The sequence below is a fragment of the Flavobacterium sp. MEB061 genome (assembly GCF_000834715.1).
GTDB classification, from domain to species: Bacteria; Bacteroidota; Bacteroidia; order Flavobacteriales; family Flavobacteriaceae; genus Flavobacterium; species Flavobacterium pectinovorum.
In genome coordinates, this window is sequence record NZ_JXQR01000059.1 from 57,672 (window position 1) to 173,014 (window position 115,343).

At 34.6% G+C, this 115,343-nt stretch carries 70 protein-coding genes and 1 tRNA gene (2 of these 71 cut by a window edge); 30 read left to right on the top strand and 41 right to left on the bottom strand.

The features are described from left to right. From RT99_RS20365 to RT99_RS20405, 7 genes are all read right to left on the bottom strand, one after another. Positions 1-1,002, bottom strand: partial view of an amino acid permease gene (locus RT99_RS20365; RefSeq protein WP_042566589.1) — the 5' portion only. The gene continues 933 nt to the left of window position 1, outside the view; only the first 1,002 of its 1,935 coding nucleotides appear in the window; its start codon is at positions 1,000-1,002; the stop codon falls past the left edge of the window. Positions 1,003-1,369: 367 nt separating this feature from the next. After that, entirely contained in the window at positions 1,370-4,276 is a 2,907-nt protein-coding gene (locus tag RT99_RS20370; protein WP_042566590.1) for an FAD-binding and (Fe-S)-binding domain-containing protein, read from the bottom strand. A gap of 300 nt (positions 4,277-4,576) precedes the next feature. Then, positions 4,577-5,098 carry a hypothetical protein gene (locus RT99_RS20375; RefSeq protein WP_042566591.1) on the bottom strand — a complete coding sequence of 174 codons (522 nt, stop codon included), beginning with the start codon at positions 5,096-5,098 and terminating at the stop codon, positions 4,577-4,579. Continuing rightward, complete coding sequence (locus tag RT99_RS20380; RefSeq protein WP_042566592.1) at positions 5,079-5,543, bottom strand: hypothetical protein; 465 nt, start codon at positions 5,541-5,543, stop codon at positions 5,079-5,081. The genes RT99_RS20375 and RT99_RS20380 overlap by 20 nt, the downstream gene beginning before the upstream one ends. A 511-nt stretch (positions 5,544-6,054) precedes the next feature. Further along, entirely contained in the window at positions 6,055-9,843 is a 3,789-nt protein-coding gene (locus RT99_RS20395; RefSeq protein WP_042566595.1) for a fibronectin type III domain-containing protein, read from the bottom strand. Between the two features lie 254 nt (positions 9,844-10,097). Further along, complete coding sequence (locus tag RT99_RS20400; RefSeq protein ID WP_042566596.1) at positions 10,098-10,616, bottom strand: hypothetical protein; 519 nt, start codon at positions 10,614-10,616, stop codon at positions 10,098-10,100. Between the two features lie 36 nt (positions 10,617-10,652). Then, entirely contained in the window at positions 10,653-11,084 is a 432-nt protein-coding gene (locus tag RT99_RS20405; RefSeq protein ID WP_042566597.1) for a hypothetical protein, read from the bottom strand. A gap of 247 nt (positions 11,085-11,331) precedes the next feature. Here RT99_RS20405 and RT99_RS20410 point away from each other — a divergent pair, with 247 nt between their 5' ends. Beyond that, positions 11,332-11,565, top strand: coding sequence for a hypothetical protein (locus tag RT99_RS20410; RefSeq protein ID WP_042566598.1), 234 nt, complete (start codon positions 11,332-11,334; stop codon positions 11,563-11,565). Between the two features lie 303 nt (positions 11,566-11,868). Here RT99_RS20410 and RT99_RS20415 read toward each other — a convergent pair whose 3' ends face one another. Both RT99_RS20415 and RT99_RS20420 read right to left on the bottom strand, forming a co-directional pair. Beyond that, on the bottom strand, positions 11,869-14,151 hold the full coding sequence (locus RT99_RS20415; protein ID WP_042566599.1) for a restriction endonuclease: 2,283 nt from the start codon (positions 14,149-14,151) through the stop codon (positions 11,869-11,871). Positions 14,152-14,470: 319 nt separating this feature from the next. Next, a complete protein-coding gene (locus tag RT99_RS20420) occupies positions 14,471-15,682 on the bottom strand; it encodes an alpha/beta hydrolase-fold protein (protein WP_052483740.1) in 1,212 nt (403 codons plus the stop codon). Positions 15,683-15,930: 248 nt separating this feature from the next. Between RT99_RS20420 and RT99_RS20425 the strand changes: the two genes are divergently transcribed. From RT99_RS20425 to RT99_RS20505, 17 genes are all read left to right on the top strand, one after another. Next, complete coding sequence (locus RT99_RS20425; RefSeq protein WP_042566600.1) at positions 15,931-17,139, top strand: anhydro-N-acetylmuramic acid kinase; 1,209 nt, start codon at positions 15,931-15,933, stop codon at positions 17,137-17,139. Positions 17,140-17,588: 449 nt separating this feature from the next. Continuing rightward, entirely contained in the window at positions 17,589-19,160 is a 1,572-nt protein-coding gene (locus tag RT99_RS20430; RefSeq protein ID WP_042566601.1) for a glycoside hydrolase family 10 protein, read from the top strand. Beyond that, positions 19,147-20,415, top strand: coding sequence for an MFS transporter (locus RT99_RS20435; protein ID WP_042566602.1), 1,269 nt, complete (start codon positions 19,147-19,149; stop codon positions 20,413-20,415). The genes RT99_RS20430 and RT99_RS20435 overlap by 14 nt, the downstream gene beginning before the upstream one ends. 21 nt (positions 20,416-20,436) lie before the next feature. Then, positions 20,437-20,778 carry a tetratricopeptide repeat protein gene (locus RT99_RS20440; RefSeq protein WP_042566603.1) on the top strand — a complete coding sequence of 114 codons (342 nt, stop codon included), beginning with the start codon at positions 20,437-20,439 and terminating at the stop codon, positions 20,776-20,778. Between the two features lie 176 nt (positions 20,779-20,954). Next, positions 20,955-21,404 (top strand): GNAT family N-acetyltransferase, encoded by a 450-nt coding sequence (locus RT99_RS20445; protein WP_042566729.1) that lies wholly within the window; start codon positions 20,955-20,957, stop codon positions 21,402-21,404. A gap of 2 nt (positions 21,405-21,406) precedes the next feature. Then, positions 21,407-23,020 carry a glycoside hydrolase family 3 protein gene (locus RT99_RS20450; protein WP_042566604.1) on the top strand — a complete coding sequence of 538 codons (1,614 nt, stop codon included), beginning with the start codon at positions 21,407-21,409 and terminating at the stop codon, positions 23,018-23,020. A gap of 134 nt (positions 23,021-23,154) precedes the next feature. After that, complete coding sequence (locus tag RT99_RS20455; protein ID WP_007805603.1) at positions 23,155-23,793, top strand: peroxiredoxin; 639 nt, start codon at positions 23,155-23,157, stop codon at positions 23,791-23,793. A 212-nt stretch (positions 23,794-24,005) separates the two neighbouring features. Continuing rightward, the gene (locus tag RT99_RS20460; protein WP_007805605.1) at positions 24,006-24,314 is read left to right on the top strand and encodes a co-chaperone YbbN; all 309 of its coding nucleotides are present in this window, start codon (positions 24,006-24,008) and stop codon (positions 24,312-24,314) included. Positions 24,315-24,418: 104 nt separating this feature from the next. Further along, positions 24,419-24,676 carry a hypothetical protein gene (locus RT99_RS20465; RefSeq protein WP_042566605.1) on the top strand — a complete coding sequence of 86 codons (258 nt, stop codon included), beginning with the start codon at positions 24,419-24,421 and terminating at the stop codon, positions 24,674-24,676. A 556-nt stretch (positions 24,677-25,232) separates the two neighbouring features. After that, positions 25,233-25,730 carry a thiol peroxidase gene (gene tpx, locus RT99_RS20470; RefSeq protein WP_042566606.1) on the top strand — a complete coding sequence of 166 codons (498 nt, stop codon included), beginning with the start codon at positions 25,233-25,235 and terminating at the stop codon, positions 25,728-25,730. Positions 25,731-25,740: 10 nt separating this feature from the next. Next, complete coding sequence (locus tag RT99_RS20475) at positions 25,741-26,115, top strand: diacylglycerol kinase family protein (RefSeq protein ID WP_042566607.1); 375 nt, start codon at positions 25,741-25,743, stop codon at positions 26,113-26,115. A gap of 18 nt (positions 26,116-26,133) precedes the next feature. Further along, entirely contained in the window at positions 26,134-28,584 is a 2,451-nt protein-coding gene (locus RT99_RS20480; protein WP_042566608.1) for a DNA translocase FtsK, read from the top strand. A gap of 7 nt (positions 28,585-28,591) precedes the next feature. Continuing rightward, a complete protein-coding gene (locus tag RT99_RS20485) occupies positions 28,592-29,284 on the top strand; it encodes an outer membrane lipoprotein carrier protein LolA (RefSeq protein ID WP_042566730.1) in 693 nt (230 codons plus the stop codon). Positions 29,285-29,291: 7 nt separating this feature from the next. Beyond that, entirely contained in the window at positions 29,292-30,746 is a 1,455-nt protein-coding gene (locus tag RT99_RS20490; protein WP_042566609.1) for an LptF/LptG family permease, read from the top strand. Positions 30,747-30,748: 2 nt separating this feature from the next. Next, positions 30,749-31,879, top strand: a complete 1,131-nt coding sequence (ribB, locus tag RT99_RS20495; RefSeq protein ID WP_042566610.1) for a 3,4-dihydroxy-2-butanone-4-phosphate synthase — start codon at positions 30,749-30,751, stop codon at positions 31,877-31,879. Between the two features lie 4 nt (positions 31,880-31,883). Beyond that, the gene (locus RT99_RS20500) at positions 31,884-32,273 is read left to right on the top strand and encodes an acyl-CoA thioesterase (protein ID WP_042566611.1); all 390 of its coding nucleotides are present in this window, start codon (positions 31,884-31,886) and stop codon (positions 32,271-32,273) included. A 160-nt stretch (positions 32,274-32,433) separates the two neighbouring features. Next, a tRNA-Ser gene (locus RT99_RS20505) sits at positions 32,434-32,518 on the top strand. Positions 32,519-33,379: 861 nt separating this feature from the next. Here the strand turns inward: RT99_RS20505 and RT99_RS20510 are convergent. From RT99_RS20510 to RT99_RS20520, 3 genes are all read right to left on the bottom strand, one after another. Further along, positions 33,380-33,748: a helix-turn-helix transcriptional regulator gene (locus RT99_RS20510; RefSeq protein WP_042566612.1), complete on the bottom strand. Its 369-nt coding sequence runs from the start codon at positions 33,746-33,748 to the stop codon at positions 33,380-33,382. A 54-nt stretch (positions 33,749-33,802) separates the two neighbouring features. Then, positions 33,803-36,241 (bottom strand): TIM-barrel domain-containing protein, encoded by a 2,439-nt coding sequence (locus tag RT99_RS20515; RefSeq protein WP_042566613.1) that lies wholly within the window; start codon positions 36,239-36,241, stop codon positions 33,803-33,805. Between the two features lie 168 nt (positions 36,242-36,409). Continuing rightward, positions 36,410-40,369: an ATP-binding protein gene (locus tag RT99_RS20520; protein WP_165587218.1), complete on the bottom strand. Its 3,960-nt coding sequence runs from the start codon at positions 40,367-40,369 to the stop codon at positions 36,410-36,412. Positions 40,370-40,597: 228 nt separating this feature from the next. On the opposite strand from RT99_RS20520, the gene RT99_RS20525 reads away from it, so the two are divergent. Next, entirely contained in the window at positions 40,598-41,449 is an 852-nt protein-coding gene (locus tag RT99_RS20525) for an AraC family transcriptional regulator (RefSeq protein ID WP_052483741.1), read from the top strand. 84 nt (positions 41,450-41,533) lie between these two features. Continuing rightward, positions 41,534-42,100 carry a DUF417 family protein gene (locus tag RT99_RS20530; RefSeq protein WP_207384904.1) on the top strand — a complete coding sequence of 189 codons (567 nt, stop codon included), beginning with the start codon at positions 41,534-41,536 and terminating at the stop codon, positions 42,098-42,100. A 125-nt stretch (positions 42,101-42,225) separates the two neighbouring features. Here the strand turns inward: RT99_RS20530 and RT99_RS20535 are convergent, their stop codons facing one another. Continuing rightward, positions 42,226-42,603: a nuclear transport factor 2 family protein gene (locus RT99_RS20535; protein WP_042566732.1), complete on the bottom strand. Its 378-nt coding sequence runs from the start codon at positions 42,601-42,603 to the stop codon at positions 42,226-42,228. Between the two features lie 276 nt (positions 42,604-42,879). Between RT99_RS20535 and RT99_RS20540 the strand changes: the two genes are divergently transcribed. Continuing rightward, positions 42,880-43,473: a hypothetical protein gene (locus tag RT99_RS20540; RefSeq protein WP_042566616.1), complete on the top strand. Its 594-nt coding sequence runs from the start codon at positions 42,880-42,882 to the stop codon at positions 43,471-43,473. Between the two features lie 81 nt (positions 43,474-43,554). Here RT99_RS20540 and RT99_RS20545 read toward each other — a convergent pair whose 3' ends face one another. The 9 genes from RT99_RS20545 to RT99_RS20585 all read right to left on the bottom strand — a co-directional run bounded on the left by RT99_RS20545 (position 43,555) and on the right by RT99_RS20585 (position 63,609). Further along, complete coding sequence (locus RT99_RS20545) at positions 43,555-45,492, bottom strand: family 43 glycosylhydrolase (RefSeq protein ID WP_042566617.1); 1,938 nt, start codon at positions 45,490-45,492, stop codon at positions 43,555-43,557. After that, the gene (locus RT99_RS20550) at positions 45,492-46,862 is read right to left on the bottom strand and encodes a glycoside hydrolase family 27 protein (RefSeq protein WP_082036994.1); all 1,371 of its coding nucleotides are present in this window, start codon (positions 46,860-46,862) and stop codon (positions 45,492-45,494) included. Before RT99_RS20550 ends, RT99_RS20545 begins: the two co-directional genes overlap by 1 nt. A gap of 128 nt (positions 46,863-46,990) precedes the next feature. Then, positions 46,991-49,414, bottom strand: coding sequence for a sugar-binding domain-containing protein (locus RT99_RS20555; protein WP_042566618.1), 2,424 nt, complete (start codon positions 49,412-49,414; stop codon positions 46,991-46,993). 98 nt (positions 49,415-49,512) lie between these two features. Further along, positions 49,513-51,096: a glycoside hydrolase gene (locus tag RT99_RS20560; protein WP_042566619.1), complete on the bottom strand. Its 1,584-nt coding sequence runs from the start codon at positions 51,094-51,096 to the stop codon at positions 49,513-49,515. A 285-nt stretch (positions 51,097-51,381) separates the two neighbouring features. Then, a complete protein-coding gene (locus RT99_RS20565; protein ID WP_042566620.1) occupies positions 51,382-53,019 on the bottom strand; it encodes a glycoside hydrolase in 1,638 nt (545 codons plus the stop codon). Beyond that, on the bottom strand, positions 53,019-54,620 hold the full coding sequence (locus RT99_RS20570) for a RagB/SusD family nutrient uptake outer membrane protein (RefSeq protein WP_042566621.1): 1,602 nt from the start codon (positions 54,618-54,620) through the stop codon (positions 53,019-53,021). The genes RT99_RS20565 and RT99_RS20570 overlap by 1 nt, the downstream gene beginning before the upstream one ends. 11 nt (positions 54,621-54,631) lie before the next feature. Beyond that, complete coding sequence (locus RT99_RS20575; RefSeq protein ID WP_042566622.1) at positions 54,632-57,664, bottom strand: TonB-dependent receptor; 3,033 nt, start codon at positions 57,662-57,664, stop codon at positions 54,632-54,634. Positions 57,665-57,709: 45 nt separating this feature from the next. After that, positions 57,710-59,107: a hypothetical protein gene (locus tag RT99_RS20580; protein WP_042566623.1), complete on the bottom strand. Its 1,398-nt coding sequence runs from the start codon at positions 59,105-59,107 to the stop codon at positions 57,710-57,712. Positions 59,108-59,559: 452 nt separating this feature from the next. Next, complete coding sequence (locus RT99_RS20585) at positions 59,560-63,609, bottom strand: two-component regulator propeller domain-containing protein (protein ID WP_042566624.1); 4,050 nt, start codon at positions 63,607-63,609, stop codon at positions 59,560-59,562. A 450-nt stretch (positions 63,610-64,059) separates the two neighbouring features. On the opposite strand from RT99_RS20585, the gene RT99_RS20590 reads away from it, so the two are divergent. After that, on the top strand, positions 64,060-65,472 hold the full coding sequence (locus RT99_RS20590) for an arylsulfatase (RefSeq protein ID WP_052483742.1): 1,413 nt from the start codon (positions 64,060-64,062) through the stop codon (positions 65,470-65,472). Between the two features lie 170 nt (positions 65,473-65,642). Here the strand turns inward: RT99_RS20590 and RT99_RS20595 are convergent, their stop codons facing one another. From RT99_RS20595 to RT99_RS20640, 10 genes are all read right to left on the bottom strand, one after another. Beyond that, entirely contained in the window at positions 65,643-67,871 is a 2,229-nt protein-coding gene (locus RT99_RS20595; protein WP_042566625.1) for a DUF6055 domain-containing protein, read from the bottom strand. A 192-nt stretch (positions 67,872-68,063) separates the two neighbouring features. Then, entirely contained in the window at positions 68,064-70,268 is a 2,205-nt protein-coding gene (locus RT99_RS20600; protein ID WP_042566626.1) for an alpha-galactosidase, read from the bottom strand. A gap of 340 nt (positions 70,269-70,608) precedes the next feature. Further along, the gene (locus tag RT99_RS20605; RefSeq protein WP_042566627.1) at positions 70,609-71,820 is read right to left on the bottom strand and encodes a Xaa-Pro peptidase family protein; all 1,212 of its coding nucleotides are present in this window, start codon (positions 71,818-71,820) and stop codon (positions 70,609-70,611) included. Positions 71,821-71,865: 45 nt separating this feature from the next. Next, the gene (locus RT99_RS20610) at positions 71,866-74,001 is read right to left on the bottom strand and encodes a family 43 glycosylhydrolase (protein WP_042566628.1); all 2,136 of its coding nucleotides are present in this window, start codon (positions 73,999-74,001) and stop codon (positions 71,866-71,868) included. A 321-nt stretch (positions 74,002-74,322) separates the two neighbouring features. Then, a complete protein-coding gene (locus RT99_RS20615; RefSeq protein WP_052483743.1) occupies positions 74,323-76,422 on the bottom strand; it encodes a beta-galactosidase in 2,100 nt (699 codons plus the stop codon). A 10-nt stretch (positions 76,423-76,432) separates the two neighbouring features. Further along, positions 76,433-79,123, bottom strand: a complete 2,691-nt coding sequence (locus RT99_RS20620; protein ID WP_042566629.1) for a DUF5695 domain-containing protein — start codon at positions 79,121-79,123, stop codon at positions 76,433-76,435. Between the two features lie 85 nt (positions 79,124-79,208). Further along, positions 79,209-80,900, bottom strand: a complete 1,692-nt coding sequence (locus RT99_RS20625) for a DUF885 family protein (RefSeq protein WP_042566630.1) — start codon at positions 80,898-80,900, stop codon at positions 79,209-79,211. 29 nt (positions 80,901-80,929) lie between these two features. Continuing rightward, complete coding sequence (locus tag RT99_RS20630; protein WP_042566631.1) at positions 80,930-83,986, bottom strand: beta-L-arabinofuranosidase domain-containing protein; 3,057 nt, start codon at positions 83,984-83,986, stop codon at positions 80,930-80,932. Positions 83,987-84,038: 52 nt separating this feature from the next. After that, positions 84,039-86,291: a S9 family peptidase gene (locus tag RT99_RS20635; RefSeq protein ID WP_042566632.1), complete on the bottom strand. Its 2,253-nt coding sequence runs from the start codon at positions 86,289-86,291 to the stop codon at positions 84,039-84,041. Positions 86,292-86,537: 246 nt separating this feature from the next. Then, positions 86,538-87,953 (bottom strand): APC family permease, encoded by a 1,416-nt coding sequence (locus tag RT99_RS20640; protein ID WP_042566633.1) that lies wholly within the window; start codon positions 87,951-87,953, stop codon positions 86,538-86,540. A 175-nt stretch (positions 87,954-88,128) separates the two neighbouring features. On the opposite strand from RT99_RS20640, the gene RT99_RS20645 reads away from it, so the two are divergent. Next, entirely contained in the window at positions 88,129-88,446 is a 318-nt protein-coding gene (locus RT99_RS20645; protein WP_042566634.1) for a hypothetical protein, read from the top strand. A 195-nt stretch (positions 88,447-88,641) separates the two neighbouring features. On the opposite strand, the gene RT99_RS20650 is transcribed toward RT99_RS20645, so the two are convergent. The 4 genes from RT99_RS20650 to RT99_RS20665 form a co-directional block, all read right to left on the bottom strand. Continuing rightward, on the bottom strand, positions 88,642-89,877 hold the full coding sequence (locus RT99_RS20650; protein WP_042566635.1) for an FAD-binding oxidoreductase: 1,236 nt from the start codon (positions 89,875-89,877) through the stop codon (positions 88,642-88,644). A gap of 78 nt (positions 89,878-89,955) precedes the next feature. Next, on the bottom strand, positions 89,956-90,966 hold the full coding sequence (locus RT99_RS20655; protein WP_042566636.1) for a 4-hydroxyproline epimerase: 1,011 nt from the start codon (positions 90,964-90,966) through the stop codon (positions 89,956-89,958). 3 nt (positions 90,967-90,969) lie between these two features. Continuing rightward, a complete protein-coding gene (locus RT99_RS20660; protein WP_042566637.1) occupies positions 90,970-92,538 on the bottom strand; it encodes an aldehyde dehydrogenase (NADP(+)) in 1,569 nt (522 codons plus the stop codon). A 20-nt stretch (positions 92,539-92,558) separates the two neighbouring features. Continuing rightward, the gene (locus tag RT99_RS20665; protein WP_042566638.1) at positions 92,559-93,473 is read right to left on the bottom strand and encodes a dihydrodipicolinate synthase family protein; all 915 of its coding nucleotides are present in this window, start codon (positions 93,471-93,473) and stop codon (positions 92,559-92,561) included. Between the two features lie 137 nt (positions 93,474-93,610). On the opposite strand from RT99_RS20665, the gene RT99_RS20670 reads away from it, so the two are divergent. Then, positions 93,611-94,453, top strand: coding sequence for an AraC family transcriptional regulator (locus RT99_RS20670; RefSeq protein WP_042566639.1), 843 nt, complete (start codon positions 93,611-93,613; stop codon positions 94,451-94,453). Positions 94,454-94,713: 260 nt separating this feature from the next. Here the strand turns inward: RT99_RS20670 and RT99_RS20675 are convergent, their stop codons facing one another. Then, positions 94,714-96,315 (bottom strand): RagB/SusD family nutrient uptake outer membrane protein, encoded by a 1,602-nt coding sequence (locus RT99_RS20675; protein ID WP_052483744.1) that lies wholly within the window; start codon positions 96,313-96,315, stop codon positions 94,714-94,716. 11 nt (positions 96,316-96,326) lie between these two features. Continuing rightward, a complete protein-coding gene (locus RT99_RS20680) occupies positions 96,327-99,314 on the bottom strand; it encodes a SusC/RagA family TonB-linked outer membrane protein (protein ID WP_042566641.1) in 2,988 nt (995 codons plus the stop codon). 365 nt (positions 99,315-99,679) lie between these two features. On the opposite strand from RT99_RS20680, the gene RT99_RS20685 reads away from it, so the two are divergent. Both RT99_RS20685 and RT99_RS20690 read left to right on the top strand, forming a co-directional pair. Beyond that, positions 99,680-102,124: a TonB-dependent receptor gene (locus tag RT99_RS20685; protein WP_042566642.1), complete on the top strand. Its 2,445-nt coding sequence runs from the start codon at positions 99,680-99,682 to the stop codon at positions 102,122-102,124. A gap of 41 nt (positions 102,125-102,165) precedes the next feature. After that, a complete protein-coding gene (locus RT99_RS20690; RefSeq protein ID WP_042566643.1) occupies positions 102,166-103,275 on the top strand; it encodes a PepSY domain-containing protein in 1,110 nt (369 codons plus the stop codon). Between the two features lie 90 nt (positions 103,276-103,365). On the opposite strand, the gene RT99_RS20695 is transcribed toward RT99_RS20690, so the two are convergent. The 3 genes from RT99_RS20695 to RT99_RS20705 all read right to left on the bottom strand — a co-directional run bounded on the left by RT99_RS20695 (position 103,366) and on the right by RT99_RS20705 (position 105,833). Beyond that, positions 103,366-103,965, bottom strand: a complete 600-nt coding sequence (locus RT99_RS20695; RefSeq protein WP_042566736.1) for a DUF6624 domain-containing protein — start codon at positions 103,963-103,965, stop codon at positions 103,366-103,368. Between the two features lie 96 nt (positions 103,966-104,061). Then, positions 104,062-104,556 carry a hypothetical protein gene (locus tag RT99_RS24830; RefSeq protein WP_052483745.1) on the bottom strand — a complete coding sequence of 165 codons (495 nt, stop codon included), beginning with the start codon at positions 104,554-104,556 and terminating at the stop codon, positions 104,062-104,064. Positions 104,557-104,804: 248 nt separating this feature from the next. Continuing rightward, positions 104,805-105,833, bottom strand: coding sequence for a rod shape-determining protein (locus RT99_RS20705; protein WP_042566644.1), 1,029 nt, complete (start codon positions 105,831-105,833; stop codon positions 104,805-104,807). Positions 105,834-106,056: 223 nt separating this feature from the next. Here RT99_RS20705 and RT99_RS20710 point away from each other — a divergent pair, with 223 nt between their 5' ends. The 4 genes from RT99_RS20710 to RT99_RS20725 all read left to right on the top strand — a co-directional run. Next, positions 106,057-106,326, top strand: a complete 270-nt coding sequence (locus RT99_RS20710; RefSeq protein ID WP_042566645.1) for a hypothetical protein — start codon at positions 106,057-106,059, stop codon at positions 106,324-106,326. A 364-nt stretch (positions 106,327-106,690) separates the two neighbouring features. Continuing rightward, complete coding sequence (bglX, locus tag RT99_RS20715) at positions 106,691-108,991, top strand: beta-glucosidase BglX (protein WP_042566646.1); 2,301 nt, start codon at positions 106,691-106,693, stop codon at positions 108,989-108,991. Positions 108,992-109,236: 245 nt separating this feature from the next. Then, on the top strand, positions 109,237-113,397 hold the full coding sequence (locus RT99_RS20720; protein ID WP_042566647.1) for a two-component regulator propeller domain-containing protein: 4,161 nt from the start codon (positions 109,237-109,239) through the stop codon (positions 113,395-113,397). Between the two features lie 560 nt (positions 113,398-113,957). Beyond that, positions 113,958-115,343: the 5' portion of a TonB-dependent receptor gene (locus tag RT99_RS20725; RefSeq protein ID WP_242607232.1), read on the top strand. The gene runs 1,668 nt beyond the window's last position; only the first 1,386 of its 3,054 coding nucleotides appear in the window; it begins with the start codon at positions 113,958-113,960; the stop codon falls past the right edge of the window.

Genomic DNA, 115,343 nt, shown 5'->3' on the forward strand with positions numbered 1-115,343 from the left:
AGGATCTCCAACATTTAATTCATTATAACGCACCATTCCGGTTAAAACCAAGGCAATGGCTATATATAATATTGTACAAATGATAATTGCCCACATCATTCCGCGTGGTAAATCACGTTGTGGATTTTTACATTCTTCTGCAGTTGTCGAAATCGCATCAAAACCAATATAAGCAAAGAAAACTGCTGACACTCCTTTTAAAACTCCGCTCACTCCATTTGGTGCAAATGGATCCCAATTGGCTGTATCTACATAAAATACCCCAACTGCAATCACTAAAAGAACAATGCAAAGTTTTACCACTACCATGACATTACTCGCATTACGAGATTCTTTCATTCCACGGTAAACCAAGGCTGTAATTAAAATAATGATAAACAAAGCCGGTAAATCAGCCACAAAATGAAAAGAACCAATTGTTGGCGCCGTTGTCCAGGCTGTATGTGCGGCTTGCAAAGAAGCACTTAAATTTTCGAAAGATTTTCCGCCCTGCATTAAAGCTGTGGCATCTTTAAATCCGTTTGAAGCGGTTAGATAATCCATTTGGATCCATTGCGGGAGATGAATTCCGCCACTCTGGAGCAGTCCCGTAAAATAATCACTCCACGATATGGCTACCGTTATGTTTCCTACGGCATATTCCATGATTAACGCCCAACCAATAATCCAGGCGATAATTTCTCCAAAAGCAACATATGAATAGGTATAAGCACTACCGGAAACGGGAACCATCGAGGCAAATTCGGCGTAAGCAAAAGCGGCAAAACTACATGCAAGAGCTGTAAATAAAAACAAGAAAATTACGGCTGGTCCACCATCTGCACTGGCTTTTCCGATCGTACTAAAAATTCCTGCACCAACGATTGCTGCAATTCCAAATGCAGTTAAATCTCTGGTCGTCAAATGCTTTCCAAGCGCATTATGACCGTCTGCTTCGTTTTTTGCAACTTGTTTCAGAATATCTTGTACCGTCTTTTTTCGGAATAAACCTGATAATGCCATATTGTATTTTCTAGTTTAAAATTAATTTCTTTCGGACTTTATGCTTTTATTTTGCAAATAATGCAAAAATTATCCTGATTTCAAATATATAAAACGATTTTGTTTTGTATGTGTTTTTTGTGGTGAATTATTTTGACCGCGGATAACACGGATTAAACAGATTTACGCAGGTTTATTTTTTTTCGCCACGAATTGCACAAATTTCCCGAATTATTTTTTTCACGCAGATTTAAAATGATTTTAGCAGATGCGCGCAGATTAATTTATTTTTAATCTGCTTAAATCTGCCAAATCTGCGTGAAACAAAAAAAATTCGCATTTATCCACGTTTTCACGAAGTGAATCCGTGTCATCCGCGTGCCATCTCTCAACGCAAACAATTCCTCAAAATACTAACAGGATGCTGTGCTTCACGTTTCGTTCCGTCATAAATTTGATGGCGACAGCTGGTTCCTGCGGCAGCGATTTTTACGTTTTCGGCGGTGGCACGCACTTTTGGGAATAGCGTATCTTCTCCCATTTGCATACTAACCTGATAATGTTCTTTTTCGTAACCAAAAGATCCTGCCATTCCGCAACAGCCTGAATTGTAAATCGTAACTGTATTATTTTTCGGCAAATTCAGCATCGCGAAAGTTGCTTCAACCGAACTCAAGGATTTTTGATGACAATGTCCGTGAATCTTGATTTCTTTCTTTTCTTCCGAAAATGAATCCTGTGTAATTTTACCGTCGATAATTTCTTTTTTAAAGAATTCTTCGATCGTAAAAGCATTTCGGGATAACTTCTCTGCTTCTTCTTTATCATCTGCCAAGCGAAGATATTCATCGCGGAAAGTTAAAATGGCCGAAGGTTCAAGACCAACCAAAGGTGCATTGCCTAAAACCAAATCCTTAAAAATGTTGACATTGTGATTTGCTATTTTTTTTGCTTGCTCTAAAAAACCTTTAGATAAATACGCCCTTCCGCTTTCTTCATGGTCGATAACCAAAACCTGATAACCTAATTTGGTTAATAATTCGAAAGCATCGATTCCTATATTTACATCATAATAATTGGTAAATTCATCTACAAATAAATACAATCTTCCGTTTGGAAAATCCGTAACTGTAGGTTTATGATTTTCATGCCATTTTCTGAACGTTCTTTTTGCCAAAAGCGGAACTTGTCTTTCCGGCGCAATTCCCATACTTTTTTTTACAAAAGATTGATTCGAAATAAAATTGGTGATTGACGGAAACAAACTTCCCATTTTATTCAGTTTTGCGTTGTGTGCAAAAATCTTATTTCGGGTGGAGAAACCGTTTGCTTTTTGGTATTGATATAAAAACTCTGCTTTTAAGGTTGCAACGTCTACATTACTTGGACATTCGCTGGCGCAGGCTTTACAGCTCACGCACAACTCAAAAACTTCGTATAATTCTTTCTGGTCAAATTTATTTTCTTTCTCAGAATACGTCAAATATTCACGCAACGCATTCGCTCTCGCACGCGTGGTTTCTTTTTCATTTTTGGTCGCACGATAACTCGGACACATCGCTCCTCCTGCCGATGGTAATTTTCGACAATCACCAGATCCGTTGCATTTTTCAGCGGCGCGCAAAATCCCTAAACTGTCTGAGAAATCCTGAAACGTTTTAATATCCGGTTCTACCCTGCCCGAAACCACACGATGGTTTTCGTCCATTTTTAAAGCGTTCACAATCTTCCCAATATTTAAAACCGAATTAGGGTCAAATGCCAATTTGATTCTTTTCAGCAGTTCATAATTCGTTTCGCCAATCATAAACGGAATAAACTCTCCGCGCACAATTCCGTCGCCGTGTTCCCCGCTTAGCGAACCTCTGTATTTCTTTACCAAAATCGCCACATCGGTCGCGATGGTTCTAAACAATTTCAAGTCAGATGTTTTCTTCAAATTTAAAACCGGACGTAAATGCAGTTCTCCCGCACCGGCATGTGCATAATAAATCGCACCTTGTCCGTGACGTAACATCATGGCTGAAAACTCGGCAATATAAGCTGGCAAATCGTTTAACTCTACCGCAGTATCTTCAATAGAATCGGCTGCTTTGTCGTCTCCAACAATACTTCCTAAAAGTCCGAGTCCGGCTTTTCTAAGTTCGTTTACTTTTTCAATATCGGCACCGTAAATTTTTACGAGCGCGTAACCAAAATTATTTTTCTCTAAATCGGCAACTAAAGCATTCGCCTGATTTTCGGCATCTTCCGCATCGTGCGAAGCCACTTCAAACATCATAATCGCTTTGGGTTCGCCTTGCAAAAAGAAACGATTTTTAATGTGTTCGCGATTCGTTTTGGTACAATCCAAAATCGTGTCGTCGATCATTTCACAAGTGTACAAATGATGTTTCATTGCCACCACAACAGATTCCAACGATTCCTGAATGCTGTGATAATGCGCAACCACCATAATATTATTCGCCGGCGGTAAATCGTCAACTTTTAGTGTAATTTCAGTCGTAAAAGCCAGCGTTCCTTCGCTTCCGCAAAGTAATTTCCCGACGTTAATTGTGGGTTCAGTTCCGCCAAACAAATCCGATTTCAGTAAAATATCAACGGCATAACCAGTATTCCTTCTGTGAATTTCGGGTTTTGGAAACTCTTTTATAATTTCCTCCTGCGTTGCTTTTACAGAAAGTTCGTCGTAAAGGCTTTTGTATATTTTATTTTCTAAAGTATCTCCTTTGGTTTTTTCGATAAATTCCGCCGAAGTCAGTTCGTTAAAAACTACTTCAGAGCCATCGCTCAAAATTCCTTTGATTTCAACAATTTTATCGCGCGTCACACCATAGCGAATCGATGTAGTTCCTGAAGAATTATTTCCCACCATTCCGCCTATCATACAACGATTTGAAGTTGAAGTATTCGGGCCGAAAAATACACCGTGCGGTTTCAGAAACAAATTCAGTTCGTCGCGAATTACGCCGGGCTGAACCGTAACCGTTTTTTTAATCGGGTCAAAATTCAGGATTTTGGTAAAATTCTTAGAAACATCGACCACAATTCCATCGCCAACCGTTTGTCCGGCAAGCGAAGTCCCGGCGGTTCTTGGCGTAATCGAAATATTGTGCTGCGCAGCAAACCGGATCAGTTTACTAATATCTGCTATCGTTTTAGGCACGGCAACCGCTTTTGGTTTAATCCTGTACACCGAAGCATCGGTCGAATAAAGCGTTTTATGAAGATCATCGTATAAAAGTGTTCCTTCCAACGACGCTGATAATTGTTCTAAATCCTTAAGTATTGACATTTATTTATTACCTGAAAATGAATTACAAAAATAGTTTTTTTTTAGGTTCTAAGGGGCTAAGTTGCTAAGGTTCTAAGTTTTTTTCCACGATTGTCATCCTGAGCGAAATCGAAGGCTTTTGAAACCTAAACTCAAACATTAACGAAAAAGTTGAAATTTAGAGTTCATTTAGTAGAATTTCATTTTTAATTAGGAGCTATTTCCTGCTGTCCTTCCAAATCTTTTGTAGTGAACCCCACTACAAAAGGATTTTCCCTCCCATCAGGGCTAGGGCAGTTGGTTTCTTAAGAAGATTTAAAGTCAATCTTTCACTTCAATCCTTTTAAACTTTTTAGATAAAGGATCTATAATATTATCCTCGAAAAGCTTTATTTTTGTTGCTTTATCTTTTGAAAACCATCCAAAATCATCTTCGCTTTTGCCATTTATTAAATACAAACTTAGCTTAACGGGAACATGTTTATCATATTCTCTCTCATCTAATTCTAAGTAATAGGTTAATTTTTCTCCATCTTTAAATATTCTTACTGTATTTATTTTTGATCTACCATGAACCGAGTCCTGGTGAGAGATATAGATTGATTTATCTGAAATTGTTTGTAATTCGTTTTTTAAGTTTTCAACTGTTGTATTAAACTCATATTCTTTCATTTCATCAGGACCGCTTGGACCTGGACGATGAAAGTAAATATAAATTAATCCATAGAATAATAGTTTATTAAATATGTACCCTACAATAAAAATTATCATTAAGTACTTTAATATTTTTCTTATTACGGATTCATCTATATTTTTTTCATTGCTATTCTTCAACTCTTTCAAATTTTTTAGATAATGGATCTATTATCTCACTTTCAAATAGATTAATACCTCTATATTTTTCAATAGAAAACCAACCAAAATCATCATTGGTTTTGCCATTTATATAAATAAGATAAAAGTAAAAACTTCCCTCACTTGGCGGTAATTTAATAATATACTGCATATTACTTTTGTCTGAATTTATTATCAAAAGTTTTGTGTCAAACGTTCCTCTATAATCGCCATCCACTATTGAATCTCGAATATGAATTGTTCTTTTATCAAATGTTTTATTGAATACTGCTTTAATATCATTCACTTCCCCTTTAAATTCATAAGACGTAATCCTTCCCGTTTCACCAGCTCCTGCACCGTAAGAAAAAAGCAGTGCAAAACCAACCCAGTATAATACAACAATACTAATCGCCGTAAAACTCAAAATAGCCAACCATTTTATAATTTTCATTCTAATATTTTTTGATTTTAACGAGTTAATCGTCAAATAAATTTCCACCGTAATTCTTAAAATAAATCTATATTAAACTGATTAACTTTCTTAACGATTACTCGCCAAAAAACAAACTGTAAAAACAAAAATATTCCTAAACAAATTAATTCAAAATGAACAGATCCTTTATTAATTTCATAAAAATAATATGTCTTCGTGTATTCAACTAAAACTCCATTTATATTTTGCCAACTGGTTACTGTTTTTTTTGTAAAAATTTCTTTTAAGTAAAAAATCAAATGTAGAAGATTCAAGCTGCTAAACACAAAGTACGAAATGAGTTTATTGTGTCTAATTTCATATATATTGAACAAAAAGACCGGTAAACTAAGAAGAAGATATATCCCGCAATTTATCAATACAAATGCAGAAGAATATATTACGGAAATAATAATTACCGAAAACACGTATAACAAAGCAAGGTTTTTAACTAAAAACAAATTAAATTTAAGTCGATTAGTATCCATAATTATTTTTTTAGATTGATTTCAAACGCAGCCGTTCTAAAAAATCCGGTTTTAAAATTAAATTTTACGTTCATATCTTTTATTGGATTAACTTCAATATTTTTATAAACTCCATCTTTTAAAATATATAATTTTGTTTCATCAATAACCTCAAGCGCGGTTTTATAATAATCTGTATTTATTACTGCATCATATGATGCAGCTATACGATTAGGATTGGAGTATAAAACAGGTACATAGAACTTAACCTTTTTCATTTTTTTTGCAATTTCATAATCAATAATTCCTTTTAATGAGCATTTATTAGAAACTGCAAAAGTTGTCATTCTCTCAAATATTTTAATATCAAAATTAGAAGTACTTAAACTATATTTCGCTGACAATAACCAAGCTAAATTTTTCACATAATCTAAATACCAATCTGGTCTTAAGTATATTTTATCTGGAAAAGAACCATCTGAAAATGCATGGTCATCAGTTATACCAAACATATTTTCTTTTTGACCATACATTATGTATTTATCAGTATCAGAAACTAAATAAATATCATTTAAAGCTTCTTTTAGAGTTTTACCTTTAAACATTTCTCGCTGTTTTGAATAACTTGTAAAGAAACCCATTCCGTATTTTTTTAAATAATAATTAAAGAACAAAATCCAAGGTTCTACTTTATCTTTTAATCTTATACTTCCTTTACCTTTCCATGATTTAATTGCTAATTTTTCATTTTCAGGATTTTCAAATAAATTATATTCGTTTAGATTTTTAGGCAATATGTTATCTAGCTTCGTATGTGCATAAGTGTCTCCAAAACGATGTAGAAGTTCACCTAATTTTGAAATATTTTCCTTTGGTGTATAAATAAATTGTATTGCAGTTAAAAACTCCTCAGTACCATGAAAGCCACCTGTCAAGCTATGAATAGTTTCTTGGTATTCTCCATCAATCCAAGTATCATCTAATTCAAAATTTGTTTCACTATGAATATCTGTGTCTGGAGCTTCAGTAGCCTCAGCTAATTGCTTAGCTTTGGCAGGATCCATACCTAACATAAGAGAAACCAAATAAACGGTAGAATAATGTCCATCAGTTTCATACTCCCCCTCAGCATCCCCCTGAAACAAATACAATCTAAATTTAGGATCATTAATTTGTTTCCAGTCATTATGCCAAAGATTTAGACCATTTCCATAATCCATTAAAAAGTCTGTTTTGCCTTCTTCTGTTTTATTTTTAAAGGGATGCTCCAAGCCAAAAATACCATGTCCTAATTCATGGCTTGCAATTCTATTGTCACCACTTACAAAAACATATCCAAACTGTCCTTTTAATGCCATAAATCCTTTAATAGCCGGATTATTGGCAGGCAAATCAGAATAAATTAAATAATAAGAATCTGATTTATAGTTACCAGATTTTTTAATTAAATTATTGATCGTTTGTTCTTCATTTGTGTAAGTTTCAAAAAAATCACTGTCTCCTACTTCTATTTTTCCATCAGCATCTGTAAAATTAATTTTTTCAGATCTTGTAATATTCATTTTAATACCTGCTTTTTTATAAATAGCACTGATCTCGTTTTCTGCATTTGGCGGAATCTGAGTTTCTTTATTTAACGGCACTAAAACCAAATTTACTTCCTTCGCCGAAATATGAACCAGCATAAAAGCACCAATCACTTTCCATCTTTCACCTTGCTGAATCACTGCTAATATTTGCTCTTCTGCATAAGTTTGGTTTCCTTTTACAGTAAGTATAAATGTTTTTTCATTTCTGGTAAAGGACACATTCGCTCCGTTTTGGGTTTTAAAAACAATTTTGTCCGGTTTTACAATCGTATCGGTAATGGTTACCGTGGCTACAACTGTATCAGTATCTCCATTTAAAACTGCTTTATAAGGCAATGCAGTATCATCTACTTTTTTATATAACTTTTGTATTGTGGCTGCTGCGTTATTTGGCATCACATCAAAGGCATATTTACTTCCATTTCCTGAAAAAGCAATTGTAACTCCTTGTGCCGTAAAAGCTGTTGCCTGACCACTTTTATCAACGCCATCAGTATTCTCGGGAGTCGGTTTTCCTCCGGGCGCAGGTTCTGTACCTTGACTGCTTCCGTTTCCTTTGCTGTCTACCCCGTATACTTTTCCTGTGCTATCAGTGATTACAGTATCTTTTCCTCCCGGAATTGTTACCTGTTCTCCATTTTTACCATTAACTACAATATCGCCATTGGCGTTGATCACGATGTTTTTTATTTCAAACTTGACCGTTTCTTCAATTTGCCCTCCTTGGCCTTCACCTGTAAAGTCTTCAATATCGGTAACATTTTTCCAATCCGGATTATAACTGGTTTCAACCACACCGCTAATCAATTGATAATCTGTATTGATAAGAATATTATTGAATTCGACGGCAATTTTAGTATCCGCCAAATATGGTACTATTATATAACCTTTTCCCGAATAAGGACTATGCTGTTCCTGCAGCTCTAAAACAGTTACCGGAAAATCTCCTGCAGTAAATGTTTCGCTCTGAATTAAATTCGTAAGCGGTTTTTGATTCTGAATATTAATTTTCGGAACAATACCACAGTTATAACTGGCGATTCCGTTTTCTTTTTTCGAAATTTTAAAAGTGTTCGTATTAGAGTAATTAAAACTCTGCACACCATCGCCTTCCAAAGTACAAGTTGAACCTACTTTAAATTCATAGGTTGTTTCAGGTTCTAAATTGCTCAGCAAAGCCTGATTGTTTTGGCTATACGTAGAGAACCACTCAAAGACTTTCTCTTTTTCCTTGCCTTTTTTATTGGTTTCTACGATTGCTTTTTTCCGATATTGAACCTGATATTTGGTATGATCAGGTAATCCCTGCCAATTTATTTTTACACTCGATGGAGAAACAATTTCTGAGAGGGCAAATGTTGGCGGATCACACTTTTGAGTATATTTAAAAGAATAAATCTCACTATATCCGTCATTTTTAAAAACTGCATTTTCTGAAAGTCCCGTTGTGGATATTGCCCTTACACGCCATGCATAACGCATTCCCGGAATAAGAATTGGCATATTTAAATTGTATAATAAAGCTGTTCCAAAAAGTGTTTCTTCATATAAAATGGGAGACATTTGAAATGCAAATTGTGGGTCTAATGTTGGATCTGCTAATTGTTTTAATTCGAACTTATACGAAATATTGGTTGCGTTCTTCTGGCGCGGTGTCCAGGTAAACATGATATTAGGAAAGTCGCTCGAGGCGATTTGCTCGTTTTTCTGTGGCGTATTTAAAAGCGGAGGATCATTTAAAATCAGATATAAGCTCGCACAGCTTTTTTGCGATATTTTTTGATTGGTGATAAAATCATACATTTCAAAACAAAAACTGTACATGCCTTCGGGTAATCCATTGGCGTATTGGAGGGCGGTAATTCCCTGCAGGTTTTCGAGTCTGAATAAAGTAAAAATATCCGTATTGGTTAAAGTCTGCAATTCTCCTCCATTAATAAATATTGGACGTTGTCCCTGCATATAATCACTACTTTGAATATTAATCCCGTTTCCCTGAATGTAAAGTTTCAATCGTACCTGTCGCTGTGATATCGAAATATCTGTTGGATTGATCATTAACCGCAATTTGATGTCTGTACTTGTGGCGTAATCAGATAGTTTGATGCTATACGGACTATTAAAAACAGGTGTTAACTGAACTGGAAATAATTGAGCTGTACTATCTAAACTCCAGAAAAATAAGACTATAAAAAAGAATAATGGTGTAAACAGTTTTTTCATTAAAACGAGGCGATTATGAAGCCTCGAATTTAAAACTGTGAAAAAACAAAAGAATTAACCAAAAGACACAAGTGTATCAGAATGCGACTTATTTTATTTGGAGTTCTTAATTAAAAATTGTCTACGTGAAATCTTTATTTTTAATTAGAAGCTATTTCCTGCTGTCCTTCCAAATCTTTTGTGGTGAACCCCACCACAAAAGGATTTTCCCTCCCATCAGGGCTAGGGCTTTAGGTTTCATAAGAAGATTTTTTTTATTTAAGATACCATGATTTATCATATAAATCATTTAACTCTTTTGCCGGAATTCCATTTAGTTCAATTGTTTTATTACAAATTTGATCAAAATCCGCATTCTCACAAGCCATATTAATTATATGATCAGTTTCGCCCATTCCTTCTGCTCCAATTAAAAGTTTGCCCGAATCACAGAATTCTTTAGCTATTTCGGTTATAATTTTGAATAATTGTTCTGACATATTTCTTTCCTGAAAATATAAACTTGAAAATCTTTCTATGCAACCAATTAAAACAACCTTTTTATAAATATTAATGCTAAAACTATCGCTCTCACCTGTAGCATATTCGAATCCATCTATTTGATTGGGAGTTATAAACCAGTTTCCTCGTTCATTTTTAGTAAAATGTCCGAATTCTTTCAAATGCAAAAACTCCGCTTTTAATCTTTTAAAAACATCGTTTAGCCTTTGCTCGGTTTCTTCTAAAGAATATTCTTTTTCTTTTGGAATTATGCAGTGAATACTTGTTCCCATAATTTATTATTACATTTTATTAAATAGAAATTAACTTCAGGGAAAAATTGGCTCCAGAAGAACTCTATATTCCTTAAAAACACAGCCGAAAGAAGTTCCGTCGATTCCCTCAATTATATTCCAACCCAATATTCTTTTATTGATAAGCTGATACAATTCATATTCAACAAACTCATCACTATAATTTAATTTTTGATATTCAGGATGCGTTCTAATAAACTCTGAAAATTTCCATTGCGAAAACTCAATTTCATTTACAGCAATATCATAAGCATAAATAACTCCATCTTTTTGAGCCGTACAACCGCTTCCGTGAAACCAATATTCAATTCCATCAATAATTCCTTTTGTTTCAAAAAACGTATGAGAAAATGAACATGGATTTATATCCTGTTTGTATTCATTTTTTAATAAGATTTCAAAATGTCTTATAAAATTGATGTAATCTTTTAAAATTTTTTCGATCATAATTATTGCAAAGTCCTAATTGGAATCGAATATAAGTTATTTTCAAGAATGCGAGGAATTAATTTAAAAACTTCTTTTTACACATAAGGGTTTTACTATATTTGCCTTTCCTAATTTACAGAATCATGACTTCGAAAAAACTTTTGCCCATGTGGTATGGTGGCGGTATTGGAAACAACCGTAACACTTCTGTAAGTGTAGGACACCTTAGCCTCATGGGTTTTATATTTCCTAAAATTACAGAGTTATGAGTACCAACACCCTTTCAAAAGAAGCCGAAAAAAGGCTAATCAATTTTTTTAACGACACCATAGATCCCGAAGAAATGTCCAGAACAATACGGAAACTAAATTATATCATTGCCTTAGGAATTCTGCGCCAAGACCCAACTCTTCAAAACGAACTTATCAACTTAGAAGATAGCTTTTTTTGGCTGAATGAATTAGCCGAAGTTTTAAATCCTTATTTGAATTTGGAATAATTTTTTAGAATTAATAATAAATGGAAAAACCTCGATTTTTTAAAAGTCGAGATTTTTTCTTTTAATTTCTTTGTTGATTATTGGAACGGGTACGAAGTCGGGAGACTTCGCGCAGCGTAAAACCTTTAATAATATTTTGATTTTTAGAAGACTTCGAAGAGCAGGGACTTCACACAGCGTAAAACTTTCACTAATATTTTTGGCATCTAGAAGAATTCGCACAGCATAACTTCTAATGTTATTTTTGGTTTTTAGAAAACTTGTAAATCATAGTTTGTGCTTATTCCAACATATAACATTTTATTAGCGCTCAAATATTGCATCTACATCATCATCCTGAGACGAAGAACTGCTATTATAATTAATTGGTTCTGGTTCATAATCTTGGCTATTAAAATAATCCATTGCCATGCTGTCAATATCTAAATTTGAAACAATATCGGAAGTATTATATTCAACTCTTTCTAAAACTGACTGATTAAACCCTTCTAAATAAACTGTTAATATATCATTTACTTCGGATTCAATCCCTTCTTTGTTAATTGTGTAATCAGCATACCCGTCTTCATAATAAATATGACTTAAATGATCATTATAATTAATGTCTAAATAGCTATTATTGACTATGTCTTGTAAATAATTTTCAATTCTTTCCCCTGCTAGAAATAAAATTTGCTCATCAATGATATTAAATTTATCTATAAAATTTAAAAGATCTTTTAATGTATCTTCATCTAACGAATCTTTTAAAAAACCTTGTAAAAATGTATAATCAGTAATCTTTATTTCAAATTCAAAATCTGTCAATATCATTAAAAGTTCGGATAATTTGCTTCCCGAAGGATAAGTAGCATTTACTAAGGCTTTAATAAAATTTTCTATTCTACTTTTCAAACGGTCATTGAAAAAATCTACATAAGTAAGTAATATCAAAAAATCCCATTCTTCATTTTTTATTTTTTTTTCAAAAAAATAATCAAATAAATCTTCTTGAATTTTTTGTGAAGATTGTTTGTTAATTTTTTTATATATTATAAGAGTATTTAAGAAAATTATAGAAGTTTCTGTTTCTAAGGATTTTAAAATGTTAGTAATTAATTCAGTTTCTTTGTGATAGGAGCTAAGGACAAAATCTGCGATTGATGGATTAAAAAGAATATATTCATAATTACTTGCACTTATTTGATTCCTATTTAGTAATGATTTTATAGCCACTTTTCTAATTCCTTCAAAACTTTTATCTGAATGGTCACCCAAATTTACAGGATGAATTTTAAGAAATTTATTATACGATTTTCTTAGTATATCTTCAGATATTTTTCCATTATTGTATACAGTCAAAAATGTCAAAGCTCTTACACAATCATCTGTCTGATTTTGAAAATAATCTGCCCATATATCTTGTGGCTCATCTAAATTTTTTTTAATGTATTTCCAATAATCATCTGGGAGAGTATTAGCAATTCTTACTTTATCAGTAACAAACTCGATTATACGAGGATTAAAATTTCTATGCTCAATTATATCTTTATAACGTTTATCCTCATATATACTATCAATATAAATTTTGTCTAAATTTGAATGATAAACGTGATTGTATAAAATACGTGCCTTATCTATTTTTGTTAAATTTTCAACTCTTAATAAAAATTCATTATCTCGAATTTTTCCATTTTGAAAATTATGGCTTAGACTATAAGCTTTATTTAAAATATTTGTTCTAGATGTGAGAATAAATTTTTTAGAATTATCCTTACATATTCTATTTATAAATTTAACAATATGTGAATCTCTTTTGTTATTAATAGCATCATATAAATTACTACCTAAGAAATCATCACAATAAAATATTATTTTCTTTTTTTCTTTTTCTCTAAACAAGTTTTCTGCTTCTGTTAAATTTTCTTCAATATCACAAAATTCATATCCTTTAGCAGTATATAAAAGGGCTAAATTATCTGCCAGTGTAGTTTTGCCAATTCCAGGTTCACCAGTCATTATTATAACATTCTTCTCTTCTAAAATTTTTAATCCTTTTATATGATTTTCTGTTATTGCATACTTATAAGTATTTTCTTTTATCTCGCGAATAGTACTTTCACTTCTACCTTTAATAGCGTTATTATAAACTAAATCTAATACAGAAGCACTAGTAATCCATAATTTAAAGTTTTGTTCAACCACAGCTTGATTTTCTTTTTTTAGAAGAAAGGCTATTAAATCTTCTCTACCAAAAATATCATCCTCTCTTTTTATAAATGGATGAAATAGTGTTTTTATATTTTCTTTATTGAGCCTCGATAATTTTTGAGAAGTGATAAAAATATATTTTTTGGGGTTAAGATTCTTAACTTTTGCTACTTCCTCAGATCTTAGTTTTGAAATAAATGTTTTGTAAGGTGTATCAACATAATGTTTACATTGAATAATTCCCTCTTTATTATTGCCAATCCAGAATCGACCATCAACACCTCCATCTTTACCTGCCTTGAAAGTTTCAACTCGTATGTTCAAAATTTTCTCAATGATTGATGCCCCTAAAGCTTCAAATTCGCGGTCATTAAGTTTTGATAGATCAAATTCCATATTTATTTATATTATTATCTGGTTTAAACTATTAATTTATTATTATTTGTAGAATAAAAAAATAGACTTTAAATTGTTTAAGTGTAATAGCTTATAACTTTCTGTTCAGCTAATTTAATGTTTTTTACTTTTTGCAATGAATTGACCTATCCTTTTTAAACCATAATACATTTTTAATTCAAATCCTACTCTAAAACAAAACATGAATTTCCCAAAAATATCAATTAACAATTCCAAACAACCAAGTACAAATACCTGTTTTTCATAAGCAAAAAAAGCCCAACCAAAGTTGAGCTTTCCTATATATAATTAAATAATCTTACTTCTTCTCCTTCAACAACTTCTCCAATTTTTCTTTTGTTTCCGGAATTGCTTGTAGCGTTAAAGCCTTTTTAAAAGTTTCAATTGCTTTTGTTTTATCGCCTTTTTCCAAATATAAATCGCCGAGAGAATCATAACAATTGGCACTTTCAGGATAGTTGGTGGTGTTGAGCTTAAATAAGGTTTCGGCTTTCGCTAATTGTTTGGCGCCCATCATTTGGTAACCTAAATTGTTAATCTGGCTTTCTCCGGGTTTTACGATATAACCCATGTTTTCAGAAACATTTTTGTAATGTGCAACCAATAAAGAATCTAATTTAAAATCAGGATTTTTTAATTCGCTGTCGTAAATTTTAAGTTTGTAGAATTCAAAAATAAAACGAAGCGCATCATATTCTCCAATCAAACGAACCGAAGGATGATTGTCATCTTCATAAAATTTGTATTTAAAACGCAATTGGTTCTTTTTGTTTTTAGACTGCTCTTTAATAAATGCTAAATTACTGCGAATAAGTCCCGTAGTTCCGCTCGTATCTTTTTGAACACTTACCGTATCAACGCCTCTTTCTAAACGGTTTGCCATTGCCATATACAATGTTTTTCCTTTATAATTTTGAGTCGGCAAAGTCGTTTTGCCCTCTTTCACCGCTTTTTGATTGTCCCACCACAACGAAGCATCAAGAGAAACATACGAATTAAATAAAGTCGGATTATGCAAAAAAGTATTCATAACCGTCAAACCTCCAAGCGAATGACCAATAAAAGTTTTATACGATGTTGTTGGATAATTGGCATCGATATACGGAATCAATTCTTTCTCGACATACGCCATAAATTTCTCGCCGCCGCCCACAACATCTGGCAATTCTTTATCTGTACCGGTTGTTAAATCTACCAATCTATTTTGATGCAGGATTCCAACCACAATCATGGGCGGGCAAAGATTCGATTCTGCCATGTGTTCTGTAATACTCACAACGGTGTTAAAATTTTCGCTTCCGTCTAACAAATAAATGACAGGATAATTACCCCTGTCTTTAATTTTATTTCCTCCGTTACTATTCGGAATATGGATCCAGACTTTGCGTTGCTGTCCTAATATTTTTGAAGAAATGGTTTCTTCAAATCCTGTTGTAAACGGACTGTTTTCCTGTGCCTGCATGCAAAAAGACAGCATGAATAAGGCAACAGAATAAAAAAATGTTTTCATAATTTTTTAAGATTAAATGTTTGATTGATGATTCAAATTCAACAAAACAATTCTGATGAATTTCCGGGCAAACTTAACCAATTAATCATCAAACTTTTTCTGCATTTTTTAACCTTTATAGAATTGAGTTGCTTTTTCCGAATTAGTGAATTTTAGAAATAAAAAATTCCTTTTTCACTATATTTATATGCAAATAAATCTGATTTTAGCGTTATCAAATAAAACTGCTTTTCTAAAACTTCATTTTAATGAATAAAAATATAAGATCTCTTTACGAAATCGCTCAAAAAGAGACCCGAAAAATAATAGGTTTAATGTCCGGAACTTCGCTCGACGGACTTGATATTGCGCTTTGTGCTGTTTCTGGTGCGGGCGAAAATACGGTGGTGAAAATTCTTGAATTCGAAACCATCGATTATTCCGAAGAGATTAAAACCGAAATCCGTAAAGTGTTTGCACAAAAAACTATCGATTTTCAGCATTTGGCTTTATTAAACGAATGGATCGGGATTTTGCACGCCGATCTGGTCAACAATTGTCTAGAGAAATGGAATATTCCCGTGCACGAAGTCGACTTAATTGCCTCGCACGGACAAACGGTTTTGCACGCGCCGAAGTTTTTGCATCAGCAGGAAAAATTCCCCAATGCAACTTTACAAATTGGCGACGGCGATCATATTGCCGTAAAAACAGGAATTATTACTTTATCTGATTTCAGGCAAAAACACGTTGCTGCAGGTGGCGAAGGCGCGCCTTTGGCCGTTTATGGCGATTATTTATTGTTTAGCAAAAAAGGCGAAAACCGTATTATGCTTAACATGGGCGGGATTGCGAATTTTACTTATTTGCCCGCTTCACAAAATGCCGAGGAAGTTTTTGTAACCGATACCGGAACCGCAAATACGTTAATCGATATTTTTACGAAAAATTATTTCCCTGAAAAAAGTTACGACAAAGATGCCGAAATCGCTCAAACCGGAACGGTAAATCAAACGCTTTTAACGGAATTAAAAAGCAATGCTTTCTTCACGAAAAGTTTCCCAAAAACAATTGGTCAGGAATTATTCAATAAAGGTTTTGTCGAAAATGCATTGGCAAAAACAAACCTTCAAAATATTTCGGCACCAGATTTGCTTGCCACTTTAACGAGGCTCAGCGCAGAAACAATTTCCGAAGCGATTCAGTTTGCAGCAAAAAATACTTCGTATGAACTTGAAAATTTCAAGGTTTATATGTCGGGAGGCGGTGCAAACAATCCGTTATTGGTAAAATGGCTGAAGGAATTATTGCCTTGCGAATTTTACAAAAGCGACGATTTAGGCATTTTAAGCGATGTGAAAGAAGCGGTTTTATTTGCGCTTTTAGCCAATGAAACAGTTGCCGGCGGTGATTTTAATTTCGGAACAAAAAAAGGAATTCCTTCCGTTACGATGGGCAAAATTTCGTTTCCTGATTAAATGAGTCTGCCACGAAGACGCTAAGACACAAAGTTTTTTTTGCCACAGATTATGAGATTAAAATGATTTTGTTTCACGCAGATTTAAAAAGATTTAAGCAGATGCGCGCAGATTAATTTATAAAAATCTAAAATTAGATCTGCTTAAATCTGCAAAATCTGCGTGAAATTCAAATTAAAATAATCTGTGCGAAATATTATAATCTGTGGCTTAAAATTTTCTCACGCAGACTGGGCAGATTTAGCAGATTTTTTTTATAAAAAGCTTTGTGCCTTTGTGCCTTCGTGGCAAAAAAAACAACACGCAATACATTATTAATATTTATCGTAAATTTATTCAAAAACAAATACATGAAAATCAAATAATTAGCATACAAATTATAATTTCTTAATTATTTATTATAGTCCGCTAAAAAAACTATTTTTGATTTCTGTTTAAAAAAGATTGAAATGCATAAAAATCAGCACCTAATATACTCTCTCCTATTTTTATTAACCCTTGGATGGAATGCCTTTTCGCAGGAAAAAGTGACGCATCCTAAAAATGAATTTAGAGGTGTCTGGATTGCAACGGTTGTCAACATCGACTGGCCAAAAACCGCCGTTGACAACGTAGAAAAGGAAAAAGCAGATTTTATCGAGATTTTAGATGCTTACAAAAAATTAAATTACAACGCCGTAATTGTTCAGATTCGTAGTGTTGGAGACGCTTTTTACCCTTCGGAACTGGCACCCTGGTCACGTTTTTTGACGGGGAAAGAAGGTCAGGCTCCGGCTCCGTATTACGATGCTTTGGCTTGGATGATTGAGCAGGCGCATTCGAGAGGTTTTGAATTTCATGCCTGGATGAATCCGTATCGTGCGACTTTCGATTTAAACAAAGGTCTTTTGAGTCCAACGCACGACATTTTCAAACATCCGGAATGGATGATCGAATATGGCGGAAAATTATATTACGATCCGGCATTGCCTGAAGTTCAGACGCATTTAACCAAAGTGGTTAAAGAAGTTGTCGATAAATACGATATCGATGCGATTCATTTTGATGATTATTTTTACCCATACGCCGTTCCCGGAAAAGTTTTTAACGATACGTCTTCTTTCAAAAAATACGGTTCTGGTTTAAACCTTGCCGATTGGCGTCGTGCGAATGTGAGCAATTTTGTGCACACGATTTCTACGACTATAAAAGCCAGCAAACCGTGGGTTCAATTCGGAATTAGTCCGTTTGGGGTTTGGCGAAACAAATCGATGGATCCAAAAGGTTCTGAGACGCAATCGACTTCCAATTACGATGATTTATACGCTGATCCAATTTTATGGATGGACCAAAAATGGATCGATTATATTATGCCGCAATTGTATTGGAGCATGAATAATCCGCGCGCTTCTTACTCAAAACTCGTAAAATGGTGGTCTGAAAATTCGAATAATACGGCTCTTTATATTGGTCACGCTTCATACAAAATTAGAGGCGATGGCGACAAAAGCTGGAATTATGTAAGCGAAATTCCAACGCAGATCGATTACGCCAGAAGTTTCAAAAAAGTGGGCGGAAGCGCTTATTTCAGTTCAAAATGGTTCATGACCAAAAACTTCGATATCGTTCGTCTTTTAGAAGAAAATCAATATAAATATCCTGCGCTTCCGCCGGCAGTTCCTAATTTAAAGCGAATTGTAATTGATATTCCAACGGTAAATGAATTTTCAAAAGACAGTCTTAAATATTATTTCAACATCAAATCGCCGTTAAATACCAAAGTTCGTTATATGGTGGTTTACGGTGCAGATCATATTTCGCGAATCAATACCAACGATGCAACACAAATAATTGACAAGATTATGGTGCATGAAATCGACGGTACGATCTCATTTTCTATCCCTGCAGAAAAAATGAATCAGTATAAAGCTTGCGCTGTAACTTTTATTGATTATTTTGCGAACGAAAGTACCCCAACTACTATCGACACAAAAAAGACATTTAAAATCTATACACCTGCACAACCGAATGAAAACAGATAAATCTCCATGGTTTTGGATTCCGCTTTTAAATTTTGCGTCTGGATTGCCTTACGCCGTTATCATTTCCGTTTCGGTTATCATGTACAAAAATCTCGGAATCTCTAACGAAGACATTGGGGTTTATACCAGTTTATTATATCTTCCGTGGGTTATAAAACCACTTTGGAGCCCATTTATTGAATTGAACGGCACCAAAAGAAAATGGTTTTTATCGATGCAATTGCTTATTTCGATTGCGTTTTTACTGGTCGGTTTTACGGTACCATCCAATGGATTTTTCATCATGACATTGGCGATATTTTGGGTCGCCGCTTTTGCATCAGCCTCTAATGATATTGCCAGCGACGGCTTCTATTTATTGGTTTTACCCAAAGAACAGCAATCTTTTTTCCTCGGAATCAGAAGTACTTTTTACCGACTTTCACTTTTAGCCGGAAACGGATTAATCGTTTTGTTTGCCGGATATTTAGAACATAAATACGGAGATAATACAAAAGCATGGTCGTATACGATGATTGCCGTTGGTTTATTAATGACGGTAATTACCGTTTATAATTTTGTTTTTACACCAAGAAATGAAATTAATTCGGTTGAAAACAATAAAGATCACCACCAAAACTTTGCCACGATCTTTGTTACTTTTTTTAAGAAAAAACAAATCGGATTGGTATTGGCGTTTATTTTATTGTTTCGTTTAGGAGAATCGCAATTGCTTAAAATGCTAAGTCCATTTTTATTAGATGCAAAAAATCTTGGCGGAATGGCTTTAGACACTGAAGCTGTTGGAATAATTTACGGAACTTTTGGTGTTGGCGCTTTAACCCTGGGCGGAATTTTGGGCGGAATTGCTATTTCGAAACAAGGACTTACTAAATGGATGTTTCCGATGTTTTTAGCAATGCATCTTCCAATTATCGGATTTATTTTGCTGGCATTTTTTCACCCTTCTTCTATTTATTATATTTACGCCGTTGTTATTTTAGAACAATTTGGTTACGGATTTGGTTTTACAGGTTTTATGATGTTTTTAATACATGTTGCCGAAGGAGAATCAAAAACAGCACATTATGCTCTTGCAACCGGATTTATGGCTTTAGGAATGATGATACCGGGAATGTTAAGCGGTTATATACAACAATATTTAGGCTATCAGCACTTTTTTATCTGGGTTCTGCTGGCGACAATTCCGGGATTGATTTTGTCCCGTTTTTTAATTTTCCCAAAAGATTTTGGGAAAAAATCAGAAGAAGTTTAACCCCAAATCAAACTCTTACTTATGGAAATCAATGAAAATTTGCAAAACGAACGCAACCTAAAAGGCGCTGAGTTCGAGAAGGAAGGAAATTTTGAAAAAGCAATTGAAGTATATGAAGAAAATGTCGCGGAAAGCTTTAAAGGAAATCATCCTTACGATAGATTGGCTACGATCTACAAAAACCAAAACGATATCGACAACGAAATTCGGGTTTTAGAAAAAGCAATTGTTGTTTTTGAAGAAATCACACTTGAAGATCGTTTGGAAGGTTTACCAAAACTTTTCCGTTTTAAAAACCGATTGGAGAAAGCAATTGAAACAAAGAAACAATTAGCCAAACAAAAGAAAGCAAAACTGAAGTAATATATCGAATAGTATCCTTGATTATTTAGTAAGAACGTAACGGATTTTTAAAAAAAATTAAGCTTAATTTTCTTTTTACCATTAAGATATTAAGTTCATAAAGCTTGACTTAAATATCATAATACTAAAATGATTGAACTTGTTTTGACATAATTACTAACTTTTTTTATTTGATGATGATTACCTTGAAAAGAACGAATTCTGATGATGTTGATTTTGTAAATCTTGTTGCTTTATTAGACAAAGATTTAGCGATCAGAGACGGAGAAGATCACAGTTTTTATAATCAGTTTAATAAAATTGACAAAATAAAACATGCAGTTGTTTTTTATGAAAATGATATTGCTGTGGGCTGTGGCGCTTTTAGAGAAAAAGAAACTGATTCGGTGGAAATAAAACGCATGTACGTGCATCCGGATCATCGAAAAAAAGGAATTGCCTCTCAGGTTTTAGCAGAACTAGAACGCTGGGCTGCAGAAATCAACTATCCGTACACGGTTTTAGAAACCGGAAAAAAACAACCCGAAGCCATTGCTTTGTACCAAAAATCAGGTTACAGCATAATTCCGAATTATCCTCCTTACGAAAACGTGGAGAATAGTGTTTGCATGAAAAAGACTTTATAATAATGAAAATGACAGCCGAAGCATTAAAACAAAAAGTGGGACAATTCTTTTTTCCTGCTGTTTTTATAAACGATACCGAAGAAAATATTCAGGAAACCGAACGTTTGATCAAAGAACACAACATTGGCGGATTGACTTTTTTTCATAGTCGGGCGAGCGCTGCAACGAATTATGAAAGCAAGAAAAAAGTTGTTTTTAATGACGATAGTTATCAAAAAATAAAAGACTTAATTATTCGCTACCAAAAAGCGGCTTCTACTCCCCTTTTAATTAGTATTGATGCCGAATGGGGCTTGGCGATGCGTATCGAAAAAACTCCGCAATATCCGTACGCGATTACGCTTGGCGCTTTGCCTTCAACTAAAGCTAATTTGGTATACGAAGTTGGAAAACAAATTGGTTTAGATCTCAAATCCGCCGGAATTCATTATAATTTATCGCCATTGGCAGACATCAACAATAACCCCAATAATCCGGTTATTGGGTACCGTTCTTTTGGCGAAAACAAAAAGAAAGTCGCTGATTTTGCTGTCGAATATTTAAAAGGAATGTCTGAAGTTGGCATTTTAGGCTGTTTGAAACACTTTCCCGGACACGGAAATACCAATGTCGATTCGCATTTGGGATTGCCGGTTTTAAATGAAACTTTGGAAGAATTATTAGAAAACGAATTATATCCTTTCATTAAAGGAATTGAAAATAATGTCGACTCCATAATGATTGGACATTTGGCCGTTCCAAGCTTAAATGACGGAAAAAATACATCGGCTACTTTATCAAAACCTATTATCGAAACACTTTTGCGCGAGAAATTGGGTTATGATGGTTTGGTAATTTCTGATGCGTTAAACATGCACAGCGTTTCTAAATTGTATGAAACAAAAGGCGAATTGGAATGGGAAGCTTTCAACGCCGGAAATGATATTTTATGCTTCGCCGAAAATGTTCCTGAAGGAATTGAAGCGATTCTTAAAAATGCTTCGCCGGATAGAATTGAAGAAAGTTTCAATAGAATCCTGAAAGCGAAAGAAAAAGTAGGTCTTATAAATGATTCTTTTGCTGCAACCGGCGAGTTAAATTTCGAAAAAGCTTCTCAATTAAATCTTGAAATTGCAGAAAACTGTATTACAAAAGTTATCGGTAATTCCGTTTCTGACTTGGTTTTCGAATCTCAAAAAAACAATCAATTAGCCAAATTGAGTTTATATAAAAATGTTGAGAATACTTTTTTCAAAACCTTAAATTCAAAATTACCTTCACCGGAATTTGCTTTTGAAAATCTGGAAATTTCAGATATTTCATCCATCAAAAAAGAACTGGAAAATTTCGAAACGATTCTTATTTCGTTATTTGTTCCGAAGGCAAAACCTTTGAATAATTTTGAAGTGAATGATGAAGTCTTCGTTTTACTTTCAGAATTGCTTCAAACTAAAAAATGTGTTGTTTACGTTTTCGGAAATCCGTATGTTTTGCCTTTAATTCCTAATCTTTCCAAGGCTTCAGGACTAATTGAGGTCTATCAGGATTTTGAAGAATTTCAAAAAGTTGCAGGAATTTATCTTCTTGAAAATAAAAATCATTCAGGAAGCTTACCCGTAAATACTGACATTCAATAACTTACAAATTACTCAATCATCATCATAATTAAAAATTATTACTTAATAAATATTAATAATTACATCTTATTGTAATTACCTTTACTTATACCCTACTTTTGCACCAAATAAATATTTAACTTAAAACGAAAAATATGTCTTTAGTAGGAAAAAAATTCCCAAGTATTGCAGTAGATGCTATCTCAGAAATGGGTGATAACTTAAAAATCAACATTTTTGAAGAAGCAGTAAACAACAACAAAAAAGTATTATTGTTTTGGTACCCAAAAGATTTCACTTTTGTATGTCCAACTGAATTACACGCCTTTCAAGCTGCATTACCAGAATTTGAAAAAAGAAATACTATCGTAATCGGAGCTTCTTGCGACACAAACGAAGTACACTTTGCGTGGTTAAACACTCCAAAAAACAATGGTGGAATCGAAGGTGTTACTTACCCAATCCTTGCTGACACAAACCGTAACTTATCTAACATTTTAGGAATTTTAGATATTGAAACTACAGAATACAGCGAAGAAACTGATTCAGTTATCATCGAAGGTTCAAACGTAACTTACAGAGCTACTTACCTTATTGACGAAACTGGAAAAATCTTCCACGAAAGTGTTAACGATATGCCATTAGGACGTAACGTAAACGAATACTTAAGAATGGTTGATGCTTACACTCACATCCAGGAAAAAGGAGAAGTTTGTCCTGCAAACTGGGAAGCTGGTAAAGAAGCTATGTCTGCTGACAGAATCAGTACTGCTGAATACTTAAGCGCAAACTAATTTTTTATAAAGGTACAAAGGTTCAGAGGTACAGAGTGGCAAAGGTTTTTTGCTGCTACGATTTACAAAGTTTCTAAACTTTGTTCTTTGAACCTTTGCTACTTTAAAATTATCAAAAACATACAAAGCTACAGAGCGACAAAGAAAAATGAAGTTTCAAAAACTTTGTTCCTTTGAACCTTTGCCGCTTTGAACCTTAAAAAAATAAAAAAATGTTAATCGACTTAAACGAAGATACGTTAGCAGATTTAGTTGCTAAAAACGAAAAAGTAGTAGTACAATATTCAGCTTCATGGTGTGGAAATTGCCGTATTATGAAACCAAAATTCAAAAAATTAGCGACAGAAAATGAAGCTATCACTTTTGTTTTGGTTGATGCAGAAAATTCTCCGGAATCAAGAAAATTAGCCAATGTAAGCAACTTGCCAACATTCGCAACTTTCGTAAACGGACAATTAGTTGGAGAAACTCAAACCAACAAACAAGAAGTTTTAATCGACTTGGTAAACGCAATTGCATAATGAGATTAGTTAGACTAACTTAGATTTTAGACTTCTTAGATGTTGTCCTAAATTAAAGAAAGTCTAAGAAGTCTAATGTCTAAAAATCTAAGAAATCCAGAAATATGAAATTACCTGTAATAAAGCAATTAACGCAATTTATCGAAGAAAACGATCAGGATTATATCATCGAAACTATTGAAGTTTTAGAAGCTATGACTGAGATTCCATCTTTAAAAGATGAAGAATTGGATGTAATTGGCGAATTGATTTCAAATATGTATGGCGCACTTGAAGTACACAAAATGGTATCTCAGGGCACTGACAAAAAAGAAGCTTTAAATGCGTTCATGAAACGTGTTTTAGGTTCGATCGATAAATAAACTGGCCTCTTTCCTGAAAAATAAAAAAACATGACTAAAGAAGCGTTTTCTAAACAAGAGAGCGCTTTTTTTTATGCCTAATTATTTGGGCGAGACAACATTAGAAAAAGGGGCTAATCTAGCATAGCATTATTCGCCCCTTTCCCTAATGCTGTCGGGCTATCCGCTCCGCCGCGGCGGATTGCTCCTATCCCTCTCGCGGAGCAGCCGTTTTCAGTTTAAAAATAAACAAAAGTCTACGCCAGCAAAGTCATTGCGATGAACGAAGCAACCGCACTAACAAAAGCAAACTTTGAGGATTTACTAAGTGAGATTGCTTCGTTCCTCGCAAAGACAAAAAAAATCTGCGTTAATCTGTGTTTTCGCAAAGCGAATCAGCGTCATCCGCGTTCCATATCGACACAAAACCACAAAGACAAAATCAGAACATTCACAACATAAATTCACAAATTATTCGTTATCTTATAACTAGCTTAATTGTGATGACAACGCCTAACAAATACTTTTAGATTCAAATATTAATCCTTACTTTTGAACCTCATTAAAAAAAATCACCATGGCTTCAATAACATTAGGAGGAAATCCAGTTCATACATCAGGAGAATTACCAAAAGTAGGTTCACAACTTGCTGATTTCAAATTAGTACAAAATGATTTATCAGTAGCTTCATTAAGCAATTTTGCTGGTAAAAAATTAGTTTTAAATATTTTTCCAAGTATCGATACGGGAACTTGTGCGACTTCTGTTAGAAAATTCAACGAAAGTGCAAGCAATTTAGAAAACACTACTGTTTTGTGTATTTCGAGAGATTTACCATTTGCTCAAAAACGTTTTTGTGGTGCTGAAGGATTAGAGAATGTTGTAAACTTATCTGATTTTAAAGAAGGTTCTTTTGGTAAAACAAATGGTTTAGAAATCCTTGACGGACCTTTAGCCGGTTTACACTCAAGAGCAATCATTGTGGTTGATGCTGACGGAAAAGTTCTTCATACAGAACAAGTTGCTGAAATTGCAAACGAACCAAATTACGAAGCAGCTTTAGCAGCACTATAATATCCAGATAATGGCATTTGAAAAAGATAATACCTTTGTAACAGGTCGATTAAAAAGCATGACTTATGCTTTTAACGGAGCTGTTAAACTTATAAAAACAGAGCATAGCATCATGGTTCAATTCTCTTTGGGAATTATTATGACCATTGCGGGGTTCTATTTTAATATTTCACAAACTGAATGGCTTTTCCAGGTATTAGCTATCGGTTTAGTAATGAGCATTGAAGGATTGAATACGGCTGTAGAAAAAATTGCCGACTTTATTCATCCTGATTATAGCAAACGAATCGGATTTATTAAAGATATTGCTGCAGGAGCGGTATTTTTTGCCGCAATGACAGCAATAGCAATAGGCTTGATTATTTATATACCCAAATTTATATAGGCAATACTAAACGCAAGAATGGCAAAAACAACCAAAAAAGATACTGTAAATAAAAAAACCGAACCAAAAGCTGAGAGTTTAAAATCTTGGAGACCTAACAAACAACAACGTTTTGTTATGGGCTGTCTTTTGATATTATTTTCTATTGCATTATTAGTTGCATTTATTTCTTTTTATGTCAACGGACAATGGCAATTAGATCAAAGCGCTGTTAGCCAGCTTGATGATCGATCTGAAGTAGTACAAAACTGGCTAGGAAAATTTGGCGCTTATCTTGCCGATTTAATTGTATACAGAGGTTTTGGAATCGCATCTTTTATACTTGTGCGATTGTTTTTCCTTACCGGAATGTTTCTGGCTTTGGAATTATCGCTTAGAAAGCTAAAAAATATCTGGTTTTGGGATTTATTTGCTATTATTATTGTATCCATATTATTTGGATTCTTTGCTACTTCTGCACCAGAATTGGGCGGAACAATTGGTTATGAATTAAACTTATTTTCACAGGATTACATCGGAAAAACAGGAACTTTATTGGCCTTGCTTTTCGGATTAATCGTGTATCTGATTTTCAAAATAAAATTATCTCCAGAGAAAATTCAATCGTATTTTGATTCAACTAAAAAAGAATTAAAAACAGAATTAAGCTCTTTGAATACTCCGCCACAAGCGGAAAGCGCCTATAATTTAGAAGAATTCGCTATTGAGGAAGAAGATCCTGAATTAGATAATATTCATTTAAAAACGGAAGATACTCAATTCGAAATCAACAAAGAAGCTTTAAAACCAACTATTACAAATTCATCAGAAATTGATTTAAATCCGGTTTTAAAACCAGTTCAGATGAATATAAATCCGGTAACGGAAACTCCTGTTCACAACGACGAATTGGTTATCGAAAAACCGGAAGAAGAAGATATTATCGAAGAAAATCTGGCTTCTCGTCTGGTTGCTGATTTTGGTTTATTTGATCCAACTTTGGATTTATCAAATTATAAATTCCCAACCATCGATTTATTAAAAGAATATTCGACGGGCGGAATCACGATTAATCAGGAAGAATTAGAAGAAAACAAAAACAAAATTGTAGATACACTTCGTAACTACAAAATTGAAATTGCACAGATTAAAGCTACCGTAGGCCCATCGGTAACTTTATATGAAATTGTACCAGAAGCAGGAATCAGAATCTCTAAAATTAAGAGTTTAGAAGATGATATTGCTTTGTCACTTTCGGCATTAGGAATTCGTATTATTGCGCCGATTCCAGGAAAAGGAACAATTGGTATTGAGGTTCCGAACAAGAATCCTACTATGGTTTCTATGAAAAGCGTTATTGGATCTGCAAAGTTTCAGGAAGCTGAAATGGAGCTGCCAATTGCTTTGGGAAAAACTATTTCAAACGAAACTTTTGTTGTCGATTTAGCCAAAATGCCCCACCTATTGATGGCAGGAGCTACCGGACAAGGAAAATCGGTTGGATTAAATGCAGTCTTAACTTCGCTTTTATATAAAAAACATCCGGCAGAAGTAAAATTCGTTTTGGTAGATCCGAAAAAAGTAGAGCTTACGCTTTTTAATAAAATAGAAAGACATTATTTAGCCAAACTTCCTGATGCAGGAGATGCTATTATTACAGACAATGCAAAAGTAGTGAACACGTTAAATTCACTTTGCGTTGAAATGGACAATCGTTATTCATTATTGAAAGATGCAATGGTGCGTAATATTAAAGAATACAACGAAAAATTCAAATCAAGAAAATTAAATCCCGAAGCAGGACATAGATTTTTGCCTTACATTGTTTTGGTTGTCGATGAGTTTGCCGATTTGATTATGACCGCAGGAAAAGAAGTCGAAATTCCGATTGCGCGTTTGGCTCAATTAGCCCGTGCTATTGGTATTCACTTAATTATCGCAACACAAAGACCTTCGGTAAACGTAATTACAGGTTTGATTAAAGCGAATTTCCCCGCGAGAATTGCTTTTAGAGTAACTTCAAAAATTGATTCAAGAACTATTTTGGATACTCAGGGAGCCGATCAGTTAATTGGTCGCGGAGATTTATTATATACAAATGGAAATGATGTAACCCGTGTTCAGTGTGCTTTCATTGACACACCTGAGGTTGAAAAAATTACAGATTTTATTGGTTCTCAAAAAGCATATGCCACAGCATATTTGCTTCCGGAGTTTGTTGGAGAAGAAAATGGCATTAATCTTGATATAGATATTTCCGAAAGAGATACTTTATTTAGAGAAGCCGCTGAAATTATTGTCAATGCGCAACAAGGTTCAGCATCTTTATTGCAAAGAAAATTAAAATTAGGATACAACAGAGCAGGTCGTTTGATCGATCAACTGGAGGCAGCCGGTATTGTTGGTCCGTTTGAAGGCAGTAAAGCACGTAGTGTGAACATCTTAGATTTAAGTGCTCTTGATCAATTTTTTAACAATGAACAAAATTAATTCTATCATGAAAGCAAAAATTCAAGAAATCAACAACAATTCTATCAAAAACAGGACTAAAAAATGCTTACAAATAGCACTTTTATTTCTTTTGAGCTTTACCTCTATTCAGGCTCAGGATAAAAAAGCAAAGGATTTATTGAACCAGGTAACAGCCAAAATAAAAAGTTACGACAATATTGCTATTGACTTTAAATATTCTTTGAACAATGCTAAAGAAAATATCAATCAGGACAGCAAAGGAAATGTTGTAATGAAAGGCAATCAATATGTATTGAATTTCATGGGCGTTACTAAAATATTTGACGGGCAAAAAACGTATACTATTGTTCCTGAAGATGAAGAAGTTACTATTTCAAAAGTAAACGAAAAAGACGATAATGCTATTACGCCTTCAAAAATGCTTACTTTCTTTAATTCCGGATACAAATACAATATGGATATTGTTCAAAATGTAAAAGGAAGAAAAATTCAATATATTAAATTAGCACCTACAAACACCAAAGATCAAAGAAAAGAGATTCTTTTAGGTATTGATGTACAAACAAAACACATCTACAATTTGATTGAAACAGGAAAAAATGGAACAAAAACCACTTTAACCGTTAATTCTTTTAAAACCAATCAGCCTTTATCAAAAAATCAATTTACCTTTGTAGCGAGCAAATATCCAAAATACTACATCAACAAATTAGATTAAACCAAGGTTGAAAATTTTAGACAAATACTTACTAAAAACATTTCTGATTACATTTACTACGGTATTTGTAATCCTTTTTTTTATATTCATTCTTCAAACTGTATGGCTCTTTATCTCTGAATTGGCAGGTAAAGACCTTGATTTGATATTGGTTATAAAATTCCTTCTTTTCTCAATGCCCCGAATTATTCCGTTGGTTTTACCTTTATCGGTTTTACTGTCGTCAATTATGACTTTCGGAAATTTAGCCGAAAATTATGAGTTTGCAGCCATGAAATCTTCGGGAATATCATTGCAAAGAGCAATGCGGGTTTTAATCATTTTTATCTTCGTATTAAGTATTGTTGCGTTTTGGTTTGCCAATAATGTGATTCCGTATGCTGAATATAAATTTGTCAATTTCAGAAAAAACATTGCTCAGGCCAAGCCCGCTATGGCTATCGCTGAAGGTCAGTTTAACGACGTTGGAACATATAATATTAAGGTAAACAAAAAATCAGGCGAAAACGGAAACATTTTAACTGGGGTTACAATACATGAAAAAGCAAATAGTTTTGGCGAAAACAAAACTGTTATAAAAGCTAAAGATGGCGAACTAATTAGTAATGAAAAATCGAGTATTTTAAAACTTGTTTTAAATGACGGTTATTATTATCAGGATGTAACTCCAAAAAAATACGAAGATCGTTCTAAACTCCCTTTTATAAAAAGTGACTTTAAAAAACAAATTATCAACATTGATTTATCTGAACTAAACAAGGTTGATGAGAATCAGGCAAGCGTAAACAGTACAAACGGAATGCTGAATGTAAATGAATTACGCTATACTTTAGACTCCTTAAATAAAAACCTGAATAACGAAATAGTTTCATTTTCAGAAAATATAAATCAGCGTGTTGGAATCAAAGCTTCTCCGAAAGTTTTAAAAACAGACAAAAAGAAAAAAGCATTACCAAATGATCTTTTATCTCTGTACACCAACAAACAAAAGTCTGATATTTTAAAAATGGCGAGCAGTACTGTTACAAGTAACATCTACTCTATCGAGTCGACTCAAAAAGATTTAAAAGACAAACAAAGAGATATTAATAAACATTTAAGCGCATTATACGAGAAATTTGTAATTGCTTTTGCCTGTTTTTTAATGTTTTTTATCGGCGCTCCATTAGGCGCTATCATCCGTAAAGGCGGACTTGGTTTGCCAATTGTATTTGCGGTTTTGATTTTTATTACATTCCACTTTATTAATACTTTTGGAAAAAGACTTTCGCAGGAAGGCGGTATGACTCCTTTTATGGGCTCATGGATGTCTTCTTTTATACTACTGCCATTGGCGGTTTTATTAACATATCGTGCCACAAACGACAATGGATTAATTAATTTTGATGCCATTACAACTCCAATATCACAACTGTTTCAAAAAATTTCCGAGCGATTTTCTCCCGCTCAAAACAAACAATAATTATGTCAACAAAAATACAACTTAATACCATTGAAGAAGCTATAGAAGATATTCGTCAAGGTAAAGTAATCATTGTAGTCGATGATGAAGATCGTGAAAATGAAGGTGATTTTTTGGCTGCAGCCGAAAAAGTAACTCCGGAAATGATCAATTTCATGGCTACACACGGACGTGGATTAATTTGCGCTCCATTAACAGAAAGCCGTTGTAAAGAATTGGATTTAAGACCAATGGTCACTAATAATACAGATCATATGGAAACTGCTTTTACAGTTTCTGTAGATTTAAAAGGACATGGAGTAACGACAGGAATTTCAGCAGCAGACAGGGCAAAAACAGTATTGGCTCTAACGGATGCAAATGTAAAACCACATGAATTGGCACGACCTGGGCATATTTTTCCTTTGGTAGCCAAACAAGGTGGTGTTTTAAGAAGAACCGGACATACGGAAGCGGCGATTGATTTTGCAAGATTGGCAGGATTTAAATCAGCTGGTGTAATCTGTGAAATTTTAAATGAAGACGGAACTATGTCTCGTTTGCCGGAACTTGTGAAAGTGGCTAAAAAATTCAATTTAAAATTAGTTTCGATTGAAGATCTTGTAGCTTACAGAATGCAGCACGATAGTTTAATTGTTAAGAAAGAAGATTTTGATATTGAAACCCGTTTTGGAACTTTTAGATTAAGAGCTTACGAACAAACGACAAATAAACAAATTCATATTGCTTTAACGAAAGGAACATGGAATCTTGGAGAACCTATCTTAACAAGAATTCACTCTTCGCAGGTAAATAATGATTTATTAGGCACTTTGACAAATAATGCAGAACAGCAATTAGACGATATGTTTAAAGTGATTAATGAAAATGGCAAAGGTGCCATTATTTTTATTAATCAGGATATGTCTGCTGTAAACTTACTAAACAGAATTTCCGAACTGAAAGCTTTACAGTCTAATGGCACATTGAAAGCACCAAAAATTGTAATTGACAGTAAAGATTACGGAATTGGAGCTCAAATTCTGCATGATATTGATATTTCAAAAATTAGATTGGTATCAAATACGGAACAAACTAAGCGTGTTGGAATGATTGGATATGGTCTTGAAATCACTGAATACGTAAGCTACTAATAATATGGGGACTTTAGAAGAACGAATTTCAAAAGCAGAGACTCATATATTTAAAGCAGTTTTTCCGAGTACTACAAATCATTATGATACATTATTTGGGGGAACTGCGCTTCATCTTATGGATGAAGTGGCTTTTATTTGTGCGACAAGATTTAGCCGAAAGAAAGTTGTGACGATTTCAACTGGTCAAATTGATTTTAAAAAAGCAATTCCGGCCGGAACTTTAATCGAATTAGTTGCAAAAGTTGATAGCGTAGGAAGAACCAGCTGTAAAATTCACGTTGATATTTTCATGGAACAGATGTATTCGGAGCTTCGTGAAACGGTAGTTTCAGGAACTTTTTCGTTTGTTGCAGTTGATGAAAACAAAAAACCAACACCAATTTTGGATTAATTACGTAATTTAACGTAAAAATGTTTTTAAAATAAATACTGATTATGAAGCACTTGAAAATTAATTTAAAATAATCAGTAAAAAAGCTTAAAAAAAGTTTTGAGAACCGAAAAAGGGTCTTATATTTGCACTCGCAATCAGCAAATGATCGCAACATATTGGAGAAATGGCAGAGCGGTCGAATGCGGCAGTCTTGAAAACTGTTGACTGTAACAGGTCCGGGGGTTCGAATCCCTCTTTCTCCGCGAAGGCGTGAAAACAAGGGAAAAATAAGATTTTCAAAGTTTTTAAAAAAGCCTAAAAAAGCGGTAAACCCTGCAAATCAAACGATTTGCAGGGTTTTTTCTTTTATACCGCTTTTCAATATTTATAAAATCGCGCAAAATCTTTGTGGCACATTCGTGGTACATGGGGTTTTTGAAAACTAGAAACTCAGCAAAATTCAGGCTTATGGAATTAGTTCGAAACTTTATATACTTCACCAAAAAAATAAAAAAGTAATTTTTTTAATCTTTATAAAAGTACAACCAAGTACTGGAAGAAATTTCGAAAGCATAATGATGAAATAGCAGCAAATGATAACGGACTTGAGAGCTAAACTGTGGAGTGAGCAATTTCTTAGTATCGAGAGCCTTTTTCTTTATGCCTATGCAAAAGTTAAATCTGATGTAAAGAAAAATGCATATCACAAAAAAAACCGCCTTGCATGAAATACAAGACGGCTGTCCATAAAAACATAATCTTCCATTTATGCTTCTATCTGTTTTATAAAGTTGTAAGTACTTTAAAGAGCTTACTTTTTGTTCTTTTTTACCATGGTGATATAGTATCCGTAGACAATAGCAATAACTATTAGAACCAAATCCGAATTAGCGTTAATGATAGAATTAATCATATTATTAACTTCTGTTATCAAATTAAACAGGCAAATCGCCAAAACCTTTTCAGCAATACAGAAAAGTGTTACCTAACTTTGTAAAAATACGGTAGTTTGGCATTATATAACTGTTGCTCTAGATATAAAATATAACTTATAGTAATAATTAACGATAATTTTTTCAAATCATGAAACATTGCATTACTAAAAAACTGTCAAAAGCCAATATTTAAATACATTTATATTTATCCTTATATTTTATAAGCTCCCTATCCGTTATAGCAAGCAGTTTCTCCAGAAGTGCAATTTTATCCCTGTAGAGTGTCTCTATTTTAGAAAGATCGCACTGCTCCAGAGACACCTTAGGCTTTATAAAATCGCTCTTATACAGACTGCTTTCAAACTTTATAATGCTAATAAGATCCATTTCAAAAATAGAGACGATCTCTTCTAATTTGTCACAAGTGAGAGGACTCTTGCCTTTTTCAATTCTATTGTAGCTCGTCTGGGTAATGTTAAGCATTAAGGCCATATACTCCTGAGTGTACTCTTTAAGTTCCCTGATTCTTTTTATATTTTCGTTTATATTTCCCGGCATTTGAATTTGGATTTATAAGTAGAAGTATTAGAAAATAACCGTAATCAATTATCGCTAAAATCTCTCTTCCACTTTTTTACCATTGTAATTAATAATCTTTGTCATTCCACTTGGCATTACAATAGTAAATTTTCTGCTGGTTAGCATTCCGGTATATTGTCCTTTTCTATTTGAAATCGTTAATGTTTTTGATGTCTCATGCCATAAAAATTCAATTTCAGAATAAAATCCTTTTTCATAATTGTAATTATCAAACTCATCCTCATAAAGCACAAAAGAACAATCCTTGCCCGGATATACTTTTATCTCCAAGTTATCCCACTTTTTCTGGGTTGCAAATTGGACTTTGGGACCAAAGGGAATAATTGCTCCTTCCCTTACATACAGGGGCAGCATATCGATGGCTGTTTTTCTTACAATTTCCTGACCTCCCTTAATTTTCTCATTTGTCCAGAAGTCATACCAATGTGTGCCAGCTGGCAGATACACTTTACTTGACTTTTCTTCTGTAAAGTCTATAGTTGTTTTTTCTGTGTGTTTTTTATCTCCTTGCTGATTCCATCCCGTTGATTCGTTTACTTTTACTATTTTCTCTGGAGTGTATTGTGCCTGGACAACGGGAGCTACTAAGATTGATCTGCCAAACATAAACTCATCTTTAATATCCCATCCTTTTTTATCAGTTGGAAAATCCATAAATAATGCCCGCATAAAACTGGATTTCTTGCTTGTAACTTCCCATGATGTGGAATAAATATAAGGAAGAAGCGCATAACGAAGATTAATAAATTTCTCTATTGCATCATAAATTGGTTCACCTTTTACACCAAAATTATAAATCTCTCTTGGAACATCGGTGCCATGAGAACGCATCATTGAATTAAAAGTGCCAAATTGAATCCAACGCACGTACAATTCCTGATAAAGCGGATTTTTGGCTCCTGATCTTTCATTCCATGCTTGTTTATAAGCTCCTGCAAAAAAACCTCCTATATCTGAATTCCAATGTGGTATACCTGTAAGGGTGAAATTTAATCCGGCCGGAATCTGATTACGAAGTGTTTCCCAACTCGAACCTGTATCTCCAGACCATGTATTGGCGCCGTAGCGCTGTTGGCCTGCAAAAGCAGATCGGGTTAAAATAAATACACGCTTGTCTGATGTAGTTTTACGCTGATGGTCGTAAACTCCGCCCACTGTCATTAAAGGATATGCATTTCGCACTTTTCTAAAAGATCCCAGATATGTTTTTGTATCATAATCTGCGGGTTTTGGCTCAAAGTGATCCGGCTCTGTAGAATCCATCCACCAGCCGTCAATACCATGAGAAAATAATCCTTTATTGGCATATTTCCAATAAATGTCTCTCGCCTGAGGATTGTATGGGTCATATACTCTAACTCCTGAAGGATAATCTGCATTTGGAGGCCATATTTCTGAACCGGATTCCGGCCAGGTTTTAATATTAAATAACATGCCCTTTTGATCCATTTCTTTATAAGGTTTTGTCTGCGGACCAAAGGAAGACCAAATCGAAATAATCATATGAGCATTAAGATTATGAACCTCATCAACCATTTTTTTTGGATCTGAAAATTCAGGATTCAAAAACTCCATTGCATTCCATAAATAATTGTTGCCCCAATATTGCCAATCCTGTATTATTCCGTCAAGGGGTACTGATAGTTCACGATACTTTTTAACGACATCTACCAATTCATTCTGACTTTTATATCGCTCTTTACTTTGCCAGAAGCCATAGGTCCACAAAGGAAACATTGGTACTTTTCCGGTCAATTCCCGCATTTCCCCAATTACCCCATCTGCATTACCTCCATACATAAAATAATAATCAACAGCATCTCCCACAATCGATTTAAAAGAAGTTTCGGTGGCATCATCTTTAAATTCTGTTGGAGAATAGTTATCCCAATAAAGCCCATAGCCTTTTATTGATTGAAAAAAAGTCACGGCATCATCCACATTGCCCTGCTCAAGATGATATTTTTGATTTCTTTGGTTTAATTCTCCGTTTTGATGTTGTCCCAAACCATAAATCGGTTCCTCTTTATCTAAGATAAAAGACTGTGTGACTGTAAAGGTATTTACTCCTGCATCATCAAAAGTTTCAAATTTCGTTCCCTGAGGTTTTTCTTTTAATAATTCATTTTCAGAGGATGCAAATGCTACATTTCCTGAATCAGTATCTATACTAACAGTTAATTGATCTGATTTTAAAAAGATAATGTTACCAAGAGTTTTGACACTAAAAGCAGTTTTAGCAGGCTTTAAAACTACCGAGAGACTTTCTTTTGAAAAATTCTTCATCTCCGGAAATTTAATAACCCTGACAATAGCAGGACTGTAAAACTGTATTTCTATGTTATTGCCATTGGCAATAGTCTTGATTCCTTGAATGGTTTTCTGGAATTTCTGCCCATTACTATGAAAGCAAAAAAGCAGCACAGTACATAAAGAGTAAATAATTTTCATTTCAATTGGGTTAAATAGTTTAGTGCAATAAAAATAACTTTTGTCATTTTTAAAGTCTTTAAACTATGTTGAAATAATTATAACTAATGTTGAAATCAGATAATACTTATCACAAAACACAAAAAATCAGCGTATTAAAAATAATTCATTTACTGTTTTGAAACATTTTTACCCTCTGCTCTGGCTGGGTGTTTTACCAAAAGCTTCATGAAAGCATTTAGTAAAATAAGAAATACTATTAAAACCTACCTGATCAGATACATCTGCAATCGTCAGTTTTTTATCCAATAGCAATTCGGCTGCTTTTTTTAATCGAATAGTACGAATAAAATTTGTGGGAGAATGATCTGTAAGTGCCATAAGTTTTCGATATAAACCAGTACGATCCATATTCATATCCTCACTGAACTTTTCTACTGTATAATCAGAATTCGACAAATTATCTAAGACACACTGAAAAGTACGTTTTAAAAACTCCTGATCAATTGGATTATCTGTTAATGTATCAATTTGCACTTCCTTTTTATTAGTGAAAGTTTTTCGTCTCGTCTCATTTATCTCCAATAGTTTATCAATTCGAAGCACTAGCAAATTAATATCAAAGGGCTTTACCATATAAGCATCGACTCCTGCCTTATAACCTTCAAATCGGGCTTCATCTGAGGTTCTTCCGGTAAGCATGATAATGGGAATGTGGCTTACGGCAATCGTATTCCGAATCGCCTGGCTTAATTCCGGGCCATCCATTTGTGGCATCATCATATCTGTTACGATAAGATCCGGGACATGCATTATTGCTTTCTTTAAACCTTCTTCCCCGTTATGGGCTGTGATCACATTATAATAATTTTTCAATTCATCCAGCAAATAGCCTCTAAAAATAATGTGATCCTCAACAATAAGTATATTTTTTCTTGTTACTACTTCTCCTTCAAAAGACTTCAATTCCGTTTTTTTAAGCACTGATAATAGTACCTTAAAACAAGTTCCCTGCTCTGTATTACTTGTTACGCTAACCCACCCGCCATGCATTGCTGCATAATATTTCACCATGTACAAGCCTATACCACTGCCTGTTGCTATCTCATTTTGATTGTCTGCCTGATAAAAACGATTAAAAATATTATCTATTTCTATCTTAGGAATTCCAATCCCTGAATCTTCAACCAAAATTATCAGAACTTTATCTAAATTGTCAATTATAGCTGAGAATTTAACTGTACCTCCTGAACCTGTAAATTTAAAAGCATTAGAAAGCAGGTTAATTATTATTCTGGTAATTTTTTGCCTGTCCAGATACAAATCATCGTTTTGCGGGTCTATATCCCAGGTAAAGTCAATTTCTTTTTCCTTTGCTATCGCTACATAGGCTTTACACAATTCAGTTATGAATGAAAGATTATCATAAAAATTGCAATGTAATATTTCTTCTCCCGTATCGATCTTTTTAAAATCAAGCAACTGATTCACAGTGTCCAATAAAAGATCGCTATTGGAGCTAATTTGCTGCAGTTCTCTTTTTATTTTCTCATCTGCCACTTTTGCAAGCAGTGATTTTAAAGGTGTTATTATAAGTGTGAGCGGCGTACGCAATTCATGACTCATATTGGTTATAAAATCTGACTTTGCTCTTTCTATAGCATAATCTTGTTGCCTTTTGCGGATTAAAGTATTATGCTTTATAAGAACCTTTGAAATTAAAGCAATCCCCATACATAATATAACCAAATAAAGCACTTTGGCAAGAGTAGTATTCCATATAGGAGGCTCGATGATAATTAAAAGATTTTTCACTCTGCCAGGCCAGTGTAAACCGTCAGAACTGGCTTGCACCTTAAAAGCATAGTGGCCGGGGGATATATTAGTATAGCTAGCTTCACCTATTCCGGATATAGAATTCTCACTGCGCCAATTCTTATCAACATGCTCCAATTTATATCTGAAATAGGTGTGTGATTGATTGACATAATTAAGTCCGGAAAACCCAATGCTAAAAAAGTTTTGATCATGTTTTAGCTTTAAGGTATCTGTTGATGTTATCGAATTTTTTAAAATAATATCTTTGTTTATTTTCTGACCACTCGTCACATTCTTGCCAAACAATTTGAAATTAATGAATATTGGATTAAGAATAAATTGATTATCTCTCGCATCATTTCTTTTTAGATTGTTCATACCGTCTATTCCTCCAATAAATAATCCACTCTTTGAGGAAATAAGCGCAGCACGATCCACAAATGGATATTCCAGGACTCCGGTAAATTTATCATAATTTACAATTCTAAAAGTAAGTCCGCTTGCTGCTCTTTTTTTAATAATATGGCTTACGCCACGTGAGGTGGTGACCCATAAGGAACGATCGACATCTTCTACTATCGCCTTAATGCTATTGTTTACTAAACCTTTATCCGTATTTAATTCATATAGTTTTTGATTTTTATGATCCCAAATTGTCAGTCCATTATAAGTGCCCAGCCATAAATCCTGATCAGAGTCAGATAAAAGACAACTGTATTTATGGCTTTTTTGACTGAACATTGGTATTCTTTTATGCCCTTTTGCTAAAGGTCTTATAATTTTATCACCTGAAATATTCATTATAAAAGGGCCATCAAAAGAAATACCTATTAATTGATGATTCCACTGAGTGATTTGAAATACATCAGCAGGAGAATCCTTCAAAAAGGAGAGACCAAAAGACTGAAAAGAATTATTCCACTTGAAAACTCCATCTTCAGTGCAGACAAATATTTCGTTTTTAGTGGTTTGGTAAACACTAATGGTAAGCTGTTTTGTATATTGTTTTATAAAACCATTTGTGCCAAATACATAAAGTCCTTTATTGGTCGAAATCCATACTTGACCTGTAGAATCTTTGAGCAGAGAATAGCAATGCAATTCAGAAAGCAAAACTTTGAATAATTTACTATGATTGAGAGGAAGTTCGGCTATATAGAGTCCTTTATTTGTACCAATAAGCAATTTACCATCAACAGTTTCTTCAAAACAATTTACCTGAAATTCATCATTATCTTTTAAGTTGAAATTACTTTTCTGATAATATTTAAAACGGGAACGATCCGGATGATGATAATAAATTCCTTTATTTAATGTCCCTATCCAGAGTCCTCCCTGATAATCAAATAAAACAGTACTCACTTCGGTTTTTATTTTGTCTTTTTCTGTTAAATTTAACTCAGGATAAAAACTGCCCAAAGTACTTCCCGCTCTAAAATACCAAAGTCCTTTACTGCAGCTAATGAAAAAGTCTCCATTTTTATTTGCTGCAAAGGTATTCAGCCAATATGTATCGGTTTGTAATAACACTTTTGACTTCCTGGTCTGAGTATCATATCGAATCAATTGTCCTTTTGCGATTCCAGACCTTACAAGATATAGATATTTACCAACCGCTGTGGTGTGATTCCAATCATTAAAATCATCCAAGGTACCTTTGACAACAGATAGTTTATAAATTTCTTTTGATGAGGAGCGATCAAAACAACGGATTAATCCCGATTTATAAATTAAATATACCTTTTGCTGATGAACAACAAGATCATAAAGTTGTTCATCAGGGCTTCCCTTTATAAAAATTTTGTTTAAAAAGCAGACTACCTTTTTTGAATCCTGCTCGTAACAAAGCAGTGCACCCAAATCATCTACTACCCATATATCTTTTTTTTCATCAACAAATAAATCGTGCGGGGTGCCTTTAAATCCTAAAAAATGCAGCGTTTTAATTGGATCGGATTCACTCTTTTCTTTAGAGACATTAATCAGGCTTATCTTCCCTTTATGCTTAAACCAAATGCGATTGTTCTCGAAATAACTGTGATGGAATCCCCTATATGATATAAGAGCAGCAGAATTATCATCGTTAATTTCTATTGTCTTAAAATCTGCTCCATCGTATAAGTTGAACATTCCCTCAGTAAAAACACCTATTCTGCCATCCTGCAGTTCAATAAAATGCCTAATTTTCTCTTCATTGAGCTGGTGTCTGTTTTCAATTGGAGAGAATAAGAAGTCCTGTGCAAAAACTTTGCTGCTAAAAGAAAAAAAGATGGCGAAGAAAAAAAAACAGGTATGAACGGAGAGTCGGAAAACGGCGTTTTCTTTTTTCAAACTCTGCCACAAAAATTTAAATAATAATTTTATCATTTATTTGAAGTTCGTATCTATTAAAAAATAGTAATATGGGGTTGTAAATATACTCTCTAATCTTAATAATGATATTATAGATCAGATGAACATCAATCTTTTATACTTGAATAATTATACTCTAAATAATATTGAATAACAAGAATTCATTCTCTAAATTTACAATCATATATAATCCAACTCTCCTACAAGATGAACAAAGTATTTTCAGAAAATAAAACCTTACTTTTAGGCATAGAAAAATCTGAAAATAATTCATTTTTAGATATGCCTGTACAATTTAGCGAATATACGGTTTTGCTAATCAACAAAGGAGAAGGAATCTATCATGCTGATTTTGCCTCTTTTGCATTTAAGGCTCCTGCGGTACTGTTTTCAACACCTCAACAATCCATATCCATTAAGGAAATTACACCATTAACCTACACCGCATTACAATTTCACGGTGACTTTTATTGTATTGAGTATCATAGAAAAGAGGTTGCGTGCAATGGTTTATTATTTAACAATATTTATGTTGAGCCTTCTATAAAATTAACTAATGAACAGCATCAATTATATTGTCAGTTAGTCGATCAGATTATTGATGAGATTAAACAGCAGACTCCTTCAGAAATTGTCTTACGAGCTTATCTTCAGCTTATACTTGCTAAATCCAGCAGTTTGAAAATAACCGGTGAAAAACAAAATTTTCAAAAAGATGAAAAAATGGACCAGTTTAAAATACTGCTCGAAGAAAATTTCTTAACGCTGCATAAAGCAAGTGATTATGCCTCCTTACTTTCTATGACAGCAAATAATTTTACGAAACAATGCAGCAAGCGTTTCAATAAAACGCCCACGCAAATGATTCAGGAAAGATTAATTTTGGAAGCAAAAAAACAACTTCATCTCACCCGATTAAGTATCAAGGAAATTGCTTATGCCTTAAAATTTCAGGATGAATATTATTTTAGTCGCGTATTTAAAAAAATGACCAAAGTTTCTCCTCAAACCTTCAGGAAAACAACTGGTATCTCTATTGTGGCAGATTTGTCTAAGTAATAGCATTTTTTATCCATTTCTTACTTCTTATCCAGAAGATAACTTTGCATTGTTAATGATAACAAAAACTTAAAAATCAAAACAATGAAAAATTCTCTTTTAAGCATAATAGCAAATCTTGATACGCTTGGAAAAAATGCAGTACGTGCTGGTATCGTAATCGTTTTTTTATGGATCGGCGGACTTAAATTTTTTACTTATGAAGCTGACGGCATAGTGCCTTTTGTAGCAAACAGTCCTTTTATGTCTTTTTTTTATGATAATCCATCTGAGTATAAAAAATACAGCAATAAGGAAGGTGAATTAATTGCTGAAAATCACCAATGGAATATTCAAAACAATACTTATGGTTTTGCAAATGGTTTAGGAATTTTACTAATTGGTATTGCTTTTTTGGTAGCTATTCATAACTGGGTTCCTTTGGCAAGTATGATAGGAAGCATACTAGTATTTATCCTCACCATCGGTACACTTTCATTTTTAGTTACAACACCAGAAAGTTGGGTGCCACATTTGACAGATCATCAATATGGATTCCCTTATTTATCCGGACGTGGACGATTAGTTATTAAGGATGTTGTTATTCTTGGAGCGTCCCTGATTACAATGAGTCAGTCAGCAACACTTTATCTCCAAAGAAAAAATAATTAATATTAACACCCTAAAGAAAGCCCCTGAGATTACAAATAATTTCAGGGTTTCAAAGGGTCGTATTATCCCATGCAGAACACTTAACAGCACTGGCTTGGGTTCTATTAATAATTTAAAATTACAATCTACTGCTGAGATAATTCAGCTTCAGTATGCAATAGACAAGTCCAATTGTTATTTTCTTTTATCCAGGTAGAAGTGCAGGCACATTTCACAGGTGCTTTTTGTTCATCACCCGTTATTCCCAATTCTATCAAATATGCTATTACAGCGGTATTTTCAGCAACTAATTGTGTTTTGACATCAGAAAAATTCAATACTTTTATTTTATCACCATCCCCTGAATCAAACATCTTTTTAAAATTGGCCTCATCTACACTATACACTCCATTTTTGCCAGCGATTATACAAGGAAAACGAGTAAGTTTTTTTACCGTTTCATAGTCGTGATTTTCCATTCCCTGCCAATATTTTTTTTCCAGTTCAATAATTTGCGTTTCCATAATCATCTTTTTATTAATTAAACAGTTATACAAAGTTCAAATTAATATTAAAAGGCAGGAACATTTTTAACATACATTTAATCAAGAATAAACAAACTAAACGGTTTCTTCTTAGTGGGTTTTGCCTTGCTTTTCATAAGGAACAATACGAGGAGCAGAACGATATGATTTCTTTCAAATTTCTACAACAGCACCAAAAATCTGAATAATAAATTTTATCTTTCCTACATTTGCTCCAGTAACTGTAATGCCTTAATTTCTAACTTCTGACAAAAAATGGATTTTCAGAATAGTGAATTTTCAAAAATAGAATCATTAAAATCAAAAAAAAAAACTTTTATAGCAAAGGCTATAGGAGTATTTCTTTTTGTGAGTACAATTTTAGGAATAATTAATTTAGAGATTATTATTATTGAATCTGGAAAATTATCTGCTGAATTTAAAATTTCTTCTGTAATAATATCCGTAATTCTTTCTTCTTTTTTGATATATTTCGTATTAAAGGATGTAATTATTACCCGAAAAAACAAAATTACCAAAGTAATAGTGGATCAAAATGGTTTGCATCATTATAAAAATGAAACAATCATTGAATCCCTAACTTTTGAGTCTTTATACCCAAATCCCGATCTAAAAAATTATGATGTAGTTTTATCAGAGGGTGAAGATGTAGCTTATGATATTTGTGTATATTATTTAGATAGCTCTACGAATACAATAATTTATAAAGCCATTATATTTAAAACTCCATTTTCGATACGCAATGGAAATGAATTAAAAAGACATTTCATAAAAGGTGTTTTAAAGTTCCGATCTGATTTGAAAGTTTCACCAAAAGTTTTAGATTTATTACATTTAAAGAACTCATAAAATTGCGTTTACAAGCATTTCTATAATTAATAAAGCCGTTTCTGTATAAGAAACGGCTTTTTAAAAACTAAAATTCTAAAATTATTTTATTGCATCAATCCCACTGTGTGTTGGAGTTACCTGTTTGATACTTCCGTCAGTATTAAACTCTAGTTTATCCATACAAACTTCACGATGGAAACCGCCGGCATCACCCATTTTTATTCCGGTTGGATAAGAAAAACGATGATAGGTTATGTACCATTCGTCTTTGTTTGGAATTTGTAATACAGAATTATGACCTGTAGCATAAATTCCCTGATCTGGAATTCCCTGGATTACAATATTATTTGCCGGAATTTCAATTGGCCCTAAAGGCGATTTTGACGTTCCATATCTTACTTTATAATTTGGACTTCTGGTATCATCTTCACTCCATAAAAAATAGTAAGTCCCTTTTCTGTAAATAACATAAGTTCCTTCTCTAAAAGTATCATCAACCTTGATTATTTTGATGCTTCCTTCTTTTATCGAAATCATATTTGTATTTAATTCGGCTACAGCCATATAACCATTACCCCAATACAAATAGCTTTTTCCTGTTTTAGGATCTGTAAATACATCCGGATCAATTTCCTGACCTCCCTTTACTCCTTCTGGTCTTGTACTTACAAGTGCTTTTCCACTATCGGTAAAAGGTCCGTTTGGATTATCTGATGATGCTACACCAATTTTTTGAGCAGCCGTGAAATAATAAAAATATTTGTATTTTCCTTTTATCTTTTTCTCCACAATACAAGGCGCCCAAGCATTTCTATTGGCCCAAGTCACATCTTTTCTTAGATCTACAATGATTCCTTCGTCTTTCCAATCTGTCAAATTATCTGAAGAGAAAGTCTTGAAATAATTTCCTGACCATCCATCAAAACCATCGCTTGTTGGATAGATATAGTATTTTTTTGTTTTGTTCGAATATAAGATTTCCGGATCAGCATAATAACCTTCTAAAACCGGGTTATTATTTATTTTTGGGAATTTATCCGGCATTCCCCATTTTGTAATCAGTTTCTTCAATTCAGAACGTGTGATAGGCAAAATAGTTCCGTGACGCGGATTAAAATCCATTGAAATATCATTATCAATAATAGTGAAATTCTCTAAATCTTTACTTTTTGTAAACTGATATCTTCCTTTTGTGTAAACATCATACATTAAGATATAATCATCCGAATTATTTAGTTTGAAAACGCTGGAACCTTCAACACCATCCTTTGTTTGTTGCAGATAATTGTCATTTTCTGTCCATTTTCCAGAAGTCAAATCAGTTGTTGTGGCTACTTTAATTCCTGGGTTTTCGGTTTCTGTTTTATAAAAAAGATGATAAATTCCGTCTTTTTCAATAATATCACCATCTATACAAGCTCTCTCCGATTTTGGAACAAATAATAATTTTGGAGCACTTTCTAAACCCGTAAAATCTTTATTAGCATAAGCGTAATAAATTTTATCCGGACCTCCTGCATATTGCAAACTAAAGTAAATTAAATACTTTCCTGCTTTTGCATCGTAAATTGTCTGCGGTGCCCAAACTCTTTTTAAATTTTCATTTCCCGGAAAAGTAGTTTGAATATTTACAATACTGCTTTTCCAATTTACTAAATCGGTGCTTTTTAACAAGACCATTGCACGATTGCTGTCCCAGCCTTTTGAAGACGTCATATCTGTCAAAACCATATAAAAAGTTTTACTATCGTCTCCGCGCAAAATATGCGGATCCCGAACGCCACCAGTTGAACTGATTACTTTGCTGTCTATGACTGGTTTGTTATTATTTAAATGATAATAATGATATCCGTCAGCACTAATAGCATATCTAACAGCCTCGTCTTCAACCGAATTTCCGGTGAAGTAAACAAACAAATAAGCTGTTAAATCCTTCTCTGCAATTGCGGGTGGAATCCCTTTTGTATTGTTGTTTTGTGCTTGTGAAAAATTAAAGAGCAATAAAAATAATACAATACTAAAATGTGTTTCCCTCATTATTTTTTTTCTTTTAATTGATACAAAACTGAACTGTGAGGTTTTAATTCTGCTGAAATTGCCGTATCAGCAACTTTTGATTTCTCACCAGTCCACATATTCAAAGCTTCTATATTTCCTGAAATTCCTAAATCAGAAAAATTTACCGAAATAATTTCTGAAGTTTTATCTGAGATATTAAACAAAGCCAGATAAATACTTCCGTCTTTAGGATTTTTTGAAGTCACCGCAATTTTTCCGTCTTTTTGGAAAAGTTGCTTTACATCAGTGCTTTCATTATGCATTTTCACAACTTCTTTATTCGTTAATAAGGATAATGTAAACGCATCATTACTTGGTAAATCTCCACCAAAAAATAACGGCGATTTAAAAATATTGAAAAAGGTAATTAAAGTGTATTGTTCGTCTTTTGTTAAGCGTGTCATTCTGTCTTCGCCACGTTCTCCCCTAACAGAAATACGTCCTAACGGAATCATATCGCAGTCTGGCCATGTTCCTGGTGCAATATGTGGATACCATTGTTCACTTACCTTCATTAAATGTGTAATATGAGGCCAGGTATCCCAAACATCATCAACCATACGCCACATATTGGCATGCTCTTTTACGTGAGGGGCTGCTGTTATAGGTGTTTCACCGGGCGAAGTACTCAATACAATTTTACGTCCGCATTTGTCGATCGCATTTCTAATCAGGTTAATTTCGCCTTCGTGATACGGTCTGGATAAATCATCAATTTTGATAAAATCAACTCCCCAACTTGCATACAGTTCAAATATAGAATCATAATATTCCTGTGCTCCCGGCTTGTCTGCAACAATTGTATAATTGTCTTTTAGCCATTCGCATTGCAACGCCGTAGTATAAATTTGATCTGCCGTGATTCCGTTTGCACCTTTAATTGGCATTTTGTCTTCAACCGCTTTTTTCGGGATTCCGCGCATAATATGGATCCCAAATTTTAATCCTTTCTTATGAATATAATCTGCTAAAGGTTTGAATCCTTGTCCGTCTTTTGCTGAAGGAAAACGATTTACCGCTGGCAAATATCTGCCGTATTGATCGATTACATATCGTGGATCTGTTTGGTTGTATCCTCCTGCTTTATCATTTTCTACAAACCATCTGATATCAACGACAATATATTCCCAACCGAATTTCTTCAGTTTTTTTGCCATATAATCGGCATTGGCTTTTACTTCATGTTCTTCTACAGTCGGACCATAACAATCCCAACTATTCCAACCCATCGGCGGCGTTTGTGCCCATTGTTTGAATTCATCCTTTTTAAAAACTTTTGTCTGGGCATTAGAAGAAACCGATACGAAAACCAACCCCAAAATCAACGGAACTATATTTTTTATTTTCATTATGATTTTTAATAAGTGTTAATAATACACTCGAATATAATAAACTTTTCGTCATTAAATACAATTAACCTGTCTGCTAACCAAAACGCTGACAGGTTAATTGACAATTTAAAAAACAAACTACTAATTTACTTCACATTCACAGTAACGTCAACCGGTTTTAACCATTGACTTGTAAACGTAACTTTTATTGGCTGAGATGATTCTCCCGTTGCCTGAACATACGCCGCAATATGGCCGTGGAATACACGCTGAACATTATCTGTATAATCTGTCATGTCGCTGTTGTTTCCAGCCTCAAGGCCTAATAAAGTTCCAGGACCACTGATTGTGCAGGTAACTTCATTATCTGAAAGCATTACCGGAAGACCATTTTGATCTTTAAGTTGCACCATAATTTTAGCTACACCTTTGTCCTTTGCAATTGTGATATTAGTATCAGCAATGGTTAATTCAACAGGTTGTTGTGTCGAATTAATCGCGTATCTGCTTACTTCCTTGTCGTCTTTGTTTAAACCAACAGCTTCTAATTTTCCAGCAGCAAACGGAATATCCCAATAAATAATTCCTGTTTTTTCATCATAAGCTTTTGTTTCACCAACTACTTTTCCGTTTAACTCTAAACGAGCTTTTGCAGCATTTGTATAGCACACAACGCGAATTTTTTCACCTTGAGTATAATTCCAGATTGCCCATGCATCTTTAGAAATATCTTTATCATTTTTTAAAGGATAAGTTCCGATGTAAGCCATTGGTTTATCAGACCATAAAGATTGACGGAAATACCCTCTCGGTTTGATAATCCCCGCAAAATCAACTAAACCAGAATAAAATCCTCTTGAAGGCCATCTTCCTGATTCTCCTAAATAATCAATACCTGTCCAAAGGAATTGTCCAAAAATATGTTTGTTGTTTTTTACGGCAAGCCAAGGCTCCATATCGTGAACATTCTCACTTCCGAAAATAACTCTGTTTGGATATTTTTCGTGATCCGATTTATATTTACTTTCTGTATAATTATATCCTGTAATATCCAAAGCTCCCGGATATTCTGTTTCGTTAGACATCGCAACACCGGCCAAACCAGCAGTTGTCGGACGAGATTTGTCGTATTTTTTTACAGCTGCAACCAGGCGTTTTGCAATTACTCCAAGACGCATGGCGTCTGGTGCATCTTTTTTATAGCCTCCGTAAGCAGCTTGTCCAAAACCGTCTTTTCCTTTATCTAAAACTGGGTGCGAATAAGGATCGTTTGGATAATCTACTTCGTTACCAATACTCCACGCAAAAACCGAAAGATGGTTTCTGTCACGACGTACAAAATCTTCCAGATCTTTTTCTCCATACTCAGCAAAAATATCAAACGAACCCTCGAATCCCGGTGTTCCGTAATTCCATCCTTCTAACCATTTGCGTTTTGGGAATTCCCATTCGTCATAAGCTTCGTTCAATACTAATAATCCTAATTCATCACACAATTCGTAAAAAACCGGAGCTTGTGGATTATGACTTGTACGGATTGCATTTACGCCAATTTCTTTTAATGTTTTCAATCTGGTTTCCCAAACTTCACGAGGTACTGCAGAACCTAAAACTCCTGCATCGTGATGCAAACAAACGCCTTTCATTTTCATCCATGTCCCATTTAAGGCAAAACCATTATTTGGATCGAAAGTGAACGTTCTAAAACCAGTTTTTGTAACTGTTTGATCTATTTGTTTTCCATCTTTTAGGACGGTTGTTTTAAGCTGATATAAATTTGGATTATTGATGTCCCATAATTGTGGATTTGTGACATTTAATTTTGCCGCAATTTTACCGCTTTGATTGGCCGCAACCTCAACTTTATTAGAAGCTTTTGCAACAGATTTTCCATCTTTTGAAATCAATTCGTTAACTACCGTTAAAGTTGATTTTGCAGAAGAACCATTCTCTACATCAACCTCAACATTTAGGATTCCCACTCCCTTTTTTACTTCCGGATACGCGTAAACGCCCCATTGTGCAATATGAACCGGATTTGCATATACTACCCAGACATTTCTGTAAATTCCAGAACCTGTATACCATCTGGAATCGGCACTTTGACTGTGATCTACACGAACTGAAATCGTGTTTTCTCCGCCATATTTTACGAACTGGGTTGCATCATAAGCAAAAGAAATATATCCATTTGGGCGTTTTCCTAAAGAATGTCCGTTGATAAAAACTTCACTTCTGTTGTAAACTCCTTCAAAATACAAATACACTTTTTCTCCGGCTTTGCTCTGCGGAATATTAATTGATTTTCTGTACCAGGCAATACCACCCGGCAAATAACCTGTACAGCTTGCCAGCGTTGGACTTAGCTGTCCTTTTACGCTCCAGTCGTGAGGTACATTTACCGACTGCCATTTGCTGTCGTCAAAAGTGGTGTTTTTTGCATCTGAAATATCCTGAAGATTAAATTTCCAGTTGTCATTGATTTTTTTCGAATCTCCAAACGAAATCTGGCTGAATGCCGAGACGCACGAAAAGAGTAAAACAGGTAATAAGCTCTTTTTTGTAAACACTTTTCTTAATTTTTAGTTGTTGTTTTTAGTTTTCTTTGTTTCAGGTTTCAGGTTTCAAGTTTCAGGTCTCACACAGAACTTGAAACCTAAAACTTTTTTTAATATTCTAATTCTCCCACAAACGTTACAATAGATTTTGCAGGGATTTCCAGATTATCAATTTTCTGAATATTGGCTCTTTTTAGGTTTGAATTTTCAGAAGTTATATACGGAGTAAACTCGTTGTTTTTAAGCACTCCTTTTGATAAATTGAATTTGTATTTCTGATCTGATTTTCCGCAGTTTACAGCAACAACAATCATTTTTTTGTTTGTCTTGTCTTTATAAGCGGTCAACATAACATCATTTGCTGCATCGAGTTCATTTTGATTAGGAACGTCAATTCTCAACATTCCCGGACGCACAAACAAAGAGTAATTTCCTAAAGCCCAAAGCAGTTTTGAATCGTGAAATTCACCATCGTTTCTCACATAATCCGGTGCGGTTCCGCCGTTGCTTTTTCCATCATCCAGATAAATCAATCCGTCTTTGTAATCAACTCTTGTTATAGAAGTCCACCATTGCCATGAAGCGGCATTGGCTACAGCAATATCATTATGAATCAAACGTGCTACGAATAAAGCGGTCTGCATTCCTAAATCTCTTCCTCCTCCTGAACCACCCGGAATTTCAGCTTCTCCCGGATTTTCTAAAATACAATATTCAGATTGCCAATATTTTAATCCCGGGTTTTGTTTCACATTCGCAGCGATCAATTTACGGCTTAAAACTTGTTTTTCTATTGGCCAGGTTGTAAAATAACTGTGACCTAAAATTACATTTTTAACATTTGGAAATTTCGAAATATTTGTTTTTGTTTTTCCGAAGAAATAGTCAATCTGATTGTCACGGTTTTCGCCATTTACATTTTCATATAAATAATTAATTTGTGCGGCTTCGGCAATTACAATTTCGGTGCTCATTTTTTGAGCTTTTAATTTTTCCGAAAGTGATTTGGTTAAATCATAAATTTCCTGATTGGTTGCCGGTGTTCCTTCCTGACTGTTTGTATCACCGTGTTTTGGCATCCACTCCCACTGCGGTTCGTTTATCGGACTTATATAATCGAATTTTATTCCTTCTTTTTTCTCTAACCCTTGAATACTTTGAACTAAGAAATCGGCAAATTTTGGAATTGCACCATCTTTTAGATTCAGTTTATTCTTTTGAGAGGCAAAAGATAATCCGTTGTTTGTCATATAAACTGGCGGACTATTGGTAAAAATCAGGAATTTTTCAACACCTCGTTTTTTAGCTGCCTGCAAAAACCATCTTTGTCCTTCCTGTTTCGAGAAATCATAAGTTCCGTCAGCTTGCAGAAAAGATTCGCTTCTTCTCCATTCGTCCGAAACTTTGCTGTTTTCACCTTGCTCTGTACTTCCTGCACCTAAATTAAATCTCCAGATCGAAAGTCCAATTCCTTTTGGATTTCCCTGTGCGTCGATTTCTTTGCTAAAAAGTAAATCGGCAATGGCATTTTTTTTCTGTTCCGGCCATTTACCCACAAACTGGCATCTCCAGGCATCAGAACCTCCAAAACCATCCATGGTTTGTACAACATTATCTGTGCTAATGGTTATGGTTCGCTGTCCGTAAGACAGCGAACTCATTACCAATAAAAGCGAGATATAGGTTTTTCTCATTTTCTTTTTATTCTTTAAGTCTTTATATAAACCCGACAGGTTTTAAAAACCTTTCGGGTTTGCTAATCTTTGTAGAGCTTCTCGCGGAGATCCCTCGTTCCTCGGGATGACATACTTTACGATTAATTACTTTACTTCAAAGTTTTATGCAATCTATTCGTCATCTAAATCCAATAACAAACATTGTGGTTATTTATCTTTGTCAAAGTTTTAAACTTTGACAAAGATTTGCGCATCGATTCTAAAACCTTTGAACCTTTGCCTCTTTGAACCTCTGAACCTTAATTATTTATACGTTCCAACATAAGTCACAACTGACTTCGCCGGAATTGTAAAATTAGAAACATCTACAGCTGCACCTTTTTTCAAACTTAAAGTTTCAGAAGTTGTGTACGGCGTAAATTTATTATCTGCTAAACTTCCTCCCGTAAGATTTAATTGGTAGGCTTTCGCCGATTTGCTAATGTTAACTGCAACAACGACCAATTTCTTTGTGGCCACATCTTTATATGCCGTCACCATTACATCATTCACGGAAGTGGCATTATCTACACTCGGTATCTGAACTCTAACCATTCCCGGTTTTACGAAGAAAGAGAAGTTTCCTAAAGCCCAAAGCGTTTTAGAATCTCTAATGTATCCGTCGTTTTTGCAGTAATTTGAATCTCCTGCGCCGTTGCTTGCATTGTCATCCACGTGAATCAATCCGTCTTTGTAATCACCACGACTAATCGCTGTCCACCATTGCCATGACGTAACGCCACCAACAGCAATATCTGTACTGATAATACGGGCTGTCCAAAGTGCCAGCTGAATTCCTAAATCTCTTCCCGGACCTCCGCCTCCTGACAATTCTGATGTTCCGGGACTTTCTAAAACACAATATTCTGAAGACCATAAACTAACCGCACCAACTGACTGAATTCTTGAAGCCGCTTGTTGTCTTGAAGAAACCAGTTCGTTCAAAGGCCAGGCCTGCCAGTAACTATGCCCGGAAATGGTTTTCTTTACGTTTGATAATCCTGTTATTTTTTTAGCAGAATTTGCAGCAAAGAAATAGTCAATCTGGTTGGATCTGCTTTCTTTGCCTGAAACGGTTTTATATAAAGATTCGTAAGCTCCGGCTTCCCCAACAACAATTTGAGCCGTAAGCCCTTTTGACTGCAATTTAGGAGATAATACATTTACAAAACTGTAAATGTTAGCATTGGTAGCAGGAGATCCTTCTTGTGCCGTTCCGTCCCACTCGTATTGCGGCTCATTAAACGGACTCACATAATCGATTGTTAAACCTTGTTCTGTTTTTAATTTATCTAATGCAGTAACCCAGAAATCAGCCAATTCCGGCATTTTTCCATCTTGCAAATTATAAAATTCTTTTATGCTGGCGTGTGCTTTTCCGTTTTGAGTTAAATAAACCGGTGCACTGTTGGTAAAAGCTAATAATTTCTCAACACCACGTTCTTTCGCCGCTTTCATAAACCAAACCTGTCCGGCTTGTTTGCTCATGTCATACGAAACTCCATCTGTTGTAAAACATTCTGTACGTCTCCATTCATCTGAAATATCGCTGGCATCGCCTTGTTCTGTACTTCCCGCTCCAAGGTTAAAACGCCATAATGATAGTCCGATTCCTTTTGGGTTTCCGTCAGCATCCAATTCTCTGCTGAAAAGCAAATCCGCCATTTTATTTCTTTTATCAGAAGGCCAGTTTTTTCCAATGAAATTACATTGCCACGCATCAGAAGCACCAAAACTTTCCATGGTTTGGAGATTCATATCGAGATTTACACTTAATTCTGCAATGGTGTTTTCAGCACCTGAATCATCTGATTTTTCAGAGTCGCAGCTAACTAACAAAACGTTAGCGAAAAGCAAGCCTGCACATAGCAGACTTACTTTTTTGTTATTTATAAATTTCATTAATATCCAGGGTTTTGTTTGATTACTCCTCCACTTAAGTCAATTTCCATTTGAGGTATTGGCCACAATAAGTTTTTGGCAGGGTTAAAATTGATTCCTTTATCCTGAGGTTCTCTCAAATTGGTTGTTTCATAAGGGTCTGCAGAGTTCAGGTTGTATTGAACAAAAGTTCCGTTTGGTCCCATCAAAGATTCAATAACTGGTTTTCCAGTAGTTGGGTCTTTTTCACGACGGATATCGTACAAACGCAATCCTTCAAAAGCCAATTCTAAACGACGCTCTTTATAAATTTGGTTCAGTAGTGTCGGACCAGATAAACCTGTTTTTGGATCTAATTTTACACGTGCTCTGATGATGTTAATGTCCCCTAAAGCATCTCCTCCTGTATGATAATTTGCCTCAGCCCTTGTCAGATACATTTCAGCCAAACGAATCAATGGAATGTTCAAAGGCAAATGCCCGTCTTTATTATCTAAAGCACGACGTGTTGCTATCGGAATATAATATTTACGGCAAATACGTCCTGATTTATTATCATTTAAACTGAATTTATGTGTTGGATTCAGAACCTCATCTCCATAAGCAGCCTCTCCCCATTTTGTAATGGTACTTCTGCGACGGATAACATCATTTTCAGAAAGATAAGCATTTTCTAAATCACTGGTTGGCATACACCATCCCCAGCCGTCCAAAACATCGGCAGCATCATTGCTTGGAAAATTTTTCTTGTCTTCTCCTCTTGCCCCTGCCAATGTTGGCAATGCAGAACCTAAACTTTTATTTTGTACATCTGAAGATTGTGCCTCTAAAATAGATTCTACACCATTGTGATTGTTTACATTCCAAATGTTCAGGAAATCAGCTTCTAATGCAAAAGGTCCTTCCGTGATTACTTTGTTTGAATATTGTTTGGCCTCTGCCCATTTTTCCTGAAATAAAGAAACACGCGCCAATAAAGCATAAGCTGCCCATTTGTTTATTCTTCCGTTTCTGTTTACCGGAATAGTTTCCAGTTTTGCAGCAGACTCTTTAAGATCAGCTTCAATCTGAGCATACACTTCTGCAGCAGAACTGCGTTCTAACTTTAAATCACCGGTTCCTAATGATGTTGTATAGACTGGAACCCCTCCGAAAAGGTTTACCAGTTCATAATAACAATAGGCACGAACAAATAGAGATTCTCCCATATATTGATTCTTCTGTGACTCAGAAATTGGTGCCTCAGCCATTCTCTCCAAACCAATATTTGCCGATTGAATGGTATAGAAATGTGCTGTATAACTGCTGTTCATATCTCCCATATTATCCGGCGAAATAATGTATTGAGAACTTGGTCTGTGCGCACTGTTGTCCTGACCTGTATTTCCCATCCAGGCATCATCTGTTGCCATTTCGTTGGTAACTCTCGGTGCAACCAATACCCACCAATCATTGGTAACTAACAATCTGCGTGTTAATTCGTTGGTATAATTTTCGCATTCCTGTGCCGTCTGAAAGTAGTTTTCTAAGGTTTGCTTTCCTCTTTCGTCTTTTTCAATAAAATCAGAGCAGGAAACTGCAGTTGCAGCAATTGCTATTATTGATAAAATTATTTTTTTCATGTTCGTTTTTATTAAAATGCTACATTAAGACCCATCAAAATTGTTGGCTGTACCGGATAGTTCCATTCTCCAAAACCTGCTCCTTTTACTCTGTCGCCCTTATCCGGATCTCCTCCCGCTACTTCAGGATCTACTCCCGTGTATTTTGTCCAAGTCCATAAATTCTGACCCGATAAAGAAATTCTAAGTTTGTCTAATCCGAATTTATTATAGAATGAAAATCCTAACTGTAAGTTTTTCATACGGACATAAGACCCATCTTCTACGTATAAAGAAGAAAATTTAGTGTAGTTCTCATTATTATCATCTTTAGACAAACGAGGAATAGAATTAGAAGTTCCTTCTCCATGCCATGCTTTTTGGTCTAATCCGCTTACTTTGTTGGTTAAACTTGCACCGTTGTATAAATCTGAAATGGTTGTATTGACAATATCATTTCCGATACTGGAATAGAAATTAGCAACCAAATCAAATTGTTTGTAGGCAAAATTTAAATTCAGTCCAATGTTGTAATCCGCCCATGGAGAACCAATTTTGGTACGGTCTTTATCGTCTAATTTTCCGTCTCCGTTAACATCTTTAAAACGAATGTCTCCTTCTTTTGCATAAGGTTGTAATTTAGTTCCGTGCTCATCTGTATGAGAATTTAATTCCGTTTGATTTTGAAATAAACCATCAGCAACGTATCCGTAGAAATAACCTGGTTCATCTCCTTTTACAGTCACACTTCTGTTATTAGCTCCGTACAGTTTTTCTCCATCAGAAGATAAAGACAACATCTCAACATCAACCGTTGTAAAAGTTACATCGGCACCATAAGAGAAGTCCCCTTTTTTATCTTTATAAGAAATTAGCAAATCGATACCGCTGGATTGCATAGAACCAACGTTTGTCCAGATTGTGGCATTTTCAGGAAATCCGCTATAAGCTGGAAATTGCTTTAAGAATAACATATCATTTGTTTTTTTCTGATAATATTCTAATGATCCTGAAAGCTTGTTTTTCCATAATCCGAAATCGATTCCAAAACTCATATCTTCAACAGTTTCCCATTTAATGTCTTTATTGGCCATAGAAGAAGGAAATGAAGTATCCCCCACAACATCTCCGATAGGATAAAATCCTTGCCCAATGTTGGACTGATACACTTGCGTTGGTAATCCCTGATTCCCTACTTTACCCCAACCTGCTCTAAATCTAAGATCACTCAAAACATCTTTGGTAGATTCCATAAATCCTTCGTTCAAAATTCTCCATGAAACAGATGCAGATGGGAAATTTGCCCATTTGTTGTTCGTCATAAATTTAGAAGAACCGTCACGTCTGAAAGTTCCGGTAAAGTAATACTTATTGTCGTAGTTATAAGAAAAACGAGAAATATAAGACATCAATGAACTTGACCAAGTGTTACCTTTACTATCGCGGTTTTTAGTTGCTGCATTTACCTCTCTCATTAAATCTGAGTTATTAGGCACACCTTCTCCGTAACCCCAAACATCATTGCCATTGTACTCTTCCATTGTATTACCAATCATTAGGGAAACATTGTGTTTTTCTGCAAATGTTTTAGAATAGGTGATTGTATTTTGCCATGTCCAGTCTACATTATTAGTAGCCCATCTTTCAACCTTATTAATCTCCTCTTTTTCATGTGCAGCATCAATTATAAAATCGGGTCTGAACCTGCTTCTTATTTTATCACCAACTTCAACAGAAGCCTGTGTACGAAATACTAAGCCTTTGATTGGAGTATATTGTAAATACCCATTTGTATTTAAGTTATATTGATCTGTAAAATCATCATATCTCTTTACAGCTGCAACCGGATTCCATACATACGAAGGCGAACGCGCATAAATGCTGTATTCGTTTTCACTTCCTGTTAACTGGTCTGCCGGTTTGTAAATTGGCGTAATCGGATCAATTTTATCAAAATCTGCCCAGTTTCCAGGCTGACCATAGGTTTCATAACGTGGATTTAAAGTGATTCCGGCAGAGAATTTATCTGAGAATTTAAAATCATTGGCAATTCTTAACGTTATTCTTTCCCAACCTCCTACTTCATAAATAGATTCTGCATCATAATAATTCATACTGATTGCATAAGTATGTTTTTCAGAACCACCACTAACACTTAAAGAAGCATTTGTAACGGGAGATCCACTTTTAATTCCGGCTTTCCACCAATCTGTCGTTTTACCTTTGTATTGAGAAGGGTTTGGCAAATAATCTGCATAACCTGAATTGTTGTATGCTTTGTTCATGATTGTTGCATATCCTTCGGCATCAGCCATATGATAGGGATTGTTCATAAGCTGCATCCCTGAACTTATATCAAAGTTGAATCTTGTCTGACCCACTTTCCCTTTTTTGGTAGTGATCAGAATAACTCCGTTAGAAGCACGTGAACCGTAGATAGCACTTGCAGAAGCATCTTTCAAAACCTCCATCGATTCAATTTCATTCGGGCTCAAAAAGTTAATACTTGTTCCCATCGGAATACCATCCACTACATAAAGAGGAGAAGTATCCAGATTTAACGTAGAAATACCACGTATCAAAACTCTTGGCTGTGCTCCGGGACCTCCTTGTCCAGTTACCTGAACCCCGGAAACCTTCCCTTGTAATGATTCGGTCACATTACCCACTGTCATGGTTTGGAGTTCTTTTCCTTTAATAGAAGAAATAGAACTCGTTACATCGCTCTTTTTTACCGCGGCGTAACCTACAACGACAATCTCATCTAGTGTCTGGCTTGATTCCTCAAGCACAACATCAAAAGTTGTTTTATCGCCAACCTGAATTGTTTTGTTAGAAAAACCAACAAACGAGAATTCAATTTGAGCATTTTTATTGGGTACACTGATAGAAAAGTTCCCATCAAAATCTGTTGATGTTGTTGTTGAAGTTCCTTTTACTGCCAGATTAACTCCGGGAATTGGCACATTGCCTTTATCCTTAACAGTTCCTTTTACCGTTATTTGCCCGAATGTTGCGGCGGTGCACAACATGGTGATAAATAACCATATAAATTTATATTTCATATTAATCTATTTTTTTATTAATGCTAAAACTTAAGTTCTAACAAACTATTTTTTTGTGATAAAGACTCTTTCCAATTCTGTATCTAGTACAACTTTGTATACTCCCGGAGCAGCCGGATATTTTGCATTTCCATTTTCACCTGGTGACATTGTAGCAATACCATTTTTGATTAATCTCCATGACGGACTCCACCATTGACCTGTAAAAGTGGCTTCCAATTGTCCTGTCAAAGTGTATTCTCCAACTAATTGATATGCATTATTTGGGTTATTTGCCAAATGCAATCCGGTTTGTGTCCAGGCTGTCCATGTATCCCAGTCTGCACCCTGAATACCACCGCCACATACGCTCACAAAAGGTCTTCTTAAAGCTTCGTCATCACTCCATAATCCATTGGCAACATCAGCCCAAACTTTGCTTGAAGGCGTATATTTAGTAACTGTATAAGCTAGTGTATTTGGGTTTACCTTTATATTGTAATAGCCTTTTGTTGGTAAAATAATTGGTGTTGCAGTTAAATCGTCTACTAAACCTCCAGCTGCATTTAATCCGAAACAATGTGGGGCAAAGTCGGCTTCCTGACCTAAGAAATAAACTTCTTTATTGTCTTTGTCAGCATAATATTTGAATTCAAAATCCTGTCCGTTTTTCTCGTGGAAATACATCGGTACACCCACAGCGTCAGTAGTCAGGTTGGTGCCTTTTGGCTGATCACATAAATAGAGCGCTGGGTATTCGTTTGTTGCCACAATATTGATATTTAAAGATCCTGTATTGGGAATCGTAAATTTATCTTTGGCTGTAATTGTCAATACATAATTTGCTGCAGTTACAGGCAAAGTATACGTTTTATTGAAAGTATAAGATTGAGGCGAGCCCGTTAACTGAATCGTTTCATCAATTCCTAAAGCCTCGCATTTTACCTGAACATAATCTATTCCTGAATCATCGTTTACCACAAAATTTACGGGCATTTCATTGCTTGTTGACAATAAAATAACAGCTCCTTCTTTTGGCGTAACCATGGTTATTGCCGGTGCTGCAAATTCTCCATCCAGACGTAAATTGATATCTTCGTCAATGGCATTTCCTGAAACATCTGTTATTGTCAATTTAATTTTGAAAGATTCTGAGGTTCCCCTGTCCGAAGGCACTTCAAAAAAATAGCTTAAATCATATGTTTCAAGTAATGGGTCACTTGCAAACGTGATCATTTTATCTAAGGATAATTCAGGAATTTGAATTCTCACACTTTTCAGTCCTAAATCGTCATTAAGCACAGCTTTAATTTCGAATTTTCTGTTTGGTGCTCCGTAAATCTCCTTTGTTGTCACTACAGCTGTAGGATCATCAGAAGAAGGATAACCAGTTTCGTTATTTTGACATCCGGTAACAAGGACGGCAAAAAGGGCAAGAAAAAATAAAAATACATTTTTTTTCATTTCTTTAATTTTAAGGTTAGGTTAGTTAGTTTTTATGCTAAAAAATTGTTTGTTGAAGATGAGATAAACTCATTTTTGAAGAGCATCTAAATTGTCTTTCTAATAATAAAGAAATAGAACAATAAAAGATAATGGTGTGGTTTTTTGTCATTCTAGTAAAGTTTGGTTTATATTCTTTTTTTCTTCTTAAACGTATAAGTGCAAAGAAATATGTAATACAGACTTCTAAGGAGGGGTAAAATGGAAAAAAAAGGAGGTCAAAATGGAAATTAACTATTATTTTGGATTTAAAATTAACAAGTACAAAAAAATAATAGGGTATTTTTCAGGAATTCGTAATTATTAAATAATCCTCAAACTACAACTACAACGTTTGATTTTTTTTTAAAATTTTATACTCTTCTGCACAAAAAGCAAAAGAGTATTCAAAGAATAAAAACATAAAAGAATTGTTATTTGATGATATTCAGGTCAGAATTAAACGAATTTTTATACTTTTTAATATATTCTGAAGGTGTCATTCCGAAGAGTTTCACAAACTGCTGTCTGAAATATTTTGGATCTTCAAAACCAACTTCTGCACTTGCCTGCGCAATATTCATATCTTCTGTCAACATTAACATCGCCGCTCTTCGAATTCTTAGCGAACGAATAAAAGCATTTAAAGTTTGTCCTGAGATGATCTTGATTTTGGTATAAAGCGTTCTATGGCTCATTCCCATTTCGAGTGCAAAATTCTTAATCGTAAAATCTTTTTTATGAATATTGGTTTCGACAATATCAATACACTTTTTCAGGATCTCCTGATATTCAACCGGAACTTTTTGTGAGTTTTCCCTAAGTGTTATACTGTCTAAGAAATAAGTTCGCAGATTACTTCTGTTTCGCAATAATGACTCCACACGTGCTACGAGTATATCATCATCAAACGGTTTTGTAATATAATCATCTGCACCATCTGTGATTCCCTGTAAATGCGTTTCGGTATTTTTGGACGCCGTCAATAAAATAACAGGAATATGAGATAAACTGTCACTTTCTTTTATTTTTCGGCATAATTCGAGACCGTCCATATGTTCCATCGTAATATCGCTGATAACCAGATCAGGCATATGTTTTTTGGTCATTTTCAATCCCTCTTCTCCATTTTCAGCACTATAAACGATATAGTTTTTCGAAAATAATTTGATCAGATAGGCCCTGATTTCTGCATTATCATCTATTATTAAAACGGTACGTTTATCAGTAAGCATAATTTTCTGAAAATCACTTTCTGAAACTGTATTATTTAAAGACTGATTGTTTTCTTCAGAATCATCAATGATCAATTCATCAAACAACTGGCTTCTTGTTGCCACAACATCAGTAATTTCAATATCTTCAAAGTGACTGTTTCCTTTAAGGAACGTCAAAGTAAAAGTGCTTCCTTTTCCTGGTTCACTGCTACAGTTTACTGTTCCCTTGTGTTTGTTTACAAAATATTTCACAATATAAAGTCCAATTCCAAAACCTGTTCCAACAGACACTTTTGAGTTGATCTGTTTGAATTTTTCAAAAATAACGTCGATATCTTTCTTTTCAATTCCATCGCCACTATCTGAAATTTCCAGGATAACTTCATTTTTATTTTCAGAAAGTTTCAGATTAATTTCCCCTCCAATTGGTGTGTATTTAAAGGCATTTGACATTAAATTAAATAAGGAAATTTCTATTTTTTCATAATCTCCAATAATTTCAATATCATGTTCCGGAATATAAAATTTATAAGTAATGTTTTTCTCTTTTGCCTGATTTACGAAACATTGATACACTTCATTGCAAAGATTATTTACATTTATATTTGATAATCTGAGCGAATCAGCGTCATTTTCGGCTTTTCGAAAAAGAAGCAGCTGATCTACCAAACTCAAAAGCCTGCGGGCATTTCGATGTGCAATTGCCAAATCGCTTCCGGAAGAACCATTTTGAACACTTTCTTTCTGAACTGCTTTTTTGAGCGGATTTATAATTAGCGAAAGCGGCGTTCTAAACTCGTGTGAGATATACGTAAACATCGACGATTGTTTTTCGGCAACTTCCTTTTCTTTCTTACTTTCCAGCTCGGCTATTTTTACTTTATATTTTAGTTTTTCCTTATTTTTATGATATTCCAAATAGGCAAAAAGAATCCCTGCCATAGCCAATAAATACAACGTATATGCCCACCATGTTCTGTACCATGGCGGTAAAATTTCGATTGTTACAAGGCTTATTTCTTTGTTCCATCCTCCTTTAAAGTTGGTAGTTTTTACTTTAAAAGTATATTTCCCTTCGGTTAATCTGGCGTAATTTGCTTTTCGGGCCTGACCCACATAATTCCATTGCGCATCCCAGCCTTCTAAATAATACGCATAATTTATTTTGTCGGCATTATTGTAATCTAAAGCAACAAACTCCAGCGATAAAGTGGTTTGATCGTAAGGAAGATTTACTTCTTTTATTTTACCCGATTCCCATTTAGATACCAAATCATTTTTGCTTTCTTCAATAGGCTGATTGTTTACGTAAAAATCGGTCAGCAATAAATTATTCTGCTGATTAAATCCTTTGATTGCTTCCGGAAAAAAGATATTGAAACCGTTAATTCCACCAAACAGAAACTCGCCCGTAGATAATTTAAGTCCTGCGTTAAAACTGAATTGATTGCTTTGTAAACCATCGTTTACAGAGAAATTACGGAAAGTTTTTCTTTTTTTATCGAATCGACAAACGCCATTATACGTACTCATCCAAAGATTACCTTCATTATCTTCGAGCATTCTTAAAATTGTATTCGAAGGCAAACCATCATCTGTAGTTAGTCTTTTAAAAGTATTAGTTTTTCGGTCGAACAATAATAATCCGCCTTCCTGGGTTCCCAGCCATAGATTTTTGTCCTTGTCTTCATGAATACATCGAACTGGATTTCCAATAGCAACTCTCGCAATTTTTTTGGTGTTTTTTTCCAAAGAAAAGAGACTAGTATAATTACCACCCCAAAGTTTCCCGTCGCTTGTTTCGGTCAAACATTGCAAATTTGTAATTGATTTATCGAAAAGAACAAAAGTGTTTTTTGGTCTGTCAAAAAGATATAATGAACCTTCGTTTGTAGCGCTGGCCCAAATATTTGCTTTTGAATCCTTGTAAACGAGCCAAATTTTCTTCTCGATTTGTTTGGTGAAAGGATTAAAACAAGAATATTGCGTAACTGAATTATTTCTGGGATTGATTTTGTTTACTCCCCCATTCCATGTCGATAGCCAAATTTCATTATTAGTATCACGTACAATTCCTGTAATAAAAGAACTCGAAAGCTTGTTGCTGTAATTAGTGTACGTATTGTTTTTTCGGTTCCAATATTTCAATCCTGCACCATCTGTTCCAACCCATAAATTTTTCTTTTCGTCTTCACAAAAAGATAAAATAAAATTCTCTGCCGGATTTGTGGCGTTATAACGAATGCTTTTAAAATATTTAGGTGTGCTGCTGAGCATACTTATTCCGCCGCGCAAAGAACCAAACCATTTATTGCCTGCTTTGTCTTCGTATAAACTCCAGACTGAGTTGCTTTTGGCCAGCTGTACGCCATTTATAACATTATATGGAATTGCTTTTTTATTTGTTCCGATGATTTTGTAGATGCCGCAACCGTCTGTGGTAATCAAGATTTCCTTTTTCTTTCCCAATAGAATGTCGGTAACGCTGCATTTATTCGAAAAATAATTATCTGAAAGAACTCCTGATTTGGTATTAAAGAGAAAAATGCCTTCATCAGTTCCCAGCCAAAGATTTCCGTCAGAAGCCAATTTCATTGATTTTACTTCTTTAGAAAACGGAAAAACTACCTTTAAGGTTTTTGATTTGTAATTGTAACTACAGATTCCAATATTTCGCACATGAACCCAACAATGTTCCTTCTTTTTATCATCCTGAAGGGCAATTGCATCGTAATTATCAATACTAATGTTATTGCCCAAAACTTTAAGGGGAATTTGTTTTCCGACGAAAGAACCGTTCTCAAAAGTAATTAAGCCCAAATTCTGAGAAGCTACTAAAACTAAATTCTCAGACACTGATCGCATCTGGTGAATAATATCTTTTAGAACTTTATTTTTTTTGTTTAAAGAGGTATATTCGACAGGATGAAATGTCGCTGTCGTTTTACTGTAAATGCAAATCCCGTTGGAACCTCCAACCCAAATGTTTTTTCGGGAATCGCCTTCGATATTATAAATCGTATTAAAGAGTAATGATTTTTTATCGTTGATTCTGTTTCGGAAAACTTTGAAATTATAGCCATCATAGCGGTTCAATCCGTCATAAGTTCCAAACCAAAGATAACCGTCACTATCCTGAAAAATGGTGGTTACCGAATTATTAGACAGACCATCAGAAATATCAAGAAATTTTATAGGATTATCTTGTGTAAAACCTACAGAAGAAAAACCTATTAAAAAAAGAAGATGTAAAACAAAATATTTCAAAATAAATGTTTTTTACCAGGTGTAATAAGTACAATTATAAGTTAATTTTATAGATATTTTACATTAAATTACTCTTAAATTTTATATTTAGCAATTTATTTAATTCTTAACAAGACTCTTCTTGTAATTAAAATTTTTAACAGTAAAAAAAACATAATTAAATTGTACTTGTTCAAACATTTTACTAGCAAACAGTAAATCAGTAAAATTTATTTAATTTATACCGAATGATCTTGTTGTCTAAATATTTTTAATGCATTAAGGATATGCAAAAAAATTCTTAGATTAGTCTTTATAATCAGTTGTTTGAATTTACAACTATATTAATCATTGAACAAAGACTATAACTAATACAATAACATATAAATTAGAAAAAAGAATTCAGGTTTCCCATTATTTTTTTAATGATATTAATAATCACAGAATTCAATATTAATCAAATACTATTAGATGAAAAAAAAATTATTAATAATCCTATTTCTTCTGCCATGCTGTATTGTTACTGTTTTATCGCAGAATAAAAAACCAAACATTGTACTGATACTGGCTGATGATCTGGGCTACGGAGATGTGGGCTTTAATGGGCAGAAACTGATTAAAACCCCAAATCTGGACCGATTGGCAAATGACGGAATCACACTAAAACAATTTTATGCCGGCACTGCCGTATGTGCTCCATCAAGGTCCTCCTTAATGACCGGTAAACATACCGGGCATACTTTTATTCGTGGTAATTTGGGTGTTGAACCTGAAGGACAGTATCCAATACCCGATACAATTGTAACGCTGGCTGAAGTATTAAAGAAAAGCGGGTATAAAACAGGTGCCTATGGCAAATGGGGACTTGGACCTGTTGGATCACAGGGAGATCCAAACCGACAAGGATTTGATCATTTCTTTGGCTATAACTGCCAGTCCCTGGCACATCGATACTACCCTGAGCATTTATGGGATGATCAGGAGAAAGTAATATTGAAAGAAAATGGTAAATTAGAATCCATTAAACAATACGCGCCTGACTTAATTCACGAGCAGGCATTAGCGTTTATTGATAAAAATAAGGAGGAACCCTTTTTTCTTTTTTTACCTTACATATTACCTCACGCTGAACTTATTGTACCCAACGATAGTATTTTTCGTTATTATAAAGGAAAGTTTGATGAAAAACCTTTTAAAGGTTTTGACTACGGAACAAACGCAAAACCTACAGGATATGTTTCTCAACAATACCCGCACGCCACATTTGCAGCAATGGTAACTCGTTTGGATCTCTATGTTGGACAGGTTATTGCTAAATTAAAGGAATTAGGATTAGAAGAAAATACACTAATTATATTTACCAGTGATAATGGCCCTCACAAAGAAGGTGGAGCGGATCCTGACTTTTTCAACAGCGCTGCAGGTTTTCGGGGCATTAAACGTGATTTGTATGAAGGGGGCATCAGGGTTCCTTTTGTTGCCAAATGGCCGAAAGTTATTAAGGCTGGTCAAAGCAGTGATTTCGTAGGCGCCTTTTGGGATATCATGCCTACTCTATCAGAAATCACGGGCAGTACAATTCCTCAAAATATTGACGGAATTTCTTTTACCAATGCACTTATGGGCAATAAAAACCAAAACACTCATGAATATCTTTACTGGGAGTTTCATGAAGGAGGTGGCAAACAAGCGGTTCGTTATGGAAATTGGAAAGGAATCCGACTGAACGTTATAAAAGATAAAAACGCAGTAATTGCATTGTACGATATTAGTTCCGATCCTCAGGAAAAACATGATATTGCACTAAAACATCCTGATATAGTTAAAAAAATTGTCCTCTTTATGAATGAAGCTCACACAGAAAGTCAAGTATTCCCGTGGTAGGGGTTTATATTTATAGTTCTACAACAAAAGATGATTTGCAAGTCTTTGACGAATAAAATAATTCGAATGTATGACTTGAAAGCAACTTATAAATTACATTTATTTAAACTAAAAAAAGAGCGTGCAAAATAATATTCTACACGCTCTTTTATTTTAAGAAGTTTAGTCTCTTATTGTTTAATAAATGATTTATTTACAATAGTATCTCCTGTTTGAATTTTTAAAAGATAAACACCTTTAATCAAATGACTGCAATTGAACGGAATTTCAATTCTGCCAACATCATATGTCTGATCGGTAATGACATTTAACTTATGCCCACTAATGTTAAATAATGAAATCGTTACTTTTTGCTGTTCAGTCTGCATAAAGGTTATATTTATACTTCCTGATGTTGGATTTGGGTAAACACTCAAATCTTCTTCTGAATCGATTGCCTTACTGGCAGCAAGCGTGCTTACTGTACAGTTTGGTGTTGTACTAAAAGCCATTTGTGCGGCTGTAAAATTGGTAAAAGTCGGATTTATATCAATGTTGGAAGCATCGCTGGCTCCTTTGCCATCACAATCTGTTCTGCCATTTCTCCAGTAAGGAAATTGCAAATAAACACCCGGAGTTGAGCAACTACCTATTTCTGCATCTCCACCCACTACAACTGAACTTCCAAAATTACCGGCAAACAGCATCGCATTTCCTTTAATATTAGCTGTATTGGCTACAGAACCGCCTTCCATCCAGGCATTTCCTTCAACAATGGCGCTATTGGATAACGTTGCATTGTAAACACATGCATTTCCTCTTACAATTACATTACCATTTATAGTTCCTCCATCGACCATTGCATAATCTTCTATACGGGCATTTCCCGAAATACTACCGGCTCTGACAACTGCATAAGGACCAACATAAACGGTTGATGCAACAGTCGCATTATTAGATACCCATCCTCCTCCATTAGTATGTAAGTGCCCATTTGTTTTAAGAAAACTTCTAAAATTGGCGGCAGGCTGAAATCCTTCAGGAGTTGCATTTGCAATTTTTAGTTCATAAGGATATCTTCTCTGCTTAGGGTAACCCTCATCCATATTGTAATTGACATGAACTTTTGGTGCTGAGAACACTACCAGAAAAATACCCGTTTCAGTAGAAGTATTTAAGGTAAAAGAAGCTTCTCCATCCGTTTTATACATCGGGCTGTAACGAGATACTGTACCGTCTGCTTTTGTCGTTACAAAACCATATCTCCAGCCGGCCTGAGTTGGATTAACCTCTGTATGTCCTTTAAATTTAATCGTAACTTTCTTTTGAGTTCCTGTACATGTTGGGTATAATGGAATTACATTCATTCCGTAATCCTGTGGAGCCCAGTCGTTATTGGTATAATATTGATCTGTAGTACCTGCTACTTTTGTTAACAGTGTGTATTGTCTGCTGGTATAACGCGGCATATTTGTTTTTATACTATTGTAAACGTTTCTGATTGTTTTACCAAAATTGCTGGTCGTATTTATTTGGGAATTCCACTGAATAGGATAATCAAATGCCGGTTGTCGTTGAGCATATCCCCAAAGATAATCGTCTAGTTGGTCTTGTGTAAAACCTTTTAGTCTCTTAATTGTTTGAAGCGGATGTTCTTCATTGATAGATTCTGCCCACATTCTTCGGGTAAAATCAAAACCTTCTTTTTCCTGCACATAATACATTAAATGAAAATTGGTGTAATGATGCCTGGTAGAAGACCACATAAAATGTTTGGTCTGTATCCAGCGGGTTAAAGTTCCATCGATCTCCGCCCACTGTGAATAGGCCTGAGCTCTCATGAAATTAGCATGTCCTTCAAAGAAAGGGCCAGCCCAATCATATCCTGAAAATGCGGTTCCGTTACCCGGATTTTCCTGAATACGCATCATCATTTGCAGTGTATGGGCAAACTCATGGGATAATGCACCTCCATCTCTCGTGGCTTCGGGATGAACAAACATGGCTCCAATCGTATTGCTAAACGAACTTGCCTGCGCAAACGCTTCTAAACGAGGGTCTGTAGAATTCCAGGTGTTCATCATCATAATAATGATCTTGTACTTTCCGAAATTTGTTGTTGAAGCATTATTAATAAAGTGCAAATCGGTTATATAGCGCTTAAAACTTGTTTCAAGCGTATCTGCCACCGATTTTGGTGTAAACCTCAACGCAGGATCTGAATAAGTTGACGGATTTGTACCAACTTTATCTCCCCAATAAACCACAAAATTTGTAGATTCATATTTTCTGCTACTGGATACTTTATTATAAAACTCGTTATTGGGATCACTCCATTCTGTGGGCGTAAACAGCGTTTTTTGGCCAATTGCAACATAACTGCAAAGAAAAAGTAGAACTTGTAAGAAAAGTTTTTTCATAATTACATCTTTTAATAGGTTAAGAATATTTTCTTGTAAATGTAAATATGAAAATGTAGCGCTTGTAATACAATATTACCTTATATTAATACTATTTTACCTATTATAAAACTCTTATCTATTTGCTAAACAATTGTTTACCCAAATTATCTAGATTTTTTAATTTAAAAAGAATAGTATAAAAAATGAATTCTACGATTCTACAGCAATAAGTTCTAATACAATACTACTTTCCCGACTGGAAGAAGAAACTTTTAGCCCAATTTTCATTAAAAAATCGCCAGAAAATACATTGCCTGATTCTTCAAAAGTATTTTTACTTTCAGGCATTATATTGATTTCCTTTACTTTATATTTTCTTGAAGGGTCAAGTCCTTCTAATTTCACCATACTGTAATTAGGATCTGTGAGCGGATGCAAGGTGTATGAAAAAACTACCGATTGGGTTTTATCTTTATTAACATACATTAAAACTGCTCTGCTATCTTCATAAGGCGAAATCAATCGGTACAACTCTCCTTGCCAAATTACCGGACTTAATCTTTTATAATTCGAAACAGCTTCCTGACAAAATTTTAATTCGTTTGGTTTTAATCCTCCAACATGAATATCAAAACCTAGTTTTCCCATCATAGCGACATCGGTTTTAAACTTAATGGACTGATTCCCCATGGAAGTTACGTGATTACAGGTTGCCAATGCAGGATAAAAATTAGAATAACCCCATTGAATAAATACACGATCAAAAGGGTCAGTATTGTCGCTCGCCCAAAACTCCGTAAAATAGTTCAACATTCCGTAATCTGCCCTGCCGCCACCTCCGGCACAAAGCATCATGGGAAGATTTGGATATTTGGCTTTTATTCGGTCCAAAACTTTATAAAGTCCTTTTGTATATTCAATAAACAAATGTGATTGCTGATTTTTTAAATAGGTGGAATAAGCACTCGTCATCATTCGATTACAATCCCATTTAAAAAAGGCCACACCCGATTGTGTCTGCATAATATCATCTACAACCTTAAATACAAAATCCTGTACTTTCGGGTTGCATAAATCCAAAACCAATTGTGTGCGGTAAATACTTTTTTCCCTATTTGGAAGGCTTAAAACCCAATCCGGATGTTTTTCGAATAATTCACTTTTTTCATTGATCATTTCAGGTTCAATCCAAATACCAAATTTTACATCTGTTTTTTGAGCTTGTTCCATCAAAAAACCAATACCATTCGGGAGTTTCGACTTTGTAGCTTCCCAATCGCCTAAACCTGATGTAGAACCGCTTCTTGGGTATTTATTGCCAAACCAGCCGTCATCCAACAAAAACATATCAACACCCAATGTTTTGGCATCTGTAAACATATTGGCCAGTTTCTTTTCATCAAAATCAAAAAAAGTAGTTTCCCAATTATTCAATAAAGTAAGACGGGGTTTTTCTCCATCTTTAAGCCCGTATTTTCTTGCCCAATTGTGTAAATTTCTACTCGCTTGGCCTTTTCCTTGATTCGAAAATGTATAGATAAAAGCTGGTGTTTTGAACACTTTTCCGGGTTCTAAATTGTATTCTGATGCAAATTCATTAATTCCCGAAATAATCCTCAGTTCATTATTGTTATCAATATCAAAAGTGTACTTAAAGTTACCCGACCAGGCTATTGAACCCGCAATAACTTCACCATTATTTTCTCCTGCTTTTTCATTTAATGAAAGAAAAAAACTGGGTGATGCAAACATATTGGTTCGAACTCCTAATTTTGAATCGATCACTTTGCTTCCTCTTGTCAGCTGATTTTCTTCCATTCGCATTTCTTCCACAACATCGCTGTAAAATTGTGTCAGCCAATATTTATCAGCATCTAAATGCAAAGCCGATGAAGCATAATTATAAAGTGTAACCGCTTTTTTTTCCTGATGCTGAATTTCTGTCCACGCTTCGATTACATCTTCTTTATAAAATATTTTGTAATGAAGATTAACAAAAACTGGATATTGAGGATCTTTTAATTGTATATTAATTTCTGTAGTATTGGAATCTATTTTTTGAGTGGTATACTTTTGATATTCTAATTCTAATGAAGGATTTCCATCGTTATGCGTCATACGAATAGCGGGCTCAAATAAATTATCTGTCCCAAAAGTCGGGTATGCCGAATGACGCAAATCAATTAAAGGATTGCCATCATTTACAACAAACTTTTTTGTGTTTTCTTTCGAAATCAATTCATATTCTAAACTGTTATTCAACTTTGTACCAAAATAGGTTTGATACAGTTTTTTGTTTTTACCTACTTTTAAAACCAAAGCTGAACTTTCAGTTTCAATACAAATCAATGCACTTTCCTGTGCCTGAATAGCAGTATAAACAATCGTTAGAAATAACAGTAAAAATCGCTTCATCTTTTATTTTTTTTAATTAATCTTTCCGGATGTAATTACAATATTTTATATAATAGATAGTACAATATGCTTCTTTGTATAAATTTTTCACGCAGATTTTGCAGATTTTAGCAGATTCTTTTTTAAACTTTTAAGATTTAATCCGCTGCATATATTTACTGCGATGTTTGAAAAAAATATGCTTCTTTTTGCATCCTATTTAATACATATAAAAAATCTATATTCAATCTGTTTAAAAAAAAATAAGAGCTTATAAATAAATCTGCTAAAATCTGCTAAATCTGCGTGAAAATAAACACCGGATTAGCTAATCAACACAGAGAATCTATTTGCCTAACAATTAATAACCAAAAGGATTGTCAACGCTATGCATTGGCTCAGTAAACCACTTTGCCCCATTTTCAGTCATGTAAAAATGATCTTCATGCCTGATTCCAAATTTTCCGGGAATACAAATCATAGGCTCATTACTGACAACCATTCCTTCCAATAATTTTATTTCGCTTCCACGAACTAAATACGGGTATTCATGAATGTCAAGTCCGGTTCCGTGTCCAACTCTGTGCGGTAATCCGGGTAAATCATAATTAGGACTTAATCCGGCTTCAGCCAATGTTTTTCGGGCAGCGTCATCTACAGATCCGCATGAAGAACCAATTTTAGCAGCTTCAAAAGCAGCGAGTTGTACCTTTTTTTCTAAATTCCAAATCGTTTCGTATTCTTCAGAAGCTGTTCCGTACACATACGATCTTGTAATATCAGAAAGATATCCTTCTAATCTACAGCCGGTATCAATAATCACTGCCTGATTTTCTTTTAAATCCTGAGGAACAGAAACGCCGTGAGGATATTGTGTATCATCTGCAAACAAAACAATACAGAAATAAGAACCAGAAGATATTCCGGCCTTTATATGCGCTTTATTTATAAAATCTGTTACTTCGCTTACTGAAATTCCCGGTCTTAATATCTTAGCCGCAGCGCGCTGTACTTCCATCGTTATGTCTTTTGCTTTTTGAATGATCGCAATTTCATTTTTAGATTTCTGCATTCGGCAAGCCGACGTAATGTTCTGAGCAGTTGTAAAATCATAAGCCGTATTTGCTTTAGAAATTCCATCAACTAAAAAATAAGAAGAAGACTCATCAATGGCAATTGTACTGCCGCCAAGATTTTTATCTGCTAATAATTTTCCAAACAAAACATAAGGAGATTCGTGTTCTTCCCAACAATTAATGCGTGACTCAACCTGCATGTATTTTTTAAAAGTACCTTCTTCAAATTTTGGAACAATATATTCTAAAGTTCCATCATCAAATAATAACGCTCCCACCATTCTTTCTGAAGCATTCCAACGAGTTCCCGTAAAATAATACAGATTGGTTCCTGCATTTAGATACAATGCTTTTACAGAAAGCTCTTTCATCAACAAAACTGATTTTTTGATACGCTCCAGATATTCCTCTAAAAGAATGGGTTGTACATCCTGAGTTCTGTTTGCTATTTTTCCTAATTCTGTGGCTGCGTCAGAACCACCTATACCTATTGTCATTTTTTTATTTTTTTAATTTAAACGGCTAAATTAATAAGTTTTTAATTATTCCTTTTTAGGTTTTGTCTGATTCATTTGCTGAAGTAAATCTTCCTGACTTAGCGCATAATCGTACATGCGCAGTGAAGCAATAAATCCGGAGAAATTTTCACCAATATCCGAAGCTCCTATTATAATTTTAGCTTTATCAACTGCCGATGATAACAGCATATTTTGAGAATTATCTAAAATACCGTCTACATAAATTTTCTCTACAACACCATCAAAAGTTAAAACGATATAATGCCATTTATCTGCTTCGGGAATCTTATTGAATTTCATATCAAAATGACCGTCTAAATGTACTCCTACACCATAACTCCCGCTGTTATAAGCCAGCGCATTGTATGAATTTGCTAAACCAAACTCTTGTCTGTCACACCAGGAAGCTATAATCTCTCCTTCTTTTGAGATTTCAGGATTTTTAACCCAGGCTGCAACTGTGTAAGAACCGTTCCATGCGAGGCTTTTTGGTACTGATTTATCTAAAGTAAAAGCTCCGTTTTTAAAATGAAAAGCCTTAATTCCTTCTGATTTTTCTAAAGATATGTCTCCGCTTTTGGTGAAAATTCCGCCAATAGAACCTTTATTAGAAATAGCATTCAGATCAGATATTTTTCCTGCATCAAGATCAACCAATAATTTTTTAGTGCTTTTAACGGCAGGAACTATTTTTGATGCTGCATTTTTTAATTTTAAAGGAAGATCAAATAATGAACTGTATATTTTGATGTTCCAGACTGCAGCATAAAGTCCGGTTTTTTCTGTTGCTAAAACCGTTAACTTTATATAACGCGCCGTTACGTCGTTGTCATCAATCATTGGGCTTCCGGCTGTTCGATTCTTGGATTTATCGGAATATAGATTCCAATTTTTTCCATTTAAAGAATACTCCAATTTGTATTGATAGTAATAACTGGCAAATTCAAATTGGGTCATTACTCTTTTTATCTTCTTTTCTGAACCCAAATCAACTATCAAATGTTGTGGCGTTGTATTATCGGCCGCTTTCCACATTGTGGCATTATTATCATCAGTTGCATACGAAGGTTGGTATTCATAATCGTACTGAGTTGATTTTAAATGATAAAAAGAAGAAGCTGTTGTTTTTGCCTTAAAAGCAATGTTTTCAGGAACCTCAGACTTTACCAAATCTTCAATCCCTTTATTTGAAGGCACAACCGTTTTGATTGTCGAATCGTTTTCAAAAATCATTTTATCAATGCAAACTTGTCTGGCTAGTCCGCCTCTGGTCATTGGATAATCGTGTTTGTGATATACAATGTAATAATCATCTTTCTCTTGTAATACAGAATGATGCCCGGGTCCATGAACGGTCTGATTTTCATTGGTACTCAAAATGGGATTATTTTTTCCGGGAGTAAAAGGTCCGTATGGCGAATTAGAATAAGAATAACGAACATTATAAGTTTCGTCATGACAAGACGCTCCGGAATACATCAGAATGTACTTAGAACCTTTTTTCATCATATAAGCGGCCTCAAATGGAGCCGGTGTTTGGGCTAAAGGTATATTGGCAGAATTCATCATTCCGCTCATATTTTTTTTGTTCAACTCTCCTACAGCATATCCGCCATTATAATGAACCCAGGTTCCCCAATATCCATAAATTTTTCCATCGGTATCTTTAAAAAACTGTGCATCTAGCGAAGGGAAATTTTCTCTGGGATAACCATTTGAAATTACCGGAACATCCTGATCACTTAATTTTTTCCAAGGTCCAACAGGCGTATCTGAAACATAGCCGTAAATATTACAGCCTATTTCGCAGTTTCCAAAATACAAATAATATTTACCATCGTCGCCTTCAATAATATCGGGAGCCCAAAAATTAGTAATCGATTTTGCTGAAAAAGAAGGGATTTCCATGATATAGTTGTACCAGTTTTTAAAGTCTTTACTATACCAGACCGTTGGTGCACCAGAGGCCAGCATTTCATTATCTGTAGTGGCATAGATATAATAAATATCTCCAAATTTTTTAATCGTAGGATCAGCAAACCAGCCAGGTAAAATAGGATTTCCGGCGCCTGGAGTATTTACATCAACGTCTTTTTGGGCAAAAATAGTTCCCGCAAAAAAAAGTAAAATGAGACTGTATAATAGGTTCTTTTTCAGCATTGCAATTATTAACTTTTGTTGATTTTAAAACGTTGGGTATGATTATTTTGATCCATTTATTCTGTATTGATTTGCAAATCCTTTATCTATTTTTCACGCAGATTTGGCAGATTTAGCAGATTTATTTTATAAACTCTTGTTTTAGATTTATTAAAAAAATATGTTTTTTTACCACTGCAGTAAATCTATGTTCCCCTGATTAAATTATTAAAATTAAAAAAAAAGAATCTGCACAATCTGCCAAATCTGCGTGAAAAAAATTAAACAAATAGAAACATCAGCCTGAAACCTAATCATTTAATTTACATTCAATGAATTCAATTAATATTTCCAAACCAGTACATCAGCAGTTTTTATTGCTGAAGTTCCAATAATAATTTTGGCGCTTTTCGGTAAATTGATATTGTAGATTTTATCCGAATAATTGACTGCGATACCAAATCCGTCACGATACTCCACCATAATACCCTCGGGATAATTTTCTATAGGAGCATTTTGCTTTTGGTATAATTTTCTTAATACTTGTTTTTCAAGTTCGCCATTTTTAGAATCTACACCAATGTAAGTAACTGTTCCTTTTCCTAAATTACGTGAAATAATAGCGGGAGTTCCAGCATAAAAATCGCCGTCGTAGGTTGCCCAAATTTCTGTTTCATTATTTGGTTTTAGTAAATCTCCCCAACTCGTCCAGCCAAATTCCTGATTATTAAACTTAATTATACCGGGAGATTGTGGCATTAAGAGATCATAGGATTCTATTTGTGAACCTATTAAATTCCACATGGGTTCATAGAATTTAGCTTCCCAAAGATGGCCTTCACGATTTTGAATTCCGGATCGACAACTCAGTATTAAATTCCCTCCATTTTTGGCATACAAAGTCAATTTATCAATCATTTTTTGGTCAATCATCTGATAAGCTGGCACTATTAAAAAAGGATAGTTTGAGAAATTAGTAGTATCCCGAACAAAATCAACTGGCGCACCCATCGATTTTGTTGCTTTATAATATTTTAAGAAATGCCCAATGGTATTCCACTCTTTTGTTTGCTTGTTTAATTCAATGCCCATCACATTATCGGCGTTAAATAGAATTCCGGTTTTACGTTTTAAGTAGTAATCCGGCAATACTGCTTTGGTATCATATTTTTTTCGTAACGTATCAATTTCTTTTATAAACTGGGAGAACTCTGTACCGCCAACGGTTGGTGTTACACCGTCTGTGCCTACAATACCATAATGAAATTGCTCATACCCATACAAAGGCGCACGAAAACGATACGTACACGCAAATTTACTTCCTCCGGCAAAAACATGCCATAACCACATACGAACACTTCCGGGCAATGGCTGCGGATTAATACTTCCCCAGTTCACTTGTCCTGGCTGTAGTTCCATACAGCCATACATACCTTTTAAAGGACGAAAAAAATCATTGGACATACCAATACTGGTATAATCTCCTAAACGATAGCCTTTTGAGCCAATTCCTAAACTTCCACCATAAACTAAGTAACGGGTGTAACAATCAAAATCCAGTTCCTTACTCATACCAACGAAACTTTCATCATAGTTGGATCTGTAATTAGACGTAATCCATTGGTCTTTGTTTATGTATTTTCGTATGGTAAGCGCTTGGCTATCCAAAAAAGTTGCCGTTTCCTGATCTGCAAATCGATAGTGATCTAATTGGGAATGTAAGTTCATCCCCCATTCCTTGTGTAACGGAATATTAATCTGATCAAAACTACTATAAGTTCCACTCCAAAAATTGTTTCCCCAAGCCTGATTTAAAGCGTCAATAGTTACATATTTTTCTTTTAGCCAATTGCGATAACGTTGCTGCGCATCTGGTCCATAATCCAGAAAACGTGATGGTTCATTGTCTACTTGCCAACCAATAATATTTTTATTATTACCATATCTTTTTGCCAATTGTTCAATCATTTTTAGCGAATAGCTTCGATAATAATTACTTGAAAATGATGCATGTTGTCTCGAACCGTGATCTGTTTTGGTTCCATCTTCATAAGTTGCAAGGATATCAGGATGCTGGCGAACCAACCATACAGGAGGTGTCGCTGTTGAAGTACACATGATAATTTTTAAATTATACTTTGCAGCAATTTCAACAGCTTTATCCAACCATTTAAAATCATAAACACCTTCTTTCGGTTCTAATTGCGCCCAGGCAAATTCACCAAAATGAGTAAACTCAAACCCCATTTCGGCAATTTTTTTCAAATCACGATCCCATTGACTCTCATCCCAATGTTCAGGATAATAGTAAACCCCTACTGTTGTCAGGTCTTTTTTTGGAAAAAATTTATCGAAATTTTGAGCACCAGAATGTAAACTGGTAAGTACTCCAAATACAGTAAATATTATTTTTTTGAAAAGGTGTTTTTTTGATTTCTGCATTATTTCATCCTTATAAATTAATTTGAATCTCTTTATTTTTCAAAGCAATTTTATAAGCGCCTCTCACTTTTTCATAAGATAATTTCACATCCTGATCTACTCTTAAATAAGCATTTGGTGTATAGGCTGTTTTAGGATCTAAAGTAAGGGTCACTTTTCCTGTTTTAGTATTATAACTTACCTTTTTAAAAGTTCCTGCATCCAATGTCAGCCACATTTTTTTCGGTGCAATGAAGATTTTAGATTTTGCTGCTGTTGTAATTTCTACCTCAACCTCATCTCCTTTTTCTGTTACATTTCCTCCAAAAGCCAGCCAACCGAATTCTTTTTCATTGGTAATAAAAGTAGCTGTATTAACCGCATACCCAAAGAAACCAGAACCATAATCTCCTGATAAATAATCGATTCTTAAGGTTTCAGGATAAGAGTGAAAAGCAGCTGATCCAAAACCATCTTCGGTAATATTTGAAATTCCGCCTAATAATCCGCCGTAACCTACTTTCAATAAATGAAAATCATCAGGTGTTTTTCTAAATTGCTCCAAAACTGGAATCGCATTTAAAGCCGAACCATAATGATGAATTTGACGCTCTACTCTGGATAATTTTCCTCCGTATAAAAAATCCCAATACCTGCGCGCATTTCCGTTATACGCCCAGTGCGGCATTGTAGGCATATAGGCTAAAATAGCATCAAGGGTTATTTTTGCTTTATCATTGTATCCAAAATAATCTGACCACATATACACTTCTTCCTGACCTGTAGAATCCCAGGGCATTTCACTTCCAAAAGGGTAATTTAGTGTTCTCCAATGATCTGCTCTCACTTTCATTTTAGCCTCCAGATTATTGGCCATTTCTGTATATCCTTCGGTTTTTAAATCTTTCAAAATCAATAAAAAAACCGTTCCTTCCATTTGTCCAAACTGCGCATAATAGGGCGCTAAAGTTGTCATGGCAATACTGGTTTCGTAAGCGCTTTTTAAATACCAGTCCCAGTCGTGATTGGTAACCAAACCGTCATGGTATCTTGCCAAACGGTACATTGTCCAATAAGCGGCTGCAACGTGCGGATAATTATAAGATCTTCCCGGATCATCAGATCCTTTTTTGTCCCATGCAGCCCAGGTTTTGTAATTAACATCTTTGCTGTAAGTTCCCTCTGGCATTAATTTGGGTTCATAATAAAAAACACTTTTTTTAACGCCAAATTTCAATGTATCAGCGGTATTGTACTGAATTCCGCCCCATAACGTTTTATCAACAAACTGCTGTAATTTTTCTATTTCTTGTTTATTTGGTTCTACCAATTGTTTCATGACAGCGCCAAGCCAGCCTCCTGCTCCGCCTTCGTCGCTTAAACCCGAAATCCAGACACGACTGTCCTGAACAACTTGTTTTTTGGTTTCATAATCATACGAGATTACCGAAGGATTTCTGTGAAAAGGATCATTTTTTTCATCAAACCATTGGGCTGTAGTCAAAAAATGTCCAAAATCAGCAACTACATTGGTTTCTGATTTGATTACTTTATAATTGATGGTTTGCTCTAAACCGTCTTCGTATATAACTGTTAATCTGGCTCTTCCCCATTTTTTCCCGTGTACAGCATATTGAAAATAGCCGTTTTTATTTTTTGATTTTTCCTCGATTGTCAAAGATCCTTCCGGCTCAATTTTAAAAGATTTTACTGCTTTTTTATATTTCAAAAAAAGCTGACCGTCAACATCCTGAGGCAATACATAACCCGGAACACCAACTGCTACCGGACGTTCGTTTTGAATTAAACCAGCCTGAATGTTTTCAATTTGGTCAACCAAAACAAACTTCAATGAAAAACTTTTCGTTTCTCCCGGCTGAAGCGCTAATGAAGTTGGCGTATTCCATTGTTCAGCCGTTTTCCATTCGTTATCGGCATAGGCTTTACTGATTGGCATCCACTCATGAAAACCTTCAAAGACAATACTTCTTGGTGTATCATCATCCAATAAAGGACGATACGCTTCAAAAGGCATATTCGTTTCCGGAAGTACTAACAATGCGGGGCCGTGACCACTTAATCTTTTTACTTCAAGATAACCGGCATCTTTACCAATATAAGGATCAAAAAAGACGTTGTGAAGATGGGTTTCATCTAATGTTTTTCCTTCCAGAATATTATTAAAAACCATAGGAACCCCTAATGCACCTATTTCCTGAACCGTAGCCGATTTATTTGCAATTTCAAAACGCAAGATTAAATTGCCGTCTTTTTGTTCGTAAAAACGCTTTATGGTTAAAGGAATATCGGCTGGCAATGTATTCGAAAGATCGGCTGCTGCCAAAACATTTCCCGAAACATTTAAAGGCGTAACTGAAGCTCTTTTTGCTGCTGTTGAATAACTTTTCCAGCTTCCATCTACTGCTTTAATTCTCAGATTAATATCTCCTAATTGATAAAGTCCGTCTTTATCACGAATCGAGAGTCGTTCTCCGGGTGTAAAATCGAAAGTTTTATCTGTAACCGGAGACAAAGTGGCAACTGTTTGAGATGCTTTTACTAATTTAAGTTCAAAAGATTTTGTGCTCAAATTAAGAAATCCTTTGTCTATTTCAAGAGTTGATTTTTTGGTTTTGATTTTATCCCAATATTCTTGTGCCTGCAAGTTATTTACAACAAAGGTGCAGCCAATAATTAAAGCAAATAATTTTATTTTCTTCATAATTCCTATTATTTTTAAAGAGCTGAACAGACTTAATTCAGCTTCTTTGTTATACTTTTTACAGATAAATTTCAGCGTATTCTAATTATTTAAAATCAGTCGAAAACTTCCAATTGGTTTTATAATCTTCAGAGACAGGCAGCTCTTCGAGTAAAATTCGCAGCATTTCTACAGGCATAATATTTTCTTTTAAAACACGGTCATGAAATTGCTTTTCTGTCCATCCTTTGGCTAACAATTCATTTCTTAAAGCATAAAACTGTAAACCTCCTGTCATGTACGCCACCTGATACAACGGTGCGTCTCCACTGGCAAACGAACGTCTGACTTCGGCTTCTGCATTTGCTTTTTCGTGTCCAACTTCATTCACTAATAAATCGATACATTGCTGCGGTGTCATTTCGCCCAAATGATATTTTAATGAAAATATGATGCGTGCACAACGATGAATTCTCCAAAATAACATGCCTAATTTTTGTTCGGGTGTCTGCGGAAATTGCTTGTTCCAAAGATTAATTTCCCAATACAAAGCCCAGCCTTCCATCCAGAACGGCGTATCAAAAGGCTGACGATATGATTTGTAACGGCTGTTCATAAAAAACTGTAAGTTATGTCCCGGAAGTAGTTCATGCTGTACGGTTGCAAAAGAAAAATTCGGATTATTACCGCGCATGCTCATCAATTTGTCTTTCTGATCCATGCCTTCGGTTGGATAGGATATGCTGATTTCCCAGCCACCTGTAAAAAACGGATTTATTTTTTGACGTTCCGGCGTCATCATAATCATCTGCCAGGTTTCTTTTGTCAAATCCGGCAACGTTATTAAATCTCTGTCTTCTATAAATTTTACTGATTGATTGTATAAATTAGTAATCGCTTGTGGCTGTTCACCTGCCGGAACATAAGTATCTTTAACATGTTCGAGTGCTTTTTTCCAATCGTTTCCATAACCCAATTCTGTTGATGCTTTGATCATTTCTTTTTTGCACCATTCAAACTGACTTTGTGCCGTCGATATTAATTCTTCCGGAGAATATGGAATGTATTCAAATGCAAGGCTTTTGATGATGGCATCTCTTCCAATTGGTTTTCCAATAATTCCGCTTCCATCATCTTTTACACTTGTTTTTGGATAATTGGTTTTTAGAAATTCCTCATAAACTTTAAGTTTCTCAGACAGGTTTTTATACGGTTTTTCCATCCACCATGTAAAATCCGGATCGTAACTATAGTAAAACTCATAGGCTTCTTTTAAGGATCGTTGAAAAGCAGCTACTGATTTTGCAGCTTTATCGGCTGCGAACCAATCTTTAAATGGTTTTGTTTTTAATACTTCTGTTTTTTTATCGATGCTGTTTCCGGCACTATCAAATGCTTTTGCCAATTGACTGGAAGCCGGTTTTTTACCTCTTCTTCTTTCCTGAATAAACAGCGAAATATCGGTTGAAAAATCCAAGACTGAAGCCACTTCTTTATAGGCTTTATATTCTATCTGCAGAAAATAATCTTCTTTGCTGATCAGGTTTTTCAATAATAAATAATCGACTTTTCCGTCTTTAGATAAATTTTTGAAATCAATATTTTTTACTGTTTTGGACCAATCGGCATAAAATTTAGAAAAACGCACATAATATTCTTCCGATTCATTGTTCGAATAAAAATTTTGCAGCGCAGTTTTATCTGCCTGAAAGGTATTTACAACATCTATTAGTTCGCTGGAAAAAGAGGGCGTTACCATAAATAAAAATAAAATAAGGCTCAGAATTAATTTTTTCATGGTTTTGATTTTTAATATTTTATGGTTACTTATTTCAATATTACATCAAGGTAAACCGAATGACGTCCGTACGTTTCATAAAAAGGTTTGTAAAGGATTCCGTCTATAGTAAACTCTAATTTTTTAGCATCTCCGGTTATTGATTTGCCAATATCTTTTGCATCAAAAGTTACTTTACGCCAGTCTTTTCTTGGTTCTGTTTCCTGTGCTGCCAATAAAATTGGTCCGTAAAATAAACTGGCTATATTTTGCTGATCCATAACAGGTTCTAAGTGAAACTGAAAAGGCATACGCAACTCAATTACATCTCCATCTTTCCATTTTTTATTCAGCGTAAGATAACTTCCCGGCTGTGCTTTTACTTTTTCCTCTTTTTCATTTATCTTCACAAAAAATCCTTTGGTCGCCCAATGTGGTACACGAACCTTAAGATCGAATTTCCCGTTTCCGTTGATCTTTAATTTGGTAAAATCTTCATTCGGAAAATCTGTTGTTTGCTCGATTGTTATGTTTTTTTCTGCCCATTTTAATGTCGAAGGCACATACAGATTTACATAAAGTGCATTGTTATCGGCACTTTTAAAATAAATTGAATTCTGGAATTTGGTATTACTTTCAATCGCTGTTCCATTACAGCAGGTAAATCCTGTCATGTGTGTATTTCCAAATTGTTTTACCGAACCCGGTCTCAACGGCACATGGTATGTATTTGCAGGACTGTTTTCTGCTACCGAAGAAAGAATGTGATTGTAAAGACCACGCTCGTAATAATCCATTAACTCTGCACGCTGATCGTATAGAAATAAATCTCCGGTTAATTTTAGCATGTTGTAAGTCGCACAGGTTTCATTTTGACCTCCCGATGAAAAACCGTTTTCATAAATCGTAGCGGGCTGACTAATAAAACATTCGGCATTTGCTGGATTTCTTGCTCCGGCAACTCCTCCAATACTGTACATATAATCGTTTACGGTTTTGTACCAAAAATTATCAGCAACACGGTAATAATCAGGTGTGTTTGAATCGCGATACATTTCCAGCGCTCCCATAATTTGCGGAATATGCTGATTAGCATGTAATCCTCTAAAAGTATCTACATTTTTAGCCAGTCCGTGTGTATGGTTAGCATCGCCGTAAAAGACTTTGATGTTGTCGAATAATTGTGCTACTTCCAGATAATGAGGATCTTTTGTAATTCTGTATAACCTTGCCATTGCTTCGTTCATTCCACCAAATTCTCCTGCGATGTAGCGATTCCACATACTGATTAGCGTTTCGGTTGGCAATTTTTTCATACGGGCGTATACCCAATTGCCCATCCCTTTTGCGGTTTCAAGCGCTTTTTCGTTACCGCTCACTTCGTAAACATCCATTAATCCGGCCATAATTTTATGTAAGGTATAATAAGGAGCCCAAATTTGAGTTTTTTGTCCGCCGTAAGTTGCTCCATTTTCGAGCATAATAAATTGATCCGGAGGATAAGCACTAATAAAACCTTCTCCCCAATTCCAGTAATCGGTGCGAATGCCTTCCGGACTCAAATCTGAATCATAGTTTGTTTTTCCAGGACCAAAAGGAACTGCCGTCGGATCTGACACAAATTTACCTCCGGCTTCCTTTGGTTTTCCTGAAAGCTTTTCTAAGTCGTACAATGTATTAACCATGTACTCCATTTTATCTTTAAAATTAGCCTGAAGCGTTTTATCATAACCTGTACTTGCATACGCCTGAGCAATCGCAGTTAAGTAATGCCCTGTAGCATGACCGCGTAATTTGGTTTCCTGAGTGTCCCAAACGCCAAGCGGTTCTGCTTCTTTGGGCTGTGGCTGCCCAAAAGCGTTGCGAAACATATACAGGAAAGAATCCGGATCTGTCGTTGCGAGGGTTGTCAGGAACTTGTCACGATTTTCTATAAATTTGGTTTGATGTCCGTCAAGATCAACGTTTAAGACAATCTGATCTAATTTGAAAACTTCGAGTTTGCGTTCTGGTGTTGCAGTTTCTTTGGCTTCTTTGACAATTACTGTTGCTTTAGGCTTTAAATCTGTTCCAGAAATGCTTCCGGTTACGGTATATTGTCCACTTTTAAGTACGTCGCTATTATCCTTCGGCGAAGGCCAAATTACTCTTACCTCCGGCCCTTCAATTCCATTGGTATAAACGCCTTTTATATAACTCGGTAATCTTGGGAGTGTACCCACAACTGTTTCCACTTTTACATCAGAAACGCTTGTTAGAAATTGATTATAAAGCTGTGATGTTGTTGCTGCAAACTTTGGCAAATCTGCGGTTTGTTCTTCTCCAGATTCTTCTTCCTGATTTTCTTTGAGGGCATTATTATAAATTCTGGTAATTTGTTTGTCTGTTAATGGAACTCTGTAAATTCTGAAATCATGCAATTTTGCATTGAGATAAATATTGCTGTCTGCGAGCGATTTTCCGATGTACAGTTTATTTTTTTCTGCTGAATTATAATCGAATAATTTTGCTAAGTCCAATTCTACATTCTTGGTTTCATTTACCAATAATCTATTCACGTAAGTGCTAATCGATTTGGATGGAATATTAATCACAACTGCAACATAACTCCATTTTCCTGTTTCTAAAGCTGCTGATTTTGTTGTGTATTTTGTTCCCGTTTCAGTAATAACCTGCGTTTGAGTTCCGGCTTCATTTTCTGTTCCGGCTGGTGCAAAAAACAAATGTGAATTGGTGTTTTTTCCAAAATCAAAAAATCGCTGGTCTTTTTGTGGAGATCTTAAGAAAATCCATCCTGAAATACTCAATGATTCTTCTCCCAACAATCCGTCGGCAGGAATAGAAACAAAAGCTTTACTGTCTGCGGGTAAAGAAAGTACGGTTCCAAATTGTTCGTCATTTACAAATTTGGCTTTTGTATCCTGAATTTTACCGTGCAAATTATTTCGTGACCAGTCTTTTGCATCGCCATCAAAAACATAGCGGGCAATTAATCCGGTTTCTCCAATTCCGTCCAAAATCTGATCGCCGTTTTGCGCGTTCAGTGTTGTTGTACTTAGTGCACAAAAACTTAAAATCGCACTAATAAATAACTGATATTTTTTCATCACTGCTTCTTTTTCTTATGATTACAAAATCTCTTTTTCTTTTAGAAATTCCCTATTTCGTATAAATTTCTTCCCATGTTGGAGGAATAACTCCTAACAAATGCTGTACAAAATAGTCTCTGCGTTTGCGTTCTCCAAAATCTCCTCCGGCAGAATGTCCCATTCCGGGAACGGTTACTAATTCGAAATTTTTATTGGCTTTTATTAAGGCATTTGCAAATTGCATCGTTGAAGACGGATCAACATTATCATCTAATTCTCCCAGAATCAGCATCAGGTTTCCTTTTACTTGTGCTGCATGCGTCGTATTGGAACAGGCTTCGTATTCTGGTCCAACAGGATATCCCATCCATTGTTCGTTCCACCACATTTTGTCCATTCGGTTATCATGACAACCGCAAGATGATACGGCTACATCATAAAAATCTGAGTTAAAGACCAAAGCGGCTCCTGCATTTTGTCCGCCTGCTGATGTGCCGTGAATTCCCACTTTATCAATATTCATATAAGGATATTTTGCAGCAGCGGCTTTCATCCAAAGTTTTCTATCAGGGAAACCGGCATCTTTTAAGTTTTTCCAGCAAACATCCTGAAAAGCTTTTGAACGATTTGAAGTTCCCATTCCGTCAATCTGAACCACAATAAATCCTAATTCTGCCAAAGAAGACATGGCCCAATAATAAGGCTGGAAATTTTTTGGAACAAATGAATCATGAGGTCCGGCGTATATATATTCGATAATTGGATATTTACGATTGGGATCAAAAGTAGTCGGGCGTACAATCATTCCCCAAATATCTGTTTTGCCGTCTCTGCCTTTTGCTGTAAAAACTTCAGGCGCGGTCCATCCCGTTTTTTCTAATGCCGAAATATCGGCTTTTTGCATTTCGACAATTGTTTTTTGAGAATCTACACTTTTCAGAACTGTAATTGGCGGAGCATCTACACGCGAATACTGATCTACATAAAATTTATAATCTGGTGAAAAAGTTACTTTGTGATTGCCGTTTTCAGTGGTTAATCTGGTGAAGTTTTTTCCGTTAAAATCAATTCGGCAAAACTGAAGCAAATAAGGATCCTGATTGCTGTCTAATCCGCTGGCCGTAAAGTAGATTTGTTTCTTTTCTTCATCGACTTTTATTACTTCTCTTACCGGCCAGTTTCCTTTGGTAATCTGATTTTTTACTTTTCCCGTAAGGGCATCATACAAATACAAATGATTCCAGCCGTCGCGTTCTGAAGCCCAAACTATTTCGTTGCTTTTTTTGCTGTTGTAACGAAATTTTTTACCACTGTAATCTATAAAAGTTGGACTTTTTTCTTCTATGATAACTTTTACATTTCCGGTAGCTGCATTTAGTTCAAGAACACGATACAATTGATGTCCTCTTTGATTGTATTCAAAAGTAAGGCCGCTGTTGTCGTCTTTCCATTCTATTTCTGTGAGTTCATATTGCTCCGGAAATAAATCTGTGGCAACGGGAATATGTTTTTTTGAAGCCACTACAAACAACTGCGGACTTTTAAATGGTAATTGATCGCCTGGTTTTAAATAATCTCTGTTTTGCAGTTTTGGCTGAAACTGATCTGCGGGACTTGATTCTACAAAATAAATTTTATGCTCTTCTCCCGGTCTTACTTTGTAGGCCATAATCATTTTACTGTCTGGCGACCATTGCATATAAGACGAATAATAAAACCCTTTTGAGCCATCATAACTTAATTGGGTTTCTGCTTTTGTTTTTTTGTTTTGTATGTATAAATTATAATTTTTTATGAATGCAATATGCAGGGAATCCGGAGAGCCTACGGGTTTATTTCCAAACTCATCAAAATTTCCGCCCCAGTATTCATTTTTGTTTAATGGCAGTTTATAACCACTTACTTTTGTTAGTTCGTATGTTTGTAAATTACAAGAAAGTTTAAGTGTATCTGTTGTAAAAACCAGTTTTTCAAGCATTTTATCAAATTCTAAATTTTCAATTGGAAGATCTTTTGCAGTAACTTCTTTACCCGAAAATTTAGATAAGGATTGTGCTAATTTTGTATGGTCAAACGCCTGAGATTGCTTTTGCTGTTTGGTGTTTACCAAAAGAAATTCTTTTCCTTTTTGCAGGTTATTGCTATACCATACATAATCATTTCCAATCCAATGAAATTCTTTAGGCGTATTAATCACTTTATTCTTAAATAAAGAATCTACGGCATTTGCTTTCTTATACTCTTTCAAAGTTCCCTGAGCGTGAGCAAACAAACACCATGAAAGTGTTAAAAACACACTTATTTTTTTGTTAGTTGTCTTCATAATTTAAATATTAATAAAAATATATATTATTTATTGACGGTTATGGGTTAATATTAACAGATAGTAATATTATATTACCCATCAGAAGAAAGATATAAGCAAAATCAGTTATTAAATGCATATTACAAGTATTCAATATTGCAGAGACACAGTAGTGTCTACAAAAGGTTGTCGATATGCAATGTCTAAGACGCACTGCTGTGCGTCTCTACATTATATTTTGGAATTCGATAGACTTAACAGGTTTTATTTAGAGGTTTTTTCTTTAATTGAATAATAAATTGGAATTCCCAGCAGCATTATAAAAACACCCCAGCCACAAGTTGAAAATTTGGTAAACAATAAGGAAATGCAAACTGCCGAAGCAATTATAATATAGAATATTGGCAAAAAAGGATATCCAATTGCTTTGTATGGACGAACGGCATCGGGCATTTTTTTACGAAGGCGTATGATTCCGTAAATGGTTAAAATGTAGAAAATCAACACGATGATGATTACAAAATCCAGCAAATCACCATATTTGCCTGTAAGACATAATACTGAAGCCCAGATACATTGTGCCCATAATGCCCAGGCAGGAACACTTGAATGGTTTAATACGGCTGCTTTTTTAAAGAACAAACCATCGGTGGCCATTGTATAATAAACTCTGGCTCCGGCCATAATCAATCCGTTGTTACACGCAAAAGTCGAGATCATAATCATTAATGCGATAATAAGGGTTCCGATATCTCCAAAAATATAATCACAGGCTACTACTGCTACCCGATCTGATTTTGCGCCGGCAATTTCGTTTAACGGAATTACGGCTACATACATCAAATTGGTCAGTACATAAATTATGGTTACGATTAAAGTTCCCAGAAACATGCTTAACCCAACATTTCTTTTCGGATTTTTTATTTCTCCTGCAATAAAAGTAACTCCTGTCCAGGAATCACTCGAAAATAAAGTGCCAACCATTGCTGCAGAAATTCCCGAAATTAAAGCTGTTGTGCCAATTGGCATCCAGGATCCGTTTTCAGTATTGAAAGAATGTGGTGTCCAGGCATCTGTCCAGTTTGCATTCCAGATAGAAGATTTAGCCGCTAAGGTGAATCCGAAAATAATCAATCCTGAAATGGATACAATTTTTATAATGGTTAAAATGGTTTGTAGAATCTTGCTGTTTTTTACACCACGTGTGTTTAGATAGGTAAGAAAAACAATGGTTACAATAGAAACAATTTGTGCTACATTGAGCTTAAAACTGCCCATTTCATACAGGATATTTTCGTCACTGACAGCAGGAATTAGATAGGCCGCAAATTTTGAAAATGCTACTCCAACCGCTGCAATTGTTCCGGTTTGGATAACGGCAAAAAAACTCCAGCCGTACAAAAAGGCAATCAATTTATTATAAGCTTCTTTTAGATAAACATATTGTCCGCCTGCATTGGGAAACATGGCGCTTAATTCTGCGTAGCTTACTGCAGCAATCATCGTTATGATTCCTGAAATAAGCCATATCAAAATAAGCCATCCTGTTGATCCTACTTGTCGGGCAATATCGGCACTTACAATAAATATTCCGGAACCTATCATGGAACCTACCACAAGCATGGTTCCGTCGAGAAGTCCGAGTTCTTTTTTAAATTCTTCCTGATTATTATCTGTCATTTTGGGTTTGTTTTTTGGTTGTTTTTTTTTAGGTATGCGAAAAGGTTGTATTGAATCTAAATTGAGTTAGGATTTAGATTTTCAGATGATCAGTCTGAATGTTTATGCTATAATATTTCAATTTTAAAGCTCCGGCGGAGCAAGATATTTATAGTTGAATTTTAGATTATTTTATATGAGCTCCAGCGGAGCGATATATGCGTTTTACGGAAAAATATTTCACCCCGATGGGGTTCAACAAAATGAACGTATTATTTTCTATAAATATTTCGCCCTTTCAGGGCTTGTAAAGATCATTGTCCAGCGAGCTCGGGCGGAACGGAATATTTACGGCAATCCATATATTTCAACATTAGAACTCCAGCGGAGCGGTATGCATTTTACCAAGAAATATTTCACCCCGATGGGGTTTAATAAAATGAACATATTCTTTTTCTATAAATATTACGCCCTTCCAGGGCTTGGTAGCTCCGGCGGAGCAGAATATTTATAGCAATTCGTACATTTCAACATTAGAGCTCCAGAGGAGCGGTATACATTTTATGGAGAAATATTTCACCACAATGGGGTTTAATAAAATGAACATATTCTTTTCTATAAATATCATGCCTTTTCAGGGCTAGCAACCTACATGTTTTGTTCTAAATAAAAAATTCAGCTTCAATCTTTAAAAAATTGAAGCTGAATTTTAGAATTGAAACATTTGGGTGTCTACAGAAGTTTTCTTTTCAGAAATAATCTCTGCGACTATTTTTCCTGTTGCAGGGGCAAGACTTAGTCCCATCATGGCGTGGCCTGTAACCAAAGTTAAGTTTTTAAGTTTTTTATCTCTGGCTATGATTGGCATTCCGGAAGGTGTACAAGGCCTGAATCCAAACCAGGTTTCTTCTTCTTTCGGCATTTCGATTTTTAGATCGGGGTAAAAATCATTGATCGAATTGACAATTCCCTGAAGTCTGTTTTGATTGATTTTGGTATCGTTGGTATGGGTGATTTCCATTGTTCCTCCAAAACGTATATCATTGTTCATGGGGGTTACGGCTACTTTTCCTTCGCATAAAATACTTGGAATAGATGGTTTATGGTTTTGATCTTTCAGTGTAAAACTGTACCCTTTTCCCGGTAAAATCGAAATATTGATATTTAATTTTTTAGCGATATGCGGACTCCATGATCCTGTTGCCAAAACTACTTCGTCTGTTGTAAAATTGCCTTTGTCGGTTATAATTTCGGCAATGGTGTTGTTCTTTAACACAAAATCACTAACTGTTGTCGAAGGGTGAATTTGTACATTGAGCTGTTTTAATTCGTCTTTTATAAACTGCATGAATTTTTGCGGATAAACATGTGCATCGCTTTTATAATGTACACCGCCAATTACATTTGTGGCTGTTCCTTTCTCTAGTTTTGTAACTTCTTCTTTGGAAAGAAAATCAACTTCTAAACCTAATGCTTCTGCCAGTTTTCCTTCATGATGAATTTCTTCTGCTGTTTTATCGGTTTTATAAAGCATTAAAAGTCCTTTTTCTTCATAAAAAAAAGAGTTGTTTTGTTTGGCAAAATCCTGATATAACTCTTTGCTTAAAAGTGATAAATCGCAAAGTGCCGGCATTGCTTTTTCTACATGGTTTAAATTTGCATGTTTATAAAATTGCAATCCCCATTTCATTAAATCTCTGTTTAATCTGGGTTTTACATAAAACGGACTATGGCTATCGAACATCCATTTTATTCCCTGGGCAATCATACCCGGCTGTGCGAGTGGAATAATATGCGAAGGAACGATCATTCCGGCATTTCCGTAAGAACAGCCATCATTCATATCTGATTTATCAAAAACAACTACTTCATAACCTTCTTTGGCTAAATAATAAGCTGAACACAAGCCTATTATCCCTCCACCAATTATACTTAATTTTTTCATTAGTCTTATAAATTTAAAAATTCATTGGCCTCGAAAGTTATCTGCAAACCAATGAATTTTTTATATTATTATTTTCTTTTAAATCACCTGAAAACCAAACGCATACGGATCATCATCTTCGTCAATAATGATATTGTTATAACCGTAAACCTTTGCCCAACCCTGAATACTGGGTACGATGGCTTTGATACTTCCTATAGAAGTTTCTTCTTCTACCCGGCCAATAAATTTGCTTCCAATAAAACTTTCATGAATATAGTCTTCTCCTTTTTTAAGTTTTCCTTTTGCATGAAGTTGCGCAATTCTGGCTGAAGTTCCGGTTCCGCAGGGAGAACGGTCGATTGCTTTATCTCCATAAAAAACGGCATTTCTGCCTGATGAAGTGGGATCTATAGGATCGCCTGTCCACAGCATATGACTTACATCACGAATCGTATCGTTTTCGGGATGAATGAAGAGATTTGGATATTTCTCATTTATTCTTTTGCGCACTTCCTGACTGTATTGCACAATTTTTCCTGCTGTAAAATCCTGAACTCCTGAAAAATTCTTTTGTGGGTCGACAATGGCGTAATAATTTCCACCGTAAGCGACATCAAAAACAATTTCTCCCAATTCGGGGCAATCTACCGTAAGTCCTTCAGCGGCCAGATATGATTTTACATTGGTCAAACGCACCCAATCTACTTTTTTACCGGTTTGGTGATATTCAATCTGAACCAAACCTGCAGGTGCTTCCATTTTAATTTTTCCCGGAATTTTAGGAATTACCAAACCTTCTTCAATGGCAATAGTGATCGTTCCGATAGTTCCGTGGCCGCACATAGGCAAACATCCTGAAGTTTCGATAAATAGAATTCCAAAATCATTTTCAGGATTGCTTGGCGGATACAATATACTGCCGCTCATCATGTCATGACCACGGGGTTCAAACATAAGTCCTTTACGAATCCAGTCAAATTCTTTTAAAAAATGCTGGCGTTTTTCACTCATATTCGCTCCAATCAAATTTGGACCACCACCAGCAACAACTCTTACTGGATTTCCACAAGTATGTGCATCTACACAAAAAAAGGTTTTTCTAGGCATATATTAAATAGGATTGTGGGTTACTATGTCGTTTACTATTCTATTAATTCCTAACGGATTGCTATCCTGCAGCGCGACTGGCAATAGCTGATTTGGCCAATCCTGAAAAGTTACCGGACGTACCCATCTTTTAACCGCTGTTAATCCAACTGATGTAAATTTGGAGTCTGAGCTTGCCGGAAAAGGTCCTCCGTGTGTCATTGCCGAACAAACCTCAACACCCGTAGGAACATTATTAAAAATTAATCGGCCTACTTTGTTTTTAAGATTTTCAATTACTTCTTTGAAATCTTCCCATTCGTTTAAATCTCCATTTAAAACTGTGCCGGTCAGCTGCCCTTCTAAATCAAGAATAATTTCATTAAGCTGCCCGATATCATCACATTTAACTACAACAGAAAATGGCCCGAAAACTTCCTTATGAAATGTTTTGTTTTTTAAGAAGATATCGCCATCGACCGTAATAACATTTTGCAATGCATAATTCGGTTTTATACTTCTCTCTAAATTGGTTTGCTGTGTATATCCTTCTTCTCCAAGTACTTCTGATTTTAGACGCTCATATTGTGCTTTTATATTAGGATGCAGCATGCAAGTTGGCTCTAATTTATCGATCTCTAAAGCTAAAATAGTAATAAAATAGTCCAATTCGTTGCTTTTTATTCCTAAAATAAGCCCCGGATTTGTGCAAAACTGACCCGTTCCTGCCACAATCGATGCAGCATAATTTTGAGCCCATTTTTCGGCATCGGTTTTCAATGCAGAGGGTAAAATGAGTACCGGATTGATACTTCCCATTTCTGCATAAACAGGAATTGGAACAGGTCTGTTGGCAGCAATTTTACAAAGTGCCGTACCTGCTTTTATACTTCCTGTAAATCCTACTGCTTTTATGGAAGGATGTTCTACCAAAGCTGTTCCGACTTCTATACCGCTGCTATTAAGATTAGAGAAAACACCATTGGGCATTCCGGTTCTTTGGGCTGCTTTAATAACTGCAGAAGCTACTAGTTCTCCTGTTCCCGCATGAAGCGGATGCGATTTAACCACTACAGGGCAACCGGCTGCCAAAGCGCTTGCAGTATCGCCTCCTGCAGTAGAAAAAGCAAGTGGAAAATTACTGGCTCCAAAAATAGCTACAGGTCCTAACGGAATCTGCAATCTTCTAATATCCGGTTTTCCTTCGGTTTTGTTGATAATCGCTTCTACCCAGGAACCTTCTCTCAACATCGTCGCAAATGCTCTTAGCTGTCCGGTGGTTCTGGCCCGTTCGCCGTTGGCTCTTCCGGCCGGAAGACCTGATTCCTGAATATAAGTGGTTAATAAATCCTCGCCAAGTGCTTCAATTTCTTCCGCTATAGCTTCGAGAAAATCGGCTTTTTTTGCATCTTCAATTACGCCGTATGTTTTAAAAGCTTCTTCGGCTAATGCTACAGCTTTGGAAATTTCATCTGCGGCAGCTTCGTAGAAAACAGTTTCATTTTCAGAATTTAATTCCGGATTTACGGTTTTGTATGTCGTTTTACCTTTTGCGGAAAGCACGTCTCCAATATAATTTTTTCCTGTAGTCATCGCTTTCTATTAAAATTAAATTAAATGTTTTTGTAGGCTGGCAAAACCGGTCTGTTTTTCATGGCAACATCAATGATCGCTAATACACGTTCTCTTTCTGCTCCTTGTAACGGCAATCTTGGTGCTCTTACGTTTTCGGTTCCCAGTCCTGTGGCTACTTCTGCCAGTTTGATATTTTGTACCAATTGCGGCGAGATATCCAGTTCAAGCAATGGCATAAACCATCTGTAAATAGCTAAAGCTTCTTCTACTTTTCCGGCTTTTACCAATTTATAAATGGCAACAGTTTCTGCCGGATATGCCACTACTAAACCGGCAACCCATCCATCGGCTCCAGCCACTAAACTCTCAAGTGCCAAAGTATCTACACCGCAAAGTACTTTTAAGCGATTTCCAAAACGGTTTCTAATTCTCGTTACATTACTAATATCACGAGTAGACTCTTTTACCGCCTGGATATTATCTAATTTTAAAAGTTCTTCAAACATATCCAGTGTTACCTCAATTTTATAATCGACAGGATTATTGTAAATCATGATAGGCAATGAAGTACTTTTTGCAATTTCTTTAAAATAAACTACCGTTTCGTAATCTGTTGCTTTATATCGCATTGGAGGAAGTAACATTAAACCGTTTACCCCAAGTTCTTCTGCACGTTTTGCCAAAGTTATTGCCTCACTTGTAGTTTGTTCGGCAATGTTTACGATAACCGGAATTTTTCCGTCGGCGAATTTTAAAGTAGCCGTTATTAAAACCTCTTTTTCTTCCTTGGTCAATGTACTGGCTTCTCCAAGAGTTCCTCCTAGTATAATTCCATTAACTCCGGCATCAATTTGTGCTTTAATATTCTTTTCGAACATTACCAGGTCTAACTCTCCTTGTGCTGTAAACTTTGTCGTTACAGCTGGCATTACGCCTTCCCATTTTATTTTCATATTCTTAATTTTTATCAAAAATAAAGCTTAAACAAAATAGCTCCTTTGTCATTATTAGCCTTTATCAATACTATATTACCATATCTGTTGGATAATCTGTTTTTTTTGTTAATATTTACATATCTAAAAACATTACGTTGAAAATCTTACCTTTTAAAATACCTAAAACCGAACGGGAAGCGCTGATATATCAGGAAGATATTGAACGTGTTTTCTATGACCAGCTGCATCAGCATGAAGAAATTCAGATCAGTTACATTATGAAAGGTTCCGGTTCACTAATTGTTGCAGATTCTATTAACGATTATAAAGAAGAGGATATTTTGGTTATTGGCGAGAATGTACCGCATGTTTTTAGAAGTAATGTTAAAGCCAGTCCGGAGTCTGTAATGCTGACTTTATTTTTTACCAAAACTTCCTTTGGAAAAGATTTTTTCAGCCTGAATGATATGAGTGGTCTCGACGATTTTTTTAAGGAATCTGAATATGGGATGAAAATCTTATCGAACCAAAAGAAAATAATTCATCATTTTACCAAACTTAAAAAGCAAAATAAAATACAGCGAATTGCTTCTTTTCTTAAAATTATAAACATCATTATTGGTTCAGAAAAAACACCGCTTTCCTCTTTTGTTTACAAGAAAAAATATACCGATGATGAAGGGAGAAGAATGAGCGCCGTTTTTGAATATGCTATTGAATTTTACCATCAAAATATTACTCTTGATGAAGTGGCAGAAAAAGCCAATATGAGTAAAAATGCTTTTTGCCGTTATTTTAAAAAGCGCACCAATAAAACTTTTTTTCAGTTTTTGATTGAAATCAGAATTGAAAACGCCTGTAAATTACTGCATCATAAAAAAGACCTTTCGATCGCCTCGATATCTGAGCTTTGCGGTTTTCAGGATATTGCCAATTTCAACAGAAAATTTAAGGAACTAAAAGGAATTTCACCTTCGCATTATCGTGCACATTTTTGATTGTTATTTTTGCAATTTATTTAATGCTGAAAGAAAATGTTATCATGTAACTAAAGATATAAAATTTATCATGATTCGTTTCCCATGGTTGAAACCGTTGGCTATGTCTGCACAATTTTGCCATCCCGATTTGTATTGTTTAGAAAGGCTTAGAAATCATATCAACATCATTTAAAATGAAAAAGCCATTCCTGGGTAGGAATAGCTTTTCACACACTTATAAATTACAAGTAACCAACCTGCAAATTTTTTATATTTATCTAGTATCCCGGATTTTGCTTTAAATTGCCATTCTTAGCCATTTCTGACTGTGGTATTGGAAAAATAGCTCTAAAATCTTCACTCTCATCTCCTTTTTTCGAAAGCCATGATTTTTTTGAATATACTCCAAATCGTATTAAATCTTGTCTTCTATGTGCTTCGCCAACAAATTCCCAGGCTAATTCATCAAGGAAACCACCATACAGAATATCTGCACCACCTTCATAATTTGTAATCACTCCCGCCTCATAAGTCCCGTATTTATAAACACTGCCTCCTAAAAGTTTTTCTCCTGTTACGGTTGCTTTGGCAGGATTGGTATTTTTAAAATTTCTTTGTCTAACTTCAGTAACAATAGCAGCGGCTCCTCCGGCATCACCTTTTCTTAATAAACACTCTGCTTTGATCATCATAGCATCTGCTAATCTGTAAAAAGGAACATCATTACTTGCTTGTCCTACAACACCAGGGCCAATTTCATATTTAACCATTCTAAAACATTCATTAGGCTCAGCACCATCAACATTAGTTATATAATTAATATATTCAAATTGGGTTACTTTGTCATCCAACATTATTGGGTCTCCTTGACTGGTAAATTGTTTACCTCCTAACCAACAGTCTTTTAATCTTTGGTCATCCGGATCATACGTATCTATAAATTGTGGTATTCCGCCAGTTCCGTTCCAGGGACCTCCCGCCAAATCAAAAGTCGCCTGACTTGCAGCTGCTAATGTTCTGTATGGCCAAGATGTTCCCGGAGCCTTCACCTGATCAAAAGGGATCGATAATATTTGCTCTTTAGAAAGTTCATTTTTTATTAAGAAGTTGTCCCGATAATTAGGTGTTAATTGAAACCCTCCATTATCTATAACATCATTAACCTGAGCTAAAGCTTCATCCCATTTTGGTGTACCTAAATAAACGCCCGAATTTAAATACAATTTTGCCAAAGTCATTTTAACAGCCCACTGATTAATTTTACCATAAGTCTCAGAATTATTCTTATTGCTTAAATAAGGTAAAGCTGTTTTTAATTCGCTTTCTACAAAATCATATACTTCTTTTCCTGTATTTTGCACAGGTAAATAACCCGGAGGATTGACATATGAAGTGACAATAGGTACATTTCTAAAATTATCTAATAGTAAATAATAATAAATAGCTCTTAACGCTTTTAGTTCCTGAATGACATTTTCTTTGTTTTCAATACCTTCAATTTGCTCTATTTGGTATATCGCTCTATTGACTTTATTTACTCCGGTATACATATAATACCAATTACCCTCTGCCATTGGAAGTGCAGTTCCCCAGGTATGTTTATGCATTGTGATGTAATAATCACCCCAGCCAATACCGTTTCTTTGAGGTGTTACCATTAGATCTGATGAGTCTTCATACAAGTTATAAATAGCATCCCAATCTGCGTAAATTTGTCTGAATGAGTTGTAGGCCGGTGCAATAATACTCGATAAATCTTCTGCGGTTAATTTAGTATCCTCTGCACTTACCTGATCATAAACGGTCTCATCCAGATTTGTACATCCTGCTCCTGAAAGAAGCAAGCCGGAAATAAGAATTTTATATACTATATTTTTCATTTTGATTTAATTTAAAAAGTTACATTTAAACCTAGGGTTAAGCCTGTAGTACTTGGATATTTATCTCTATTGTCCATTCCTTGCGACAACGGATCATCTCTCTTTATCTCCGGATCCAATCCTTTATACTTTGTAATTGTTGCTAAATTATTTCCGGATACATATAATCGCATTGCATTTATAACTTTAAATGGCTTAACATCAAAATTATACGATAAGGTTACGTTATCTACTTTTACATAATCTCCTTGTTCAACATAATAACTCACATAGGTTTGATTGTAGCTTAATACTGATTTATCATACACTTTATCATATGCTGTATCTAACGTATTGTAAGCAATTGTTGGATTTTCGTAAAACATACGCTGTGTATTGAGTATTTGAAAATCGAAAGCACCTGTTAATACAACACTAAGATCAAATTTTTTATAGGTAAAAGTATTCGTCCATCCGGCATAATATTGCGGAATACCATTTCCTAAATATTGCTTATAATCATCGTTATACATTTCTGTGGTAAGTGTTTCTCTTGTGCCGTCTGGCAATTCAACAATCCATTTCCCATCTGTAGTAATATCTACCGATTTTAATCCCCAAAAATTACCTATTGGCTGTCCTACTTCTAATCGGTGTGTTTCAAACGAAATTGGGTCTCCTGTGTTTCCGGTATTCAAAAAATCTCCTTCAATTTTATATAAATCATTAGAAAGACTCGTCAGCTTATTTTGATTGTGCGAAAAGGTCATTGAAGAGTTCCAAAGAAAATTTTCTGTTTTCACAGGAATTGTATTAAGAAGAATTTCAAATCCTTTATTTTCCATTTTTCCAACATTTGCAGTAATCTCAGGGAACAAATAAGGAGGTGTTGGTACACTATAATCCCATAACATATCACTTGTTTTTTTATTATAGACATCAAAGCTTCCGCTAATTCTATTATTGAAAAAACCAAAATCAAGACCAATATTGATCTCCGTAGTTTTCTCCCAACGTAAATCAGGATTTGGGTTGCTTACCGGCTCTAAACCCTTAACCCATTTTCCATTACTAAAGAAATACCCCTCATAATCGTATAATGTCATTGACATATAAGGGTCGTTAGGTATTACTCCTGTTTCTCCATAACCTGCTCTTAATTTTAAAGTATTTACAGCCGAAATATCTTTTAAGAAAGACTCTTTATTTATGCTCCATCCTGCAGAAGCTGCTGGAAAATTACCCCATTTGTGATTATCTCCAAACTTAGAAGAACCTTCACGTCTGATACTGAACAATAAATCGTATTTATTATTATAATTATAGTTAAGCCTGCCAAAAAATCCAATTAATTTACTGTCATTTTTATAACTATCCATGAATGCGATACCATCTGACAAACCATTTCCTACTTCTAAATTATTATAAGAAAAAGCATCTGTCGGAAAATCAGAATTACGGGCCTCAAATCCCTCATTAAGGGTATATTGATAACTATAACCGCCTAATACTGTAAACTCATGCTTATCAAAAATTTTATGGTATTTAGATGTTATTTCTACATAATCATTATCTGTAGCTCCTGTACTTCTTGAGGCAACTCCATTTCTTCTGTTTATAGTATTTGAATAATGTTTTTTGCTTTCAACATATCCATTTAAACCTGTATTTTTATTTTTTGAAAGCTGTGTACTTATATCCCATCCCGGTAACAAATCCAGAGTCAGATTAGCGGTAAACCTTTGCCATGTGCTATTTCTATCCTGTGTGGTTTCATTCATAATTGCCACAGGGTTGTAATACTGAAGTTTATTTGGATCTTCATTATAAGTCCCATTTGGGTTATATACAGGTGCAGTTGGGTTTCTTATCATTGCCTGTCTGTAAGCATATGCAGCGATGGTCTCTTCAATTCCCATATCGCTTGTCCCGTTTAGCAAGCTTAAGTTAATCTTTAACTTATCATTGAACATCGTATGATTGACATCAAATGAAAATCGATACTCTTTATTAAACGTATTAACAAAAACTCCTGTTTGATTAACATAATTAAGGTTTACTACATAATTTGTTTTAGCACTTCCGCCTTTTAAAGCTAAATTATGATTTTGAGAAAATCCCGTTCCTGAGATTTGATCTAACCAATCTGTACTGGCACCGCCGTCGGTAAAAGGTAAGGTAACACCTTGTGAACGCAAACTTCTTTGTTGATTGGCATCCAAAAATTTAGCCTTATTTGCAAAATTAGATGTTGTAGCAAATGTTGAATACGTAATTGTGGGTGCTGTTTCTTTATTTACTGTCTTTGTTGTAATAAGAATTACTCCGTTAGCTCCTCTGGTTCCGTAAATTGCAGCTGCCGAAGCATCTTTCAAAACATCTATTGACGCAATTTCATTTGGAGCTACCGTATCAATACCTCCGGGTACACCATTAATTAAAACCAAAGGACCAGTTCCTCCTTTTAAGGTTGAGAATCCACGCAATGTAATATCTGGTCTGGATCCCGGATCTCCTGAACCGTTATTAATGGTTAAACCCGCAACTTTGCCTTTTATAAGATCTGAAGCATCATTAATTGCGCCTCTTGTAAAATCTTTTTCTTTTATACTGGCGATAGCACTTGTAATTCGTGATTTTTTCTGAGTTCCGTATCCTACAACAACTACCTCATTTAATTCTTCTTTACTTTCCTTAAGAACTACATTTACTTTGTTCTTATTCAAAACAGAAATTTCCTGAGTTAAAAAACCTAAATAACTGACAATTAATTTTGAATCTTTATTTTTAAGTGTAATCTCAAAATTTCCATCGAAATCACTTACAACGCCATTAGAGGTGTTTTTTTCTAAAACTGATACTCCAGGCAGAGGAAGATTATTTGCATCTGTAATTTTACCGCTGATTTTCTGTTGCGAAAATGAGCTAAAAACGACAAACAAAAATAAAATCGTATACAGCATTTTATCTCTGTAACAGGATGTTGCTGTACTTTTAAAAGCTTGTTTGGCTGGTTTCATAATTTAACAATATTGGTTAGTGTACTTTTGACACTTGTAAAATTATGTTAAATTAGAGTTAACAAAAATGTTTATATTACCACATGCTAATACTATATTATCCGTTTTTTATAGTAAATTTTACTTTATTGATAGAATAATAGATAATTTAACAAAAAAAATGCTGTTAGAGCTTTTTTAGGAGATTTTAATTTAACCCTCAAAAATTAATTTCTTAAATATTAGCTGGTTTAAAAAATTAACAAAATCACAATCAAATTATTAGAGACAATATTGGCCTCACTTAAAAACATTTATTTAAAGAATCTTATTTGTATTTAATCTAAATAAGTTTAGATTTGCAGTCTTAAAAATAAATAACCGCCATGAAGTTTACATTCTCATTAATGCTGCTTGCCGTTTTTAATATAGGCCTGGCACAAAACGCCAAAATCACCGGAAAGATTGTTTCCGAAAATAACGAAGCTGTTTCTTATGCTTCTGTCTCCATAAAAAGCCTTAAAAAAAATACTGTTTCTGATGATAAGGGAAATTTTGAAATCTCTAATCTTACCCCTGGAAACTATACTGTTTATTTCTCGGCAATGGGATTTACAGTTGAGGAAAAAAATATCGAACTACATGAAGATGAAAACTTTGATCTTTCTGTTGTTTTAAAAGAAAATATCAATACGCTTCAAACTGTAGAAATTACAGGACGTAAAGAGAAATCTTATCGAAACACAAAATCTTTTATTGGTGCCAAAACAGAAATTGCCTTAAAAGATTTACCGCAGGCCGTTTCCTATGCTACCAAAGAATTAATTGCCGATCAGGGTGCTATCCGCGTAGGCGAAGTGGTAAAAAACTTCAGCGGTGTAAGCCAGTTTACTTTTTATGATGATATTTCGATTAGAGGTTTTAGAATCAACGGAGGAAGTAATACTCAATTGCTGAATGGTATGCGTACCTCTACAGGATTCTGGAAACAGCCGCTTGCCAATTATCTGGAGCGTGTTGAAGTTTTAAAAGGACCTTCATCTGCTTTGTTTGGAAATGCTTCTCCAGGAGGAGTTATCAACAGAGTTACCAAAAAACCTTTGGATCAGGCTGCAAACAGCGTGAGTTTTTCTACAGGAAGTTTTAATACTTTACGCGCTTTAGCCGATTTTACAGGACCATTGACTGAGGATAAATCGCTTTTATACCGATTGAACTTAGGTTATGAAAATGCAAATTCTTTTAGGGATTTACAATTTGATAAAAATATTGTACTTGCTCCTTCCCTGTCTTTCCTTCCAAATGATAAAACGAGTGTCAATTTTGATTTGATTTACACTAGCTCAAAAAGTATACTGGATCGTGGACAATCGACATATGAAGATGATTTATACTCTACCAAAATTTCTAATTCATTAAACTCTACCAACGATTATTTAAATGAAGAAACTTACATTGTAACGACTTCCTTAAATCATCAATTTACAGATCGTTTGTCATTTTCAGGATCTTACATTCGTACAGGTTATACAGAAGATCTTTTAGAACATCGTGGTGCCAATAAATATGCATCTGCTGGTGACGGATCTACGATTCCGACTTCTATAGAAATGCAGGTTTTTATGCGTAAACGTAAACGTTATATCGATAATCTTTCGACGTTTTTTAAATACGAAGCCAAAACCGGAGCTTTAGACCATAACCTGATTTTGGGTTATGATTATGCACAGGAAGAAGTTCCTGCCGGAGGTTCGCAATTGCAGGCTACAGGATATAGAAATGCTGCAAATACCGGATCGATTGCAACGTATAACCCGGCTAATAAAGCTAATTATTTATTGGATTCCAAAGGTAATCCTGTGCCAAACGTGGCGCATTTTGACCTGACGAATCCGTCTGGATCACAGCAATTAAAAGACATGAGTAAGTATTTTTATGCAGCCCGTCCTTTTGATCCTACTTTTTATTCTTTATACGGAGTTTATCTTCAGGACCACATTAAGTTTGGTGCATTTCAGGCTTTAATTGGAGTGCGTTACGACGAATACAGCGATAAGGAAAACTACAAAAAAGCGAATGAAAACAAAGTAAAACAGCATTCGTTTTTACCTCGTTTTGGACTTACATATACTGTTAACCCAAACATTAACTTGTACGGAACTTACGTAAAAGGATATAACCCACAAACGGCTTCTTCTTTATCAAACCCAAATGCGGGAGGACCTTTTGATCCGTTAGAAAGTAATATGATTGAGTTTGGAGGAAAATCTTCCTGGTTTAAAGAAAAACTTTTTGTAACGGTTGCTCTTTTCAAAATTCAGCAAAAAAACACTTTATATCCGGCAAACGATACTACAAATCCTGATTTAATGCGTGCTATAGGTGAAGAAGAATCGAAAGGTATTGAAATTGATTTGAACGGAAATATTACAAGAAACTGGAGCATCTCTGCCGCTTATTCTTATAATGAAGCTGCAATTTCTGAAAGTCCGATTGAATCTGAAATTGGAAGACAAAAACCAAATACACCGCGTCAGCAAGGTAATTTATGGACCCGTTATAATTTTACAGATGGTGCTTTGAAAGATTTTGGACTTGCTTTTGGAAGTAATTTTGCAACCACACGTACACTAAGCCAAACCGACAAGCAGACACTTCCTGGCTATACTTTATTTAATGCGGCATTGTATTACAGCATTAATAAATTTAAAATTCAGGTAAATGCTAATAACATATTGAATAAAACCTACTGGGTTGGTGGCTATGACTATATTCGTTTGTTTCCTGGTGCGCCTTCAAACTGGCTTTTAACTCTTGGTTACTCGTTTTAAAAAGCTTTATTATATTTGAGAATATTTTCCGCCTCTTTTACATGAATAAAACATTTAAAAAAAATATTGGATTTTTACATTTATGGCTCGGACTTTCGTCCGGGCTTATTGTATTTATTGTAGCACTTACAGGAAGCATTTTAGTTTTTGAAGATGAAATTGATACTTTTGTCAATCCTGAATTTTATAAAGTTTCGACTCTGGGAACAAAAAAATTACCTGTCGATCTTTACGTTAATACCATTCAGAAAAAATATAATATTACTGAATTAGATCGTATTCAAACTTATCAAGATCCGGCAAGAACTGTAATTATTTCCGGAACCGATGCTGATAAAAAAGATCAGATCTTTTCTGTAGATCCTTACACAGGAAAAGTATTGGCGTCTATTCCTGAAAAAAGCAGGTTTTTTTCTGTTGTACTAGATCTGCACAGACATTTGATTTTAGGAGAAGCAGGGAAATTTATTACCGGCTGTAGTTGTCTTATTTTTGCTTTTATGCTTATTTCTGGTCTTATTTTATGGTGGCCAAAAAAAATAAAAAACCTAAAGCAAAGATTAACCGTAAAATGGAGCGCTTCTTTTAAAAGAGTGAATTGGGATTTTCATTCGAATTTTGGTTTCTACAGCTTTTTATTTCTTCTGATAATATCGCTGACCGGATTAACATGGTCTTTTAAATGGTTTGAAAGCGGTATCTATTTACTCGCAGACGGAACAACAAAAAAGCCTTCGGCCAAAGTTGAAAATCCAACGAAAATTGATCCTAAACTCGACAAAACGTATTTTTACCAAAACATATTTTCAAAAACAGACAGTATTTATAAATATAAAGGAGATGCTCAAATCAGAATCCCATCTGATACCATAAACAGTATTATGGTGATTAAGCTCAACCTTGAAAAATCGATTCCAAATATTTCAAGTATGGCTTATTTTGATAAATATACGGGAGAGCTTTTAAAAATAAAACCTTACGAATCTTTTAGCCGAGGCGATAAAGTGCGCCGTCTTATTTATCCCATTCATACAGGAAGCATCTATGGTTATCCAACAAAAATCCTGGCTTTTTTGGTCTGCCTTTTTGCTGCGACACTGCCTATCACGGGTTTAATTATATGGCTGGGAAGGAAAAAAAAGAAAAAATAATGTAGCGATATCATTGTAATTCAGAACAGGAAAGTTCAAAACCGCTCATTTCAGCAAAGAATTCAAAACGTCAATTGTTAGTGGTTGTTTTTATTTTATCCAGCCGACAGTTTTTTTCCATTCTTCAACTTCCTTCTTTCTTTTTTCAAAGTCTGGCGGTGGCGATTGATTTTCGTTTTTCACCTGTTTTCTTATAATTTCTGTTTGCTCTTCAAGAGTGTTGAGTCCGATTGCTTTTCTTCTTTCATTTACTTTGGTTACATGATCAAAAAGATTTGGACTTAAATTTCCATATTCGTCCCAATCAAATTGAGTTCCATAAAGTTGCGGCTTATCTTCAAATACTGCTATCCGGTCAGTAAGATAAGCCAAATATTTCGGGTCTGCTTTATTTTCGCTAACGGCAGTTTTCAATAGTTTTGCACACTTTTTCATAAATACTGGCTGCCCAATCGAATGTTGTATAACCAGCCAGGTCGCTTCGCTTGCTTCTTTACCAACTTTATCTATTGTTGGATAACCTATAGTATCAATTATATCGTTTAATGTTTTTGCATTTCTGTTATGCAATTCTTTCATTTCTTCATTGTACCCTTCGCTAAGTTGTCCGCTTTTCACAAGTTTATCCCTTAACTCCAAGTCTGCATTTTTCAGGTCAATTATTTTTTCAGCAATGCTTTTATAATCCATTTTGATATTATTTAATTCTGGCAATCTTCCCAAAAAACAAATTACTACCATTAAGCCAATTGCCAAAATGGTTTAGTTGCTGTTATGTATTTGGTTTTATTTTTTATCTATTGCAAAAATATGATTTGGATGAAACCAAATTATTTTGCCATAATTCAGTTGTTCATCGTCAAGAGCATCATTTCTCAGTAATCCTTTTAAGAGTCCGTTTTCTTTTTCTATAAATTCTACCCACATTCTTTCTCCAAAATTTTCTTTATCGAGAAAGACAAGTTTGACCAAATCACCGTTATTAAGATTTTCTTTTTCCTGCTTTGTTGGTATTGGATAATCGAAAATTATTTGTGTTGCAAGCTTCGAAATATCATCTAAAATAAATTTATCTTTTTTTAAAGTTGGTAATCTTAAATCATTTTTAATAATTTCATATTCAGCTTTATATTTTTCAATAATCTTTAACTCTTTTTTGGATAGTTTTACTTCTTTACCAAAATATCTGTCATCTGTTCTTTTTTGTTTTAATTGATAGTAAATTACTACTGTTAAAACAACTAAAAGCAAAATAATATTAACTAATGTTTTTGTTTCCATAGATTAATTTCTGTTTTTTATCGTGTAAAATGATGCATAACATTCTGATAATAAAGCGATTTTGGGACTAAATTAAACCCAATATTCGAATTTGCCAAATTTTATCACAAATACAAAACCAACTTTCCATTAAGCCAAATAACAGATTAGAACCACTAAAAAAGTCCTAATTTTCATTAGGACTTTTTTTATAGCTAAATTTTAATGTTAAAAATTCGGATTCTAAAAGCTATTGCAGAGCTGTGATCTTACTTTATAAGCACACTTTGGTATTTCGATATATCTTTTAAAACAATACCTGTACCTCTAACTACTGCTCTTAAAGGATCTTCTGCAATAAAAACCGGTAAATCTGTTTTCTGTGAAAGCCTTTTATCAAGACCGCGCAGCAGTGCTCCTCCTCCTGCAAGATACAATCCTGTATTATAAATATCAGCCGCAAGTTCCGGCGGCGTTATAGAAAGTGTTACCATAAGAGCATCTTCGATTCTTTGTATTGATTTATCCAAAGCTCTTGCAATTTCGCGATAACTAACCTTAACTTCCTTAGGTTTTCCGGTTAGAAGATCCCTTCCTCGAACTGTTATGTCGTCAGGAGCATCCTCAAGTTCCTCTATCGCGGCACCAACATCAATTTTTATTATCTCTGCGGTTGCATCTCCAATATATAAGTTATGGTGCGTTCTCATATAATATAAAATATCGTTGGTAAAAACATCCCCCGCAATTTTTAAGGAACTGTCACAAATTATGCCTCCCAGAGCAATAACCGCAATTTCGGTAGTTCCGCCCCCAATATCTACTATAACATTTCCCTTGGGAAGCATAACATCTAATCCAATTCCAATTGCAGCCGCCATAGGTTCGTGAATTAAAAATACTTCTTTACCATTTACACGTTCGCACGATTCCTTTACAGCTCTCATTTCTACTTCGGTTATACCGCTGGGAATGCAGACTACCATTCGCAGTGCAGGAGTAAAAAAATTTCTTTTTAATTCTGGTATATTTTTTATAAACCAGTTGATCATTTTCTCAGAGGCATCAAAATCTGCAATAACCCCGTCTTTAAGAGGCCGGATTGTCTTAATATTTTCATGCGTTTTACCCTGCATCAAACTCGCTTCTTTACCAACTGCAATAATTTTTCCGTTTCTAATATCTCTGGCTACAATCGAAGGACTGTCTACCACTATTTTTCCATTATGAATTATTAAAGTATTTGCTGTTCCTAAATCCATCGCTATTTCCACTATCATAAAATCAAATAAGCCCATATATAGTATTGTTTTATTTAAACAACGCTAATGCTAATGTTTTTATTCTATATCAATATAAAATTTAAATATATTTTGCTGTTTTTTCTACTTACTTCAACGTCCGGTAATAATTTACGTCATAATGATAATCATATAACTGTATCATTCAATTATATAAAGTGAAATGTTTTTTTAGCCATAATTTTAATTCATATAAACAGAATCACTTAAAAATAAAAATATGGAAAACTTAATCAATCAGGAGAATCTTGAAGACATCAGGGAATTAATAGAATCTAAAATTGCAGACGTTCCCGGAGAAGTGATACTTTTTGGAGCAATTGGTGCTTTACTTCTATCTTCGTACCTAAATAAAACAGGCCATAAACAGGCTGGCTCAATAGTAGGGAAATTGTCTATTCCGATAATAGGAATTGGGATTGCCAAATATAAAGATGTTATAAAATCGGAAATAGAAAATTATCAGACAACAACGCACGAAAACTTATAGGGAAATTCTAATCCACGGATTAATTTAGTTTTTCCATCATTTTTTTGTCTTATCAAGATATTACATTTGAAAAAAGCCTCCACACAGAAGTATGGAGGCTTTTATTTTGGTCTTTGGAGTTCTACAAAAATTGCATCCAATGCTTTTATCAGTTTATTGAAAATCGTATCCAAAACTTTTAATAGCAATCTCTTTGTTTATTTAAAGACATGCAAATACATCATTTGTTTTAGAAAATGCTTCAAATCTTGTACTATCGACACTACTGTAAAAGTACATTTACAATCTATATAGATCATACTAAAAAAGATAATGCATGATATATACAGATTTTAAAAAATTCGATGCTAACTAAAACACAATGATGAAAAGACCAATTAAAAAATATGCCTTTTTACTGCTAATCGTTTTTGGAAACGGATATGCACAATCAAAAAAACATCTGGATACCAATAAACCAATTGAAGAACGAGTTTCGCTTTTGATGAAAGAAATGACATTAGAAGAAAAAGTAGGGCAAATGAATCAATACAATGGTTCATGGGATGTTACTGGCCCAAAACCCGAATCAGGTTCTAATGAAGAAAAATACAATAATATAAAGAAAGGACTGGTAGGTTCTATGCTAAGTGTAAGAGGCGTTAAAGAAGTAAGAGCCGTACAAAAAATAGCTGTTGAAGAAACCCGTCTTGGTATTCCGTTACTTTTTGGTTTTGATGTTATACATGGTTATAAAACCCTCAGCCCTATTCCGTTGGCAGAAGCCGCAAGCTGGGATTTAGAAGCCATTAAAAATTCGGCGCGCATTGCTGCTATTGAAGCTTCTGCTTCCGGATTAAACTGGACTTTTGCACCTAATGTAGATATCTCGAATGATGCAAGATGGGGACGCGTAATGGAAGGTGCCGGAGAAGATCCTTATCTGGGCAGCAAAATTGCTACCGCTCGTGTTAAAGGATTTCAGGGAGAGAGCTTAAGTGCTAATACCGCTATTATTGCCTGCGCCAAACATTTTGCAGGTTACGGTTTTGTCGAAGCAGGCAGGGAATATAATAGTGTCGACATGAGTAATTCTAAGTTGTACAATAGTGTATTACCGCCTTTTAAAGCGACTGTCGATGCTGGAATTCGTACTTTCATGAATTCATTTAATACATTAAACGGAGTTCCGGCAACCGGAAATAGTTTTTTGCAAAGAGACATTTTAAAAGGAGCCTGGAAATTTGATGGTTTTGTAGTTTCTGACTGGGCTTCTATAGGCGAAATGATTACCCACGGTTACGCAGCAGATGCAGCCGATGCCGCTCAAAAAGCCGCTATTGCAGGCTCTGACATGGATATGGAATCAAATGTTTATGTAACAGAATTGGCCAAGTTGGTAAAAAAAGGATTGGTAAAAGAAAGTGTGGTCGACGATGCTGTTCGCAGAATTCTTAGAGTAAAATTTGAATTAGGCTTGTTTGATAATCCATACAAATATTGTGATGAAGCCCGTGAAAAATCAAGTATTGCAAACAAGGCCAATAATGATGCTGTCCTTGATATGGCAAAAAAATCAATTGTTTTATTGAAGAATGCTAGTACGCCGGGGAGGAATGAAAAACTGTTGCCATTAAAAAAAGAAGGAATAAAAATCGCTTTAATTGGTGCTTTGGCAAATGACAAAACCAGTCCGCTTGGAAGTTGGAGAATTGCCGCTGATGATAATACAGCAATATCGGTTCTTGAAGGAATGCAGCAATATAAAAACAACACGTTGGTTTATGAAAAAGGAACTGATGTGGCTTTAAACAAACAAGTATTTGTTGATGAAGTAAAAATTAATTCAACCGATTTTTCCGGATTTGAAGCTGCTAAAAAGGCAGCCAAACAAGCAGAAGTTGTGGTAATGGTTTTAGGAGAAATTGGTTTTCAAAGTGGTGAAGGACGCAGTAGAACAGAATTAGGTCTGCCTGGTAATCAGCAGCAATTGTTAGAAGAAGTTTACAAAGTAAATCCTAATATTATTTTGGTTTTAAATAACGGGCGTCCGCTGGCATTACCTTGGGCAGCAGAAAACATTCCTGCTATTGTTGAAGCGTGGCAGTTAGGAACCCAATCCGGAAATGCAATTGCACAGGTTTTGTACGGAGATTACAACCCAAGTGGTAAGCTGACAATGTCATTTCCAAGAAACGTTGGGCAATGTCCAATTTATTACAATTTGTACAATACAGGACGACCAACCAATAAAGATCAAAACGCTTTTTGGTCTCATTATATTGATGTCGAAAAAACACCATTATACCCATTTGGTTATGGATTAAGTTATACTTCTTTTGAATATAAAAATCTGAAATTAGCAAAAACTTCCTTCCAGAAAGGAGAAAAAATTGAAGTAAGTGTTGATGTTACCAATACCGGAAATTTTGATGGGAAAGAAGTAGTTCAATTGTATATAAATGATGTCGCCGCCAGTGTGGTTAGACCTGTGAAGGAATTAAAAGGTTTTGAACTTATTGCATTAAAAAAAGGAGAAACGAAAACCGTTCATTTTACTTTGACAGACAAGGAACTTGGATTTTATGACAACAATGGTAAATTTTTAACCGAAGCCGGTTTGTTTAATGTTATGGTCGGCTGGAATTCTAATGAAGGACTTACCGGTAAATTCGAACTTAAATAAATTACTAACGAACTTAAAAACAAAAAGATAATCTTCATTATTTAATTTATTTTTAAGCAATTTATAGCCTGAGTACGATTAATCCTTTTGAGGTTATTAATCTGCTCAGGTTTTTAGCAATATGGTAAATCTGGATAAAAAAAGTAAGGGTTCTGTTTAGTTTTATTAATATTGTTTTAGATATGATTAAATAAAATCAATTATAAATTTTATTTCTAATAGAATTGATAAATATTAAAATGTAAATGAAAAATATCAAATATATTCTTCTGTGCTTTTTTGGTCTTGTAAATTGTTTGTTTTCTCAGGATAAATTTGAAAACTACCAATTTAGAAGCATACAGGAAACTACTTCAAAAAGGGCTATTTCTTCTATCATTCAGGATCACAATGGCTTTATTTGGATAGGTACAAACGGCGCAGGCTTATATCGATATGACGGGGTAAATTATTTTGGATATAAACATGATAAAAAACCAGGTTCAGTAAACAGTAACTTTATTTACGCCACTTTTATTGATTCTAAAAATAACTTATGGATTGGTACAGATGAAGGCTTGTGTTTATACAATCGGGATCTGGATAATTTTTCTAAAGTCAATATTCAGGATGCAATTGTAAAAGGCTACGAACAGCCAATTACTATAAAAACCATTATTGAAGACAACAACGGCGACATAATTTTAGGTGCTTATGGTTTTGGATTATTTAAGCTAAATGTAAAAACCTTAAAAGCGTCTTTAGTTCACTCAAAAGTTCTCGAAAAACCAAACTTTTTAATCAAATGTTCGGTAAAAAATAAACAGGGAATTATTTATTTAGGAACTAGTTACGGACTTTTAGAGATCGATCTAAACGGAAAAGTAAAGCAGGTTTATAAAGACAAGTTTAAAAGAGAGCCTTTATTAGATGATATAGAAAGTGTTGTTATAGACAAATTTGGATATTTATGGCTGGGAACAACTGAAAATGGGCTGATAAAAATTAAACCTGAAACGGATAACTACCAATTTGAGAATTTTTTTATTACCAAAAATAAAATCTTATCTATTATACAAAGCAGTCAGGATTATATACTTTGCGGTACCGAAAATGATGGTTTATTAGTTGTAAATTTTAAAGGAGAAGTACTGCAAAAATACCTGCACAGCAAATACAATAATTTTAGTTTAAAGTCGAATTCCGTGTGGTCATTATACGAAGACAAGGAAAAAAGACTTTGGTTGGGTTATTTCAATAAAGGGCTTGGCGTATTTGATAAGCCTAATAATAAATTTAATTCGCTTGAGTCGCTTGTTAACAATGATAATTCACTGCAGACTAGTTATGTAACTTCAGTTATAAAAGATAAAAAGGGCAATCTGATCATAAGTAACGAAGGCGGCGGACTTGATATTTATAATCTTTCGGCTAAAACTTATATCCATGTTAACAAAAACAATCAAAGCTACTATTCCGGTCTGGATGCTGTTGATATTCAGACTATCTTCATAGATAGTAAACAAAATATCTGGGTAGGAAGCTGGGATCGCGGTATCTATTTTTTGAAAAATGGAACTACCCGATTCATAAACTACAATACAACAAATACAGCAGGACTGAAATCGAATAGGATTTTTAGTTTTTCTGAAGATTCCGGTGGCCGAATCTGGATTGGAACTTTCATAAAAGGACTTCATTATTTTGACAATAAGAGCAACACATTCGTGCATTGTAACACTAAACCATTTGCAGACAACTCTTTAGACGAAGCCTTTATTCGCAAAGTTTTTGTTGACTCTGATAATATTTTATGGGTGGGAACAATTTTAGGGCTATATCAGGTACACTTAAATGCCGATTCCAGTTTTAGAGTAATAAATATGCGCGATGAAATGTTCAGGGATAAAACAAAATATAGCGGTATTCAGACCATTTTATCAATTTATGAGTCCAACGATAAAAAAATATGGATCGGTACAGATGGCGAAGGACTTTTTAGTTATAATAAAAAAAACAAGATATTTTCTAATTATGATGATTTTCCGGGTTTTGAAGAAAAATCAGTTCGCGCCATCATTTCTGATAACAATGGATCTTTATGGATAAGCGGTGGATCCGGGCTAACAAAACTCGATTTTAAAAACAAACAAAGCACCAATTTCAATAAAGATGATGGTCTTATTGACAACGATTTTAATAATAATGCAGTCTTTAAAGATGGAAATGGCGAACTGTATTTTGGTGGTTATGAAGGAGTAAACTATTTTAATCCCAATGAAATTAAAAAAACAGAAAAAGCGCCAAGGCTGTATTTTAGTGATTTCAAATTATTTAATAAATCTGTAAAACCAAATGAAGAAGGTTCGCCGTTAACCAAAGTAATTTCGCAGACAAAAGAAATTATTCTCAATCATGCACAATCTGTTTTTACAATCGAATATGTGGGGATAAACTATAATTATTCTAAAAAAAACCAATACGCCTATTATCTTGAAGGTTTTGAAAAAGACTGGAATTATGTAGACAATAACAGAACAGCAACCTACACCAATCTGGAGCCAGGTAATTATGTTTTTAAAGTAAAATCGGCCAATGCAGATGGTTCGTGGAGTAATGTTCAGTTAGAACTAAAAATAAAAATCCTTCCTCCGTGGTGGAAAACCATTTGGGCTTATTTAATATACGCCTCAATTTTAGTTTTCCTGATTATATATTTCAACAAGATTTATCAAAATCGTTTTAAAGCCAGACAGTCCATAATTTTAGAAAGAGAAAAAACAATTCAGTTAGAGAAATTAAACAATAAAAAATTGCAGTTTTTCACTAATATTTCGCATGAATTCAGAACACCATTAACCTTAATTATTAACCCTCTCGAAGATATTTTAAGGAGTAAAAATGTATCGAGAGAAATACATAATAAATTAAAAACGGTACATAAAAGCTCGGACAGGCTTTCGAGGCTTATTAATGAACTCATGGATTTTAATAAATTAGAGTTCAACAAAATTTTTCTTCAGGTTAAAAAAATTGAAGTGATCGCTTTTGTAAAAGAAATTATAGGCTATTTTGATGAGGAAGCAGCTGCGAGAAACATAACTATTGATTTTGAGCCATCAATTGATGAGCTTGAAGATTGGTTAGATCCTAAAATGCTGGAAAAAATAATATTCAATATCATCTCAAACGCTTTTAAATTTACTCCGGATGATGGGTTTATTACTGTTTCTATCGATAAATTAGATGAGAATAATTCCTTAATAATTAATGGAAGTAAGGTTCCCTCCTTTTCAATAACCATTACAGATACTGGTTCTGGAATTTATAAAGAGGATTTGAAAAGAATTTTTGATAGATTTTATCAGGTTAATAACCTAAATAAAGATTACTACGGAAGCACCGGAATTGGCTTAGAGGTTGTAAAAGAATTTGTTGAGCTACATAAAGGAAGAATTGATGTTGAAAGTACGCCGGGAGAAGGAACAAAATTTATGGTAATATTTCCTTTAGGCAACTCTTTTTATAAGGAAAATGAAGTAGTGAATGAAGTTTTTGAAATTGAAAAAAATAAAAATAAGTTTTTGTTTGAATCGAATAAATATCAGGAAGATGATGAAGAGATTTCTAACGAATCAATAAAAGAAATTGAAGCAGATACTACAAAAGCCTATACCGTTTTGATTGTTGAAGACAATCTTGAATTACGAAATTATCTGAAAACGGAATTGAGTAAATTATATAAAGTCATTACCGCCGAAAACGGAAAAAAAGGTTACGAACTGGCCGTTCAGAAATTGCCGGATATCATAATTACAGATGTTATTATGCCGGTAATGGACGGATTGCAGTTGTGTAAAAACATAAAAGGAGATCTGAAAACAAGTCATATTCCGTTATTAATGCTCTCTGCAAAAGCAATGGTACAGGACAGGATTGAAGGAATAGATTCTGGTGCCGATATGTATTTGAGCAAACCATTTGAATTGGATATTTTAAAATCCAGTCTGGCGCAGCTTATTACAAGCAGACAAATAATGTTTAAGAAATTTTATACCGGTATTACAAAAGATGGAAAGGAAAAAACAACTTCTTTAGACAATGATTTCATTCAAAAAATTCTTCATTTTATTAATGAAAACCTGAGCGAATCTGATTTAAGTGTGGAGCTGCTTTCTTCTAAAGTTTTCCTGAGCAGAAGTCAATTGTATCGAAAAATAAAAACGCTAACAGGTGTTTCTGTAAATGAGTTTATTAGAAATGTACGATTAGAAAAAGCAAAACAATTGCTTGAACAAGGCAATAATACTATTAACATCAATGAAATTAGTTATAAAGTAGGATTCACCTCCCCTTCTTATTTTGCCAAATGTTATAAACTTAAATACGGGCATCTGCCTACGCAGGAAACGGGATCTAAGAAATAGAGGAAAGAGGAAAGAGGAAAGAGGAAAGATGGAAGAAGAAAGAATATAGATGAAAGAATATAGAATATAGACGAGAGATAAAAAGACTTTTAAAAGCGATAATAATTTTAGAAAGCCCTGATTTAAATTAGGGCTTTTTTTGTTGGTGTGTTTCTCAAAAAGGATTTTTTTTAATTGGCGCAAACTTGTTATTTTAATAAAAATACTACAATATAATTTCGCAAAATATATTTTAAAGTATAATTTTTTGCCAATACTTCATTGGTGGTTTTGGGTTTTTTACCTCTTATTATTTAAATCCAGAGGGTTGAGATGCGGTTTTGCATCAAATGATGCATGATTTGCTTCATCTGTTCTACACTTGGACTGCTGTAGATTTTACTTTCGTTAAGAAATATTTAAGAAATAGTTTTTTTATCACTACTCAAATAATAAGCGAGACAAAAACAACCCATTAAATATTTTTTACAAACTAAAATAACTAATTATTTAACTCAGTCTAACAACCAAATTTTATGCAGAAAAGAACATTAAAAAAACTATTGTGTTTAATAGTGTGTATGTGGGGAAATTTTTTCTTTGCTCAAACTGTTAAAGGTAAAGTAACATCAGGCGGAACCAGTCTGCCAGGTGTTAGTGTAATAGTACAAGGAACAAAAAACGCAACAGTTACCGATTTCGACGGTAGTTTTGCCTTAAACAATGTCGAACCAACAGCTTCATTGCTTTTTAGTTATGTAGGATATAAAAATTTAGTACTGCCCGCAAAATCAGTCATGCAGGTGGTTATGGTCAATGATCTGGAAAAATTAAATGAGGTTGTTGTGATAGGATACGGAACTTCAAAAAGAAAAGATATAAACGGTGCTGTTTCTTCTATTAAAGCTTATGAAATTCAGGACAAACCGTTTACTTCTATCGATCAGGCTCTTGTGGGTAAGGCTGCAGGTGTAAACGTTACTCAAAATTCAGGTACTCCCGGAGGCGGAATCTCTGTTCAAATTAGAGGAATAACTTCCATTAACGGTAACGAGCCTTTATATGTTATAGACGGAACTCCCGTTTTTGCAGATAAAAACAACGACTCTTTTTCCTTTAGCGCTTTAGGCGGAGGAAACGGACAAACTAAAAACTCGGCTTTATCGGGCTTGAATATTTCTGATATCGAAACTATTGATATTTTAAAAGACGCATCGGCAACAGCTATATATGGTGCAAATGGTGCCAACGGTGTCGTTTTGATTACAACCAAAAAAGGGAAAAAAGGAAAATCAAAGTTTACCTATGAAACCTATTTAGGTACTCAACAGGTAACCAATACTGTTGATGTTTTAAACTTGCCTCAATACGCTGCTTATCAGGCAAAAATTTTCAAATTAAATGGCGAGCCTGTTCCGTATCAATATCAAAAGCCTAATTTATTGGGTAATGGAACAAACTGGCAGGATGAGCTTTTTAGAACCGCTACAATGTACAATCATCAACTGTCATTTTCTGGTGAAAAAGACGGAACGCGCTATTATACTTCTTTAAATTATTTTGATCAGGAAGGAATTGTTTTGAATTCAGATTTCAACAGATTATCGATGCGATTAAATGTAGATTCTAATGTTAAATCCTGGCTAAAGATTGGTAATAACTTATCTGTAAGCAAGTCGTCTCAACAAGTAGTAAGAAACGATGACAGAGGTGGTTTGGTTATGAACACTTTAAGACAATCGCCGGAATTACCGGTTAGATATGCCGATGGTTCTTATGCGGGACCAACAAGTGGTTTAGGATCTTCGGCAAATGAAGCAACGAACCCAATAGCTTTGTCGGAATACAATAATTCAACTACAGAAAGATTTAAAATTAATGGTAATTTATTTGCTGATTTTACAATTATCAAAGGATTGGTTTTTAGATCTGAATTAGGATATGATCTTAATTTTTCAAAAAGCAGT

Excerpts from the sequence above, each read along its gene's own strand:
- RT99_RS20370 (WP_042566590.1), bottom strand. The coding sequence starts at position 4,276 with ATGTCAATACTTAAGGATTTAGAACAATTATCAGCGTCGTTGGAAGGA.
- RT99_RS20380 (WP_042566592.1), bottom strand. The coding sequence starts at position 5,543 with ATGAAAATTATAAAATGGTTGGCTATTTTGAGTTTTACGGCGATTAGT.
- RT99_RS20395 (WP_042566595.1), bottom strand. The coding sequence starts at position 9,843 with ATGAAAAAACTGTTTACACCATTATTCTTTTTTATAGTCTTATTTTTC.
- RT99_RS20400 (WP_042566596.1), bottom strand. The coding sequence starts at position 10,616 with ATGGGAACAAGTATTCACTGCATAATTCCAAAAGAAAAAGAATATTCT.
- RT99_RS20405 (WP_042566597.1), bottom strand. The coding sequence starts at position 11,084 with ATGATCGAAAAAATTTTAAAAGATTACATCAATTTTATAAGACATTTT.
- RT99_RS20410 (WP_042566598.1), top strand. The coding sequence starts at position 11,332 with ATGAGTACCAACACCCTTTCAAAAGAAGCCGAAAAAAGGCTAATCAAT.
- RT99_RS20415 (WP_042566599.1), bottom strand. The coding sequence starts at position 14,151 with ATGGAATTTGATCTATCAAAACTTAATGACCGCGAATTTGAAGCTTTA.
- RT99_RS20420 (WP_052483740.1), bottom strand. The coding sequence starts at position 15,682 with ATGAAAACATTTTTTTATTCTGTTGCCTTATTCATGCTGTCTTTTTGC.
- RT99_RS20425 (WP_042566600.1), top strand. The coding sequence starts at position 15,931 with ATGAATAAAAATATAAGATCTCTTTACGAAATCGCTCAAAAAGAGACC.
- RT99_RS20430 (WP_042566601.1), top strand. The coding sequence starts at position 17,589 with ATGCATAAAAATCAGCACCTAATATACTCTCTCCTATTTTTATTAACC.
- RT99_RS20435 (WP_042566602.1), top strand. The coding sequence starts at position 19,147 with ATGAAAACAGATAAATCTCCATGGTTTTGGATTCCGCTTTTAAATTTT.
- RT99_RS20440 (WP_042566603.1), top strand. The coding sequence starts at position 20,437 with ATGGAAATCAATGAAAATTTGCAAAACGAACGCAACCTAAAAGGCGCT.
- RT99_RS20445 (WP_042566729.1), top strand. The coding sequence starts at position 20,955 with ATGATTACCTTGAAAAGAACGAATTCTGATGATGTTGATTTTGTAAAT.
- RT99_RS20450 (WP_042566604.1), top strand. The coding sequence starts at position 21,407 with ATGAAAATGACAGCCGAAGCATTAAAACAAAAAGTGGGACAATTCTTT.
- RT99_RS20455 (WP_007805603.1), top strand. The coding sequence starts at position 23,155 with ATGTCTTTAGTAGGAAAAAAATTCCCAAGTATTGCAGTAGATGCTATC.
- RT99_RS20460 (WP_007805605.1), top strand. The coding sequence starts at position 24,006 with ATGTTAATCGACTTAAACGAAGATACGTTAGCAGATTTAGTTGCTAAA.
- RT99_RS20465 (WP_042566605.1), top strand. The coding sequence starts at position 24,419 with ATGAAATTACCTGTAATAAAGCAATTAACGCAATTTATCGAAGAAAAC.
- tpx (WP_042566606.1), top strand. The coding sequence starts at position 25,233 with ATGGCTTCAATAACATTAGGAGGAAATCCAGTTCATACATCAGGAGAA.
- RT99_RS20475 (WP_042566607.1), top strand. The coding sequence starts at position 25,741 with ATGGCATTTGAAAAAGATAATACCTTTGTAACAGGTCGATTAAAAAGC.
- RT99_RS20480 (WP_042566608.1), top strand. The coding sequence starts at position 26,134 with ATGGCAAAAACAACCAAAAAAGATACTGTAAATAAAAAAACCGAACCA.
- RT99_RS20485 (WP_042566730.1), top strand. The coding sequence starts at position 28,592 with ATGAAAGCAAAAATTCAAGAAATCAACAACAATTCTATCAAAAACAGG.
- ribB (WP_042566610.1), top strand. The coding sequence starts at position 30,749 with ATGTCAACAAAAATACAACTTAATACCATTGAAGAAGCTATAGAAGAT.
- RT99_RS20500 (WP_042566611.1), top strand. The coding sequence starts at position 31,884 with ATGGGGACTTTAGAAGAACGAATTTCAAAAGCAGAGACTCATATATTT.
- RT99_RS20510 (WP_042566612.1), bottom strand. The coding sequence starts at position 33,748 with ATGCCGGGAAATATAAACGAAAATATAAAAAGAATCAGGGAACTTAAA.
- RT99_RS20515 (WP_042566613.1), bottom strand. The coding sequence starts at position 36,241 with ATGAAAATTATTTACTCTTTATGTACTGTGCTGCTTTTTTGCTTTCAT.
- RT99_RS20525 (WP_052483741.1), top strand. The coding sequence starts at position 40,598 with ATGAACAAAGTATTTTCAGAAAATAAAACCTTACTTTTAGGCATAGAA.
- RT99_RS20530 (WP_207384904.1), top strand. The coding sequence starts at position 41,534 with ATGAAAAATTCTCTTTTAAGCATAATAGCAAATCTTGATACGCTTGGA.
- RT99_RS20535 (WP_042566732.1), bottom strand. The coding sequence starts at position 42,603 with ATGGAAACGCAAATTATTGAACTGGAAAAAAAATATTGGCAGGGAATG.
- RT99_RS20540 (WP_042566616.1), top strand. The coding sequence starts at position 42,880 with ATGGATTTTCAGAATAGTGAATTTTCAAAAATAGAATCATTAAAATCA.
- RT99_RS20545 (WP_042566617.1), bottom strand. The coding sequence starts at position 45,492 with ATGAGGGAAACACATTTTAGTATTGTATTATTTTTATTGCTCTTTAAT.
- RT99_RS20550 (WP_082036994.1), bottom strand. The coding sequence starts at position 46,862 with ATGAAAATAAAAAATATAGTTCCGTTGATTTTGGGGTTGGTTTTCGTA.
- RT99_RS20560 (WP_042566619.1), bottom strand. The coding sequence starts at position 51,096 with ATGAGAAAAACCTATATCTCGCTTTTATTGGTAATGAGTTCGCTGTCT.
- RT99_RS20565 (WP_042566620.1), bottom strand. The coding sequence starts at position 53,019 with ATGAAATTTATAAATAACAAAAAAGTAAGTCTGCTATGTGCAGGCTTG.
- RT99_RS20570 (WP_042566621.1), bottom strand. The coding sequence starts at position 54,620 with ATGAAAAAAATAATTTTATCAATAATAGCAATTGCTGCAACTGCAGTT.
- RT99_RS20575 (WP_042566622.1), bottom strand. The coding sequence starts at position 57,664 with ATGAAATATAAATTTATATGGTTATTTATCACCATGTTGTGCACCGCC.
- RT99_RS20580 (WP_042566623.1), bottom strand. The coding sequence starts at position 59,107 with ATGAAAAAAAATGTATTTTTATTTTTTCTTGCCCTTTTTGCCGTCCTT.
- RT99_RS20590 (WP_052483742.1), top strand. The coding sequence starts at position 64,060 with ATGAAAAAAAAATTATTAATAATCCTATTTCTTCTGCCATGCTGTATT.
- RT99_RS20595 (WP_042566625.1), bottom strand. The coding sequence starts at position 67,871 with ATGAAAAAACTTTTCTTACAAGTTCTACTTTTTCTTTGCAGTTATGTT.
- RT99_RS20600 (WP_042566626.1), bottom strand. The coding sequence starts at position 70,268 with ATGAAGCGATTTTTACTGTTATTTCTAACGATTGTTTATACTGCTATT.
- RT99_RS20605 (WP_042566627.1), bottom strand. The coding sequence starts at position 71,820 with ATGACAATAGGTATAGGTGGTTCTGACGCAGCCACAGAATTAGGAAAA.
- RT99_RS20610 (WP_042566628.1), bottom strand. The coding sequence starts at position 74,001 with ATGCTGAAAAAGAACCTATTATACAGTCTCATTTTACTTTTTTTTGCG.
- RT99_RS20615 (WP_052483743.1), bottom strand. The coding sequence starts at position 76,422 with ATGCAGAAATCAAAAAAACACCTTTTCAAAAAAATAATATTTACTGTA.
- RT99_RS20620 (WP_042566629.1), bottom strand. The coding sequence starts at position 79,123 with ATGAAGAAAATAAAATTATTTGCTTTAATTATTGGCTGCACCTTTGTT.
- RT99_RS20625 (WP_042566630.1), bottom strand. The coding sequence starts at position 80,900 with ATGAAAAAATTAATTCTGAGCCTTATTTTATTTTTATTTATGGTAACG.
- RT99_RS20630 (WP_042566631.1), bottom strand. The coding sequence starts at position 83,986 with ATGAAAAAATATCAGTTATTTATTAGTGCGATTTTAAGTTTTTGTGCA.
- RT99_RS20635 (WP_042566632.1), bottom strand. The coding sequence starts at position 86,291 with ATGAAGACAACTAACAAAAAAATAAGTGTGTTTTTAACACTTTCATGG.
- RT99_RS20640 (WP_042566633.1), bottom strand. The coding sequence starts at position 87,953 with ATGACAGATAATAATCAGGAAGAATTTAAAAAAGAACTCGGACTTCTC.
- RT99_RS20645 (WP_042566634.1), top strand. The coding sequence starts at position 88,129 with ATGAGCTCCAGCGGAGCGATATATGCGTTTTACGGAAAAATATTTCAC.
- RT99_RS20650 (WP_042566635.1), bottom strand. The coding sequence starts at position 89,877 with ATGAAAAAATTAAGTATAATTGGTGGAGGGATAATAGGCTTGTGTTCA.
- RT99_RS20655 (WP_042566636.1), bottom strand. The coding sequence starts at position 90,966 with ATGCCTAGAAAAACCTTTTTTTGTGTAGATGCACATACTTGTGGAAAT.
- RT99_RS20660 (WP_042566637.1), bottom strand. The coding sequence starts at position 92,538 with ATGACTACAGGAAAAAATTATATTGGAGACGTGCTTTCCGCAAAAGGT.
- RT99_RS20665 (WP_042566638.1), bottom strand. The coding sequence starts at position 93,473 with ATGAAAATAAAATGGGAAGGCGTAATGCCAGCTGTAACGACAAAGTTT.
- RT99_RS20675 (WP_052483744.1), bottom strand. The coding sequence starts at position 96,315 with ATGAAAAATATAGTATATAAAATTCTTATTTCCGGCTTGCTTCTTTCA.
- RT99_RS20680 (WP_042566641.1), bottom strand. The coding sequence starts at position 99,314 with ATGAAACCAGCCAAACAAGCTTTTAAAAGTACAGCAACATCCTGTTAC.
- RT99_RS20685 (WP_042566642.1), top strand. The coding sequence starts at position 99,680 with ATGAAGTTTACATTCTCATTAATGCTGCTTGCCGTTTTTAATATAGGC.
- RT99_RS20690 (WP_042566643.1), top strand. The coding sequence starts at position 102,166 with ATGAATAAAACATTTAAAAAAAATATTGGATTTTTACATTTATGGCTC.
- RT99_RS20695 (WP_042566736.1), bottom strand. The coding sequence starts at position 103,965 with ATGGATTATAAAAGCATTGCTGAAAAAATAATTGACCTGAAAAATGCA.
- RT99_RS24830 (WP_052483745.1), bottom strand. The coding sequence starts at position 104,556 with ATGGAAACAAAAACATTAGTTAATATTATTTTGCTTTTAGTTGTTTTA.
- RT99_RS20705 (WP_042566644.1), bottom strand. The coding sequence starts at position 105,833 with ATGGGCTTATTTGATTTTATGATAGTGGAAATAGCGATGGATTTAGGA.
- RT99_RS20710 (WP_042566645.1), top strand. The coding sequence starts at position 106,057 with ATGGAAAACTTAATCAATCAGGAGAATCTTGAAGACATCAGGGAATTA.
- bglX (WP_042566646.1), top strand. The coding sequence starts at position 106,691 with ATGAAAAGACCAATTAAAAAATATGCCTTTTTACTGCTAATCGTTTTT.
- RT99_RS20720 (WP_042566647.1), top strand. The coding sequence starts at position 109,237 with ATGAAAAATATCAAATATATTCTTCTGTGCTTTTTTGGTCTTGTAAAT.